The following is a 115343-nucleotide window of genomic DNA, read 5'->3' on the forward strand; positions in this document are numbered from 1 at the left end:
GGATACCGTTGTTAATTAATTTAAAATGGTATACTTTTGAAATGAAATAGTGGTATACTTTTCAGTTGAAATAAACACTTCTTCACTGATGTTATAGATCTCTGCCAGGGTCATCTCTTCATCTGTTGAATAGTCCATTTGTTGTTCCTGTAGTAGCCTGTTGGCTTTTGCAGAAGAAAGCGCCTTGAATTCATATGCTGATTTCAAACGGCCTTTGCGTTTAAGGGCGGGATCGATGTTTTGAACATCTGTGTTAAAGGTGGCAATGATTTGAATGCCCAGGGATTCTCCCAGGATCCCGTCGGTGATGTTGAGGATCATGGCCAGGTTGGAGTTGCGTTTTTGATCACGGGAAACCACCAGCTCTTCGGCATCTTCTATGACCAGGATGGAATTAGGATTTTTCATCAAATAGCGGGTCATAAGGATGTTGTCAAGATTCTGCGCCATTTGTCCCGGAAGAAAGACGATCTTCTTTTCTACCAGTCCGCACAGGTGCCGTATGTAGGTGCTCTTCCCGGTGCCGGGTTTTCCATAGAGCAGGTGGAGACCGCTTTTGCCTTCTTCCTGTAGGATATCCAGCATCTTCTGGTGAAAAGTATCGAAGCCATCGTTGTAACTCAAAGACAGATCAAGCTGTGGCTTGACAAAATCCACTTTTTTATTGTCCAATCCATGAGGCTGAGAAATAATAAGATTGATCTGTGCCTTGTTTTTCTCTTTCTGCTCCAATTCTTCAATAAAATGGATGACCTCCTTAAGCAGCTCATCATGTTCATTTTTATAATTAAGGATGACCTCATCATTCGTCTTTTCCAGTATGATGCTGTTTTGCAGCACATAGAGGTATTCATTTTTCCAGGCTTCCCGCACCGAATGCTTTTCATAATGATAACCCTCGATTTTCTCCTGAAACCGCTTAGGAAACCCGACGTGAAACTTTTTTAGATCCACCTCTCCAAAAGTGGTGGTGCTGGGGTACTTTCCAAAATAGCTCATGTACAACATTTTATGGTTGAGATAGCCCCACTTATCGATGAGATCTTTAAGTTGAAAACCGGGTAAGAGATTAGGTTCTGTGTTATTTCCGTAGTTCATAGGATCAGTCTTATTAGATTCAGTAAAAAAATCCGCCCCAGCTTCCGTTCTCCTGTCACCCTACATTCCGGAAGAATTTCTGCCGGGTCGGATGTTTCAAAGGTGATCATGGCTTGCGTCAATTCGTGACGCATAAAATATTATTTGCAGGCTTTTGGAGGTGTTTTTTTGACCGGAAAAGGGTGATCTTAACTCATGTACAGGTGTGCCCAAAGAACCTGTGTTGGGTAAAAAAGTAGTGAGGAAACAGGTATAATCCAGGGGCAAATTTCATACTTCCTGATATCTTTATAATTCAGAAGTTGATCTGAATTGTTTAGCAGTCATATCGCGTGAAATTTCACTCTTCATTTTAGAATACTCTTCTTTCGAGATTTCGACTATTTCCTTTACCTCCCCATTATTATCAAGTTTCGCTATGGAATATTCCGGCATCTTTTGAGTACTTGCTAATGAAGGGTCAACTAGAGGTGTTCCTTCCACTACAATTTTGGACTGTCCGTATAGAATTGCCCACCACGATTTAGAATAAACAACCCCATCTACCAGGGCAACGGCACCTGGAGTAGCTTCTATCGCGCGATCTATGGCTTCTTTTAAATGAGGCCTTCCGAAGGGAATCCACAGAATGATATGTATCTTATCAACACCCTCATTTCTCGCCTTGGCACGGGTGAAGGAGCCCGCTCTTGAAAGATCAACATTCTTTGTTGAAATAATGGTAAAATCAGTAATTCGGTAAGAACAGCTTGCAAGCAGTATACTTGCTAAAATTAAAAGAGAAATTTTTTTCATTAATAAAGGTTTTTAATCCATTTCAATCTCAAAAACGGGGAAATTTTTTTTAGCGTGAGATTGTAGTTTTAAAATTGAAAAAGAGCAATGACTAAAACTAACGCCTTCTGGCACAAACATAATTTTAGCATGTAAAACTTCCTTACGGTTTCCCGTAAAATTCCTGGACTTTTCAGTTTTCGGATATGTTAGTCTTTTCTATTTTCGCAGCTATGAAATGGCCCCGATATTTTTTAATGCTCCCGATGCTCTTCCTGATCTTTTTCGGCTGCAATGAATCCACAAAAAACAATCCTTTTGAAATAAGAGAAGATTCCGCAGAAGCTTACTTCCAAAGAGGTTTAAAAATTAAAGACCCTTCCAAAATGCTGGTTCATTTTAAAGAAGGGATTCGACTGGGAAAAATTAATAATGATACAATAAAGTTCTATCTTCTGGACGGGATTATCCATTCGTTTAACAAGCTGAAGGAATATGACAGTTCCATGGCTTATTCGGAAAGAATGATCCGGCAGGCCGGGAAGAGTGAAAATACCTATTTTGAGGCGCTGGGTTATTACCGTAAAGCTACTGTTTATCGAAATCTCAATAACTCGGAAGAAGCTTTCCGAAATTACTTTCTTTCCAGGCAAAGATTTTTAAGTGTTGGCGATAGTATAAGGGCGGGCAAACGTTCCCTTGAAATGGCCAATGCCCAGGCCAGAATGGCAGATTATGTTGGAAGTCAGGAGAATGCCACCACAGCTTTAAGATTGCTTTCCAGGGATAAGGATTCCGCTTTTATCAGTAGCGCTTATAATTTAATCGCTATCTCTTACAGCAACCGGGGTTTCCCAAAAGATGCTATCAGGGAATATAAAAATGCCATGAAATATTCAGCATCTCTGGAGGACAGCCTGTCATATCTCAATAATATAGCACTGGTTATGCGAAATGAAGCTGAATATGAAAAGGCCCTGGAAACTTTCGAAGAGATTTTGAAAAATGCAGATCATGTTAATGAAAACTCAGAAGCGCGATTTATAGATAACTATGCCTACACCAGATGGATACAGGATTCCACGGCCAGCGTGATTGAAGAGCTTACTTAAGCTCTAAACATTCGGTTAAAGAACAACGAGCTGGATGGGTTAAACTCCAGTTATGAACATCTTTCTAATTACTTCGAAAATAAAGAACCTAATAAGGCACTGGCTTATTCTTTAAAATGGCTGGAAAACACAAAAAAGAATGCCAGTCCTAATTCAGAACTGAATGCCTTAAAAAGTATCATTAAACTCTCTTCAGCTAAAAAAGCAAAAAAATACACCAGTAGATATATAAGCTTAAACGACAGCCTTCAAAATGCAAATCTTAAGGCCAAAAATACTTTTGCCAAGATTAAATATGACGAAGAGCAGAAACAGGATGAAATTGACCACCTGGAAGCGGAGACAACTCAGCAAAAAGTTGAAGCAAAAGAATTAAAAAACAAAATTATCATCACATCCCTGGGAGGCTTGCTGATATTTATAAGCAGCGGCTTCGGATTTTATTATTTAAAACAAAAGCATAGCAGGGAAAAGATCAGGCAAGCTCACCAAACAGAGACCAGGATTTCAAAGAAGATCCACGACGAATTAGCTAATGATCTCTATAATGTAATGGGTGGAATGCAGGGAATTGCACCAACTGACCTGATGGATAAACTGGAACATATTTATCATCGCACGAGAAATATTTCACGCGAGAACAGCAGCATTCCACTGGACCAAAACTATCTTCCGCATTTACTATCTACTTTAATTTCTACTACAGAAAACTCCAGGATTATCATACGTGGTGAAAACAGCATTGACTGGAATAGACTTAATCCTGAGAAAAAAATTATTCTTTACCGGGTGCTGCAGGAGATGATGATCAATATGAATAAACACAGCAAGGCAAGTTTAGTGGCAATCATATTTTCTGAGGATAAAAATTTATTAAATGTTCAATATTCGGATAACGGAATTGGATTTTTGAATAATAGCCTAAAATCGGGAAATGGCATTCAAAATATGGAAAACCGTATTTTTTCAGTAAAAGGAAAGCTTAATTTTGAAACCGAACCGGGCAAAGGTTTAAAAGTTTTAATCCAGATCCCCATTTAGTTTTCCAGCATGTTTAAAAAAGTTTTAGTAGCAGAAGATATGGACAGCATCAATCATGCTGTAGCCTCTGTTTTAAAGGAGCTTAAAATTCCCGAAGCCCATCATGCTCAATATTGCGACAAGGCATGGCTTATGGCAAAAAAAGCATCTCAGGAGAATGAACCTTTTGATTTGCTTATTTGTGATCTTTCATTTAAACAAGATCACCGGCAGGAAAAAATTAAATCCGGAAAAGAACTTATTGCACTGTTGAAAACTGAAAATCCGGAACTAAAGGTATTGGTAAACTCTATTGAAGATCATCCGCAAACGGTAAAAGAACTTTGGGAATCTGGGCATATAGAGGCTTATGTATGTAAAGACCGCAATGGACTAAAAGAATTGAAGGAGGCTATTAAAAGCCTTAACAGAGATATGGCCTACAACTCACCTTCTATTGAAAAGATATTGAAACAGAACAACCTGCTTGCTTTAGACGATTTTGAAATAAATATTGTTAAATACCTGGCGAAGGGATTTTCCCAAGATGAAATTCAGGAAAAACTGAAGAGCATGAATATTAGGCCTAACAGTAAAAGTGCCATTGAAAAAAAACTAAAAAGCCTAAGGGAAGAATTTAATGCCAACACCAATCCGCATCTTATTTACATTATGCAGGATTTGAGATTAATATAAGCAAGAATGCCGGTTCCGGGAGAAAGCGGGTTGAGTAGGGTCGAACGCTTCCCCGGAGTCCGGCATTTAATTTTGGCAAAATAAGGTAATTTCAAGAACAATACGCCCTATTTGATTTTGATATTATTCTTCACAAATTTTCTTATCTGCCCCCGCCGCCACATGATTCGCTGAATGAAATTAAGGCCGTTCATATCCAGTCCCGAACCAGCCATTTTGCCAAGCATGAGTACCCTGGATTAAATCTTCATTTTTCTCAAGGTCCAGATCATTGTTAAAATCAAAACATCTTTTCATCGCTATGAAACGTAAACAACATCAAATTGAGATTAATGCCTCCATGGTACAAGTATGGCAAATCCTATGAGGAAAGGAGAGGTACCCTAAAAAGATTTCAGCATTTGCAGAAGGCTCAAAGGTTGAAACCAACTGACAGGAAGAGAAGTAAATTATATAAATGCTGAAAATGAAGGAATGTTCTCAAAAATCACCTGCCATTTTATTTACGAACAGCACTGGCTCTTTAGCTTCAAAGTAAAATAAGAGGGTATTCCATTCTTTTAGTTTTACATTTTAATATAGTAAGGATTTTTATTTCTATGTCTGCTTTCAGCACCAGGAATTTTAGAATGTATTTTTATAGTTACATTTGTAAAAGAAACCTGCAAGAATGGCCGGAGAAGATATTAGATGGCATCAGCGCTTTAAGAATTTTGAAAAAGCCTTGATCCAATTGAATAAGGCGACAGACTTAAGCAAAAAACGAGAACTCTCAGAACTCGAAAAACAAGGGCTTATCCAGTCTTTTGAATTTACCCATGAGCTGGCCTGGAATGTAATGAAAGATTATTTTGCTTACCAGGGCAATCCTGAAATAAGAGGAAGCCGGGATGCCACACGTGAAGCTTTTAAATTTGGGTTAATCAAAGACGGAGATACCTGGATGGATATGATTATTAGTCGAAATAGAACTACTCATACTTATGACGAAGAAACGGCTATAGAAATAGTAGATGCCATTTTAGAAAAATATGCAGCACAATTCAACAACTTTAAAGAAAAAATGCTGAGCATTAGTAAGGAAGCTGAATAATAATGAATTTTGGATTAAAAGAACATGTACTTCTAAAACTAAGAAAGGTTTTCCGTTCTTTTCCGGGAATCAAAGAGGCATTGATCTATGGCTCTAGGGCTTTGGGAACTTACCGGGAAGGATCTGACATTGATATTACCTTAAAAGCAGACCTGAGTTTCGAGGAATTAATTCAGGTTGAGCGAAAACTTGATGATCTAATGTTGCCCTATACGATTGATTTATCCATTTATCAAAAACTTTCTAATCCTGATTTGATAGACCATATAAACAGGGTTGGAAAGCAAATCTACATAAAAGAAACCATAGAAAAATAACCTTGAGGTTTTAAAGATGGCAAAATTGAGAATCCCCAGGAAATTAAAAAAAGAGCTAAAAAAAGGGTTTTGGTTTTATCCTCCCGATGAAAATGGAAGTTCCCTCCACGCCTCACCTTCGCGTGATATTAATGATTTCATGGCCTATAAAAAAGGAGTGTTGACAAACCTGGTGGACAAGCATGGTTCCCGGCAGCGGCTTATGGAATTTCGCAGTAAAATCAATAAACCAACACTCATTTCTGATGATGAGCTAAAAAACTATGTGGATAAAATAATTAGAAAAGACCTCAGGAATTCTTCTTATCAAATTTTATCGGAAGCTAAAAAACATCCTCGTGCAGTTATTGCCGAAGATTCTTATGGAAATATTTGTTGCATGGCCATAGACAGGGCGAAGGAATTATTGAGGAAGAATTGAGTCTTTAGAATTTCCCTAAAATAGATGGCCTATCCACGACCTCTTTAACAAAGCACTTTTATTGGAGTAAAAGAATTCTTGGCGTCTATCCAGTTTTTATGCGCCCTGAACTTTAATTTCACTGAATAGATTTTACTCCTTTACGGGATTAGGGAGTAAACTCAGCGGGCCGACAAGAAAGATCCTGAAAAAGTACTGCTGTGTGTTCGTTCTAAACACAACTATAATGTACGGCACGATCAGCCGAAGATCATCCTTGATTTTTAACACTTAAAGCCACTTCTCTGAAGAGAATAGACCACTACTAATGAAGAAGAAAAAAATAAAAAAGCCATGGCCCACAAAAGCTGCCATGGTGCAGATCTATAAAAACAATTTGTGGGGTGGTAAGGAAGCTGAATTCTATTCAGGTTTAGGCTCACATCATCCTGAGACAGTAAAACCGTATACAGCTGTAGTATCCGGTTTTTTAGAAGGCTTTGAAACTCCGCCGACAGTTTGTGACCTGGGTTGCGGGGATTTCAATGTTGGGAAAGAACTGGTAAAATATTGTAAAAAGTACATTGCTATAGACATAGTTCCGGAGCTAATAGCGCATAATAAAGAAGAATTCAAAGCAGCTAATTTAAAGTTCCAGACCCTGGATATTGCAAAGGATAAATTGCCTCCGGGAGATTGTGCAATTCTAAGGCAGGTGCTGCAACATTTATCAAATTCGGAAATCAAGAGTGTGGTAGAAAAACTGTACGATTTCAAATATGTCATTCTCACCGAACACTTACCTGAAGAAGATTTTGAACCCAACAAAGATATTATTTCCGGCCAGGGCATCAGGCTAAAAAAACAAAGTGGTATAAACCTTTTAGCATCACCGTTTAACTTTAATGTCAGAGAAGAAAAGCAATTATTAGCGGTTCCTTCTCCCGGATTCAAAGGATTATTAGTAACTACGTTCTATAAGGTATATTAGAGAGTAATACCTGCGATTTCAATTTTTTGTTTTATTTTAAAAATAGACTTTTTAATGTCGCTACTTCTTCAAAAAAATAATATAATTCTCTAACAATCCCCGTATTTGCTCTGCCGCCACAGGATTTGCCGAGTGAACATGAAATTTTAGGTTGCGCAGATCCAAACCCGATTCATACACCAGCCATTTGGCCGCGGCATAACCATCAGGTGCTAACTCTTCATTTTCGTCCAATCCCAGGTCGTTGTCAAAACTTATAAAATCCGGCAGGCCATTTTCTTCAATATACTCTACAAATTGCCTGAAGCTGCGCACCACTACAAAAGCTTCTGCTTCAGAAGGAGTATAAACCATTTCAGGGTTTCGCAGATCATCCAGAAACAACTTCCTCATACTTTCCTTTTTTCTCAATTTTGATTCATCTATAGGGAAACTATACACTTTTAATTTCCTTATCCCAATCATATTATTTTGACTCCTCTGCTGCCCGATTGACTACAACTTATTAAAATGGCTATTTCTCTGATATTGCTTTAGTAAACTTTTTAACTAAATTATACTCACTCCTTTCCTATCTCCACTCGAATTCCCTTGGTATGCCCTGAAAATTCAGGGGCATATGCTTTTAATGGAGGTAATCCCATTGGAGAAGTATCCGGCATTATTTGCCCTCACCGTATATTCCAATATATAACTTCCTTTTGGAAGAGTATCGAAAAAGAAATGAGTTGCGGCATCACGCGTACTTTGATAATAGGCGGTTCTATCCTGATATTTATATTTCGATAAAACATCTGTAGGTTCAAAGCTTCTGCGTTAATGCATCTGCTAAGGAAACCTTACCTGTTATTTCAAGTGAATCGATGGTATTCCAGGTATCAGCTAAAGGCAAATTTTGAGTTCTGGCAAAATTGGAGAGAAGGAATAGGGTTCCTATGAACATTTTTTTCATGAAATAGTTATCATTGGTAGTGATTAAATTTAAGAAATAAACGACAAGACCTAAGTTTTTAATCCTTTTTTCAGCCTGATTTTCAATTCTAAAAATCAAATTCGTTAAACCGAGACCAATCCGGTGATGAATTTTCTTTGCTTCTGAAAAGAGTAATTAATCTATATTTATAAAAAACCGGTTGAAGATTTTCTGGTCAGTCAACGTTTAGCTTTTCTTTTTTTGTCGCATGGCTTATAGGTTGTGGTTGAAGTTGACGCATTTTTACTAAAAAACAAGTTTTATTCAAATTTTAAAGTGCTAAAATATAACAATTTGACAACTATAACGCGGCGTTAGTCCGTTACCCTCTTGCTACCCAACTTACTTTTAAACCAGAGTTCAGTTTTCATTTCGAGGTAAATCTGAAAAATTTTTTTTTGCTCTGATCTTGCCTATTTTACCTAAAAAAAGCCACCCCGAAAGGTGGCATATCTTTGAATTGCTGCTCTGTTTTAAACCAATTTAATTTTTTACGCAAGCTGAAGATGATTTAAATCATCTGATAATTTTTGTAATCCTTTTGAAATTTGTTCCATTCTTTTATCAGAAATAGGTACTAAGCCTTTTGCATACTGTCTAAAAAGACCTGGATTGATACCGGTATACGCGGCAAATGCAGTTTTATTAATTACTTTATAGTGAGAGAAAAACTGCTCTAAATCTATCACATAATTAATTTTTAGATCAGTGATTTTTGGTACTTCTTCACCTTGTTCTTCCAAATACTCTAATTCGTATTGGATCACTTCGTTAATATTTCTTTTAATCTCTCCCAATGAATCCCCAACGGTTGTGAGACCATCTACTTCTTTAATATAGGCAGATAAACCGGTATTAGTGAATTCTATAATTACGGTAAGGGGGCTAGTTTCTTTTAAGTTGTCATGAAAATTATGCATAGGTCTTGAATATTTAGGTTTTGAATATTTAATATTAGTATTTGGAAAAGCGGATTAATTAAGACCCGCTTTTTTCAAAATACTGTTGTACGTTCCTTTAGCCATTTCCTTAGAATGGTGCCGGGCAACGGTAAGCTGTCCCTGCTTCGTAGGATGTCGATACAAGTCGTGATTTGCTCCATTACGGTGCAAGTACCAACCATCCTTTTTTAGCAGTTTCAGCAGTTCTGAAACTTTAGCCATTTACTTCTGGTTTAATGATGAAACAATAATTCAAAGAACATTCCGCTTGCGCTAGTACAAATATATATCATCTTTGCTATATATAGCATATATGCTATAAAAATTTATTTGACTTTAACATTTCTAAAGAATTTTAAGATGATTTGAAATTGAAATTTGTTATGATTTGAAATTTGAATTGTTATTCGATTCAGTTAAGAGCCGCTATGATTCAATGGCTTTTTTCTCATATAAGGTGTCTTTGATTTCAGCCACTCTTTCCACAGCTGAAATATGAATGCGATAGGCAATTCCTTTTAAATATTTCATGTGGTTCTAATTCACATTTAGCAGTAGCTTCCACACCTTTCCCCCAAAGCTTGGCATCTGAAATTTCTTTGTACGTGAGGGACTTTTTTATCAGGTACCTTTCCCTTAACTGGCCAACTTAAGCATTAACATCTGATCTATGAGCTATAACCAGATCATTCATTTCTAAATACTGTACAAAATATTTCAGGAACTCCTAGCATCTATTAATCCATTCATGTTAAAAATTTTTATTAAATTATCTTTTAGGTTCTTGGAAAGTTGGATTCTTGGAATTATATAAAGATCTTGGACCATAACTGAGGATGTAATGGTAATATTCAAATTCCGACTCCCCTTTTTCATTTGGGTTAAATATTATTAGAAAAAGATTTGCACTTCGAAAGGCTAAAGCTTGTGAGAGATATGTTCGTTTTTAATTGTTATACTGGATTGGCTTACTCGGATGTGAAAAACTAACAGAAGCTAATATAATCACTGGAATAGACGGTGGCAAATGGATAAGGATCAAGAGAACCAAACAAAATCCCTGAGCAGTATTCCACTATTACCAATAGCCGAAGAAATTATTGATCGCTAGCAGGATTATCCGGAGGTAAAAATGTGTAAGTGTATTCTACCCGTGCTGAGCAATCAAAAATCCAATGCTTTTCTAAAAGAAATTGCAATGGTGTGCGGAATACGAAAGCCTTTTACCACTCAACTGGCCCGGCATAGATTTGCAACCACTATTGCGCTAACAAACGAAGTTCCTATTGAATCGGTAAGTATAATGTTCGGACACAAATATCTCATAACCATCCAATTATAGACTTCATTTAAAACAAAGAACCAGGTTCACTTAAAAAAACATCTACACTACCGTTCCTACAAAATATACCATCAAGTATTAGAAATATTAACTAATAAAGATGAAAAAAACATTCAAAAATCGTCAACTTATTTCAGTACAAGACATAATAAAAAGTCCGGATTTTCAGGCCGGACTTGTATTCTGAAAATTATTTTATTTTTATCTTATTACGATTTGTTTTTCATAAGACCTTCCATCACCGGTCACCAATTTACAAATATACATACCGCTCATTAGATTACCTCTTTCAAACCTTACTTCAATTACTTCATTGGCCTTAACAACTGATGAATAAAGATTTTTTAATTTTCTTCCATTTATATCGAATATCCACAGATCTGCTTTCAATTCATTTTTAAGGCTAAACTTAATGTCTGCGTAAGAATTCATTGGGTTAGGAGCAACTTCCAGAGAATTTAAATTTTCTATTTGCAGAGTTTGAGCCTCAGTAATTGAATAGGCCTTTTCAGAAGTCTCAGATGACTTATTATTTGGTCCTTTAGGTTTATGAATGACGATTGAACCGCCGCCTATAATTGTAGCATCGTTGGAATTTTCGTCAACCATCCATTGATTATCGTATAGAACTCCAGAAGAATTGTCTTTCCATATTTTAATTCGGAATTTATCTACTCCACCACCTCCGGAAACATCTCCATCAATCGCAATCAACAGGAATTTATGTGTACCGGCACCATTAACAGTTCCAACCCCTCGATAGGTTGCTTTGGCTCCTGAAATTACCAGTGACATATTATCGTGAGAAATACTCTTAAGATGTAAATCCCCAGCCTGGAATTGGAAGTTTGTATTACCATCAACTTCAGTCATATTGTTCTTACCATTCTTATATTTCGCGTTAAAACCAAAGTTTGCTTTACCAGTTGCTCCAGATTCCATCGCTGTTCCTGGAGATTGGATCCATCCACCTCCGGTCACAAAACCTCCATCAGGATCGTAAACCGGTAAGTAAGCTTCAGATTCTGAACATCCACCTCCGGCAACTACTGTTACTTTATACACATCAGATGGCAGATTAGGTACTGTCACAGTAGCTATCCCATTTGATCCGGTTGTGGTTGTATAAGCCTGTGCAAATATCCCTGTATTTGTATTGTTATATTCAGACAATGTAAATGTTACACTCACCCCAGCTACAGCCGGTGTTACCTGGGCTGAAAGCGTTGCTGTAGTTCCTAATTGAACTGGATTACTACTTGTGCTGGCATCGATGGTTACTCCATTTATAGTTAACATCCCTTCTTCAAAAGAAATATCATAATTATCAGAAATTAAACCGGCAGGAGTAATTATAAAAATTCCCGCTTCACTGTTATCAGAATTAGTGTTGAAATGCAGTTCGCCATTTAAATTGTCTCTACCTTCGCCAGGTACGAAACCATCGTAACTTACAGAAAATTCCGGGTCGTTTTGTCCGCAGTATTTTTCTGCGTCATTTGCTTTAATAGTGAGAGCTTTAGCTGTAATATCAGCAAGAGCTGTAGCCGTGGCATTGAAGCTGTAGTTAGCAGCATCGGTACCAGCGGTAGCGATATCTGCAGTCACCGTTTTATCGGTTCCAACATTCTTATCATCAAAGTTTCCATTGCTTGCCGAAGCAGTAACATCATCTGATCCAAGGATTCCTGCAATACCAGCTACCACAACTGTGGCGTCGGTAGTGGCATCGTACTCCTTATCATCAGCAGTAATACTTACAGTCAGAGCGGCCTGGGTAATATCAGCAAAAGCCGTAGCCATGGCATTAAAGCTGTAGTTTCCAGCATCGGTACCAGCGGTAGCAATATCTGCAGTCACCGTCTTATTGGTTCCAACATTCTTATTATCAAAACTTCCGTTAGAAGCACTGGCGGTCACATCATCTGATCCAAGGATTCCCGAAACATCAGCTACCACAACTGTGGCAGCTGTAGTGGCATCATACTCCTTATCATCAGCAGTAATGCTTACGGTCAGAGCGGCCTGGGTAATATCAGCAAGAGCTGTAGCCGTGGCATTGAAGCTGTAGTTACCAGCATCAGTACCAGCGGTAGCAATATCAGCAGTCACCGTCTTATTGGTTCCGACATTCTTATTATCAAAGTTTCCGTTGCTTGCCGAAGCAGTCACATCATCTGATCCAAGGATTCCTACTATGTTGGAAACTTCAACTGTGACAGCTGTAGTGGCATCATACTCCTTATCATCCGCAGTAATACTTACGGTCAGAGCGGCCTGGGTAATATCAGCAAGAGCTGTAGCCGTAGCATTGAAGCTGTAGTTACCAGCATCAGTACCAGCAGTAGCAATATCTGCAGTCACCGTCTTATCGGTTCCGACATTCTTATTATCAAAACTTCCGTTAGAAGCACTGGCAGTAACATCATCTGATCCAAGGATTCCCGAAACATCAGCTACCACAACTGTGGCGTCGGTAGTGGCATCGTACTCCTTATCATCCGCAGTAATACTTACAGTCAAAGCGGCCTGGGTAATATCAGCAAAAGCCGTAGCCGTGGCATTGAAGCTGTAGTTAGCAGCATCGGTACCAGCGGTAGCAATATCTGCAGTCACCGTTTTATCGATTCCGACATTCTTATTATCAAAACTTCCGTTAGAAGCACTCGCGGTAACATCATCTGATCCAAGGATTCCCGAAACATCAGCTACCACAACTGTGGCATCCGTAGTAGCATCGTACTCCTTATCATCAGCAGTGATGTTTACGGTCAAAGCTGCCTGGGTGATATCAGCAAGAGCTGTAGCCATAGTATTGAAGCTGTAGTTTCCAGCATCGGTACCAGCGGTAGCAATATCTGCAGTCACCGTCTTATTGGTTCCAACATTCTTATCATCAAAACTTCCATTGCTTGCCGAAGCAGTCACATCATCTGATTCAAGGATTCCTACTATGTTGGAAACTTCAACTGTGGCAGCTGTAGTGGCATCGTACTCCTTATGATCCGCAGTAATACTTACGGTCAGAGCGGCCTGGGTGATATCAGCAAGAGCTGTAGCCGTGGCATTGAAGCTGTAGTTAGCAGCATCGGTACCAGCAGTAGCAATATCAGCAGTCACCGTCTTATTGGTTCCGACATTCTTATCATCAAAACTTCCATTGCTTGCCGAAGCAGTCACATCATCTGATCTAATAATTCCTGCAATACCAGCTACCACAACTGTGGCGTCGGTAGTGGCATCGTACTCCTTATCATCAGCAGTAATACTTACGGTCAGAGCGGCCTGGGTAATATCAGCAAAAGCCGTAGCCGTGGCATTGAAGCTGTAGTTTCCAGCATCGGTACCAGCAGTAGCGATATCTGCAGTCACCGTCTTATTGGTTCCGACATTCTTATCATCAAAACTTCCATTGCTTGCCGAAGCAGTCACATCATCTGATCCAAGGATTCCTACTATGTTGGAAACTTCAACTGTGGCAGCTGTAGTGGCATTGTACTCCTTATCATCAGCAGTAATACTTACGGTCAGAGCTGCCTGGGTAATATCAGCAAGAGCTGTAGCCGTAGCATTGAAGCTGTAGTTACCAGCATCAGTACCAGCGGTAGCAATATCAGCAGTCACCGTCTTATTGGTTCCGACATTCTTATCATCAAAACTTCCATTGCTTGCCGAAGCAGTAACATCATCTGATCCAAGGATTCCTACTATGTTGGAAACTTCAACTGTGGCAGCTGTAGTGGCATCGTACTCCTTATCATCCGCAGTAATACTTACAGTCAAAGCGGCCTGGGTAATATCAGCAAAAGCCGTAGCCGTGGCATTAAAGCTGTAGTTTCCAGCATCGGTACCAGCGGTAGCGATATCTGCAGTCACCGTTTTATCGGTTCCGACATTCTTATCATCAAAGTTTCCATTGCTTGCCGAAGCAGTCACATCATCTGATCCAAGGATTCCTACTATGTTGGAAACTTCAACTGTGGCAGCTGTAGTGGCATTGTACTCCTTATCATCAGCAGTAGTACTTATGGTCAGAGCGGCCTGGGTAATATCAGCAAAAGCCGTAGCCGTGGCATTGAAGCTGTAGTTTCCAGCATCGGCACCAGCGGTAGCAATATCTGCAGTCACCGTTTTATCAGTTCCGACATTCTTATCATCAAAACTTCCATTGCTTGCCGAAGCAGTCACATCATCTGATCCAAGGGTTCCCGAAACACCAGCTACCACAACTGTGGCGTCGGTAGTGGCATTGTACTCCTTATCATCAGCAGTAATACTTACGGTCAGAGCTGCCTGGGTGATATCAGCAAGAGCTGTAGCCGTGGCATTGAAGCTGTAGTTAGCAGCATCGATACCAGCGGTGGCGATATCTGCAGTCACCGTCTTATTGGTTCCGACATTCTTATCATCAAAACTTCCGTTAGAAACACTGGCGGTCACATCATCTGATCCAAGGATTCCCGAAACATCAGCTACCACAACTGTGGCGTCGGTAGTGGCATTGTACTCCTTATCATCAGCAGTAATACTTACGGTCATAGCTGCCTGGGTAATATCAGCAAGAGCTGTAGCCGTGGCATTAAAGCTGTAGTTTCCAGCATCGGTACCAGCGGTAGCAATATCTGCAGTCACCGTTTTATCGGTTCCAACATTCTTATCATCAAAGTTTCCATTGCTTGCCGAAGCAGTCACATCATCTGATCCAATAATTCCTGCAATACCAGCTACCAAAACGGTAGCATCCGTAGTGGTATCGTACTCCTTATCATCAGCAGTAATACTTACAGTCAGAGCGGCCTGGGTGATATCAGCAAAAGCCGTAGCCGTAGTATTGAAGCTGTAGTTACCAGCATCAGCACCAGCGGTGGCAATATCAGCAGTCACCGTTTTATCGGTTCCAACATTCTTATCATCAAAACTTCCATTGCTTGCCGAAGCAGTTACATCATCTGATCCAAGGATTCCGGAAACACCAGCTACCACAACTGTGGCGTCGGTAGTGGCATCGTACTCCTTATCATCAGCAGTAATACTTACGCTCAGAGCTGCCTGGGTAATATCAGCAAAAGCCGTAGCCGTGGCATTAAAGCTGTAGTTTCCAGCATCGGTACCAGCAGAAGCAATATCAGCAGTCACCGTCTTATCGGTTCCGACATTCTTATTATCAAAACTTCCATTGCTTGCCGAAGCAGTCACATCATCTGATCCAAGGATTCCCGAAACACCAGCTACCAAAACGGTGGCAGCTGTAGTGGCATCGTACTCCTTATCATCGGCAGTAATACTTACGGTCAGAGCGGCCTGGGTAATATCAGCAAAAGCCGTAGCCGTGGCATTGAAGCTGTAGTTTCCAGCATCGGTACCAGCGGTAGCGATATCTGCAGTCACCGTTTTATCGGTTCCAACATTCTTATCATCAAAGTTTCCATTGCTTGCCGAAGCAGTAACATCATCTGATCCAAGGATTCCAGAAATACCAGCGATCACAACTGTGGCGTCCGTAGTGGCATCGTATTCTCTATCGTCAGCAGTGATGCTTACGGTAAGAGCTGCCTGGGTGATATCAGCATTTGCATCGGTAACTGTTGTCAAATTATAATTCCCTGCTGCAGTTCCAGATAGAGAATAACCATTTAAAATAACAGTCTTAGCAATTCCAACATTTTTATTATCAAAAGTCGCAGTACCACCATTTAGATTAACGTTATCTGTACCTACTATACCAATCAAAGATCGGGAATTCACTATTGCAGATGTATTCCCATCATATACCTTGTTGCTTACTGTAAAACTTCCGGTGATATCTCTTGCAATGATATCAGCTGTAGTTGTTCCTATTGAAAGCAGGTTGTAGTTGCCAGAGGCAGTTCCTGCAAGTGTTGCTCCTGTAAGTGTTACAATCTTACCTGTTCCTGCTGAGGCAGTAGCAAATGTTGCCGTACCACCGGTTAAACTTACGTTTGCTGCATCTGTTGAGAGCACACCTGTTAAGCTCCTTGTAGCAACAGTTGCAGAGGTATTACCATCATATACCTTGTTGCTTACTGTAAAGCTTCCGGTGATATCTTTTGCAAGGATATCAGCTGTAGTTGTTCCTATTGAAAGCAGGTTGTAGTTGCCAGAAACAGTTCCTGCAAGTGTTGCTCCTGTAAGTGTTACAGTCTTACCTGTTCCTGCTGAGGCAGTAGCAAATGTTGCCGTACCACCGGTTAAACTTACGTTTGATGCATCTGTTGAGAGCACACCTGTCAAGCTCCTTGTAGCAACAGTTGCAGATGTTTCACCATTATATACTTTGTTTCCTGCTGTAAAGCTTCCGGTGATATTCTTTTTGTTCACAGTAAGGCTTGCCGGAGCACTAGTTACAGTGCCGCAATTACCTGTAATTACTACTCGATAAGTACGTCCACTGAAACTAACATTAGGAGATGGAACAGTATAACTGTTTAAATTTGCACCCACATTATTCCATACTGATGGTGCGCCTGTTGTGTTATATTGCCATTGGTAGCTCAATCCATCACCACTAGCCCCAACCGAAAATATTGGATCTGGATCACCATATGTTATTATTTTGTCACTTGGAACAGTTGAAATTGAAGGAGAAACACAAGCAACCGCAGAATAGACGGCATTAATGGTTTGTCCTCCCATTCCATTATTTGCACCTTGCACAGAACCGCCAACAGCAGAATAAGTTGTACCAGAAATAATTAAATCGTTATAAGAATAAGTAACACTTTGGTCATTTCTAACGGGAATTGCTGGACTTGAAGGGCCGGGATAAACGAACTCTCGAGTACCTGAACTAGGGTTTGGTAAGGGTGCACTGCCTGATACAGTTACTACATTCCAAGTAACAATAATTTGATTTGTAGCGCCATTTGGTAATCCTGATGCAGTAAAAGTAACATTAGCGTCCGTAAACTCCGTAACTGCAATTCTACCTGAAGTTTGCCCGGTTGCCGTCAAGACAAAAGCAACACCAATATGATTAACCTTAATCAAAAACTCATTATAAAAAATATTACCATTCGCATCGGCAATAGCGAAATTATCATGGGAATTGACACAGGTTTCCGGTTTAGGAGTTTCCTCGAACGTAAAATCCACCCTCTCGCCTGGTTGCCAACCGGTTCCGGTTATAATTACATACTCTCCAGGAGCATAATCATCCTTATCGGTTGTTACAGTGGCCGTGGATGATGCAGTCTCATTTTGCTCATGGCCGGATCCCGTCTGCCCCACAATTGACATTGTTGGCAGTGCTAAAAACAATAGTAACAGCAAAATACCTGTTAGCCTATTAAACTTGAGTAATAGTGCAATCATTTTAAAGAAAGATTTAATTAATAAACTAAGCTAGTATCCTATTCAGGGGGAAGGACCATACTGGGTATCAAAAAGATAGGGCTTATTTCATACACAATATTTAAGTCAAATTAACAGAATTTTAATTTTTGTTTAGTTTAAAATTTAAACTTTTCGAGGATATGTATTAATAAATCGATAAATAGCCGAAATCACTGAAATAAAGTGCTTTATAATAATATTTATTAAGAGTTTTTCTTTATAAATAGTACCACAATTTGAAGTGGTGAACCCGCTTCCGGAATTTTCTCAATCAAATTCCAAAATTAAAAGGTTTGTGCAGCTCTGTAATTTTTACCTCTATAACTGATTAAAGAAATTTCTCTACTAATACTAATGCTTTCAGCAACAGGACTTCCAGAAAGCGTTCTTATTAACTACATTTGTAAAAGAAACCTTCCAGTATGGCCAGAGAAGATATCAGAAAACTGGATGGCTATAATTATTAGTCGAAATAGAACTACTCATACTTATGATGAAAAAACGGTAATAAAAATAGTTAATATCATTTTGGAGGAATATGTAGCGCTTTTTAATAATTTTAAAGAAAAGATGCTGAGCATGCAAAAAGCGGTTGAATAGCAAATTTATTATGGAATTTGGATTAAAAGATCATGTACTTCTGAAACTAATTAAAGTATTCAATTCTTTTCCAGGAATTGAAGAGGCATTGATCTATGGCTCCAGGGCTTTGGGAACTTACCGGGAAGGATCTAACATTGATATTAGCTTAAAAGCGGAGCTAAGTTTTGATGAACTGCTTCAGGTTGAGAAAAAACTCGATGACCTAATGTTAGCCTATACGATTGACTTATCCATTTATCAAAAACTTTCTAATCCAGAGTTGGTCCATCACATAAAAAGGGTTGGGAAACAATTATACGTCAAGGACCCCATAGCAATATAATTTAGAGGTTTGATTTAAAAATGGCAAGATTCAGAATACCCAGGAAATTAAAAAAAGAGCTAAAAAAAGGATTTTGGTTTTACGCTCCCGATGAAAATGGGAGTTCTCTCTACGCCTCACCTGCTCGTGATATCGATGATTTTAAAGCTTACAAAAAGGGAATGTTGAGCAACCTAATTGACAAGCATGGTTCCAGACAGCGGTTACTAGAATTCAGGCGAAAAATCAATAAAGTAACATTCGTTCCTGATCAGGAATTAAAAAGATATGTTGATGATATCATGAGAAAAGACCTTAGAAATGCTTCATATCAAATTTTACTGGAAGCTAAAAAACATCCCCGTGCAGTTATCGCCTATTATCAATTCATAAATTCCTATCAACTTGTGGAGCAGGGAGAAGATTCTTACGGGAATATTTGCTGTATGGCCATAGACCGCGCAAAGGAATTATTGAGACAGCATTAAGACTTTAACATTTTGTGAAAATAGCTTTTCGCATTGCGATGCATGTTTTCCTATTCTTTATTTTCAGGAGGGCCATTGTGGAATAAACGCGATTTGCAGCTTCATCTCAAGTCAAGGCTAAAAAATAAATACAAGAAAGGTTTAACAATACTTTACCAGAAGAACCAGGGCTTTATAATCATAAATAAGAGTATCTTGAGATTGTAAAGAAAGCTGTATAAAAGCTTCTTTTTTAATTAATTTAGGGCGGTGGGTGATGAAGACAGCAAACAAGACAAGAAGCAGGCAAAAATATTGGACAGGTTATAATCCCATAGAAGTTACTTCTAAAAAAGAACTCCCGGCAATTTTAATGATTACTTCTTTTCCACCCCGGGAATGCGGAATAGCTACTTATTCCCAAGACTTGTTAGAGGCTTTAAAAAATCAATTCCAAAATTCTTTTGAAATCCGGATTTGTGCACTGGAATCCAAATTTGAAAAGCATGCTTATGCAGAAGAAGTAAAATTAATTCTTGATACTGATGATACCGAATCGTATCCTGGTGTTTTAAACCATATCGTAGCAAACACTTCAATTAAACTGGTTGTTATTCAGCATGAATTTGGATTCTTTAAGAATACTGAAAATGAATTTCTCCTTTTTCTGAAATCTGTACAGGTACCCGTTGTTATATGCTTCCATACCGTACTTCCAAATCCGGAAGCTCATCTAAAATCTTACGTAAGGGATATTGCCCATAGGGTTAATTTCTTAACGGTAATGACTAGAAATTCTTCAGAAATTCTTCAGAAAGAATATGGCATATCCAGGGACTCCATAAAGATAATCCCGCATGGCACTCACCTGGTTAAGCACACAGGCCGTGAAGTTCTGAAAGAAAAATATCATTTTGAAGGAAGAAAAATCCTTTCAACTTTTGGCTTACTGGGCCCGGGAAAAAGTATTGAAACCACCTTAGAAGCCCTCCCTTCTATTATTGAGGAAATTCCTGATGTTCTCTTCCTTATAATTGGAAAAACCCATCCTTCCCTTCAAAAGCAGGAAGGTGAAAGCTACCGGCAAATGCTAAAGGAGAAAATAGAACATCTCGACCTGAACAGGCATGTAAAATTTATTGATCGATTTGTAGAACTCCCTGTATTACTGGAGTATTTGCAACTTTCTGACATTTACCTGTTCACTTCCAGGGATCCCAATCAGGCGGTTAGCGGTACTTTCTCTTATGCCCTTAGCTGCGGATGCCCTATAATCTCTACTCCTATTCCCCATGCCATAGAAGTATTGGGAAACGATAAAGGGATTATTGTCGATTTTAGAAATCCCAACCAACTAGGCGAGGCAGTGAGAAAGCTTTTGAGGGATAACAACCTGAGGAAAAACCTCTCTTTTAACGCCTTACATGCCACTGCCCATACCGCATGGCAAAACGCTGCTATTGCACATGCCATTTTATTCAAAAAAGCAGTAAGCAACCAGCTGGAGTTAGAGTTTAAAATACCCGATATTAATCCCGACCATATCAAAAATCTAACTACAGATTTTGGGATCATCCAGTTTGCGGTCATTTCACAACCGGATATATCTTCGGGATATACGTTGGATGACAATGCCCGCGCATTAATTGCGATGTGCAGATATTATGAATGTACCGGCAAAAAAGAAGCCATTAAATATATAAAAATCTATTTCAATTTTATAAAATATTGCCATCAACCCGATGCTACTTTCCTTAATTATGTAGATGCCGGTAAAAATTTTACCAGTCAGAATTCTTCGGTAAATCTGGAAGATTCCACTGGACGGGCCTTGTGGGCATTGGGATATTTTTATTACGTGGCAGATATACTTCCCGAAAAACTTCAGCAAGAAATAAAAGAAGCTGGGCAGATTATAGAAGAAACAGCCTGTATTATTGAGGAGATCCATTCCACCAGGGCCATGGCTTTCATTATCAAAGGCCTTTATTATTATAACCTGAAAAAAGATTCGGCTTTTCATTTATCCCTTATAGACAAATTTGCCAAAAGAATGCTTCAAATGTTTCGCCATGAATCCAACGGGTCCTGGTTGTGGTACGAGTCCTATTTAACTTACGGTAACTCTGTACTTTCAGAAGCAATGCTATGTGCTGCCCTGGCCACCGGTAGCGAAAGTTTCAGGAAAGTAGCAAAAACATCTTTTGACTTTCTGCTTTCAAAAATATTCCAGAATGATCGCCTGTGTGTTATTTCTAATAAAAACTGGTTGCATAAAGGTGATGATGTAAAAGAAGTAAGTATGGGAGGAGAACAACCTATAGATGTAAGTTATACCATACTTGCGATGGAAAAATTCAGCAAGATCTTTAAAGAGGATGAATACGAGCTGAAGAAAAAGCACGCGTTTAACTGGTTTCTGGGAAATAACCATCTGCATCGTATAATTTACAACCCCTGTACTGGTGGATGTTATGATGGCCTGGAAGACACTTATGTGAATCTTAACCAGGGAGCAGAATCCAGCTTAAGTTACTTACTTGCCCGGCTTTCTTTTCCTGAAGTTTCTTCAGAAAATACCCAAAAAACAGCAATAGCCCTGCTTCAAAAAGACGATTAAGCAATGAAAATTGCCATACTTTCCCCTATTGCCTGGAGAACACCACCAAGGAATTACGGCCCCTGGGAACAGGTAGCTTCAACTATTTGCGAGGGATTATTAAAATCAGGAATTGAAGCCAGCCTTTTTGCAACGGGAGATTCCATAACTTCCGGCGCGCTACATTGGGTTTGTAAGCATGGTTATGCCGAAGATCCGGAAGCTGATCCCAAGGTTTGGGAAAGCCTTCATATTAGTAATCTTATGGAGCAGGCCGGGAATTTTGATCTTATTCATAACCATTTTGATTTTCTACCCCTCACCTATTCGGCCCTCATTAAAACCCCAATGCTCACTACTATTCATGGTTTCTCCTCCCCTAAAATTTTGCCCGTTTATCAAAAATATAATGCTACTACTTATTACGTCTCCATTTCAGAAGCAGACAGACATCCGTCTCTTAATTACCTAAGCACCATACATCACGGTATAGCTCCGGAAGATTTTCCCTATTGCCCAGAAAAAGGGGAGTACCTGCTTTACTTTGGAAGAATCCATCCCCATAAAGGAGCTCACACAGCTATTGAGATTGCCATTAAAAGTGGTCATAAATTAAAGATGGCGGGCCTTATACAGGATAATCAATATTTTGAAACCCTGGTAAAACCTCATCTATATAGTGGAAAGGTGGAGTACCTGGGAAATGCCGATCCTGCATTTAGAAAGGAACTTTTAGGAAATGCAAAAGCCCTGCTTCATCCTATATCTTTTGAGGAGCCTTTTGGCTTAAGCGTGGTTGAAGCCATGATGTGTGGTACCCCGGTAATTGCCTTTAACAGGGGCAGCATGCCAGAACTTATTCTTGACGGTAGAACGGGCTTTTTAGTAAATACTCTTCAAGAAGCTGTGAAAGCAGTAGCATCTTTACACCTTATCTCCCCAGAAAATTGCAGGGAGCATGCACTGCACAATTTTAGCAACGGCAAAATGGTAGAAAACTATCTTGCGTTATACAGGAACATTCTAAAAAACTATAAATATTAAATTCTAATACTACTGGTTGGTGGTTAAGGCATATAAAAGTTCAGCCAAATTAACAACCGCATAGGTTGAAGAATAATCAGACACCGCATAAGGTAAAATAAGACTCTCGTTATGTATCAGCGCGCCGCAGGAATAGACTACATTAGGCACATAACCTTCCCGCTCCTCTTCCAGGGGAGAAAGTAAAGGTTCTCTAAGCCTGCCTATTTCTTTTGAAGGATCTTCAAGATCAAATAAAGAAGCCCCAATACAATACCGCCTCATCGCCCCTACCCCATGTGTAAGAACAAGCCAGCCATCTTTAGTCCACAGGGGAGGACCGCAGTTTCCTATTTGTGTAAATTCCCAGGGGAATTTGGGCCTTTGAATGATTTCCGGATTGGTCCACAACGTATTCCTCTCAGAATACATCAGGTAATTATTTACCCCATCAATACGAGCCAGCATGGCGTATTTCCCTTTTATTTTCTTCGGAAAAAGAGCCAGATTCTTGTTTTGGGCCCCATCGCCATGCATTGGCATAATCCGGAAAGTGTAAAAATCTTCAGTAGAAAGTAATTTTGGAATAATGGTGTGACCATTAAAAGCAGTGTACGTGGCATAAACCTTTTGAGAGCCATCATCTTCAGTAAACCGCACAAACCTGGCATCTTCGATCCCGCGGCTTTCAGAAGCGGAAATTGGAAATATCACCCTTTCAGAAATATCAGAATCAATTTTGAATTCCAGATCATAATAAGAATCTACCAGCCAGGTCATTTCTTCCAAAGCCATTCGCCGGTCCTGACTTATATTACGATCTTCCAAAAGATCTTCTACAATTTTTTTAAGCACATGGTACTCAAAATGTTCAGGAAGAGAATCCATAATTACTGAAGAATATTTATCCGGAATATCCATCTCCTTCATCTTTTCTACAAAACGCTCTTTATTGTAAGATTTCTTTTGCCCAATAGTTGCCGCATCAATATGATTTCGAATCTTCATGATATGAAGATCGTTATGCTTGTCCAGTATACCTCTGCGAAATACTATAGAAGAGAGATGGCCTTCTCCCGTAGCTCTAAAAGATAGTAAAACTCTTTTTTCCCCTTCTGCCAGGAAAGACTGATCAAAATCTTCAATAATGGAAGGATTAAAAAATGCGGCAGATTCTATGGAATATTCCATAGTGCAATAGGAACCAATTAGCATTTTTCTTTTTTCAGAAAGTTCCTGATGATCTATTTCCATGGCTTCCAGCGTAGCCCTTACATTCTCAAAATGCCTGAAAAAAATCCTGGAAATATTTCTGTGCCGCCCGCTAAAATCCCGAAGCGTATGCTCGAGCTCATGATTTAACTCATGTTGAGTCATAGCCATAATGCGTGCTATAAGATTACGGGTACGGGATTCACCATTATTAAAGAAACGTGCCACCACCCTGCTGGAATCCGGCAGGAATTTTAAACTTTTTCTTTCTATCCTTACCCGCATACTTTTAAAAAGAATTTTGAAGTTCTTCTAAATGTACTTTAATTTATTAAATAAAATCTCTAAAATTATCACAATGGGGATTCTGGAATTCCTGAAAGGTTTTACAAAGCAGAAGTGATGATCACCTTTGTACAATTAAGCATCCTTCGCGATACATTCATATTTTTTATCTGTTAAAGAAGAAAGTATGAAAAAAGTTCTGATAAATGTCTTTATTAATAAATGGGCACTGCAATGCATGGCAGGAGCGTGAACAAGGCTCTGTGAAAGAAGCCGTAAAAAAAATAATTACATTAGGTGTAGTGTGGCCTATTTTAGATAAAAGTAACAGATACATCACCAGGGAATTGATTATCTTGTTGTAGTTAATTTAACGAATGGGGCTGGGGAAATGACTAAGTTGAGGCTTATTTTCACACTGGGTTTTATCAAGGAAGCATTTACTTCTTTTGTACCTACCGTATTGGCCTACTTACAGTTTTATGAAGAAAAATTAGATCCTAAATTTGCTATAACATTAGCCATCTTTACTTTTTTATTACTTTTTATCACTATGCTCTTATTAAAAATAAGGGAATATAGAAAAAGTGTTGCCAGGGCTCTCGCCTATGGCTATTACAAGAATTTTGTAGAGAAGATTTGCAATCTAATTGAAGCAAAAGGCAGGAATAAAATTAAGTTCATTTTTCAACATAGAAAAGAAGAATTCGATCCAGATCACATCACAATTCATATTAATCTTGCCAATTCCTACCTGGCTTTTGAAAAGAAATTTGCAAAAATAAAGAGTTCATATAAGATCGCCTATATTGATTCTGATGCTTATAACCATCCCTTCTTTGTTTATGCAAAAATCAAGAAGAATAAGATTATTATTGAAGATATTCCAAGGACGCTCTTTGCTCTAAAATTTTATGTTGATCCAGACCTGGATTCTCTAAAGAAGATCAATAAAGAAACCCTCAAGTATTTTTCTTCCTTCAATGAGGAGTTTCAAAAATTGTGGTCCCGCATAGATACGAGCATTAATTTTCACTTAAAGCCTGCCGCGGGCGAAATGATGAAGAGAATGGTGAATTAAAAATAAGCTGTAGTTTGGTTGATGTGAGACTACACCTCACTATGTAAAGCAACAGCAAATTGTATACAAAAAGTTTCAGGCTAATGGCTAAGCTCTATCAACTGTAATAATTATTTACGGCTGCTCAAAGAATATTATAAAGCTCCAGTAAAAGATCTTGGTAGTTTATAAAAACTTAGCATTTTCAGAATCCTTTAAAAGCTGTATTTTAGGCCCAAAACCAGTTAGATGAAACTTAGAATTTCGATATTATCCATATTGAATTTTGCAATCCTTTTTGCTGAAAAAACCTTCTGCCAGGAGCTGGATACAGATATCCATAAATATACTTTCTCTATTGAGCTGAATGATGAAAATGACAGTATATTTGCTGAAGCTGACATTGATTATCGCTTAAAAAGCAATAAAGACAAGCTGTTGCTGGACCTGGTGAGTCCTAACCATACAGGAAAAGGAATGAAGGTTGACAGCGTTATTGGCAGGAACAAAAAATTAACATTTTCACAAGAGGCTGAAAAATTACTTATTTCAACAGGAAAAGATTCCGGCGTAATTAGGATCTACTACCATGGAATACCCCGGGACGGGCTTATTATCAGCAAAAATAAATTTGGAAACCATACTTTTTTTGGAGATAACTGGCCAAACCGGGCTCACCATTGGCTTCCTACTATAGACCATCCTTCAGATAAAGCTTTTGTAGATTTTAAAGTTACCGCGCCCTCTCATTACCAGGTGATCGCCAACGGGAAATTAAAAGAAATTACTAATATCGGGAAGGACAAAACCCAGTATTTTTATAGTAGCGAGGTCCCCCTGCCCACCAAAGTGATGGTGTTTGGCGCTGCAGAATTTGCGGTTGAAAATCTGGAGGAAGTAAACCATATTCCTGTTTCCAGCTGGGTTTATCCTGAAAATAAAAAAGCCGGATTTTATGATTATGCCCAGGCCCGGGAAATACTTTCCTGGTTTATAGAAAATGTGGGGCCTTATCCCTATTCCAAACTTGCCAACGTACAATCTACCACCCGTTATGGCGGAATGGAAAATGCCGGCAATATTTTTTATTCTGAAAATTCGGTAAAAGGCGACCGCAGTGCAGAGTTTCTTATGGCGCATGAGATCGCCCACCAGTGGTTTGGCGATTCTGCTTCAGAAACTGACTGGCCGCAGTTGTGGCTAAGCGAAGGTTTTGCTACTTATTTTACCGATTTATATGCCGAAGCGAAATATGGCAAGCAGAAACTGGATGAAAAATTGATGGAAGAAAAAATCAAGGTCATCAACTTCAGCAAAACCACTAAAACACCCATTATAGATAGTACACAAACCAATTATATGAAACTCCTAAATCCCAATTCTTATCAAAAAGGAGCCTGGGTTTTACATATGTTACGGCAAAAAGTTGGAAATGAAAATTTTTGGAAAGCCATAAGGAAATATTATGAGGAGTACAAGCTTAACAATGCCACTTCTGAAGACCTGCAGGAGGTTTTTGAAGAAGTTTCAGGAGAAGACCTTCAGAATTTCTTTAACCAGTGGTTAAGGCAATACGGGCATCCGGTTCTAAAAACCGAATGGAATTACAAAAATGGAACAATTACTTTCAGCCTTGCCCAACAACAAAAGAACAACTTTACTTTTCCCTTGGAAATTAAGGTGGTTTATGCCGATAGCTCTTCAGAAATTAAGAATTTCAGCATAGACAAGAAAAAGGAAAATTTCAATTTTAATGCGGTCAAAAAACCTGTTGAAATAAAATTAGACCCTAATGTGAAGTTGCTTTATGAAGCCGCCAATTAGATTTTAACAATTTTTACCTTCTCTTCTATTCATAAAAGCAACTTACCTCCTCAAGGCTTCTGCGTTTAATATCGGGAACGTATGCAAGCTCCTTTTGATACCCTACGGGTAACAGGAGAAAAGCGCGTTCATTAGCAGGGCGCTGCAAAACTTCAGTTAAAAAATTCATGGGACTTGGCGTATGGGTTAGCGTAACCAGCCCGGCATGATGTATAGCCGAAATGAGCATTCCGCAGGCGATTCCAACCGACTCATTTACATAATAATTATTAGATTTTTGCCCGTTCTCCTCCAGCTCAAAAACTTTCTTGAAAACCACGATGAGCCATGGCGCAGTTTCCAGGAAAGGCTTATGCTCATTGGTTCCCAATGCCTTTAGCTCCTCCTTCCAGCGGGAACTCATCCTGTTGTTATAATTTTCTTTTTCCTCTTCTTCTGCAGCCGCTTTTATTTTCTTTTTAAGGGCTATATTAGAAACGGCACAAAAGGTCCAGGGTTGCTTATGTGCTCCGGACGGTGCGGTAGAGGCCGATTTCAGGATATTTTCAATTACTTCCCGCGGCACGGGCTCATTAGAAAAATCCCGAACAGAGCGGCGTTTATTTAGCCACTTATAAAACTGCCGGCTTCTCTCCAGCATTTCTTCGGAAGAAAACTTTTCCCCACGATAAGAGATATGACGGTAACCGTCTCTAAAAATTTCATCCTCTTGGTGCATGAAGCAGTTTTTTGAAATTTAAAATGAAAAATAATTTTTGAAGTCCCCGTCAGTCTCTTTTCTGAAAACTGCAAAACGTAAAGCTTTGTACTTCTCCTGAAGGCGTGGTATGATCTACATTTTTACAACCTAGGGTGCGAAATCCTTCTTCAAAAAGATCCTGTAATTCTCCTATCCCATATCTTTTTACCGGCAGTTCACTACAGCTTTCCGGCCCATTTTTGGCAAAAGTGGCCATAAGCACATATCCCCCTGCTTTTACAGCTTTTTTTAAAGCCTCCAGGTATTTTTGCACATCGGCCTCATCAGTTAAAAAATGAAAAGCAGCACGATCGTGCCAAAGATCGTATTGCTCTTTGGGTTGAAAAGAAGTGACATTAGCCTGGATCCAATTTACTTCGCCGGCCCTGTCTCCAATGCGCGCTTTTGCACATTCCAGGGCTTCATCAGAGATATCCAGGACGCTCAGGTTTTGGTACTCCTGTGCAAGAAGAAATTCTGCCAGTACACTGTCTCCGCCTCCAACATCCAGGATGGCACTATCTTTTTCCAGGTTAAAATCTTTAATAAAATTAAGGGAGGTCTCGGGCATTGGCTCGTACCAGCTTAGTTCTGTACATTGCTTTGTCCTGTAAATTTCATCCCAGTGGGTTTTGAGGTCTTTCATTAAGTTTTATATTAAGAAATAAATCGTTTAGTATGATGAATCCCGAGCTCAGGGAAAACAGTTTTTCTACAAATCTATTTTCTACTCCGGCAAATTCCAGGAGGGCCCATTCCATCAATTCTGTTGCCAGCTTATTATGTGATAATCTTTTATTTGTTTTCAAAATTCCACCAGTCATCCTGCTGAAAATCTTCCCCAAAAGTAACAGGTTGGCCAATTTTTGGAGAAATATAAGACAAACTTGCTTTTTTAGCAGCCGCTGTAAACCGCTGTATGGGTTCATTCCACGGGTGCAGGGAAAGGCTGAATTTGCCCCAGTGCACCGGCCAAACCATTTTTGCCTTTAGTTCCTGTGCTGCCGGAATTATCTGCTCCGGGAAAATATGGATTTGCGGCCAGTTCTCATTGTACTGCCCACACTCCATAAAAGCCAGGTCAAATGGCCCAAATTTCTCCCCTATCTCCTTAAATTGGTTGCTATACCCGGAATCTCCTCCAAGGAAGAACTTATAATTTCCTATTTCAAGAATAAATGAAGACCATAAGGTTTGAAACCGGGAAAATCCGCGTCCCGAAAAATGCCTTGCAGGAGCTGCAGTAATTTTTAACTGCGGATTTACCTGGTGATGTTCCCACCAGTTCAATTCGGTAATTTTTTCAGGGGCTATTCCCCAGTACTCCAGGTGCGCACCAACCCCAAGAGAAGTCACCACTTTTTTCACTTTAGACTTTAGCTTCAGCACACTTGGGTAATCCAAATGGTCATAATGATCGTGTGTTTGAATTAATAAGTCTATATCCGGAAAATCTTCAATTTCATATTGATCTGCTCCCGGAAAGGATTTTCCGAAGAAACTTACAGGAGAGGCATTTCCACTAAAAACTGGATCTATTAGAATCCTAAACCCGTTGAAATCTATAAAATAAGAAGAATGCCCAAACCATACTATTACCGGTTTATCTAAACTAAGCGCTTTAAGGTTGGTCTTTACATTAGGCAGCTCTTTGGAAGGCGTAACCGATTGGGGTTTATTTATGAAATCTTTTAGAATGCTGAGCATGGAAGCTTCCGGGCTCACCTGTGTAGGCTGCACATTCTGAAACTTGCCGTTCGAGAAATTTGAAACTTTTTCCATTCTCTCGAGCCGCTCCCCTTCAGGGTTTTTGCCCATTGATTTTTTTAGTTCCTTTATTCCTGACACTATATTGAATTTAATTAATGATCTCCTGCTTCTTCTGCATCCTTTTCAAATACCTTAATCATTTTAAATGATTTCATCAGGTGAAAAAGCCCTGGTAAGATAATCAATCCGCCAATAATTAGAGATATGCCCAGGGTAGTAATTACAGATTCCGGTGCCACCCCTTCCAGAAGGTTAACTTCCTTTTGCGCGGTAATAATAATGTAAGGATAATGTGCATAAAGTGCCGCAAAGAGAATTAAGATAACCTGCAGCCCGGCAAGGTAACGGCTGCCAATCCTGTTCTGCTTTTTTATAGATCTCCACAGAGGTATCAATAAAACCCCGGACAATAAAACCGCACCAATGGAAACCGGATTTGTTATAAAATCTTCAATAAAAGCAACTTCTGTAATGTAGCCGTAAGCAATTAACAGGAAACCCAATATTACAAGAACACTGGTAAAAATCCTTGATTTACGGCTGTACATTTGCCTTATCTCTCCCTTGCTTTCTCCAATTAGAAGCGTAGAAGCCAGAAAGGCACACAGGGCGGCATAAAATAAACCAACCAGCAGGGAAAAAATATTGGTCCAGGGAAACATAAATATTTCCTGAAAAGAATGTTGGGAATAATCACTTGTGAGGGTGATTTTTCCTCCTATTAATGCCGAAAAAGACATTCCCAGGAAAATTGGTGTAATAAGACTGGAGATTCTAAACATGGCGTTATAAAGATACTGGGACTTGTCTTTAACAGCATCATAATGCCTGAAGATGAAGGCAACCCCCCGCATGGTAATTCCCATGAGCACCAGGGTTAAGGGGATATGGAGGTAAATTATAATAATATTAAAATATACGGGAAAAGCAATCCAGAGAATTACAATAAGGATAATGAGCCAGATATGGTTAGCTTCCCAAACCGGCCCCATCACTTTATAAATAGTATCGCGGTTAATTTTTTTATTTTCCCGGGAAGAAAAAAGTTCAACAATGCCCGCCCCAAAATCGGCACCCCCCAGGAGCACATAGAGTAAAAAAGAGAAGAGGGTAAAAAACAGGACCAGGTATAACATAGCTATTTTGTATCTGCATTTAGAGCCTTAATTTGGCGTTTCATTAACCAGGTTACGGTAAACGCCAGGGTGATATATACTACCACATACATGTAAAAGCTGAATTTCATTCCCGGCATTGGAGTTACGGCTTCACTGGTGCGCATAACCTGGTATATAATCCAGGGCTGGCGGCCTACTTCGGTAACCACCCATCCTGCCTCCAGGGCAACAAAACCCAGCGGGGCAAGCAGCATAAAAAACCACCAGTATTTCCGGTTATTACTCCATGACTTTTTCTTCAGGCTTATAAAGAACAGGAGACCGGAAAGCATTAGCAAAGTCCCAATCCCTACCATCACCTGGAAAGCATAATGAACAATGGATACCGGCGGAATTTCGTCCTCTGGAAATTCATTAAGGCCTTTTACCTCGGCATCAAAATCGCCAAATGCCAGGAAGGAAAGGGCATTAGGAATTTCAATTTTATGGTTTACTTCTTTATTTTCCTCATCTACAACTCCGCCTATAAAAAGCGGCGCGCCTATTTCGGTTTCATAATGTGCTTCCATAGCGGCGAGTTTTGCTGGCTGCCTTTCCGCTACATCTTTTGCGGAGAGGTCGCCGCTTAAGGGTTGCAGAATAGCAGCTATTCCCCCGAAGAAAGCGGCTATTTTAAATGCCTCTTTATGAAGTTGAGGATGATTGCCGCGCAAAACCTGATAGGCATGAATCCCGGCTACTGCAAAACTGGTGGCTACAAATGCCGCCAGCGTCATGTGCAGGGCCTGGGTAAACCATGCCGGATTAAGCAAAGCCTTTACGGGATCTATATTAATAAAATCTCCATCTACATAATCAAAACCTGAGGGAGCATTCATCCAGCCGTTGGCGGAAACCACCAGAATTCCTGAAGCCACACCGGAAATGCCAATAATTACTCCTGTAAACCAGTGGAATTTTTCCGGCAGCCTGTTCCAACCGTAAAGGTAAAATCCTAAAGCAATGGCCTCTACAAAAAATGCCGCTCCTTCTAAGGAAAACGGCATTCCTATAATTGGGCCGGCATGTTTCATAAATTCGGGCCAGAGCATTCCAAGTTCAAAAGAAAGAGCGGTGCCGGAAACCGCGCCGGTCACAAAAAAAATCGCCACTCCTTTAAGCCAGGCTTTTGTAAGCTTTAGATAGAGCGGATTTTTAGTTTTAAGCCATCTCCTGTGAGCGACTATCATAAAAAACGGCATCACCATGCCAATACAGGCAAAGATAATATGGAAGCCTAAGGTAAAGGCCATTTGCAGCCGGGCGTAATCTAAATTCTCCATGTAATAAAATCTGGATTTAAGCAGTGATCAAGGGTTTGAAACAATAAACAAATGCAAAAAGACATTATTTTTCAGCATGATATTAAGCCCTGGAAATTCATGATTTTACTGCTAAAATTCAGAAATAAATTTAGGTAAAAATTTATGGGTGGCATGAGCTTTTAAGAGCTATTTCAAAATGTTAAAACGCAGAAAATATTTAGTGTTATAGCGCCTACAAGTAAACGTAAGGCTAAAAATATTAACAGCAGGATATCTATCTTAGCAGCTTTTAAAGATCTGGCAATCCTCACCAGGAATTGAAGCGGGCCGGCATAAAAAAGCCACCAATGCAGCCTTTGAGATCACTGCACTGGTGGCAAAATTTGGGGGCTTAATGTTATTGTTGCCAGGACATGAACCCGCCTTTAAGATTGTAGATTTCAGTAAAACCATTTTTTGCCAGTTTTCTTGCTGCCCGCTGGCTCCTTGCTCCACTCCTGCAATAAATAAACAAGGCCTGGGACTTATTGAATCTTGTGAACTTTTTTAAGAAATCTGTATCGTTAAAATTAATATTACGGGCACTTTGAATATGATCTTCCAGAAATTCTTTACGTGTACGTACATCTATAAGAACTCCATTAAGTTCTTTAAGACGTTTCATAAAATCAGGTTTTTTAAGAACATTTACTTTTTTAACGGCTGCACCGGGCTTGCCAAACAGGGATGTGAAAAATCGCATTTTTAGATTCTCCTTTTTATTTTAAGGGTTAATTTCTTTCCAGATGATGTAAATTCCCATAAATAATACAAACCATCCAAAGGCCTTCTTTAGTTTTCCACCATCTATGAATCTATTAAGATACACACCAAGAAATATGCCTAATATAGACAGCCCCGTGAAAATTAATAGAAACTTCCACTCAATTTCCTGATTTTGTACATCGCCAATAAAACCTATCAGAGATTTTATGGCAATAATGAGCAGGGATGTGGCCACCGCTTTTTTCATAGGCAGTTTGGCGAGCAGCACGAGGGCCGGGATAATAAGGAATCCGCCGCCGGCACCTACAATCCCGGTGAGCATTCCCACCACAACCCCTTCAATAATGATCAACGGATAGTTAAACTGTACTTTCCCCGATGGTTTTACTTCAGGTTTTTTTTCCAGTATCATCGAAACCGAAGCCAACACCATAATTATTGCGAAAAACAACATGATGGCGATATCTTTTGTAATCTCAAAGCCTCCAATGCTGAACAGCTGATGCGGAATGGCAGGCACCAGAAATTTGCGCGTTAAATAAACCGCTATAAAAGCAGGAATAGCAAATACAATGGCCGTTTTAAAGTCTACCAGTTTCTTTTTGATATTATTTATAGCCCCAACCAGGGAAGATGTCCCTACCACAAATAAAGAATAAGCTGTAGCGGTTACCGGGTTAATAGCAAGAAGGTACACCAGCACGGGCACAGTTAAAATAGAACCGCCCCCGCCTATTAATCCTAAAACCACTCCTATAGTTAATGCCCCAAAATAGCCGAGGATTTCTGTTATTTCCATTTAGCAGATTTTATTTTCAGGGGCAAAAATAAATGCAATTAGAATCCCGCACAGTAACAAGGGTTACAATACCTGTAATTACAGCTTAAGAAGGCGAATGTTGTTTCTGTTTAATTTTATTTCATCCTGAAGTTCCAGTTTTTTCAGCAATCTGGAAATCACCACCCTGGAAGTATGAAGATCGTATGCAATTTGCTGATGGGTAACCTGCAGGGTTTCGTTATGATTGATTTTGGCTTTATCCTTTAAATAGCGCAGCAGCCGCTCGTCCATATTTAAAAACGCAACGGCATCTATTGCATCAAGCATTTCACTAAGGCGTGTGTGATAACTTTCAAAAACAAAATTGCGCCAGCTTTTGTATTTTGCCGTCCACTCCTCCATTTTTTCTATGGGAATCATTATGAGACGGGTATCCATTTCGGTAACTGCCCTTATCTCACTTTTGGTATGGCCCATGCAACAGGAAAGGGTCATGGCGCAGGTGTCACCACGTTCCAGGAAATACAGTAGCAGTTCATTCCCATCGTGGTCTTCACGTAAAATTTTAATAGCTCCCTCAAGTAGCAATGGCATGGATTTTACAAATTCCCCTATCTCAATAATTTTTTCATTGGCTACTACACATTTTAGTACCCCAACCCTGGAGATCTCCTCTAAGAGTTCATCTTCAAATATAAAATGGTAGGCTTCGCGAAGCTGGTCCTGCATAACTTTTTTTTACATGAATAAAAATAGGAAGAATTTCAGGAACATTGGGAATTTCTAAAAAACAACCTCATGTTTATCCTTTACAATAATTTTAGAAATTATTTCTACTACTTTTACTTTATCAACAAAATCAGTAGGGATTAGCAATAATAAATAGCGCTTCAGTTAAATTATAAATATCCTCTAAAAAGAAAAATTCAGTCAAAAATAAGTGGTAAACCTTAAGAAATTCTTTTGCAATGGCTTTCTTTCCTCAATCTTGCTTATCTTCACATTAAAAGTATTGCAAACTATAACCATCTTAAAAAGAATTCTATGAAGAATATTAATTTAAAAATTAGCAGCCTGGCCGTGGGATTGCTGCTTTTTAGTGCCACATCCTGTAATGACAATCCTAAAAACGCTAATGCTGAAGCCTCTGAAGACAGTACGGCAGTTAAGAATGATACCCAGCTAAAATTGCCCGAGGGTTTTAGCGCCTCCGTTTTTGCTGAAGATCTCGGAGAACCAAGACATATGGCCCTCACAGAATCGGGAAACCTTTTTGTTAAACTGAATGCTGTAAACGATGGAAATGGCATTATAATGCTTTCTGATACAGATGATGACGGGAAGGCAGATGATAAACAGGGTTTTGCTGATTATGGCGGAACCGGAATGGCTATAAAAGACAACAAGCTTTACGCTTCCTCCAATACCACTGTTTTCAGGTATAATCTTAATGCACAGGGAATGCCGGAAAATATGGACCAGCCGGATACCATTATAAGCGGACTCATTGACAGAAGACAGCACAATTCCAAATCTATTGTTTTGGATAACAGTGGGAACATTTATGTAAATATTGGTGCCTATTCCAATGCCTGCCAGGAGCAGGACCGTACCAAAGGATCTCCGGGACAGCGCCCCTGCCCTATTCTTGATTCTGCAGGTGGCATCTGGAGATTCCGCGCAGATAAGCTTAAGCAAACCTATGACGGGAATTCCCGCTTTGCCACCGGTTTAAGAAACGTGGTTGGCCTGGACTGGAATGCAAAAAACAATCAGCTATTTGTAATGCAACACGGGCGCGACCAGTTGCATGGGATGTTTCCCGATATGTATACTGAAGAGCAATCTGCTGAACTTCCGGCAGAAACCATGTATGCCTTAAATGAAGGAGATGATGCCGGCTGGCCTTATATATATTATGACCAGAATAAAAACAAAAAGATCCTGGCTCCCGAATACGGCGGGGATGGTGAAAAAACAGGCGCCCCAGAAGCAATTGATCCTGTAATGGCCTTTCCCGGCCATATGGCGCCAAACGCTCTTCTATTTTACACTGGCGAGATGTTCCCGGCCAAATATAAAAATGGGGCGTTTATAGCTTTTCACGGTTCCTGGAACCGTGCGCCGGAACCTCAAAAAGGATTTTTTGTGGTATTTGTTCCTTTCGAAAATGGGAAACCTTCCGGGGACTGGGAGATTTTTGCCGATGGTTTTGCAGGAACTGAAACTGTGGAATCCCCAGGTGATGCTGAACACCGCCCTACCGGACTTGCACAGGGACCAGACGGGGCTTTGTATGTCTCTGATGATGCCGGCGGAACCATTTTTAAAATAACCTATTAATCAGATTTTCCTAAAATGACTAAAAATTTGAAATACCTTTTTATTCCAGCTCTTTTGCTTGCACTCGCCTCCTGTAAAAATGCTGCTGAAAATGATAAAGAGGAAGGGCAAATCCAGTTGCACCAGGAAACGCAACAGGAACAGAATAATCAAACTTCAGAAAGCGCTGAATTTGCCGAAGGTAAAGCCATTTATACTCAATATTGCGTAACCTGCCATCAGGCCAACGGCAGCGGGGTACCTAATTTAAATCCGCCACTTCAGGAAACCGAATATGTTTTAGGAGACAAGGAAAGACTGATAGGCATCGTATTAAATGGTGCCAACGAAGGGCTGGAAGTAAAGGGTAAAACCTATTCTAACAGTATGCCTCCTTTTAATTATCTAAAGGATGAAGAAATAGCTGCAGTACTCTCTTATGTAAGGAATAATTTTGGCAATGAGGCCGAAGCAATAAGTGCCACAGAGGTCAAGGCGGTAAGGGAAAGCCAGGAGAAGTAAGCAATAAATGTTTTCTGCTGAAAATAAAGAGGCATAAACTTCTGCGTTTATGCCTCTTTTGATTTTTTAAAACGAGAGCCAGAGATCTCCTGAGAATTTCTACTCTTTATTTTCTACAGGTTGGTCTATAGTTTCGGTTACCTGGTCTTTAATTTTTTCTTTATCCCCAACCACGATAAGGGTCATTTCTTCAGGCTGGATGTATTTTTTAGCCATTTCCTGAACCTGTTCAGGCGTTACGGCATTTATTTTTTCCACCTTATTTATCAGAAAAGATTCAGGCAGGTCGTGAACATCAAGAAAATTAAGCTGACTTATAATTCCTCCGGGAGTTGAATTCTGCAACACATAAATGCCAGATTCATAATTCTGGATCCCCTGAAGTTCTTCCTTCCCGGGCGCTTCATTTTGTAAACGAACAATTTCTTTTTTGATTTCGTCCAGAGCAGACCCTGTAAATTCTGTAGTAACATCTGCATTTTCAAACCATAAGCCTGTTTTATAATTGGTATATAAAGCACTTCCCGGTGAATAGGTGTATCCCTTATCTTCCCGTATGTTGCTGGTAATACGTGAGCCAAAGGAACCACCAAGAAGAGAATTGGTTACATCCAGCGCAATATAATCTTCACTAGAAGGATCGGCTACGGGTAAGCCATAATAAATGGTGGATTGCGGCGCACCCGGGCGGTCAATGATTTTTACCACTCCTTTAGACTGTGGATTAGCAGTAGGATAATTTGCTTCCGGCCCTTTTTTCCAGTTGCTCAATTTATTTTGAACCGCTTCTTTAACTGCTTCGCTGTCAAATTGTCCAACCACATAAACAGTGGTTCGTTGCGCCCCAAAATTTTTGTCATAGAAGGATTTAACATTATCCAGGCTATAAGAATTTACCATCTCGGTAGTAGGATAAAGCCTGCCATAAGGATGATTTGGATAAATTTCAGCAAAGAATTCTTTTCTGGCCTGTGCTCCCGGCCTTGACAACGAAACGGTGATATTACGGTTCATATCCTTTTTTAACCTCTCCAATTCGGTCTCTGGCAGTTTTGGATGCACAAGAACATCGCTCAGCACTTTAACCGCTTCCGGCGCAAATTCTGAAAGTACATTAGTATTCAGCGTTGTGGTATGGGTGCCCACTCCTATATTAAGATTACCTCCCATGCCGGCAAGCGTATCCTTTACCGGGTAACCCAAAGTGGTACCTTCTTCCATGAGGTCTGCCAAAAGATCGGCCAGCCAAACTTCGTCTTCTGCTTCATTAATATTTCCGGTCTTCAGGGTGAAATTAATGGTTGCCTTTGGGATACTGCCATAAGGAACCAGTACCAGTTTTAAGCCGTTGTCATAATTTACCACTTCCTTTTCGGGCAGGGTAAATCCTTTAGGCTCCCCTCCTTCGGGCGGAGTTTGCTTGTCCTGGGCATTGGCAGGAAAAACCATGAACAGGGCGATTATAAAAATATATATTGAAGTTTTCATCAGTTTGTTTTTTCGTTATTTGCCAAAAGTGGATTTACGGTTAAAATCGTACGGTTTGTTTTCCGTAGATATTCTGAAATGGTCTTTTCCATTATTTCCGGGGTAACTTCTTTAAATTGCTCTTCAAGCTCGTTAATGCGTGAAGGGTCGTCATCAAAAAGAGCGAAACTGCTAAGCAAATCTGCCCTGCCAAGGCCAAAAGTACCCCCCAGTTCATCATACAGCTGGGAACGCATCTTAACAAGGGCATCATTTAGCATTTCCTGAGTAATACCCTCTTGAGACAATTTTTGAATTACTTCATCTACCGCATTAACAACTTCTTCTTTAGAAGTTTCACTGTCATAAGTAATATCAAACATCAGCTGCATAGGGCCGTTGTAATTGAACATATTTCCCAGGTAATTGATGCCACCGCTTACATTGGAAGTATATCCCAGCTCATCTACCAGTTTTTTCTGCAGCAAAGCATTGTCTCCCTGAACAAGGATCTGGTCGAGAAGGCCCATGGCATAATATTCGGGCGTGTTGCGTTCCGGCATATTATAGGCTATAGCTATAGCTGGCTTATTTGCAAGCGAATCATTTTTAACAAATTGCTTTTCTTTTTCCTGTCTTGGTTCTGAAATATCCGGGGCAGCAGGAAGATTTGCTTTAGGAATCCCTGCAAAATATTCTTTAATCCAGCTCTTTGCCTGATCAATTTCAAAATCACCCACTACGGTTAACACCGCGTTATTGGGAGAATAGTAGGTATTAAAAAAACTTTCCACATCTTCCAGGCTTGCCGCATCCAGGTCTTCCAGGTCCCCATAAAAATTATGGGCGTTATACCAGTTAGTGTTAGCATATTGCGGCATGTCCAGCCATGGGAAACCACCATACGGCTGGTTAAGCACATTCACTTTTACCTCGTTTTTTACCACTCCCTGCTGATTGGTGAGATTAGCCTGGGTGATTTCCAGACCTTTCATACGGTCTGCCTCTGCCCATAGCATGGTTTCCAGTTTATTGGCAGGAACAATTTCAAAATAATTGGTGAAATCGAAGCGGGTGGACCCGTTTAGAACCCCACCGTTCTCCTGAACAAGCTTTATAAATTCCATCTTCCCAAGGTTCTGAGAGCCCTGGAACATCATATGTTCAAATAAATGCGCAAAACCAGTGCGGTCTTTGGGCTCAATCCTGAAACCTATATTATAATAAACGGCAACAATTACAGTTGGCGAGGTTTTATCCTGGGAGAGGACTACTTTTAACCCGTTATCGAGTTTATAATATTCTACCGGGACATGAAATTCTGTAGTTTTTTCACTTTGCGAAAAACCCGAAAAGGCAATTCCCATAAGTAGAAAAATCATTAAAGTTTTTTTCATAAGTGATTGGTTTAACAGTTAATATGTATAAATATATCGTTTTATAAGTCAGCTTTGAAATGAAATTGTTACATCAATTAAATTTTATACCTCGATATCAGGAAATACGGTATCTTCAAAAAAAGAAGAGGGGAAAATTTTGAAACAAAAAGTAAATTGAAATATAACCATTTGTTTATAAACATTTCAACTCCATCTTTATCCAGTAATTAAAAAGTTCTATTTATGGAAAATAATTCAGAAAAAACCGGTGATTCCATTACCATTATTGCCATTGCAGGCGCAACCGGCTCTTTAGGTTATAAGATTGCCGTGCATCTTAAAAAAGAAGGTGCAAGGCCAAGGGCTTTAGTGAGACGTGAAAGCTCCGAAGAAAAAATAGCCATGCTTCAAAAGGCAAATATCGAAGTTGTAAAAGTAAATTATGATGATCACCTTAATCTGGTAAAAGCCATAAGTGGGGTGAGTTGGAAAACTCCTGGATGCTGCCATAGCGGCCAATGTTAAAAGATTTATTCCTTCAGATTTCTCTATAGATTTTACTAAAATTCCGGAAGGTACTAACCGCAACCTGGATCTGCGGAAAAAATTCCATGAGCGCATTAATAAAACCGAAATCGCCGCTACTTCCATACTTAACGGAATGTTTACAGATTTACTGAAAAAAGAGGCTCCATTAATTCTTAAACCTGTGAAGCGGGTAATGTATTGGGGAGACAAACACCAGCCGCTCGATTTTACTACTATAGAAGATACCGCTGCTTTTACAGCTTTGGCAGCGCTTGATGCAGATTCTCCAAGATACCTGCGCATTGCCGGGGAAGTGAGCTCCCCTGAAAAATTAAAACTTTCTGCCTCTCAGGCCAACGGAACCAGTTTCAAGCTTTTAAGGCTGGGCAGCCTCAAAGTTCTGGACAACATGATAAGATTTACCCGTTTTGTTGCTCCGCAGAAAAAGGAAATTTTCCCGCCCTGGCAGGGAATGCAGTACCTGCGCAATATGTTAAGCGGCAACGGAAAACTTGAACCATTGGACAATCACCGGTACGGTAAAAGAAACTGGATAGGTGTCAGGGAAGTTTTGGAAACGCAAAATTAGAACTTAAGGTTATTCCAGCATCACAGAATCATAAACCTGCACCTTTTCCCATAGATCTTCAGATTCTTCAATAAAAGTGAGGTGTGCGGCTTCTTTTTGATATTTATCCTGAATTTCTTTTGAAGGAAAAGTGAGGATCAAAGAATAGGTATAGGAATTATCTACCACCTCACGAGGGGTTTCCGCAGGGATTCCAATAAATTTAGTTTGAGCATACTTACTATTATCCATGAACTTTTGGAGGGAGGTTTGGAATGCTTCCCTATCTTCTGGACTATCAGGATTATTCAGCCAAAAATAAACCACATGGGTAAAGTGTTTATCAAATTCCACCTTTTCCTGCTGCCCGAAACTCAGCTGGGTACCCAGAAATATTCCAATTATAATCAGGGTTTTCTTAATGCTTCTCATATTCAACAGATTTTAAATAAGGCTGAAAATACAAAATTCCATTTTATAAATTCAACATGATGGTTTAAAGAAGGGAATAATAATTTTGTAAAAAGGATTGCTATGTTGATCAATAAACCCTTCGGAACATGCTATAAATTCTATATTATTAATTATTAATAACAGTATATTTATATTTTAACTATTTTGTAAGCCGATTTTCAATCAAGACCAACCATCAAAATGAATCTAAAGCTTTTATCCGCCTTACTGGTATTTTGCAGTATCCTGGGCCTGCAGGAACTAAGAGGTCAGGAATTTTATAAGGTGCATGACAGCCTCTACTCGGCAGCTGAATTTAAAAAAATGTATAGCAATTACCGGGAATTGCGGCCTAAAGCTCCTAATGGTATGGATTCCATATTTAAGCCGTTAGGGCTTGAGCATCATATAGTGGAAAGGGTTAAAGTGGATAACATGGTTATTAACAATGTTGCTGTACACCAATATCTTGGGAATATACAGCCTTCCGCAGTCACCGATGCGCAATGGTTAAACCAGAGCCTGCCAAACCTTAATTCTATTAAACACCTGCTGGGAGAGAGAAGCATTATATGTTTCTGGAGCAAAACTTTTGAGCCGGACGAAAGGTTGATTGAAACCCTAAATGAACTTCAGAAGAAAAAAGATGTAAATGTAATCGCAATTCTCGAAGGCTCCTGTCAGTACAAAGACTGGAGCAAGGAGGCCAAATTTCCTTATGTTGAAAACACTGGAAAATATATAAAAGAGAAGCTTAAAATTAACCGGCAGACGAGATATTATATTCTTGACCGTGAAGGGCGGGTTTCCTTTTTGTTCGATTTTCTTCCGGCAAACAATATTCCTTTCTGGAATTTCACCACCCCTATTCAGGATGAAAATCTGGAGATCTATATGTTTATTGCAGGATATTACAAAAAACCTTCCTTTGCTGCGGAAACTAATTAATTTAAAAAAAGCAGCTCCTTTAACAGAAGCTGCTCCCTTTGGTTGGTTAGTTATGTAATGTATAACTATTATAAATGTATAAATTATTTGTACATCGGGAATTTTAAAATCCATTTATTCGGATTAAAACAGTGAAAAATACCACTTTTTAGGTATGCTAATTATAGCTCTTTTTATATTATGGAGAAGATCCCATAAGCGTTTGAATGCAAGAAAAGAGAAACAAGGCCCCATTAAACTTTATTTACATTCAGGCTTAAACTTCTTGGTGCTGAAGCATTCTTTAATTGCAACAAAAGATGAGCTCTTATAAAAAGCCGGGGATAATTTTTTTACTATCCTCCTTTTTTGAATTATTTTCAGTAATATTAATCCGGGCGTTTCGCTTCCTAATTTATAAGCTATGGAAGGAATTAAGAAAAGTTTTCATTTAGTAAGTTACCTACAGTATCCTTTTGTTCTTACAGCTCTTTACTATGCTTATAAACCATTAATGACTAATTTTCAATCCATTTGGCAGGATTATAATTCGGCATTAGTATTTTGCGGGGTGGCCATAAGTTTCAGTTGCTTCCAGGACACCCGTAAAATCCAGAATAAATTATCGAGAATTGTTTTTCAGAATAAAAAGTATTCCAAAATTTTTCTTATTTACCTTAGCCTTTTTAGCATTAGCCTCTTAAGCGTGGGCTTTATAATCTATTTTTTTTCTGAAAACAGTAACCTCAACAACCTGTCTCCAGGGCTTATTGTATTGGGAATAGGCATGCTGGGAATGCTGAAAACTGCTGTAGAGCTTGCTGAAAACCATGGCTCGCCGGTAAACCTGAAACAAAAGAATATGATAAATCAGGAAGCCCGTCTATAATTTCAAATATTGCCTGCACTCCATTCTATGATTTTAAACCCTGCTGGAAAGCGTATTTTACCGGTTATTGTATTCTCCCAGTTTTGCTGTACCTCCCTCTGGTTCGCGGGAAACGCGGTAATGACAGATCTGTTACAGGAATTTAAAATAGACATTTCAGCATTAGGCAATCTTACTTCTGCAGTACAACTGGGATTTATCCTGGGCAGCCTCCTTTTTGCTTTTTTAAACCTTGCGGACAGGTTCTCCCCCTCCAGGGTATTCTTTATTTGTGCACTCCTGGGCGCTCTAATAAACGCCTGTTCCATATTTGGGTTTAATACTATGAACAGCCTTCTGCTGCTCCGTTTTCTTACCGGTTTTACGCTGGCAGGAATATATCCTGTAGGTATGAAGATCGCGGCAGATTATTATAAAAAAGGACTTGGCACTTCCCTTGGATATTTAGTGGGTGCCCTGGTGTTAGGTACTGCTTTTCCTCATTTTTTAAAGATGTTTACTGCCGCCGAAGGCCTGGAATGGAGGATGGTGATCCTGGCCACCTCAACGCTCGCATTTTTAGGCGGATTATTAATTCTCTTCCTGGTGCCAGACGGGCCTTACAGGCAACCGACAACAGTAAAAAGTTTCAGTACAATTCCATCTATTTTCAGGAATTCAGGCTTTAGGGCTGCCGCTTTTGGATACTTCGGTCACATGTGGGAACTCTATGCCTTCTGGGCATTTGTTCCGTTTATACTAAAAACTTATAGCCTTTTCCATCCTTCCGCAGTATTTAATGTCCCCCTATTTTCCTTTATGATTATTGGCGCTGGTGGATTATCCTGTATTGCGGCGGGATATATTTCAGCAAAGAAAGGCGCTAAAAAAACTGCTGCCTTCGCACTTTTGCTTTCCGGCTGTTGTTGCCTTTTGTCACCAATATTTCTACTACAGGGATCGCCCTTGCTACTGCTGGGATTCCTGATGATATGGGGCCTAACCGTAGTGGCAGATTCCCCTCTTTTCTCTTCCCTTGTGGCCGCTAATGCTCCTGCCGAGAACCGGGGTTCGGCATTAACCATTGTAAATTGCATAGGCTTCAGCATCACCATTGTAAGTATACAATTGTTGGGCTATGTTGCTGAGTTTATTCCTGCAGCCTACCTCTTTACTATTCTTTTTGCAGGTCCTGCCTTTGGGCTATGGGCTCTTTTTAAGGCAAAAGAAAATTAAACTTTACGGCGGGAGGTGTTGCCCGTCCCCAGAGCAAAAGCCGTGAATAAGGAAACCACCCCAATAGAAATGTTTAAATAGGCTACGGCACGGTTAATATTAAGCAAATTAATGAGCAGTTGCTGTATGCCTGGAATTAGCCACAGCACTCCCACCAGCAATAAAAGAATTCCTAAGAACAAATTAAATTTATAAGATGAACCTTTAATGGCACTCCATACTCCTGCTATTCCCAAAAGAATATGAATAACGGCATGTGCTATATTGGTACTGAAGATTTCAAACGGGGGAGGATCAATTAACCCCCAGCTTCCCTGGACCACAAGAAATATCCCAATTAAAATTGCGCAAAAATTACTAACCCTCATTTCTCTCTCCATATTTCCTGCTTTTATGATTTTGAAGAACAATAAATTTAAAGATAGGCTTAATAAATCTGGGATAAAAACCGGAGCGGTAGAAATTTGAGCTGAAGCTTTACTGTTGCCTCCATTAAAAGAAAATAAAGCTATAAGAAACAAATTGAGGAATATTAATTATCTTCATTAAAATACTCCTGATGAATTATATCGCAATCTTAAGAGGGATAAATGTTGGCGGAAAACGCAAAATCCCCATGGCAGATCTTAGGCAGAATCTCGAAAAAATAGGTTTTAAGAATGTGAAAACGTATATCCAGAGCGGAAATATCATCTTCAATGAAAATGTAAAGAATATCTCAAAAATGGAGACACAACTGGAAAAATTTATTCTGGACACTTATGGTTTTGAGGTTCCTGTAATTATTCGCTCTGCAGAACAAGTAGAAAAAGCAATTTCAGATAATCCATATTTCAGCAAAGAAAGCGATTTAGACAGGCTGCACTTAAGCTTCTTAAAGCAAGCTCCGGATGCTGAAAATATTGATAAGGCAAAAAATGCCAATTATGAGCCTGATTCTTTTGAAGTAAAAGGCAAGAATGCGTTTGTTTATTGTACCGGGAAATACAGCGATTCCAAACTCACCAATAATTTCTTTGAAAATAAACTGAAGGTTGCAGCCACCACCAGAAACTGGAAAACGGTTTTAAAACTTCAGGAGCTGCTTCAAAAAGATGCAGTTTAGTATTGGGAGCGACTATGTCGATTAAAATTAAATGAATTTTGCTTTTGATACTATCAAATGATACTATAATCTGAACTTTTATACGAAGTCACTCCATGTATCCTTAGAATAAGAACTGAAATTCAGAGCATTAGAACGCATACGAAATGCTCAATCTTCACCAATTCTTTTCACCCAATTTATTATAGCCGAAAAATAATAAGAAATAATGCCGCCAGGATATTGGTTATCCAGACGGCACTCAATTCTTTTTATAGGTTTTGTCGCCGTTTTTCTATGTATAAAAGCAACATGAAATCCTACCGATCCTAAAACTTCAGTTTTAAATATCCCGTGAACCTAATCTTTCGCGATAAATTTGAAGAAGCGGCTGTCGTTGCCATCCTTCAATTTTTCCTGATAAAGAAACTGAAGGTTATTCTCATCAAAAATGCTGAAGAATTTATCCCATTCAATGTTTTCGAGGTTTTCTTCGGCATAACCGGGAAAGTTTATACGCAATAATCCGCCGCCTTTGCCGCTATCTGTGGTTCCCTTTACAAGAGCCGGCTGCCCGTCTCGCGCTTCTACCCATTTTTTAATAGTGTCGTGATCTGTAGTTGTTTTTGAATCTTGAGTTGCCATAATCTTTCTTTTTTAGAGTTACTTTTTTGTTTTCTTTTCTACTTCCTTTTTCCAGTCTTTCCCTACTGCAGAAAGATATTCTGAAAAATTCCAGGTCTCCAGGGCAGATTTTAAATTTTCATCTTTTTCTGCGATATAAGTTTCATCTTCAGGCATAGCGGTAACTTTAAAGCCACAGCTTCTTAACATGGAAAGGATTCCCTGATGGTTTGGCGCCCACCAGTTTGTGGGATCCCCGGCCAGCTTATTCTCAATAAATGCCATTTTTGGCCAGGCATTTTCTTTCATAATATCCCGCTTATGGAATTCCACATCATCGGGAATTTCCATTTCTTCTTTGCCGGGAAGGGATAACGTCTGGAAAACCATCATTTTTGAGGTTTTCTGAGAGAGGATATCCATGGCCAGCATGGGATATCTTAAATGATAGAATACCCCCATAAACCAAACCAGGTCAAACTGCTCTTCAGAATGGGCAAAATCATACACCTGCATTTGCTTAAAGGTAATTTTATCTTCAAGCCCGAATTGTTTAGCTGCCCACCTCGCCTGTTTCAGGTAATGTTCATCAAGGTCTATCCCGGTAACCTCAGCGCCTCTTTTAGCAAGTTCTATGGAATAAAACCCGGCATTGCAGCCAATATCCAGCACTTTCCAACCCGTTAAATCCTGTGGAATGGAATCTTTTATATTCTTCCATTTGAAAGCCGGGAAATCCCCCAGAAAATGATTGGTGGCGGTTTGATTCCCGTCCGGAAGGTGAATATTATGGAACCAGGGCTCCAGTTCTTTTATTTCTGCTTCAGTTGACATTTTGTTGTGGTTTATATTTTGGAAACCTCAAGGATTTCCTGTACATATTTTTCAAGTTCTTTTGCCCTTGCCTTGGCGGTATGAAATTTTAAAACTTTTTGCCGGGCATTCTCCCCAATCTGCTTTCTTTCCTCTTCATCAATAGAATTAAAATAGTCACTTACATCTGCGGTATTGCCGGCTATAAGAATTTCTTTATTAATTTTAAAAATACTGTCTATCCCATTCCAAAAATCTGAAATGATAGGCACCCCGCAAGCCGCCGCTTCAAAAAGCCTCACGCTGGGCGAATAGCCGGCACGTATCATATCCTGCCGGGTGACATTTAGAGTATAGCGCTGGGAATTATAAAATTCGCGGTGTTTTGCAGGCGGGAGATGGTCTATTCTTTCTACGTTGGGCGACCATTTGAAATCTTCAGGATATTGCGGACCCGCGACTATAAATTTTTTCTGCGGAAAGCTGGCCGCGGTTTTATTCAGCAATTCGCTCACCGTTGGCTGCCGGTCTGTACTATAAGTTCCCAGGTATCCCATTTGCCATTTGTTTTCCAAAGCTTCAGGATAGTATAAATCTGGATCTACAGAGCAATATAATGCCTTTGCATTTGGTGAACCATAATGTTTTTCCAGGTGGTCCAGGATGCCTCCTCCGGAAAAAGACAAATACATATCATATTTGCTGATCAAATCTGGGTCTATATATTCAAAATCTTGCCGCTCCAGTTTCGCCAGGGTTACAGGAGTATCTATATCATAAAAGGCGGTTATGCCCTTGGCAGTTTTCACTGCCCAGTTCCCAACTTCTACTCCCTGCTGTACATAAGAACCTACAATAACCACATCGGCATTAGCTACTTCATCTTTATATTCTGTTTTGAGTTCTTCATTAGTTTTGTAAAGGCCCAGCCGGCAAAAACCTGGTTCTGGCATATCGCGGTTACCGGCATAATACGGCACATCTTTTTCAAGAAAAAGAATCTCGTGCCCTAAAACCGAAAGTTCTTTTAAAAGTCCGCGATACGTGGTTGCATGGCCATTTCCCCAGGATGAAGTTATCGATAATCCAATGACTACAAATTTCATTTTTCAGGTTTTATGAAGGTTTTACTTCTTCGGTTTGATGATGCAGTTTTCTGGAAATTACAGATTCCAGTAATTCTGCGCGATGCTCATAAGTATGTTTTGCAAGTACTTTTTTATAAGCCGCCTTTCCTATTTTTTCTGCTTTTTCAGGAGTAAGTTCAGAAAGGACATTTTTTACCTCTTCCCCATTTTTTACCACAATAATTTCTTCATCTGGTTCAAAAAAAGTATCGATACCTTTCCAGTAATCGGTGATAATACAGGCACCGGCACCGGCTGCTTCGAATACCCTTGTGGCTGGAGAAAAACCGTATTTCGCCATACTGTCCCGGCTAATATTTAACACCGCCATTGGGGTACAGTTAAAGGCATTATGGTTCCTGGTGTACACATGGCCCACATATTCCACATTTTCAGGCATAGCTTTGTCTCCCCAGCCACTTCCGCCAATAATAAATTGATGCTCCGGAAGGTTTCCTGCAGGCTTCAGAAAAAATTCTTCAACACGGGCCTCACGGTCTGGCAACCTGTTGCCCAGGAAAGCCAGGGTGCAATTAAATTTTTCATCGGGCGCTACCGGAAAATGAGTATCGGTATCCAGCGCATTATATATTGGAATACATTTTTGCGCCCCATTCTTTTCATAAGCATCAATTACAGGCTGCCCACCGCCGTAAGTGAGAATAAAATCATACTGCGGAATAAGTTTTCTAAAAGGATCATTTTCATCATTTTCAATACGGTCCAGCGTGGCAGGTGCATCTACATCCCAGAATATTACAAGATTTTGTTCACTCTTCATCTTAGCAACCTCTTCCTCAAGAAAATCATCAAAAGCGCCTACCCCGCTTGCTTTTATAATAACGTCTGACTCTTCCTGGGCTTTCCGCAGCAATCCGCGTAAACTTACCTTATCCTTTTCATAGACAATTACATTACACCATTCAGGATCTTCAATATCGCGGTGCTGCTGCCTTTCAAAAATATCAGGTTCATAAAAGGTCACTTCATGCCCCATTTTGTTCAGGGCTTTTACAATGCCCCGATAATAGGTGGCGGCACCGTTCCAGTAGGCAGAAACGATACTGGAGCCGAAAAATGCAATATTCAGTTTATTTTTTATCATCATTAATTTTCATGTTTTTGGCCATTGGAGACGCTATTTCATCAATTATTTTTTCAAGCTCATCCACTCTTATCGCGCAGGTATGTTTTTTAAGAATTGTTTCGCGCCCGTTTTCAGAAAGGCTTTGGGCCAGCTGCGCACTTTTAAGCACTTCTGAAATCCTGTAGCCCATATCATTTCCATCTTTGGCAATAAGATAATCTTTACCGGCGGTAAACAGTTCTTCGGAATCTTCCCAGGGAGAAGTGATGAGCGGAATTCCGCAGGAAAGGGCTTCAAAAGGACGAATTGTGGGGATCCCCGGAAGCATTTCCACATAAGGCCGGCGGGGCACGTGTACGGTAACTTTATATTTGGCAAAAACTTCCGGCACCTTATAATTAGGGAGCCAGCCGCCGTATTCAATCCCGGCATCTTTGAGGGCTTTTTTTGCTTCATCGGGATAGCGTACGCCGTAAACTTTGGCCTTTAGACCAAGTTCTTTAACAGGTTCCACCAGGAATTCCATCAATTCCTCGGTGCGCTCATCATCTCCCCAGTTGCCTATCCATACCAGGTCTCCTTCCTTATCTGCATCCCTTTTCGGTTTAAACAATTCGGCATCAGCAGCTTCATGCCAGGTCCAGGCTTTTTTAACCCATTTTTTATCCTGATAAATCTTCCGGATCACTTCCCCAAAAACAAGGGAGCCATCATAATTTTCAAGATCGTATTTTTCCATGTTTTTTTCATCGGAAACTGCCCTGTGATGCGTATCATGAAAAAGTAATTTATAGCCATAGCGCTCTTTTTTCTTTCCAATTTCAGCAACCAGTTCAGCATCGTTCCATTCATGCACAATCACCACATCTGCATTTCCCAGGATATTTTCATAATTAAGAGGTTTTCCCGGATTGTAAAACTGGGGATTTAGGCTGGGGTAATATTGGCGGAATTCATCCAGTTTTTCCGCACCATGATCTTTAATAAGGTTATTCAGGCTCCATCCTCCCTCTGGCTCATAGACGTCCACTTCATGGCCCTTTTTAAGCAGTTCCTTTACGATACCTCTTAAAAAATGGGCATTCCCATGGTTCCAGTCCGAATATAAAGAATGGTAGAACATTACAAATTTCATAGGCTTTGGCTTAGTCTGTTTAAATCTGTTTTTCTGCTAATTATTAATCGTTTGTATAAGGAAGCATATTCCGCCCCCATTTTCCTTAGGTTATATTCCCTGGATTTTTTTGTAGATTTTAAGGCCATTCGTTTTCTGTATTCCTGGTCCTCAATAAGCTCCATTATTTTCTTCTCCGTTTCCACAGGATTTTCAGGATCAAAAAATGCCGCGGTAGTGCCCCATAATTCTATAAGGGTATCTATATTGCTAAGAGCAAGTGCACAGCCGGCACTGGCAGCTTCCAAAATGGCCAGCCCAAAGGGTTCATATTTTGTAGGGCTGGCAAAAATTGCTGCACGCTGCATTATATTTTTAGCTTCTTCAGGAGATAATTCCCCCAGAAAATGGACATTTTCAATCTCCACTTTTGCTCCTGTGCCGGGATTTACATTATTGCCCGCGATGTAAACCGGCCAGGGCAATTTTTTAGCGATTCCTGAAAGTGCCTTTAGATTTTTGGCTTCATCCCAGATCCTGCCCATGCATAGAATGATATTTTCTTTTTTCTTTTCTTCGGAAAACCTAAGGTCCCGGCCATTGTGTATCACTTCAGTATGGGAAGAGATCTTATGAGTGTTCACAGCGTTTTTCAGCAATGATTCTGTTGGGCTTACCACCACATCTGAAGCATTTAAAGAATCTTTTACAATTCCTGTATACCTATCCCATGAAACCGGAGCTGCTGTACCCTTAACGGCCTGCCACCAGGTTTGTACGCAGGAATGAAAGACAGTGACCACGGGACATGACCAGAAATTTTCGATATGGGCATAATTATTAAAATGCACAACATCCGGGTGAACAGTTTGGTAGATGGATGTGATCCATTTATGCGCTTTCTCAAGGTCTTCCCAGGGATCCTGCATCCATTCCAGTTTATAATCGCTCTTGTAGAGGATTACATTTGGCAAACGCGAAGCTTCTTCCTGCTGCCCCTGGGTAGGCCATGCTCCCATAGCCGCAAGATGGACCTCAACACCATGTTCAATAAGCGCGCGGCATAGTTCTATAGAATACGTCCACACGCCTCCCACCGTATCGGTGGTCATCAATACTTTCATCCTGCTATCTCCCATAAATGCGGTCTATTATTTTGGTTGTTTTTATAAATTCTTCGGCAGATCCACGATTAAATCCTTTTCCTTCTGCAAGATTTCTTGCCCAAACCAGCCCTGCCTGGCCACTCCAGTTATCAGGAGGAAAAGCGAGGGTTTCAGTAGAGGTGCCTTTATATTTTTCCGCAGTAAAATCATAAAAAGAGCCATTTATATTTTTAAATGCTGCCCCTCCTTCGGTTCCATAAAAACGTGCCTCGATTACTGCATCCTGTCCCGCGCTAATATTCCAGGAACACTCCAGGTTAATATGTGTATCTTCATTTGACGTTATGGAAACACTGGCAAAATCTTCCACCTGCTCATTAAAAGAAGAGAGTTTTTTTCCTTTGTGATACAGGTGACTTTTTACATCTTTAATTTCAGGAAATCCAAGGGTCCATAAAGCGAGATCTATAAGATGTATTCCAAGATCCATCACGCAACCTCCGCCAGACCTGTTAATGTCATAGAACCATTCTTTATCTGGTCCATAAGCATTATGAAAAACCAGATCTGCAGCGTATATTTTTCCTATTTCTCCGTTTTGAATGAGCTTATATATTGCCTGGAAAGCTTTGGTGTACCGGTAAGAAAGATCTACGGCAAGTAATTTATCTGCTTCTTCCGCAGCTTCTACAACTTTTTTTACTTCTGAAGTGTTGCGCCCTAATGGCTTCTGGCAAAAAACAGATTTCCCGGCTTTCAGTGCTTCCACCGCCTGTTCTGCGTGCATTGCACTTGGGGTGGCAATTACAATCCCGTCCAGCTCTTTATGCGCATAAACTTCTTCTGGAGAAGAAGCCAGAATAGCCGACTTTGCTTCTTTTAAGGCTTCTTTGGCATTTTCCTTGGAAGGTTCAGAAATCATGAGTGCGTTGGTATTGGCTTCTTTTAACAGGACTTCCATCCTGTTACGGCCAATCCAGCCTACCCCTATGAAGCCCAATGCCAGCGGCTTTTCATCTTTAATAGTTGGTTTGGTGGTTATCATTAATTTTGGTTGGTTAGTTTAATTAGCTATGGCCAGGATTAATAATTAAGGCTTTTATAAAGCCATCCGGCCGTTGGGTAAGGTGCCGGAAAGCATTTTCCATTTCTGATAACTTAAACGTATGGGTGAAAAATGGGAAAGGATCCAGCTCGTTCTTCTGTATAGCGGCAATCGCTTCCTTTATTCCATCTACATATTTTTGTGGGTCCCTTTCGTGGGCGCTAATCATGTCTATCCCGCGCCAGTTAAGCATCTGTACATTTAAATTGCGCATACCATCCTGATGGAAGCCGGCTACAATAAGTTTTCCCCTTTCTCCCGTTAATTCTATGGAAAGGTTCAGTGGCCATTCTTTTCCTGTGGCTTCTATTACGCGTTCACAAAATTTATTTTCAGTTAATTCTTTTACCTTTTCTATGATCTTAAAATGATCATCCATAGGGATGGTTTCATCTGCCCCGGCAGATTTTGCCGCATCCAGTGAAAATTGCCTTCTGGAAATTGCAATTACTTTTGCGCCCTGGGATTTTGCGAGCTGAATGAGCATAAGCCCTAAGAAGCCACATCCCACGATAGCCACTGTTTGCCCATTTTTGATATCGCTTCGGGAAAAGATATTCATCGCACAGCCAAGCGGTTCACCGGGAAAAGGCTTATCATCTAAAAAATCTGGTAATTTCACCAGGTTTTCAGGTTTTGCAATGTCGTGAGTGGCATAGGCATTATAGGTAAGGCCGGTTACCCGCTCCCCAACGGTAAATCCTTTAACTTCATCTCCCACAGCATCTATTATGCCCCAGCCCTCATGACCGGGATTTCCCTCTTCTACAGGATAGCTAAACCAATCCCGGCCTTCCCAAACCGGAATATTGGAAGCACAAACACCGCTTCCATGTAATTTAATCCTTACTTCATTTTTTCCCGGCTGCGGAATTTCCCTTTTCTCAACGGCCACCTTTCCAGGTTGCTCAATAACCGCCGCTTTATATTTTTCAGATTCATTAGGAAGTACAGGCATTTGCTGTACTGTTCTACTTATTCTCATAGTGCTACTGCTTTTGCAGATGATCTTGGTTTATTTTCAAGTCTAATATTTCGGGTCTCACATAGCCAGTTGAGCAATTTTTCTACTCCCTGTTCTACAGAATGTTTTGGAGACCAACCAGTGGCTTTTTGAAATTTGGAAGTATTGGAAACATAATAATGCTGATCTCCTGTCCTCCAGTCTTCAAATGAAATTTCCATTTCCTTACCAGTCTTCTCCTTGATAATCTGAAGAATTTCGATAAGGCTTACCGTATTTGAAGGACCTCCTCCAATATTGAAAACTTCTCCTGAAATTTTTTCAATATTCTCTCTTGCCAGAACAAAAGCATCCACCAGGTCTTCAACAAAAAGAATATCTCTTACCTGTTTTCCATTTCCGTAGATCACGATTGGATTATCTTCCAGCGCGCTGATTAGGAAATGGGCTACCCAGCCCTGGTCTTCCGTGCCAAACTGGTGGGGACCATAAATACAGCTCATTCTAAAAACAGTGGTTTTAAGCCCATAGGACCGGGAATAATCCAGGATATACTGGTCTGCCCCGCCCTTAGAGCAGCCATAAGGACTATGGAATTCCAGGGACCTCTTTTCACTCACCCCTTTTTTTTCTATTTCTTTATCTGAAGGAGAATAGCGGGTTTCATTCGGCTCCATTTTTAAATCGTTCAAATCTCCGTAAACCTTATTTGTGGAAGTGAACAGCAGTGGTGGCTGATGAGGAGATTTTCTAATAGCTTCCAGCAGGTTAAAAGTACCTTCCATATTCACCTGAAAATCCAGCACAGGATTGGTAAGTGATGTAGTAACCGCTACCTGTGATGAGAAATGAAACACTTCATTAGCATATTTCACACTTTGTTCCAGAACCCATTTTTCTTTAATATCGGCAATCTGCACAATCAATTTATCTCCATATTTTTGCTGAAGCCATTGCAGGTTCTGTTCCACCCCATCCCTGAAAAGGCTGTCAAAAATCATTACTTTCTTACCTTCGCTCAGAAGCCTTTTTGCGAGGTTGGTCCCTATAAATCCGGCACCTCCTGTTATAAGGCTGTAATTTTCATCGGTTTGTATGTGATACTGCTTATTAATATAGGAATGGTTATGAATATTTTCCAGCCCATGCTTCTCCAGCAGTTTATAAAGTAGCTTTTTAGTACCATCTGTTTTCTTTAAGCCAAAATAATATTCCCTTTCATCCAGGTGAAACCCTCCCACAGTAGGATTCTTAGGATGAAGGTCATTCAGGCTATACCAGTACACACGATCTGCAGTAGTATTAATAACCTTTTTAAATTCTTCAAATTGTTTTACCTCATCGTCCTGCCAGGTAGAAAATCCAACTTCTGAAATCCATAGTTCCTTTTCAAGATCAAAACGGCTAAGGACTTTTTTTACCTGTTTTATATTTTCTTCCCATCCACTCCATTGCTGATCGAAAACATGAGGAAAACCATGAATTCCTACCGCATCGATATTTTCCAGAGTTCCTCTTTCTGCCATCATCTGCAACCAGTTGGGATCTATGGGGCTCATCCCGCCAAGCACTGTTTTTTTACCTTTTTCCTTGGCCCAGTAGGCAGCCATATCTATCATTTTGGTGAACTTATGCCAAGAAAAATCCATGGTATAATCATATTCCACCTTATTATTAGGCTCGTTCCAAAGCTCCACCCATTCAAAATATTGTCCGTATCTATTGATCATAAGATCAATAAAATCGGCATAGGATTTTGCATATTTAGGTGGGGAAGAGGTTTTAGGTGCTTCTCCTATGGAAGGTGGTGTATAGAGGAAGCATGGTAGTATTTCTACATGCTTACCAAGTGTGGCAAAAAGCCAGTCGTACCATTCTTCAGTACCTTCCACATACCAGTCTGCCCAGGAAATTCCAGTCCTGAGATGTGTAATATTAAGTTTTTTAAGATCTTCTATAGTATTTTCCACTTCCTGGTACTCTCCTGGCCTGAACCATTCTAATATTCCTAAAACCGGAGTGGAGGTAACTTGTTTCTTTTGCATAACGGTTGGTTTATACGGTTAATCCTCTTGAAGAAAGTTCGCTGCTAGCCTTACTAACATTATCTGTTGCAATCTGGCCTTTTAACCATTCGGCAAGTTCAAATAATCCTTCTTCAAATTGAACCTCAGGTTCAAAACCTAAAATTTCTTTGGTTTTTGCGGTATCTGCAAAACAGTGACGAATATCACCAATCCTATATTTTCCGGTAATTTCAGGTGAAATATCCTTGCCCATAACCGAGGCCAGTTTATCTGCAATATGGGTAATTGTATATTGATTTCCACTTCCTATATTAAAAACTTCTCCGGCAGCATCTGGAGTTTCCATTGCCAGCCTACAGGCTCTGGCCACATCTTTTACATGTATAAAATCTCTTTTTTGCTTCCCATCTTCAAAAATCATTGGAGGATTATTATTTAAAAGACGCGAAGCAAAAATGGCAAGTACCCCGGTGTAAGGATTAGATAAAGCCTGGCGGGTTCCATAAACATTAAAAAACCGCAAGGCAGTGGTAGGGATGTTGTATGCCTTTCCTGTAATTAGCCCCAGCCTTTCCTGGTCATATTTTGAAAGGGCGTAGACCGAGGCTAGATTTGGTTTTTTGCTTTCCGGAGTTGGTACAGGCTCTAATTCTTCTCCATCCTTATACATTTCCCACCGGTCATTTTTAAGATCTTCAAGCCTTCGTTCACATTCCATTTCAAGGTTTCCTTTCCCATCTTTATAAAGGCCCTCCCCGTAAATACTCATGCTGGAAGCCACCACCAGCTTTTCTACGGGATGATTTATAAGAGCTTCTAAAAGTGTTGCGGTTCCCACATTATTAACTGCGGTATAATCCCTTATTTGATACATGCTTTGCCCTACTCCCACCATAGCAGCAAGGTGGAAAACAGCATGAATCCCTTCCAAAGCCTTTTCTACTGCTTCCTTATCTCTTACATCTCCCATTAAAAACTCTACTTCAGAATTAAGGTAGGAGGGTTTTTTACGCTCCTTCCCATGCACCTGTTCAGAGAGGTTATCCAGCACACGCACTTCGTAACCCTTGGATAGTAATTCATCTGCAAGGTGTGAGCCAATGAATCCTGCTCCTCCGGTTATTAAGATTTTTTTACTCATTTAATTTTTTTTGGTTGGTTAAAAACTTTGCTTTAGTGGTCTTGTAATTATTTTATTAATACTTCTTCCTTTTTGATTTACCGCGTAAAAAATATCTTCAGCAATATCTTCAGGTGCAAGAAATCCCATTTCCAGATTTTCTACGCTGGTATACCCGGAAATTTGATTTTCAAAAAAATTGGTATTGGTTACTCCTGGACTTACTACAGTAACTTTAATATGCGGAAGAGTTTCTAATCGAAGGGTATCAGCAATAATCTCCAGAGCAGTTTTTGTAGCCGCATATATGCCGCCTGAAGGATGCGGCTGGCCGGCTGAAACAGAAGACACAATAATAACATGGCCTTCTTGGCGCTTCATCATTTCCGGCACAAAGGCTCTTATGCATCTAAGCGCCCCCATTAAATTGGTATTTATCACTTCCTGCCATTTTCCGGGATCACCCTCAAACAATTTTTCCTGAATTCCCCTTCCGGCATTTAAGACCAATATTCCGGGATGTCCTATAGTATCAATAAGCTCATCATATAAATTCGCAACATCTACAGGATCACTTACATTGGTTTTAAAGAAAGAAAGGCATTCTTCCTGCTCCCGGGGAATTTCAACATCTGCTATAGCCACCCGGTAATTTTCGTTAGAAAATTTCCTGGCGACGGCGCGGCCAATTCCATTAGCCCCACCGGTTATTAATATATTTTCAGATAAATTGCCTGCTTGCATTAATTTCTTTAACTATATTATAGAGCTATTAACATCTTTAAAAGCATCAGGAACGGGGACAATTGAAAAACAGCTTTTGCTTTTCAATAAAACCTGAAAAATTATAATTTCCCGAAAAAAAGAAAACAGCTTTAAAGCTGAATCCCTTGTCCTTTGGGAGGTACCGATCTTCTTTGACTTTCAAATTTAAGTTAGATCCATAATAAATACTCCTAAAGCAGTTGTAAAGATTTCTTAATATCATTAGATGCCATAGAAGCTTATATAGGAGATGAAGCCTTTAGTGGCGGTAGCTGCTGCTACTGAAGATGCATTTAAAAACATAAAAAAAAGTTAATTTTATTCACGGCTCAAGGTGCTTTTTTTTAAATGCTTTATTTTTTTCGTTCGTCTTTTACAAATTTCCCGTGAGAGGGAACGGCAAGTTCTTTAAAATTAGTACTTAAATTCATTAATCCTTCCCTTAATTCTTTTCCTTTAATAGCCTCTCCATGACCAGTTACGGCAACCTCTGGATTTAATGCCTGCAACTTAGCTACAGATTCTGCTGCCTGCTCCCAATTAGTAGTCAGATATACCGGAGGACCGTTTATTTCTTTTTTCTGAACCAGCACCTTATAGAAGGAATCCTGTTTTACGGTAACAAACGCATCTGCTGCAATTAGGGTTCTGTCTTTTTCCCTAAAAAGTGCAATTTGTCCGGGCGCGTGTCCCGGAACATGAATCCATTTCCATGAAGCTAATTCCGGCACTTTTCCATCTGCCGGCAATTCCTTTAAAACGGCTTTAATGTTTATAGGCTCGTGTGGATAGACGGAAGAAATCTTTGCCAGCAATCCTCCTTCTACAGAAGAATCTGGTTCGGGGTATTTTTTCTCTCCTGTTAAATAACCAAATTCAAGGGGATGAGCATAAACAGGAACATTCCAGTGATCTATTAAATATACCAGGTTACTAACATGGTCAAAATGGCCGTGGGTAAGGATAATTGCTTTAGGCTTTGTACCTTTTCCAAACCTTTCTTCAGCAACATTTAAAATTTCTTTCCCAGATTTGGGCAAACCCGCATCTATCAGCACCCAATCCTGAGATTTCGGTTTGCCAATCATTACAATATTAACTATTTGATTGGTGTAGTAATAAACATCATCACGAATTTCTTCCCCTTTACCACTTCTAAAGGAAGTCATTGGAATAGGCATACTGTCATCACTTTGCTTCATCTTCTTGCTCATAATTGATTCTTATTTATTATCTATTTCAATTTTATTTAAGGGAATATAGGCCGGCCCTTCTATTACTTCTCCCGTAGTATTGAACCTGCTGCCGTGACAGGGACAATCCCAACTCTTTTCAACATTATTCCAGTGTACCCTACAAGCCATATGTGTACAAAGTGCCGAGAGTATACTTAGCGATCCATCTTCTTTTTTGTACACTGCTAATTTTTCTCCATTGCGTGTGAGAACGGCAGCTTCCCCCGGAGGTATTCCCACTAGATCCTCATCATCTCCTTTAAAAACCAGATCCTTTATAAATTCTCCGGCCACATTTACGTTTTCTTTAATAAACTTCCCTGCAGATTTTGCGGGATTATGCCTTGCCGCTCTATATAGTTCTTCATAAGGGTTAAATTTCCCTTCAATTTGATCTGCCAGAATTAATGCTGAAAGTGTACCGTAAACTAATCCGTCTGTAGAAAATCCTGTGGCCACAAATTCGCGGGAATTGGTCTTTTTTCTTCCTATATAAGGAAGCAAATCTGCAGGCTTATAATTTTGTCCACCCCATACATGAGTAAACTCAGAAATATCAAATCTCTTCTGAATAAAATTTTTAAGATCTTCTACATGCTCTTTATTATCTTTAGCCTGCCCCATTTTGTGTGGGCTTCCAACGGCTATTAGGTACTGTTCTCCCTTTCGTGAATAAGATCTCAACGAATATTTTTTATCATGGTAATATCCCCAAAAGATTCCTTCAGGATAATCGGGGGAATGAAGTTTGGCGGCTATCCCATATTCGCGGTAAGGCCCTAAAGCGGTGTGATATTGCATTTCCATTCCTTTAGGAGTATGGGTGGCGTGAATAGCGTATTGAGCAGAAACTATGGCGCCAGGGGTGTGTACCAGTACCCTGTCTTCCTCTTCCTCTATGGCCCGGACGATGGTTTGCTCATATATTTTACAGTTTTCACCTTCAATGGCACTGGCCAAGCCCTGTATATATAGGAGCGGATTAAATTGGGCCTGATCTTCTATTCTCATACCATCATCGTGGTCTAATGGAAATGTTTTAGTAAGCTCAAAAAATTCAAACTCAATTTCCTTGGCTACTTTTTTTTCTTCCAGCATTTTCATGCTATTGGCATCTTCAAATAAGAACAGGGGCTGTTTCTTAAAGTCACAATCTATTTGAAAAGCTTCCACATTTTGCTCAATTTTTTTAAGCGCATCCCAGCGGGAGAGAATAACTTTTTTCACGACTTCTTTATCGTACTTGGATTTTAAGGAGGAAAGCAGCTGGTCTATTATCACATATAGATTACCGGTACTGTGCGAAGTAGTGCCCTTTCCAACACTTTTTGCTTCCAGAACTGCAACCTTATAACCTCTTTCAGCAAGAGCCTGCGCAGTACTAATACCGGTTATTCCACCACCCACAATAGCAACATCAACGGCTATGTCTCCTTTTAATTTAGGGTAAGTAATAGTTTCATCTGAATACGAATTCCATAAAGATCCTTCTATCATGTATTATAATTTAATTGGTTATACAAAAATAAAGGCCTGTTTAAGAATTTAACACAGGCCTTTGATAAAGATTGATTTATGGGAACTTCAGGAAGAAAATTTTTCTTCAATTTCAAATGAAACTTCATCAGATTCATCTTCAATTTCATAGATCCTGATACCCATACATTTTATCTCTCTAAGACACAGATAAACTTTGTGCTTTTGAGCTAACAGCAATTCACGTATACTTCCACGATTTACCTGTGAAAGTGCGCAATTGTAATACTGGAGGCTCTTTTTTTCCCTCCTGTAACATTCTTTAATCAAGCCCTGCCTTTCATACCTGGAGACATGAAACAGAGCCGGAAAATCACCAGTGACACCCATGCGTAACTGAAATTTCTCATGAGGCAGCAATTCATCTTGTAAGGCTACAATCTGGGCCTGTAATTTTGCCGCAAATTCTTTCTTCTGGCCCGCAAGCTTCAAGAAAAATGACTTAATCATTAGCTTTTTGCTCTGGTACGCCACATGCTGATAATCCTTTTGATGTGCCAGATTCCTGATTTTTAATTTTTCAAGAATCCTGATTGTTTTTTCCCGACATCCCATGGCTTTTAAAATTTATTCGGTGGTTTATTAATTAGAATGACCTTTAAAAAAATCATATCTAAATTTAACCCCGAAAAAAGCCATTATGTAGTATTTTAACTTTTTTAACCCCAATTTTTAATAAAGAAAAATGCTGCTCTATCCCAGCTTCTTCCTGAACACCTTCAAATATTATTAGTTTACCACTTTCTTATAGATTTAAGAAAAAATAATTATATTTCCTTATTTTGTTAATTTTCAGATTTTTTTCTTAAAAATTGTTAAAATTGTTTGGCCTTCCATAACTCTTATGCTTTCGGTATTAACGTTTTTGCAACGCTACCCGTTAGTAATTTTACATTTAGCCTAAAAATGAGCTACAATACTTTTCTAATAAGCTGCTTAGTACTTCTTTATGAATCCCATATTCCCTTTAAACAGAAGATTTACCATTTAAAAGAACGCTGCCTATGCAAAAAATTTATGCAAGTACTTAATCCAGTAGAAAAAGCTATCTTCAACAAAAGCTAAAAGAATTAACATATAATGATGGAAATGAAGGTAATAATTATTTCCAGCCGCTCATTTCCGGAACGTTTATCTTATTTTGCTTCCCGGTTCAACCTGCTTTCAGCCAGTTTATTTAATTTATCATCTGCCCCATATTCTTCTTCCAGGGTTTTATGTAATTTTTTTGCCAAACCATCATGGCCCAATTCTTTAGCATATCTAACTACTGTCCCATAACCCGAAATTTCGTAGTGCTCTACCCGCTGGGCATCTGCTATGAGCCCGGCATCTCGTACATCATCATCGGCATCTTCTTTAAGGAAAGATTCGGCTTCCTTTATAAGTCCTTCCATGGCTTTACATTTTTCGCCGGTAGGTTTTATTCCCAATTCTTTACAAACTTCTTCAAGACGTTTCTTATGCTCTTTGGTTTCTTCAAGATGGCTTTCAAATGCTTTTTTAAGTTCGCCGTCACTTGCATTTTTAACCATTTTTGGCAGTGCTTCTATCAATTGTGACTCTGCACTATACAGGTCTTTTAACTGATGCTCAAATAAATCTTTCAAATCTTTCATAACTCATTGTTTTTATTGGTTATCATCATAAAGCTAACAATGAATTACATCCATTTCAGTTAAACAGAGCATAATACTTTGTTGCATTTATATTAAATTCCTGCTCCCGCCCTTACTGCTCCTCTCTGCTTCAATAAAAGCAGTACAGGAGAATTCTTTTCTTTCATTTTTTAAAGACTGACTTTTATATAATATCTTTCCACTTCAGAATTTTCCTGCAGTAATTACAGAAAGAACCCATGAAAATCCTTCATACGGCCGACTGGCACATTGGTAAAAAATTACATAAACATGATCTTTATGCCGATTTTGATTTATTCATAAAATGGCTGTGTACCTGTATAAGTACGAACAAGGTGGATGTGCTGCTGGTTTCCGGTGACATTTTTGACCTTGCCAATCCTTCTTCAGAAGCCAGAAAACAATACTACAAAGCGCTAATGCAGCTGCGTAAACTGGACTGCGTAATTATTTTAACCGGTGGAAATCACGACTCCCCGGCTATGCTTGATGCCCCAAAAGAGATTTTGCGGGAACTTGAGATGCATGTCATTGGAGGCCTGCCGCCCAATTTGGAAGATTGCATTGTTCCCCTTAAAAGAAATGGCAAAACCGAGGTGGTTATAGCTGCTATTCCATTTTTAAGAGACTCAGACCTGCGCAACGCCACTGAAGGTTCTACTTATGAAGACCGCCTGGAAGCAATCCGCAAAGGAATCCTAAATACCTTCAGGGAAGCTGCTGAAATTTGTAAAAAGAATTATCCCGGCGTTCCCGCTCTTGCCATGGGACATTTGTTTGCCGCGGGATCTGAAACTTCAGACAGTGAGCGGGATATACAAATAGGGAATCAGGCTGCTTTTAATGCGCTGCAATTTGGAAGTTATTTTAAATATATAGCCCTTGGACATATTCATAAGCCTCAAAGAATCTCTGCTGCGGTACCAGTATTTTATAGTGGTTCTCCCATCCCGCTTTCCTTTAGTGAAAGAAAAGATGAAAAAAGGCTGTTATTACTGGATACCAAAAACGGCTGGATCCCGGCGAATATTCCTGTTCCTGCCTTTAGAAAACTGCTGAAAATTAGCGGCACTATTGAAGAACTCAGGCTTAAACTTAGTTCTCTTGAAGAACCATTTGAACTCGATTCATTAATTGAAGTAGAATTAAAAGAAAATCTCTATAACGCACGGAAAATTTTTGAACTGGATGAACTTATTTCCAATTTTCATGCAGCAGGATATGAAATTGTAAAACACCGTGCCACTTTCCTGCAGCAAATTAAAGGAGCAACCGAATTGTACAAAAATTCGCAACCGTTGGAAGATCTTACTCCAAAAGACATTTTTTCACAGCTTATTGAAAAGCAGAAATATGATGTTGAAACACAGGAAGAACTAAAGGCTGCATTCAATGAACTTTTACAAGAAGTTCACCAAAGTGAAAATGCTTAAAAATGAAAATTTTAAAAATAGAATTTCAAAATATTAATTCCTTAAAGGGGACTCATCTTATAGATTTTACGGCGGCCCCTTTTACTGCGAGTTCGCTTTTTGCCATTACCGGACCTACGGGCAGTGGGAAAAGTACTATTCTAGATGTGATTTCACTGGCACTTTTTAACCAGGTGCCAAGGTTGGGAAAAATTACAAAAGGAGAAATTATTTCTAAAGGTGCCATTCTTACCCGCAATCAAAAAGAGGCATATACCAGGGTGACCTACGAATGCAAAAGCGGAATATATGCTTCCCAATGGAGCATTTCTACTAACCGGAATAATAATTTACGGGATTATGAAATGCAAATTGCCAATATAACACAAAATACCCTCCTGGATCTCAAAAAATCTGATGTCCCGGCAAAAAATGAATCCCTTATCGGCCTTAATTATGACCAGTTTATTAAATCTGTTTTATTGGCTCAGGGAGAATTTGCCCAATTTTTACGCGCTAAAAAAGAGGAAAGAGGAGAATTGCTGGAAAAAATTACCGGCACCGGAATATACCGGCAATTAGGCATAAAGGCCTTTGAAAAAAACCGGGAGGTAACCCGGGATATTGAGGCACAGCAACAGGAAATAAGGATCATCCGGCAAAACCTGCTGGAAGAAAAAATACATAAAGAGCATTCTTCTCAGTTTGAGCAGAAAACCCTGGTTTGTGAAAACTTTCAAAAGGAAATTGGCACTTTACAAAAAGCAATAGAACTTAAAGAACATATTGAAAAACAAAAGCAGGAAATCCAGCGGCTAGAGAAGCAAAAATACAGAGCAGATGAACAGCTTAAAACTTTTGAAAAAGAGCATGGTTTCCCTTTAAAACAGCATGAAAAAGTGCAGGATTTTTCAGATGAATTAAGGTCGTGGAAACTGTTGAAAAATGAAATAGAAAAGCTGGAGAACGAATTCAGCAATAACCAGAAAAGAGCTGCCGAAAATTCCGCGGAAATAGAAAAGCTCCAAAGTAGCGTTTCAACTTTTATAAACGAAGAGGTTGCTGCGGAAGACCTGGAGCAAAAACTTCAATTGTTCAGGAATAAAGTACTGGAGATTGAAAGCAAAAAACAAAACCGGCAAAACCAATACAAGATCAGGAGGTCAGAATTTATTTCAGAAACTAAAGATTTGCCCTTTCAGCTGAATGAGCAAAACCTCCAGGAAAATGAAACGGAATTAAAGGAGCTTCAGCATAAACTTTTCAGGAAGTCGGAGGATTTAAAGGGATCCCTTTCTGGCTTAGACCTGGAAAAACCCGCAATACTAAAGGAACAACTTCAGCATAAATTAAGACTTACCAGGGAAGCCACCCGTGATTTTTTCAGCATTGAAAAAACTTCCGAAGAAAAGGAAAAGCTGAAGATCGAAAAAGAGAAATTACAGCCCCAATTGCAAACTCTGCCTGCGGAAATAAAAGATGCAGAAAAACAGGTAATACTTTATAAAAGCAAGCTTGAAAACCTAAACTTAAAGAAAGAAAACCAACTGTTAAGAGCCAGCCTCAAAGAGCACCGCCATAATTTAAAGGAAGGAGAAGCGTGTCCTTTATGTGGTGCTACGCACCATCCCTTTGCGGAAGGTCTGCCGGAAAAAGATCCTGCACAGGACAGGCAGATAAAAGAAACTGAGGCCCTGCTACAGGAATGGAATCAAAAATTGAGTGCCTATAGCCTTAATTTTAACAATAGTAGAGAACAGCTAAAGGAATTGAATGAAAATTCACGGAAGCTGGAAAAAGTAGCAAATGAGCAAGAGGCAAAATTTTCTGAAAAATACGCTACACTTCCAAAATTAGAAAATTATGCCGGGTGGGAAAAATCCTGTAATTCTATAGAGCAGCAATTGGACGTTCTGCAAGATTACCTGCAAACGCAGAAGCAATTAAAATCGGTCGCCGCGAGTATTCCGCTTCTAAAAAATCTCCAGGAAATACTGGAAGAGGGAAAGCAGCTTAAAGACCAATTATTGCAATTGTATTCCGGGGACAACATCCAGAGGGATTTTCAGCAACTGCAAAACACCTGGATAAATTTACGTGCAGAGCAGAAAAATTTCGGGGAGCGGGCAAAGGAAATATCTAAGTCTTCTGAAGAAAAAATGGCTTTAAAGGAGAAGTTACAAAATAATTTAGCCTCCAAAATAGCTGATAAAGGCTTCACAAATACTGCTGAAGCATTTGCTGCTTTGATGCCCGAGGCAGAATGTAATGCCTTGCGCACTCAAAAGGCCAGCCTCCAGCAGCAAATAGATCATTTGGCAGCCACCTTAAAACTGTTGCATTCCCAGCTGGAAACGGCAAAGAAAATGGATGTGAAAAAAGAAAATTCTATGCTGCACACAGAACTGGAGGAAAAAAAGGAGAAATTCAAAAATATAAGCGATGAATGCAAGGAAATTCACCGACTGCTTAAAAATCATGATGAAAACCTGGAGCGCCTTTCCTATCTACAAACCCAAATTGCCGAAAAGGAGAAAAAGACGAGGAGATGGCGACTGCTAAACGAACTTATAGGCGATTCCCGGGGCAAAAATTTTAATGATTTTGCCCAGGACCTCAGCCTGGCGCAACTCCTGCGCCTTGCAAACGTGCGGCTTAAAGACTTGAGCGACCGCTACAGTATAGATAAACCCGCAGAAGATGAAGATGATGGCCTTGTGGCGATAGATGAACATATGGGCGGGCAAAGACGTTCAGTAAAAACGCTTTCCGGCGGCGAAACTTTTATCCTGAGCCTTAGCATGGCCCTGGCACTCTCTGACCTTGCCTCTAAAAATGTGGAAATTAACAGCCTCTTTATTGATGAAGGTTTTGGCACTCTGGATCCTGAAACGCTGGACCAGACCTTAGATACCTTAGAGAAACTGCAGGCCGAATCTTCAAAAACCATAGGTATTATTAGTCATGTAGACTCCTTAAAGGAACGTATTGCCACACAAATTCAGTTAAAAAGGAACGGCCAGGGATATAGTAGTTTGGAAGTTAGAGGGTAGAGGTTGGAGTTGTGAGTTCGAAGTTCGGAGTTGTGAGTTGGGAGTTATGAGTTATGAGTTATGAGTTTGTGGATGTTTTTTCTGCGGAAATCAGCAAAATCTGAGGGAGAAATAAAAGTTGTGAGTTGTGAGTTTGGGGTTTTGAGTTGGGAGTTTGTGGATGTTTTTTCTGCGGAAATCAGCGAAATCTAAGGGAGAAAAAAGTTAGGAGTGTGGAGTTCATCAGAGTTCAGAGTGCGTAGTTAGAAGTTTGGGGTTGTGAGTTGTGGGTTGAGTTAAGGGTAAGCATCATTAAACCTGGCTTTTGGAGGTGGCGTAGCCTACAGATTTCAATCTATACTATACGATCTACATTACTCAGTCCACAATTGACAATCTACATTATACATTTTCCAGTCTACACTAAACCATTTGGAGATATAAGAAGCTCCTGTTGTTACCCCGAAGGAAGCACGTAATAATAAATGGAAAGGAAATGGCAAAAGGTGCCAAAAAGCACGAAAATATGAAAAATTGCATGATTAAATTTTATCCTGTCCAAACTGAATAAAACCGCTCCTATGGTGTAGGATACACCGCCGGCCAAAAGCCATAACAGCCCGTTAAAGCTTAAATTCTGTACAAGGGGTTTTACCGCAAACACAACAATCCATCCCATCACCACATACATTATGGTAGAAAGAGTCTGGTACCTGCCGGTATAGAAAAGTTTCAGGATTATCCCCAGCAGCGCCATTCCCCATATCACTCCAAATATAATCCATCCCACTATGGTATTATTGAGTGTAACCAGCGCGAATGGCGTGTAAGTACCTGCAATAAGTACGTAAATTGAAGAATGGTCGAGAATATTTAGCCTGTACCGTAGCTTTTTGCCCCTGGCACTATGGTAAAATGTAGAAGCAGCATAAAGCAGGACCATGCTTGCGCCAAAAATAAGGATGCTTATAAGGTGTATCATTTCCCCATAATCATTGGCGCGCAGAATTAAAAGAACAAGGCCAAGAATACTAAGTCCAAAGCCGAAGCCATGGGAAATAATATTCAGCTTTTCCTCAAAAGGCGGATAAGAATTCTGTGGGTTGAATTTGACCATTTTTCTCCTGTTTCTTTTTATAAAAGACTACAAAAGAACTGCTTAATTCAAAATTTTTAACAAAAATTTGACTTCAGGATTTGTACACTTATCGTCTGCTAATAAAGTACCCTGAATTTTATGGTGCCCTGTATTTGTTTTAGTTCCTGAATTACTTCAGCATCATAGGCTTTATCAATATCTGTGATTACATAGCCAATGGTTTCATTGGTTTTTAGATGTTGGCCAACAATATTAATATCGTTATCTGCCAAAATCCGGTTTATATGAGCGATAATTCCGGGTTTGTTATGGTGAATATGAATTAGCCTGTGGGCATTTTCCAGGGTTGGTAATTGTAGGTTGGGGAAATTAACCGAATTGGTGGTTCCCCCGGTATTAATATATTCTATTATTTTTCCTGGTACAAAATTCCCGATATTTTCCTGGGCTTCCTGGGTACTTCCTCCAATATGCGGGGTTAATATTACATTTGGGAGTCCACATAGTTCAGATTCAAAAGACTCTTCATTTGTTTTTGGTTCTTTCGGAAACACATCCACCCCGGCTCCTTTTATTTTTCCGGAAGCAATATGCCTGCTAAGGGCGGCTACATCTACCACCTGTCCCCTGCTTAAGTTGAGAAAATAAGAATCCTCTTTCATTTGCCGGAACTGCTCCTCGCCTATCAGGTTTTTATTCTCCTTTCTTCCGTCTACATGAAGTGTTACAATATCTGCGGTTTCCAAAAGCTCCTGCAAGCTGTTGCATTTAGTGGCATTTCCCAGGGCAAGTTTTTCCACCAGATCATAATAATATACATCAAATCCTATAGCTTCTGCCACTACAGACAGCTGGGATCCAATGTTGCCATAACCTATAATTCCCAATTTTTTACCTCTTACCTCGTGGCTTCCTTTAGCAGATTTATTCCATTTGCCCTGGTGCATTTCGGCTATACGATCTGGCAGGTTGCGCATTAGCAAAATAATTTCCCCAATAGCCAGTTCCACCACAGAGCGGGTATTGCTGTAGGGCGCATTAAAAACAGCCACTCCTTTTTTAAGGCATTCTTCCAAATCTATCTGGTTAGTCCCAATACAAAAAGCCCCAACCGCTATAAGGCGCTGTGCATTGTCCAGCACTTTTTTAGTAAGTTGTGTTTTAGAGCGGATTCCAAGAACAGAAACATCTTTTATTCTTTCGGCAAGTTCATCTTCATCCAATCCTCCTCCATAAGTGGAGACGTTATAGCCTTCATTTTTCATAATGGCCACGGCATCTTCATGCACATTTTCAAGAAGTAATACTTTAATCCTGTTTTTTGGATAAGAAATCGCTTTGTTCATTTTATGGAGGTATAAAAATTCGTCTAAACTTGGAGTAATATGATCGGCTTTTTGAAGCACACTGTCTCTTTCCACATTTTCAGTAAAGGCATAGAATTTATTGGCCAACCCCGCAGCTTTAATCTCATAATCGGTATAACCGTCTCCAATTACAAAAACATCCCCTTTGAGGTCCAGTGCCTTTAGTTGCGCAACTTTGCCGTTGTTCGAGGAAAGTACATTGCTGGTATCAAAGCCGGTAATTTTTCCGGATTTATCAAAAATAAAGGTATTGGCAAAAACATTTTCTGGCTTTATGCCATATTCAGAAACAATAGGCACAATAAATTCTTTAAATCCATTGCTAATAATGTAAATATGGTCCCGGTTATCTTGAAAGAATTCTTCGTTGCGCACAAAAGAAGAGGAGACCTTGCCTTTTAATTTATCAATAAGAGGGGCCAGGTGGCTTTTTTCAGCTTTAAGTAAATCAAGTCGCTGCTTCAGGGAATCCCTAAAGGCAAGGCCGCCTTCCATTCCACGGTCTGTTAGTGACTTTAGATCATCCAAAAGCTGGTCTCTGTTTTTATCGTTTTCCAGGGAAATTTCTCCCAGCACATCCAGGGCTTCTACCTGCGTAAACGTGCTGTCAAAATCTATCACATAATTGGTCTTGGTTTTCATGCTGAAAAAAGTGTCTTCCGGGTTTAAAATTTAGTATCAAAACTAAGATTTTTAACTCATTATTAAAGGTCTCAAAAAATTATATCTGCAGCTTTTATATTTTCAATAACAGAAGCCGATTTTTATTCAAAAGAATTTATTTCCTAAAGCCAATGTGCCGTTTCTGTTAAAGAAAAGACAGCTTTAAATTTAAATTTTTTAAGTTCAAGATTAGAAATTCCGGAAATTCTTTGAACTATCTGAGAATTTGAAAGAATAAAGCCGCGTATTTTTAAAGATCCTAAATTTATGTAAAGTAGCTACTACTTCTTGTTTTATGGAATTTTTAAGGAATAACCATGCGCCATTCTTTAATTTTAATTGTATACTCATTTTACACCAAAAACAACCTCACCAAATAATGAATAGTAGCAACCATCCTATTTATGCAGTAGTTACCGGGGCCAGCCAGGGACTTGGAAAAGCTTTTGCACTTGAGTTGGCAAAAAAAGAAAACAATTTAATCCTTACCAGCCTGCCGGGAGAAGGCCTGGCACAACTTGCTGAACAAATTGAACAAATGGGATGCCTGGTGCATTATCGGGAGACAGACCTTACCATAACCACCAATGTAATGGAATTAACTTCATGGATAAATGACAATTATGAAATTGACATTCTTATAAATAATGTGGGGTTTGGAGGGAATAAACGCTTTTTAGAAGTTAATGCAGATTATATAGAAAAAATGCTGGACCTTAACGTGAAAGCCACTGCCCTTATTACGCATCAGCTTCTTCCGGCCTTGCTGAAAAATGAACCTGCCTATGTTTTAAATGTTTCCAGCATGGCGGCATGGTGTCCTATTGCCTATAAAACGGTGTACCCCGCTTCAAAAGCATTCGTGTACAGCTTTACCCGAAGCCTTCAAAGCGAATTTTCAGGCAGGCCCATTTCTTTTAGCGTATTAAACCCGGGACCCATGAAAACAAACGGAGATGTTTCTTCCAGAATTGAAACCCAGGGAATGGGAGCAAAGCTGCTTCTAATTCCTCCTTCTGAAATTGCTAAAATATCTCTCAAACAGCTATTCCGCAGAAAAAAAGTGATTAAACTTAACTGGCCGCACCGGCTGGGATGGTTCCTCCTGCATGTATTGCCTGTCTCTATTAAATCGGCAATTCTTAGCAATAACGCCAAAAAAGAAATGGAAAGAGCGGAACAATGAAAATTCTAATTACCGGCGCAAACGGCTTACTTGCCACCAATACCATTAAGCTATTTCTGGAAAGTGGCCATTTTGTAAAAGGACTTATTAGAAACAAAGAAAAATTTCTTTTAGCTCCACATCCTTCTCTTGAATTGGTTGAAGCAGATCTCTTTGATTATGCAAAAGTGGAGCAGGCTTTGCAAGATTGCGATGCCGTTGTTCATATTGCAGCCCTCACAGCCCAGGATATCCCCCATTACCGGATTTACAGAAAAGTTAATGTAGAGGGTTCAGAAAATATCATTAGAGCAGCCGTTGCCAGGCAAGTAAAAAAATTTATTTATGTGAGTTCTGCCAACAGTATGGGCTATGGAACTTTAGAAAATCCCGGAACAGAAGATACACCGGCAAAATCTCCGTTCACAAAAGCATTTTATGCCAGCAGTAAAATGGAAGCAGAAAAAATGCTGCGCTCCTATTCCGGTAAAATCAATATTAACTTTATTAATCCTACCTTTATGATTGGGCCTTATGACGGTAAACCAAGTTCAGGACAGATTATCTTAATGGGCTTTAATAAACGCTTTGTTTTTTATCCTCCCGGTGGTAAAAATTTTGTGGATGTTCGGGATGTGGCTTACGGGATTTTAAAATCGCTGGAAAAGGCAAAACCCGGGGAAGCCTATCTCCTGGCAAACGAAAATATAAGCTACAAAGACTTCTTTAAGCTGCTCCGGGAAAAAAGCAACAGGAAAAATCTTTTGATGCTACAGGTTCCAAAATTTGCCCTTTTGGCAGCAGGATATCTTGGGGATATGCTAAGGTACTTTAAGATTAAGACCTCTCTATCTTCTGTTAATATGAAAATTTTATGCCTTTCTAATTTTTATTCGAATAGTAAATCCAAAGTGCAGCTGGGAGTGCACTATCATTCTATAGACACTGCCGTAGATGATGCTATCATATGGTTTAAAGGAAATGGAAAACTCTAGGATCTTCCATAGAAGAATTTTCTTTCAAGAAAGAAAAATTTTTTTTGCTCTTCAGGCTTTAAATTACTTATCAAATAGAAGAATTTTACCTGGAGCAGGTAAAATTTTAAAGTTTTAACTTACACATTATCAATTACATTAAAAATATAAAAGCAATACAAATGCTATATTAGTTAAACTGCACATAGGGAAAGCTATTTCTTCTATGGAATAAGAGACCAAAAATTCCGATAAAGTACATTGCGAAAAAATCAAATTTTTATATCTTGTTAAAAAAAATATAAAATTGCTTTGCCGTAAGTTTGCGGCCGGGATCTAACGCTAATACCGCAATTGGATTATATGAATATTGAAGAATTGCGAACCATTTTCAGGATGTTTCCGCTAGCATCGGTTGTCCTGGAGCGGAAGGCAGATAAGGATTACCATATCTCACTTTTAAATGAAAAATTTTCAGGGCTTCTAAGGCTAGAAGAATCGCAGCTCCATGGTGCAAATTTATTCAGTGAAAAGGTAATGCTTCAATTTCCCTGTTTACGCCAAAATAGCACTCTTCTAATAGACACGCTTCAAAATTTGGAAAAAGAAGCCGGGCCCTCGAAATTATCCTGTACTTCTGTGGCGGAAGGAAAGCAGGCTAAGGTGCGTAGGAATTCCTATGAAATAGAACTTAAAAAAATACCGGTTGAAGGCAGCGATGCTTTCATGATCCTCATGAGTATCGAGGATAAAACGCGGGATTTGCAAGAACAAACTGAAGGGAAAAAGGCGAAGAATTACCTGGATAATCTTATTAACAGCCTTCCCGGGGTAGCTTACAGGTGTAAAGTTGATGAACACTGGACCATGACCTTCCTGAGCCCTAAGGTTAAAGAGTTGACCGGCTATCCTGCCTCAGATTTCCTTAAAAACGAGAAAAGAAGCTTCTCCAGCATTATTTTTCCTGAAGATCTTGAAATTACTTACCAGGCACTGGATCAAATTCAGCAAAAAAATTTTTTCAGAATAAAATACCGGCTTCAGCGGGCAGATGGTACACTCACCTGGGTAGAAGAACAAGGTACGGGAGTATATTCCTCCAAAGGAGAATTATTATACATAGATGGAGTAATTGTAGATATTACTAATAAGATAAGGCAGGACCAGGAAATTGAAGAAAATAACCGGCGCTACCAGGCGCTGGTTCAGGAAGGATCAGATCTGATCTCTATTGTAGATAAAGACGCAAATTTTATATTCGCCAGCGAAAGTAACAGGAGAATTCTGGGAATATCCCCTTCAGAATTAATAGATGAGAATGCTTTTAATTTTATCCATCCGAAGGATAAAGAACGTATTTATGCGGGCTTTCTTGAACTCCAGAAAACGAAACAGGTTCGCCCGCTCCCTTTTAGGTTTCGTGCTAAAAATAATCAATGGAAGTGGCTGGAATGTATTGCCACTAATTTAACAGATGATCCTGCGGTAAAAGGATATGTGATTAACTCCAGGGATATCACCAGAGAGTTTCTTCAAAAAGAAGAGCTTGCAAAAGCAAATGAACAATTTCGCCTGGCAAAAAAAGCCACTAACGATGCACTTTGGGACCTGGACCTAATCAATAATAAACTTGAATGGGGCGAAGGGTATAGGCATATCTTTGGATATAAAACCACCACCCGTTGTTATGATTTAAATGATGCGAAAAATTACACCAGAATTTACCCGGAAGATTTCGATAGGGTTATCCATTCTTTAAAGCAAGCAGTTAATGCAACAGAATGCCAGGTTTGGAAAGAAAAATACAGGTATTTAAGAGCAGATCATTCTGTTGCAATCGTATCCAACCGTGCGTATATAATAAGGGATAACAAAGGAAGAGCAGTTCGCCTTGTGGGTGCCTTGCAGGATATCACTGAAGAAGAAAACCGGCAGGAACAGGGCAAATTGCTCAACGGGATTAAAACAGAATTACAATGCTGTAAACATCCCGGGGAAGGTTTCATGCAAATGTTGCAGTTTTTATGCAGGTATAATGGAGCTGATGCAGGAGAGCTTTGGCTTACTTCCAGCAACGGGGAAGAAATACACAATGCCGCGCGAATGGCTACCTCTAATGCCGGGAAGCTATACATGGAAAATAAAGATTACAGCAAAAATTCGATACTTAATAAAAGCTTGTATGGCAAACTAATTTCAGAAAATTCGCTTTTCTGGAATGCCCAGGAACTGGATAAAAGCATCGGAAAAAATCCTGGTTTTTCATCGGCCAATGGCATACCCCTTATTTCTTCAGGTGAAATTATTGGTGTACTGTGTTTCTTTTACACTGCTACAAAATACTGTAGCACAAGAACTTCAGAAGTGCTACAGGCAATTAATGAAGACATTGCCTTAAGTATTTTGCACAAGAAAAAAGATGAAGAACTTGCCAATTTTTTTAATCTTTCCAGAGAAATATTATGTATTGGTAACTGGAGCGGTAAGCTATTACGAATAAATCCTGCCGTTCATACGGTTTTAGGTTATACTGCTGAAGAAGTGGTGCAAAAATCTGTTATGGATTTTATTTATCCGGAAGATCTAGATAATACCAAATCTGATCTTATTGCATTACGAGAGCAAGATGCAGATTTTAATTTTGAGGCACGTTTTCTTCATAAAAATGGAAAAGCAGTATGGATTTCGTGGACAACCGCCGCGGTAAAGGAAGAGAATCTGGTGTATGCCGTAGGAAAAGATATTACAGCCTCCAAACATGCAGCACTGCAGTTACAGGAAAGTACAGAAAAGTTGGAATATGCCCAAAGTATTGCCAAATTGGGCTACTGGTACCGTAATATAGAAGATAATATTTCAGAATGGTCTAAGACCACCTATAAAATTTTTGAACGTTCTCCTAAAACCTTTGTGCCCTCTATGGAGAATGTCACCAGGGCATTTCATCCACAAGACCGCGAGCTTTTAAAAGCCACCTTGCCTCCAAACCAATTTAAAGATTTTGAACACCGCATTTTGACCTCCAGGGGAAAGGTAAAATGGGTTTTTCAAAGGATTAAAATGGTTACCAATGCAGAGGGAAAACCATTAATGCTGGAAGGAATTATCCAGGATATTACAGAAAAAAAAGAAAAAGATCTCCAGGTAAAAGTCAGCAACGAGCGGTACAAGATAGCTATGAAAGCTACTGAAGAAATGATTTGGGATTGGGATCTTGCTACAGATAAGGTGAACAGGAGTAAAAGTTACCAGAAGATTTTTGGATATAAAAACTGCGCTGCTACCACCCTCCAGGATTTTTGGTTTAAAAACGTTCACCCGGAAGATCGTGAAGCGGTAAAAACTTCCATTTCGCAAGCCTTGAAAAGCAAATCCCGTAAAAAATGGAAAATGCACTATCGGTTTTACAAAGCCAACGGGGACATTGCTTTTGTTTCTGATAAAGCATTTATTGTGCGTGATGAAAATAAAAAAGCGGTGAGAGTGGTTGGAGCAGCCAGGGACGTTACCCGCTCCAGGCTAATGATCCAGGAAATACAGCAACAAAATAAACTGCTTAAGGAAATTACCTGGATGCAATCCCATAAGGTTCGAGCACCCCTTTCTCGTATCTTAAGCCTTATAAATTTGCTCCCCGAGATTAACACCGGAAAGGAACAGAATGAATTTTTAGATTACCTGTCACAATCTGCAGAAGAATTGGATGATGTGATCCGGCAGGTAATTTCAAAAACGGAATCACTTTGTTGAAGGGACCTGAAAAAGGTAAATTTTAGGAATAGGAAAGTACGGAAGTATTTTAATTTGAACGTATAAAAAAAGGCTGCCCGCAGACAACCTTTTAAAATTTTTCCGAAGGAAATTATTGATTCCCTTTCTTATGATCGGCCAGAAATTTCTCCAGGCCAATATCGGTTAAAGGATGTTTTAACAAACCTTCGATTGCTGATAGGGGCCCCGTCATTACATCTGCTCCAATTTTAGCACAATCTATAACATGCATGGTATGTCTTATGGAAGCAGCAAGAATTTCTGTCTCAAAACCATAATTATCATAAATAAGCCTAATTTCTCCTATAAGGTTTAGGCCATCAGTAGAAATATCGTCCAGCCTGCCAATAAATGGAGAAACATAAGTTGCTCCTGCTTTTGCAGCAAGCAACGCCTGCCCGGCTGAAAATACCAGGGTACAATTGGTTTTAATTCCTTTATCACTAAAATATTTAATAGCCTTCACCCCTTCCTTAATCATAGGAACTTTTACAATTATCCTATCATGTAAAGCAGCAAGCTCTTCTCCTTCTTTTACAATTTCGTCAAAATCTGTCGCGATTACCTCTGCGCTTACATCTCCGGTGGCAATTTCACAGATTTTTTTATAATGCTCAAGTATATTTTCTTTTCCTGTAATGCCTTCTTTGGCCATTAGGGAAGGATTGGTGGTTACGCCATCCAAAACACCTAATTCCTCAGCTTCTCTAATCTGATCCAGGTTGGCAGTATCAATAAAAAATTTCATATTAAATCTTAGTTTTAAATTGGTTTAAGTTTCAACTCATTATTTCCCAAAAGATTGAGAAAAATCGGAATTTCACAAATTTACAATTTATAAAATTTTAAAAGCATCTTCTCATAAACTTTATCTGGTAAAATTCTTTTAAGCGCGATAGAAATTTTCTGAAGCTGTTCGCCTACTTTATAATGCCCTTTAGGATCTTTTTCCTGAATAACTTTAAAAACCGCCTTCGCCATTAATTCTGGATCCTTGCCTGCATCCACATGCTGGTTCATCAGCTTTAAAGTATTCCCATAGGGTACTTTATAAGGACTTTCCTCCCGCACCGGGGCATGGTATCTTCCTGCGGCAATATTGGTCGCAAAATCACCAGGAGCAATATTGGTCATTTTTATATTGAAATCTTTTAGCTCCATCCTAAAAGCTTCAGTAGTAATTTCCAAAGCTCCTTTAGTAGCAGAATATATTCCGCGATAAGGCAGCCCCATATACCCGGCAATGGAGGTAATATTAATAATAAGGCCCCCCTTGTTTTTCCGCATAGAAGGCAACACCGCTTTTATCAAATTTAGTGGTCCAAAATAATTGGTTTCAAATGCTTTCTGAATTTCTTCTTCAGGAGTTTCTTCTAAAGGGCCGGTAATGCCCACTCCGGCATTGTTTATAAGAATATCTATTTTACCTTCCTTTTGCAGTACTTCAGCTATGGCTTTGGCAATACTTTCTTTCCTGGTAACGTCTAAAGCTACTAAAGGAACAAGACTTGAGGGAATTTTACCGGGATTCCGGCTGGTGGCGTAGACCATGAAATTCCGCTTCTGAAGATATTCAGCTATAGATTTTCCAATCCCTGAAGATCCGCCGGTAATTAGCACTACTTTTTTTGGAAGGGCATCTGTTTTCATAAGAAGTATTGATGCGATAAAGATTGAGAATAGCGGAAACAAAAAATGGCAAGCGACCCACATCACACCGCTACGACCGCCTACCCTTGCTGCGTTCCCGCCCTGGGGGATTCAGCAGGAGCTGGTTGTGTGGGACTTGCCGGTGCAAATATACAACCTTTAAGATTTCTCGCAAGTGTTTTTTCATGAGAAATGGTTAATTTAGACCAATATTTTACAGCTTTTAAAAATGAAAAACATTAAAATACTGGCACTCTTTACCTTATCTTTTTTAGCTTTTTCCTGCGGAAGTAATTCCGACAAAAAATCTTCAGGTTTTTCCCTGGTTACTTCTGAAAAAGCAGCCGAATATAAACTGGGAGAAGAGGTACAGGTCTCTTTAAAAAACTCCAAAAACAAAGAAATTGATTCCGTATCCTTCTTTTTTGAAGGCGAACGTCTTTCCGCAGAAAACAATGGAAGGAGTGCTCGTTTCAAACTTCAGGATTATAAGGTGGGAAACCAGCAAATTGAAGCAGATATTTATGCTGAAGGTGAAAAACAGGAAGTCACTAAAACCATAAAGGTATTAAGCAATAAAGCCCCGGTTTCTTATACCTATAATATTATAAACACTTATCCGCATGATCAGGATGCCTATACCCAGGGCCTGGAATTTTATAATGATACCTTGTATGAGAGTACCGGGCAATATGGAAGTTCCAGTTTAAGAAAAGTAAATCTGGAGACCGGGGAGGTAATCAATAAAATATCCCTGGACGACCAATATTTTGGAGAAGGCCTTACCATATTAAACAACAAAATCTATCAGCTCACCTGGCGTGAAGGGGAAGGTTTGGTTTACAATCTAAACAATTTTGAGAAAACCGGGACCTTTGCCTATAACCAGAGTGAAGAAGGCTGGGGCTTGTGCAATGATGGAGAGAAATTGTACAAAAGTGACGGCACGGAGAAAATCTGGATTCTGGATCCCAAAACTTTAGCTGAAGAAACATACATCCAGCCGGCGCATCATCTTGGCTTATCTTCTAAACTGAACGAACTGGAATGGGTAAATGGCAAAATTTACGCCAATACCTATCAGAAAGACGGAGTTGCCATTATTAATCCTGAAAATGGTGTTATTGAAGGAGTAATAGATTTTAGAGGCCTACGGGAGAAAGTTACCCAGCACCCAAAGCTGGATGTGCTTAATGGCATCGCTTATAATCCTGATACCGATAAGCTCTATGTTACCGGGAAGAACTGGGACAAAATTTTTGAAGTTGAAATTGTAGAAAAATAATGGCGTCAAATCCCGATGTTTTTGAACAAAAAATACAAGTAAAACCTGAGCACCTGGACGAGCAGCAGCATGTAAATAATGTGCAATATGTACAATGGGTACAGGATGTGGCCAGGGCACACTGGTTAAAAAAATCTACTTTAAAACAACAGGAAGAGTTCTTTTGGGTGGTGGTGGAACACCAGGTAAAATATAAGCAGCAGGCTTTTTTAGATGAAGAATTAATTCTGCAAACTTATATTGGAGATACCACGCATGTAACTTCTGTTAGACATGTAAACATTAAAAACGCAAGAACCGGGAAGTTACTTGTAGAAGCAAAAACCACCTGGTGCCTGATGAATCAAGAGACAAAGAAAATTTCAAAAATTTCTGAAGAGCTCAAGCAGGTTTTTCTAAAATAAAGGTACTAAACCTTCTTCGGAAGAAATCTAATTATAAAGCCACGAATCCTTAAAAATCCGTGGCTTTTATATTTTGCAGAAGCTTTTCAGCTTACCCATTAGGCCTTAAAAAGGGGCCTGCCGTGCATTAAAGAATTCACTTCTGCTTTTACATTTTCCAAAGCTGCCTCTTCATTTATATTAGAAATAACTTTATCTATTAATTCCACAATTTTAGGCATATCCTCTTCAACCAGCCCACGCGTGGTAACGGCAGCCGTACCAATCCTGATGCCGGAGGTTACAAAGGGCGACTTATCATCAAAAGGGACCATATTCTTATTTACGGTAATATCTGCTTTTACCAGCGCCTCTTCAGCCTCTTTCCCGCTTACATTTTTGTTGCGAAGATCAATGAGCATCATGTGGTTATCTGTCCCCCCGGAAATCACCTGGTAATCTTTGGCCACAAAGGCCTCGGCCAGCCTGGCAGCATTCTTTTTAACCCTTACCGCATAATGCAGAAACTCATCGGTAAGCGCTTCCCCAAAAGCCACGGCTTTTGCAGCGATAATATGCTCTAACGGGCCACCCTGATTGCCGGGGAAAATTCCGCTGTTAAGCATTGCAGACATCATTTTTAGTTTGCCGTTCTTCAGCTTTTCTCCAAAAGGGTTTTCAAAATCTTTTCCCATTATAATGATACCTCCCCTAGGGCCACGAAGGGTTTTGTGGGTGGTAGAAGTTACTATATGGCAATGCGGAATCGGGTCGCTCAAAAGTCCTTTTGCAATGAGGCCCGCGGGATGTGCAATATCGGCAAACAAAATAGCACCAACACTATCAGCTATTTCACGGAATCTTTTATAATCTATTTCCCTGGAATATGCTGAAGCGCCTGCAATAATCATTTTAGGTTGTTCTTTTTTAGCAATTTCAGCAACTTTATCATAATCAATAAGTCCTGTTTCCTTGTCTACTCCATAAAAAACGGGATTGTAAAGCTTTCCGGAGAAATTAACAGGTGAGCCGTGGGTTAAATGCCCACCATGAGAAAGATCGAAACCAAGGAATTTATCCCCTGGCTTCATGCAGGTGGCAAACACTGCAGTATTTGCCTGAGATCCGGAATGTGGCTGCACATTGGCATAGTCTGCATTAAATAATTCCTTAAGACGATCTATGGCTAGCTGCTCTACTTTATCTACCACTTCGCACCCCCCGTAATATCGTTTACCGGGATAACCCTCTGCATATTTATTGGTAAGTACAGATCCTGCTGCTTCCAGCACCTGCTCACTAACAAAATTTTCACTGGCAATAAGCTCTAAACCATTTAATTGACGTTCTTTTTCCTGTTGTACTAGATTAAAAAGTTCTGTGTCTCGTTGCATTATAATTTTTTACGTTAAATATTCATCAAAAATAACAAATACATTCGGTTCTTTAGTGGAAAATAATATATTTGAGTACATTAGATTTTAACAAAAAACCAAGAAATTATATGTCAATTACTGCTAACGATCCGGGGAGGAAAACCTGGCTTGATATTCCTGAGGACACCGATTTTCCTATACAGAATATCCCTTTTGGCGTTTTTTTAACAAGGGATGACATTATCACCATCGGGACCAGAATAGGAGATTATGCCATAGACCTGGGCGCACTGCACCAATTGGGCTATTTTGAAGGAATTCCCCTTACTGATGATATATTTTTACAAGACACTTTAAATGACTTTATCTCTGACGGTAAAAAGACCTGGAGACTGGTTAGAAATCGTATTGCCGATATTTTTGATGAAAAAAATCCTGCTTTAAGAGAAAATAAAGATCACCGCTCCACCGTACTTTTCACCTTAGATGAAATAGAAATGCAAATGCCTGTTCAGGTTGGGGATTATACCGATTTTTATTCCAGCAAAGAACATGCTACTAACGTGGGCACTATGTTTCGCGATCCCGACAATGCGCTTTTGCCAAACTGGCTGCACATCCCCGTTGGATATCATGGCAGGAGCTCTTCCATTATTCCCAGCGGGATTCCGGTACACCGTCCTAAAGGGCAAACCATGCCGGCTGGTGCCGATGCCCCTGTTTTTGGTCCTTCAGAAAAAGTTGATTTTGAACTGGAAATGGCATTTATCACGACAGATGCAAACCCCCTTGGGGAACCTATACCGGTAGACGAAGCGGAGGAGTATATCTTTGGGATGGTTGTTTTTAATGACTGGAGCGCCCGGGATATTCAAAAATGGGAATATGTACCCCTGGGACCATTCCTGGCCAAGAATTTTGCATCTTCTATTTCGCCATGGATTGTAACCATGGATGCATTGGAGCCTTTTAGAACAGAAAGCCCTAAGCCCGAAAAGGAATTGCTGCCTTATCTTCAATATAAAGGGAAAAAGAGCTTTGATATTAATCTTGAAGTGGCCCTGCAGCCGGAAGGCAGTGAAGAAACCACTATTACCAAATCTAATTTTAAGTACCTTTACTGGAACATGAGTCAGCAACTGGCCCACCACACTGTAAACGGCTGCCCTGTAAATTCGGGAGACATGATGGCCTCCGGGACAATCTCCGGGCCAAATAAAGAATCTTATGGTTCTATGCTGGAACTTACCTGGAGCGGCAAAGAACCCGTTAAACTGAAGGACGGTAGCGAACGGAAATTTATTGAAGATAACGATACTGTGATTATGCGCGGTTATTGCCAAAGCAAAGGCAGAAGGATTGGATTTGGTGAAATACGCACCAAGCTTCTCCCTGTATTTAAGCACAAAAAGAAATAGAAAGCAGTATTTTTTCCGGCTTACAAAAAAAGCTGCCATCCGGCAGCTTTTATATTATAAATTATTCTTTTCCTTCGCGCTTTACATCCTTAAAATCAAGATCGCTTTCTCTTTGAGACTTCACTTTATCAGATTCGCCATTTCGTACAATTTCCTGGTCTTCTTTTTTCTGGGTCGCATCCTGAAATTCTTCTTTAGAGCGGTCTTTATCAGCATTTCGGATAGCTTCCCATCTTTTTTCAAGTTCCTTAATATCAATTTCCTTGTCCATGTTTTCCATTTAAATTACGGTATGAAAATACGAATCATCAGATATTTAAGCGCTTAGATTAATAGTTTTTAACAATAAATACTAAAGCTTTGAAAAGATTAATTCCCGGCAGCACCCAGTGATTCGGCTTGTATATCCTGATGAGAGGAATGATGAACTACTTCCCCATTAGATAAAATTAGTAATTGCGGACTTTCATGTTGCACTTTAAAACGGGATGTGATTTCATTGGAAACATCCCGGTGATTCAACAAATCCAGAAAATACAGCTTTACATTCCTATATTCTTCTTTATAATCGTTTTCAAACTGCTTTAGAACCATTCGGCTAATTCCACACCTTGTAGAGTGCTTCAGGATAGCTACCGGTTGTTTTTCAGATTCCGCTTCAATTTCGTCCAGCTGGCTTAAAGAAGTTAATTCATTCCATGGAACGCGCTTTATTTCTTCCTTAGCCACGTCGCGCTCACTCTTAAACATTTTATCAAATAATCCCATAGTATCTCTTTTCCGTAAAAATAAATCTTAATAACTTTAATAGCATATTAATAAAGCATTTTTTAATAAACTTAACAATAATGCCATTTTGTCGCTAAATTTCAATGATCAACAAGACAAAATGTCGTTTTAATTGAAGGGCATATTAATTGCTTCTTCTGAAGAAAAAACAGCAAAAATGAACTTTAATAACTTTACCATAAAATCCCAGGAGGCCATCCAGCAGGCACAACAACTTGCACAGGAAATGGGCCATCAGCAGATTGAAAATGAGCACATTTTTAAAGCCATCACTAAGGTAGACGAGAATGTAGCCCCTTTCCTGCTGAAAAAACTGAACATAAACGTAAGCCTGTTTAACCAAATTCTGGATAATACCCTTCAAAGTTTTCCAAAAGTAAGCGGGGGTGATATCATGCTTTCGAGGGAAGCAGGCAAAACGGTAAATGAGGCGATAAGTATCGCAAATAAGATGAATGATGAGTATGTTTCTATAGAACATCTTATCCTTGCCATATTTAAATCTTCAAGTAAAGTCGCACAGATTTTAAAAGATCAGGGCGCTACAGAAAAAGGATTAAAGGCAGCTATTGAAGAACTTCGAAAAGGAGACCGAGTGACCTCTCAAAGCGCAGAAGAAACTTACAATTCCCTTGATAAATATGCCAATAACCTCAATAAACTTGCAGAAGAAGGTAAGCTGGACCCGGTTATTGGCCGGGATGAAGAAATTAGAAGAATCCTTCAAATTCTATCCCGAAGAACTAAAAACAACCCCATGCTGGTTGGAGAACCTGGAACCGGTAAAACCGCTATTGCAGAAGGCCTGGCCCACCGCATTGTAGACGGTGATGTTCCCGAAAATCTTAAAGATAAAAGAATCTATTCCCTGGATATGGGTGCACTTATTGCAGGTGCCAAATATAAAGGAGAGTTTGAGGAACGCCTTAAAGCAGTAATTAAGGAAGTAACCGGAAGTGACGGCAATATTATCTTGTTTATTGACGAAATTCATACACTTGTAGGGGCAGGTGGTGGCCAGGGCGCTATGGATGCGGCCAATATTTTAAAACCTGCCCTTGCCCGCGGGGAACTGCGTGCAATTGGCGCCACTACTTTAGATGAATACCAGAAATATTTTGAAAAAGATAAAGCTCTTGAAAGACGTTTTCAAAAAATTACCGTGGAAGAGCCAGATATAGAAAGTGCTATCTCCATTCTTAGAGGAATTAAGGAGAAGTATGAAACCCACCATAAGGTAAGAATTAAAGATGAAGCCATTATTGCAGCCGTAGAGCTTTCCCAGCGCTACATCACCAACAGGTTTTTGCCAGATAAAGCCATAGACCTTATGGACGAGGCCGCTTCAAAACTCAGGATGGAAATTAATTCCAAGCCCGAGGAACTCGATGTACTGGACAGGAGGATTATGCAGCTGGAAATTGAAATTGAAGCGATTAAGCGTGAAAAAGATGAGTCTAAATTGAAAATATTGCGCTCTGATTTGGCAAACCTGAAAGAAGAACGAAATGAATTGAACGCCCAGTGGAAAAATGAAAAGGAACTGGTAGACAATATTCAGAATACAAAATCTGATATTGAAAATTTCAGGCTTGAAGCTGAAAGGGCTGAACGGGAAGGAGATTATGGAAAAGTTGCTGAAATCCGCTACGGAAAAATTAAGGAAGCCCAGGAAAAACTGGAAAAACTTCAGCAACAGGTAGCTGAAAGGCAGGATGGAAAATCCCTTATCCAGGAAGAAGTCACCAATGACGATATTGCGGAAGTAGTTGCAAAATGGACTGGTATTCCTGTTACTAAAATGCTGCAAAGCGAACGTGAGAAATTACTAAAACTGGAAGACGAACTTCACAGAAGAGTTGTTGGACAGGAAGAAGCCATCCAGGCGGTAAGCGATGCGGTAAGAAGAAGCCGTGCCGGGTTACAGGACCAAAACAGGCCTATTGGCTCCTTTCTTTTCCTGGGAACTACAGGTGTTGGTAAAACAGAACTTGCCAAAGCACTGGCAGAATATCTATTTGATGATGAATCTGCCATGACCAGGATAGACATGAGCGAATACCAGGAAAGGCATTCTGTAAGTCGGCTGGTAGGTGCGCCTCCGGGATATATTGGTTATGATGAAGGTGGCCAGCTAACCGAAGCAGTGCGCAGGAAACCTTACTCTGTAGTCCTACTTGATGAGATTGAGAAAGCTCATCCCGATACCTTTAATATATTGCTTCAGGTACTGGATGAAGGAAGGCTTACAGATAATAAAGGCCGCTTAGCAGATTTCAAGAACACCATTATCATCATGACTTCCAATATGGGTAGCCACATTATTCAGGAGAAATTTGAAACCGTTAAAGATCCGGACACTGCAATGGAGGCCGCAAAGACCGAAGTGCTTGGCTTATTAAAGCAAAGTGTAAGGCCTGAATTTATAAACCGGATTGATGATATTGTGATGTTTACGCCACTTACCCAAAAGGATATCCGAAAAATCGTGGACTTCCAGCTGCGAGGTGTTAAGAAAATGCTGGCCAAGCAAAATATTGTGCTGGACGCGACAGATGAAGCCATTAAATTCCTGGCGAAGCGTGGGTTTGATCCTCAGTTTGGAGCAAGGCCGGTAAAACGCGTAGTACAGCGTGAGGTTTTGAATAAATTGTCCAAAGAAATCCTTGCAGGAAAAGTACATACCGATAGTATTATTTTACTTGACGAATTTGATGACAACCTTGTTTTTCGAAACCAGGAACATTTAGCAGAAAGCAATTAAGCTTTCTGAACACAAAAAAAGCCGGCTGAAAATCAGCCGGCTTTTTACTTAGTATCTTACCTGAATTTTAAGATTCCGGTTGTTATCCCCGTCTATCATATTCCCTGCGGTCGTACAGCGTTTCGTCTTCAGGATATTCAACTTCTTCGTCCCTGTTATAGGAATCAAGAACCATAATTTCATATCCCCTGTCTACCGTTCTTCCACGTTCCATCCGCTTGGTTTCTGCAAAAGTCCGGTGGTCAATCTCATTTGTGCTTACAATTTTTTTGTCCTCGTTCAGGCTTACCAGCCCAATGGGAATAATAAGATGGTTTTCACCTTCTTTGTTTATAAATTCATGAACTCCACTTTCGGCTTTGCCGGAGTATGGGTCATGATTAGCTTCTATAATTGAGGAATCCACTTCTACATCAAGATATACAACCCTTTCTGCCTGCTTGTTTACCAGCAGGTTATCTACCTTGCCTACCACGCGATCTTCTTTGTCGTGAACCTTCCAGCCACGAACATCTGGATCATGGCTTTTAACTTTATAATCTGAAAGTTCGTTTAAATAGAATAAATGTTTTTTATCGTTTTTCATAATTTGTTTAATTCATTGAGGTTAATAATTGTTCTGCCTTATCAAAAAAGCCTTTTACTGCATCTTTTTGATTAAGCGTTTCCTGTCCCGGCTGAACCTCTCCTTAAGCGGTTTCCACTTCAGTATACTCATCCTGAAGGTCAGGAAATTCTTCAGTTTGAATGGTGTGCATTGCCCTTACAATAATTTCACCCGAATTTTTGATTTTATCGGCATGGGTCAATTCAGAAGCATCTTCAGTAATATCTTCAGCTTTTGACCTTGCTTCAGCAATATCCGCATCCACATTTACATTAGCACTATCTGCGGTAGCCTCAACAGCTGAAATCAGTTTAAGCAGCGCACCATTAGTGTATTCATGATCCATTCCCATATCTGGGTTATCAATATAATTGCTGTATTCTTCAACAGCAGCCATATTGCCCATATTTGTATTTTCCGCAGGCTCCTCTTCTATTACCTGTTCTGTGGTAACTTCTTCTATTTCCTCCGGTTCGTCATCATCTGCGAATACCAGGAAATACAGAATTGCCGCAATAATGAGTACTGCAAGCAAAATCCAAGGCCATACCGGCTTCTTTTTTTCAATTTCAATTTCTGCCATAATAATTTGTTTTAATTGGTTGGTGTTTTTATTAAACTTAAAGACCAAAAAAAAGCTGCCTTAGATTAGCAGCTTTCTTATAATAAAAGTAAAATCACAATTTATCGATTTCCTTTTTTAATTCTTCTTTACTTTTGCCGGTTTTTTCCTGTAGCCTTCCCAGCATTTCATCAAATTTTCCTTCGGAATAGGTGGTATCATCATCGGTAACATCACCATATTTTTGCTTGAATTTACCTTTTACCTGTTTCCATTTCCCTTCTAACTGATCATTATTCATCTTCTATACATTTATTGGTTTACAAGAGTAAAGGTACTTATATGTTAAAGCCGTCTCTCTCAAGGAAATGCCATTTTTGTCTTAAACATTTGTTATTTTTACCCTTAAAAGCATTTATGAAAAGAATTCTTCTTCCGGCCTTATGCCTTCTTTGCAGCTGTGCAACCACTAATAAAATCAACAAAAACATTGCTGAAGTAAATTTTCTGGATGATTTTGTACTACCTGAAAATGTTAGAACGGGAAACACAGAAGTTGGGGGGCTCTCCGGCATAGATTACGCTCAGGGCAAATATTTTATTATCTGTGACCAGCCGGGAAATCCCAGATTTTATAAAGCCGAAATTCAGCTAAAGGAAAATAAAATAGATACCGTTACAATAGAAGAGGTAGTAAAAATAGATCAATCTGCAGGCCTGGAAGATGCTTACCTGGATCTTGAATCTATACGTGCCATCCCGGAAGAAAACGCAGTTTTTGTAAGCAGTGAAGGCCAGATTGAAAAAAATAAAGATCCCGGCATTTATAAATTATCTGAAGATGGAAAATTCATAAAAAAATTCTCCCTTCCCGGTTATTTTTCAGCTTCAGGAGAACAAAAGCCGCGTAACAATGGCGTTTTTGAAGGTCTTGCTAAAAGTTATGATGGCAAGGGATACTGGACTTCCACAGAACTTCCGCTGGAAAAGGACGGCCCCAAGCCCAAATTGTTCCCCACAAAATCCCCTGTAAGGATCACCTTATTTGATTCCGAAGAAGAGAAGCCGGTCCGGCAATTTGCCTACAAACTAGACGGCATCTCTAAAATTCCTTTTCTTTACTTCGCTGTAAATGGAGTTACAGAAATCCTGGAGTATAAAAAAGACCAGTTTCTCGTCCTGGAAAGGGCTTATTCTTCTGGCCATGGAACCAATGGCAATACGGTAAAGATTTTTTCAGCAAATGCCGCAAACGCTACAAATACGCTGGAGATGCAGCAGTTAAAAAACAAAGATTATCAACTTGCCGAAAAGAAATTGCTCTTTAATTTTAAATCTGTAAAAGATAAGTTGCAAGAAGGGATTATAGATAATATAGAGGGAATGACATTTGGGCCCACTCTTCCCAATGGGAATCAGTCACTTATTTTAATCTCTGATAATAACTTTAACAGTATGGGCAAACAAATCACTCAGCTTATACTTCTGGAGATAAAATTTCTGCAATAAAACCCTTACGCTGTAACAAAAAATAAATTTGAGTGACGAATGTGGTGTTATCTGAAATTTATTAAACATGAAAAACTTCTTTATTCTCAGCCTTTTGTTCTTTGCGAACTTTATGAATATGAATACTCCAGAGGAAGAAAATATTACTGCTGAAAAAGCACTGTCGCAATCTTTTCAAGGCACCACCTATTACCTTATCAGGCATGCTGAAAAAGACCGAAGCAATTCTGCAAATAATGATCCATCATTAAATGAAGAAGGAAAAGCCAGAGCGCAAAAATGGGCTGAGGTATTTGCCGATGTACCTTTAGATGCCATCTACAGCACAGACTTTACCCGTACTAAACAAACTGCGAAAGACGTGGCGAAAAGTAAAAATATCGAAATTAAAACTTACGACCACAATAATTTGTATGATGAAAACTTTCAGGAAGCCACCAAAGGAAAAAAGGTTTTGGTAGTGGGACACAGCAATACCACTCCTCAATTTGCCAATGCTATCCTGCGCGAAAATAAATATGAAAATTTACCTGATGATGAAAACGGCGCTTTGTTTATAGTGAATATTGATCCCCAGGGAAACCGAACTTCACAGGTACTCTACATAAACTAAATATCCTTAATCTGTAAGTTCTACTTCAATATTTCTAGTGCGAATATGTGAAACAAGAGTAAGTTCACCCGCTGTAAACAAGCTGTCAAGGTTTTGCAGTTTAACCTTGGGATCTTTATACTTATAATTTTCATAATCTACAAAACGAATGCCGTTGATCACCCTGGGATTAACGGCTTTTCTAAAGCGTACTCCTCCCCCGTTTACTTCATAATTATAAGCGAGATAATCTACAGTATACATGTCATCATTAATCCAGTAAAGGTATTCATCTTCATGATCTTCACCGCCACCATCATTATCAAAAGTCACTTTTATCTCGTAGTATCCCTCATTGTTTAGGGTATCACGGCCTATAAGCTCTTTATTGGCGGCGGGGGCATTAAGGCCGAAGGGCAGCTGCACAAAATAATGTACCGAATTAACGCTGTTGCTCACCGCATTTATAAGAGAATCCGGGACATTAGTTTCGGCATTGTTCCTGAACCTTCTGAGTCCGGAATTGGAAAGTACATCCCGCGTTTCTGTTCCCAAAGAATCCACTATAATTCGTTCCAGTTCAAAATTGCCATTTTTTCGGGTGCTCCTGTAAGAATTATTTCTGAAAGTAAAATTAATCCTGGCGCGTTCATAATTTTCTCCGCCGGCAATTTCAATAGCTTTATCTACAATTTCCTCTGCTTCAGTATCTTCAGAAGATGTATTGCAACTACAGAGAATTGATAAAAACGATATTGTGAAAATTAAATTCTTCATAAGCCCATGTAAATATGCTGCAAAGATACGGTTTTGCTGTTATTCTGTTACCTCTTGAGAAACCAAACCTCATTTTAGGCCTAAGCGAATTTTAAATAAACATTATACACATTTCTAAAGAAAGCTTGTTATTTTTGTAGGTCTATGAAGAATACGAATACCATCAACATAAAAAACCGTAAAGCCAAATTTGAATATGAATTTCTGGATAAGTATGTGGCAGGAATTAAACTGGCTGGTACAGAAATAAAAGCAATTAGGGAGGGGAAAGCTTCTATAGCCGAAAGTTTTTGCGAATTCCAAAATCATGAGCTTTTTGTAATTAATATGCATGTTGAAGAGTATTCCCACGCTACTCATTTTAACCATAATCCTAAAAGCGAAAGAAAACTTCTTTTACAAAAACGGGAATTGCGAAAACTGGAAAAAGAAGTAAAGAATTCAGGTTTAACAATTATTCCCTTAAGGCTCTTTATAAATGACCGTGGGCTGGCAAAGCTTCAAATTACCTTAGCCAAGGGTAAAAAAATCTACGATAAGCGGGAAACCATTAAAAACAGGGAAAGTAAAAGAAAACTGGACAGGATTAAAAAGGCATATAATTCCTGATGCAATTATTTAAGATTCTGCGTTTTTTTCTGAAGATAAAAAGAGCCGGACAAAAGCTTTGAATTCATTTACGGAAATTCAAATTTAGGCCCGGCCGGTGAAATATGGTAGGATTTGAAAAGGCTATTCTTCTTCGTCTTTGCCTTTTTCGTCTTTGCCTTTCTTAGAAAAATCTGTCATTCCATTTTTTACAAGCAGGTTGTACCACTGGATAATTTTCTTAATATCACTGGCATACACTCTATCCACATCATAATCTGGCAAAACTTCAGCAAAATATCGCTCCAGTTCTGCCTTTGAAGATTTATGATCTATAGCTTCGCCGCCATCTTCTTTTTCTTTAATTTTTTGAAACACCTCTCCAAGCGGCACCTCTTCAGTATATGTATAAATAGCTATTTCGCTGAGTACGCTCACGTTGTGGCGCAGGTTTACCGAAACCTTTTTCCCGTCTACAATAGATGTGGCAATAAATCCGCCGCGGGTTTGTGCATTCATTTCATATAATCCCGGCTTTCCCGAAATGGCTAATATTTTTTCTAACCCCATAGTTTTTAAATTTGGCTGGCAAATATCTCATCCCTGCCTTAATTATCAAAATGATTACCTGCCTTTTTTCATCTCCGGAAAGCGCATCTTATAATCTATCTTTATCTTTCCTTTGGAAATTTGGTTTAATTTGCTCTTTATAATCCTCTTTTTCAGGCTGGAAAGTTTATCTGTGAATAAAATTCCTTCAATATGGTCATATTCATGCTGAATTACCCTGGCCGCTAAACCTGTATATTCTTCTTTATGGGTATTAAATTTCTCGTCCTGGTATTCTATCACAATATCCGGCTTTCTAAAAACATCTTCCCTAATTTCCGGAATACTTAAACAACCTTCGCTAAAAGCCCATTCCTCACCCTCTTCTTCTATGATCTTTGGATTAATGAAAACCTTCCGCAGATTTTTTAATTGCTCCTTTTCGCTCTCCTCAAGTTCTTCATCTTCCGCAAAAGGCGCGGGGTCTATAACAAACATTCTTAGCGGAAGCCCCACTTGCGGTGCAGCCAGTCCTACTCCATACGCATTGTACATAGTGTCCCACATGCTGTTTACAAGCTCATCCAGTTTTGGGTAATCTTCAGGAATATCCTTTGCTTTTTTTCTTAAAATTGGATCTCCATAAGCTACTATAGGTAAAATCATTTCTGCTAGTTTAAAGTTTAAAGTTCCAAGTTTTAAAGTTACAGGCAAGCCTTTTTACTTTCCACTTTTCACTTTTACCTTTATCATTAATCATTTATAAAGGTATGTTTGTAAAATTATTGTGGCGCTAATCTCATCCACCAGCGCTTTGTCCCGTCTCTTTTTCTTTTTTATTCCACTGTCTATCATGCTCTGAAAGGCCATTTTTGAAGTAAAACGTTCATCCACCCTCTTCAAATCCATCTGTGGAAATTTTTCAGTAAATTTTTTCAGAAATTCCTGAATCAATACTTCACTTTCTGAAGCTGAAGCATCCATTTGTTTAGGCTCGCCCACCAGGACCAGTTCCACATTTTCCTCTTTAAAATACTTTTCCAGAAAAGGTAGCAGCTCCTTAGTAGCCACAGTGGTAAGCCCTGAAGCAATAATCTGCATCTCATCGGTCACTGCAATCCCGGTACGCTTTACGCCATAATCCAGAGCTAAAATTCTTGACATACTCAAAATTTCTGCAAAGGTAAGGTTTATATCACTATGCCCCCAAACTTTGCCTTTAAGCTATTATATTTGCTAAAAATTTTTAAGAATGAATTCATTAGAAGCCAAAATTACAGAAGCCTGGGAAAACCGGGACTTGCTTAAAAATAAAGAAACCACCGATGCTATTAGGGAGGTGATAGAACTGCTTGACCAGGGAAAACTGAGAACGGCCCAGCCTACTGCCAACGGATGGCAGGTAAACGAGTGGGTAAAAAAAGCCGTGGTGCTTTATTTCCCTATTCAAAAAATGGAAACCCTGGAAGCCGGGATTTTTGAATACCATGATAAGATGCCTTTAAAAAGAGGCTATAAAGAAAAAGGAATACGCGTAGTACCCAATGCGGTGGCAAGACATGGCGCCTATATTTCCAGCGGGGTAATAATGATGCCCAGCTATGTAAATATTGGCGCTTATGTAGATGAAGGCACTATGGTAGATACCTGGGCTACTGTGGGCAGTTGCGCGCAAATTGGTAAAAATGTGCATTTGAGCGGTGGAGTTGGGATTGGCGGAGTTTTGGAACCTTTACAGGCTGCACCTGTTATAATTGAAGACAATGCATTTCTTGGCTCAAGAAGCATTGTTGTTGAAGGAATACGGGTGGAAAAAGAGGCTGTGCTTGGTGCAAACGTAGTACTAACCGCTTCTACTAAAATTATTGATGTTACAGGCGATGAGCCTAAGCAGTTTACAGGTTATGTTCCTGCCAGATCTGTGGTTATCCCAGGGAGTTACACTAAAAAATTTCCCGCTGGAGAATATCAGGTACCCTGCGCCTTGATCATTGGAAAAAGAAAAGAAAGCACTAACAAAAAAACTTCTCTTAATGATGCTTTAAGAGAATACGATGTAGCGGTGTAACATCTTTCGCTTCCTTAAAAAGAGGAAAAGTATTAGTTGATTAAAGAAGAAAAGTATCCCGCTTTTAGGGGAATTAAGGGCAGAATGAAGATATTAATAATACAGCAAAAAATGATTGGGGATGTACTTACATCCTCAATCTTATTTAAAGCCCTTCGGAATAAATTTCCTGAAGCAGAATTCCATTATCTTATTCAGCCTCACACGCTTCCGGTGGTTCAGGATAATCCGTTTATTGATAAATGCATTATTTACGATCCTGCCCTCAATAAAAACCCTCTCAAATTCCTGAAATTTATAAATATTATCAGGCAGGAAGAATACACCGATGTAATCGATATCTACTCCAAAATAAGCACTGGAATCATCTCGTTATTATCGGGAGCCATCAGCAGGTTAAGTTACCAGAAAAAATATACAAGCCATTTTTACACACAAACTTTTCAGCATATAAAAAATCCAGGTACCTGCGCTGGCCTTGCTATAGAAAACCGGATGCAATTTCTGCAGGCGCTTCATAAAGATTTCCCTATGCACGACCAGCCAAAAATTTACCTGGACCCCTTTCAGAAAGAAAAAGCCGCTACTCGTCTTGAACAAAATGGGATTTGCCATGTAAACCCTCTTATTATGTGCGGGATATTGGGAAGCTCCGGCAATAAAAGCTATCCTCCCCATTATATGGCCCAAATTTTGGACAAGGTGGTAAAACAGGTGGAGCATGGCCAGATTTTGCTCAATTATTCCCCTTCACAGGAAAAAGAAGCCTTAGCTATCTATAATCTCTGCTCTGCAACAACCAAGTCAAGTATTTTTCTAAAACTTTATGCCAGGGAACTGGAAGATTTTATTGCAAATTGTGCCAACTGTGATGTTTTTATAGGAAATGAAGGCGGAGCAGCCAACATTGCCAAAGCACTTGCAATCCCGACTTTTTCCATACATTCTCCTTCTATAAAAAAGAATTACTGGGGAATCTATTGTAATGATAAAGATAAAGTGTCTGTTCATCTGGAAGATTTTAAACCAGAGCTATTTCAGAATAAAACAGAAAGGGACATCAGGACAAAAAACAGCAAATATTATAAATTATTCAAGCCGGAAATGATTGCACCAAAGCTGGAAACTTTTCTTAAAAACCTTGAATTATGAACTATCGTTTCCTTATCTATATTAGTTATTCCTATGCTTTCCCTATAGGAGAACCTCTGGAAGAGGAAATTCTCAGGAGAGGTTATGAGGTAAAATGGTTTGCCGATGAGGAGGAAACAAAAGCCAGGTTCAGCCAGGAAAAACTGGTTTTAAACAACATAAAAGAAGTCATTGCTTACCAACCACATGTGGTTTTAAGCATTACAGACAGCATTGCCGATTTTATTCCTGGAATTAAGGTTCAGGTTTTTCATGGGTTTCTGGCAAATAAACATAGTTTTAAAAAAGGTCACTTTAGAATTAGAGGATTCTTTGACATGTACTGCACTCAAGGACCTTCTACTACAGAACCATTCAAGAAGTTACAGAAAAAACACAAACATTTTGAGGTTATAGAAACAGGTTGGTCCAAAGTAGACCCTTTGTTCCCTTTAGAGGATAAGTCTACAGAAAAACCTGTAATATTGATCTCTTCGACCTTCTCCCCTAAATATAGTCTGACTTATGTGGAAGAAGTATTAAATGAAATACGACGATTATCTAAAATAGGAACATGGGAATTTAAGATCATTTTACATCCAAAAATGGCTAAGGATAAGATCGAAATTATCAAGGCTATGCAGAATGAACATCTTACTTACTATGATACCACAGATATAGTCCCGCTTTTTAAAAAGGCAGATATTATGTTTTCTGATACAACTTCTGCAATTACTGAATTTATACTTCAAAAGAAACCTGTAGTAACTTTTAAAAACAATAAGCCAGGAGAGCACCTCCTTAATATTACTGAAGTTTTTGAAATTGAAGATGCTATTTCCAAAGCTTTAAACTGTCCGCAACCTCTTATGGAAGCAATTCAAAATTATATTGATGTTACTCACCCTTATTACGATGGTAATTCAAGCCAACGTGTAATTAATAGCTGTATCGAATTTTTAAATAGCGATAGATCCCATCTTAAAAAAAAACCCCTTAATTTAATTAGGAAACTTAAGGTGAGAAAGAAACTTGGTTTTTATCCGCTTAAAACAAACAGAAGGCCTCCTACATTTGAAAAGTAAATCTTAATATTGAGATTCCGCCGATTCGCACATAGAAATGATTTTAACATTTTACACTGTTACAGACTTCTTGTGTCATTCAATTTCAAAATTTCAACTTTTGGTGTGCCTTGGATTTTAGCCGTTTCAACTATAGAAAAGCAAGAATAACAAACCTGTACAAAATAATGACCTGGGCGAGTATAAAAGTGTCGGTTTAGATAAAAACCTATTAAATTTCTTATTTTACATATAAATAATCCAAATTAAAATCTGAATTCCCAGATTAAAGTATTGTTGAATGACAGAACCTGTAGAAAATATTCAAGTTGATGCCGTTATCACCTGGGTGAATGGAAACGATAAAAACTGGCAAAAAAAGATAAATGCTTATTCTGATTCTAAAATAAATTTCTCTTCTGAAAATCATCTTAAACGCTACAATTCCATTGGAGAAATTAACATTGCCATTAGATCTATAATTAAATTTGCTCCTTTTATTAAAAATATTTACCTGGTAACCGATAATCAAAAGCCCCAATCCTTCGCTTCCCTTAAATCCTTAGCTCAAGAAAATGGTGTAAACCTGGAACTGGTTGATCATAAAGTTATTTTTAGGGGATTTGAAGAATACCTGCCCACCTTCAACTCCTGCTCCATTATATCGATGCTCTTTAAAATCCCAAATTTATCAGAGCACTTTATTATTTTTAATGATGATTTTTTTGTAATGAAAGAAGTATCAGTCAATGATTTTTTTATTAATGGAGAGCCAATTATTAGAGGTAAATGGCAACTTTTCAATGAAAACAGACCATTAAGAAAAATCTACCGTAAGGTTTTGACCTATTTGAATATTCCTGTAAAAAATGACAAAATTAGCTTTAAAAAACGCCAGCAAAATAGTGCCAAATTGGTACAAATGGATAAATATGTAAGGCGTTTTCACACTCCTGTTAGTGTAAGAAAGTCAACTCTAATAAACTTCTTCAAAAAAGATCCTACTTTACTTAGAAATAATATACAGTACAGGTTTAGAAATAAAAATCAGTTTCTTATTTCTTCCTTATCTGAGCATTTAGAAATCAAAAACAATACTTATCATTACCGAAATTATCCACAGTTGACCTACTTTAGATCGTATAAGAATTTACGTCTAACCAGGTTAAAGTTGAAATGGTTTAAAAAAGATCAGAATAAACTCTTTATCACCTTTCAAAGTTTGGATATGGCAAATGATGAAACATTAGACTATATATTAAATTGGATTAATAAAAGATTAAGTAAAAACTAAGATTTTCTGATCATAAAGTAGATATTATATATTTAATACAAATAACCTAAAGGTTCTCGCCTAAGATCCTAATCCCTTACTTTGGCTGAAAGTAATAGAAAAGAAATAGGTAGCAAACTATTTAGGACTTTTGCTATAGTAATTAGAACAGCATTAATAATTGTATAATTTTTGAAAAGAATTAAAATTTAAATGGAGAATCTCACTGCAATAATTAAAGGAAAACAAATACCCAAGGGTAAAGTTAAGGTGAGTGGTGCAAAGAACTCCGCTACCCGGTTATTAGCTGCATCCCTTATCGCGGATGAGGAGGTGAGACTAGAAAATTTTCCTACTGAACTTGTGGATGCAAACCACAAATTCGATTTTATAAGAGCATGCGGTGGACGGATAGAGGTAAACAGGGCAGAGGAAACTGTTTTTGTTGATCCTACTCATTTGGAAGATAGGCTACTTACTGATTATAACTATCCAATCCGAACCACTTATCTTTTAGTACCTGGATTGTTAAAAAAATCAGGTAATGCAAAAGTACCTTACCCTGGAGGTTGCAAGATTGGCGATAGGGGCTATGACCTTCATATAATGGTTTGGGAACGATTGGGTGCAACAGTAGTCGAAAAACAGGACTACATTGAAGTTAGTGCCAAAAATGGTCTTACGGCAGGTGAAATTGATTTTCCTATCACAACGATAGGTGGTACTGAAAGTGCATTAATTTGTTCTTCAATAGCTGAAGGAACAACAATAATTAAAAATGCTTATATCTCGCCAGAGGTAGAAGACCTCATCAAATTTCTGAGAACTCTCGGAGTGAAAATTAAAGTAATTGGAAATAGTTTTGTAGAGGTTACTGGAAAAAAGTATTTACAAGGGTCCATATTCCAGGTGATGCCCGATAGAATTGAAGCCCTTACCTGGATTGTGTATGGAGTGTTATCCAAAGGTGATATCACTATAGAAGATGTCCCCTTTAATACGATGGAGATACCACTACGGCACCTCAAGGAAGCAGGAATCGATTTTTATAGAAATAGCAGGAATATCCATATTTCACCTAACTGCTTAATTAACGGGGCTATACAACCCTTTGAATTAGCCACAGGAACTCACCCTGGTATTATATCTGATATGCAGCCATTTTATGTGCTTTTAGGATTACATGCAGATGGAATTAGTAGAATATTTGATTACCGGTATCCGAAAAGATTAAAATACTGTGAAGAATTAATTAAAATGTATCCAGGCAAAGTTGAATGGGAAACAGGTAAGATTACTACTAGGGGTAGCAAAAATACGCTGCCTGTTAGTTCGACGGTCGTTTCTACAGATTTAAGAGGAAGCATGGCCTTGGTGTTAGGAGCTTTACTCGCCGAAGGTGAATCTACCATCAAGAAGGTAGAAATGGCTCTTAGAGGTTATAATAATCTGCAGGAAAAATTGCAAAAATTAGGGGTTGAAATAAATATTGAAGGTTAATTTAAAGAACAATCAATGATAATCACTAATGATCAGGACCTTAAACTGTATAACAGTTACAGAGTAGCATCACGATGTAGAAGAGCATTTTTCCCGGAAACTGAAGAAGATTTTGTAACAATCTATAAGAATTATGCCGATAGAAAAAAAGTTATCTTGGGAGGAGGTTTTAACGTTATTCTGTCAAAACCATTTTATGAAGAAGATTTTATTATAATAGGTCCGGCTTTTTCCAGGACCAACCTTATCGATGAAACAATTATAGAAGCAGAAGCTGGGTTAGATATGAAATCCCTCAGTGAACTGGCAAAGGCTAATGCTCTTATGGGTCTAGAAATATTTTATGACATACCCAGTTCTTTAGGAGGGGCTGTTGTAATGAATGCAGGAGCCAGTGGTATTGAAATCAAGGATGTATTAATAAAGGTGCGCTATTTAGATCTCGAAGATTTACAAATAAAGGAATTTTTGAATGCGCAGATTGGGTTTGAATACCGCAATAGCTTTTTTCAGAAAAATTTAGATAAAATTATCCTGAAAGTATGGTTGCGCTTACAAAACGGAGATCCTAATAAAATTCAACAGGACATGGAGAGGATCAAAGAAAGCCGATGGGCAAAACAACCAAAAGATTCTCCAAATGCCGGAAGTGTATTTAAGAGGCCTGAGGGATATTATGTTGGAACTATGATAGAAGAATTGGGCCTTAAAGGATTATCAATAGGTGGTGCACAAGTCTCAGAAAAACATGCAGGGTTTATTGTTAATAAATGCAACGCTTCTGGCCAGGATATTATAGCGTTAATTAATGTTATTCAGGCAAAGGTTTGGGAAAATTACAAGGTCAAATTAGAGGTGGAACAACGAATAATCTAAGTTTAGAATTACTTTCCACAAAAATGACGGGCAATACCGTTTGTATGTAGAAAATTGCACTAGGGCACATGACGCTCCATTAATTCTATATATCTAGTTATTTACTCCTAAGCTTTTTCTTCAACATCTCCTTTTTATGTCGCCTGTTAAAAAAATTTTGATTGTATTGCCACATTTTCTCAAAAACTTCAGTTTCGGGTTTTCCAATAAGCGCCGCATATTCTTTAGCCATAATCTTAAACTTTTCCATATCTGAAGTTAATCGGGCAAAATTTTTCATCCGCTCCGTGAAGTTAAGCGGTTTAAATTTCATTCTGTTTAAATCTACCAGGTAGAACTGGTAATTGCCATCATTAAGCTGAATTAATGTATTCCCCGGACTATGATCTAAAAATTCGATATTGTTTTCATGTAACTTGAAGGTGAACCGGGTAAAAGCGCAAAGGATATCTTTGTGCCCGGGTATGCTTAGATCTAAATCCCTAAAGGTTAAATCGTAACCTAAATGCTCACTCACATAAAAGCTTTCTGTAAGGGCGCCTTTACTGGTCTCCTCTGCAAAAGCAACAGGTTTAGGGGTACCTATTCCTTTATTAATAAGTTCCTCTGCAAATTTAAACGAACGTTCAGCTTTAGATTCTCTAAAGTACACATATACGTACCTGTTGATGAAATTGGGCCTTTTAAAAGATTTAATATTGAAATTTTTTCCATCTTTTTCAACCACTTTTATATGATTTCTGCGATGTTTCTTGCCAGCAAAAAAAGATTGGCCTACCGAGTTGAAATTCAACAGAATTTCTTCAATATCCTCTTTAGGTAACTCATGATATTTAGAAGTGAATATCTTCATCAACTTATCAAATTAAAGTTTTTGGAACAATCCCGACTGCGGAATTAGCCTGGCATAAGAACAAAGTTTCGCAGTGTAAATTACTATTTTTGCGATCGCAATAAATAATGCCTAATCAAAAACTTAGGTTTACGATATTTGGCAAATATAACCATTGCTTCAACCAAATAGAGAAAGACCTCATGAAAATCCTTCATTTATCAGCGGTAAGAAACTGGGGCGGCGGGGAGAAACATCTGGAAAACCTCTGCCTTGAGTTGGCTGATAATCATCCTGAAGTAAGAACTATTATTCTTTGCAGAAAAGGCGATATTCTTGAGCAGCGCCTAAAAGAAAAAAATATCAGGCATACTACTGCCCGGGTTTTTACCAATTTCGACTTAAGGTATGCTTTTAAAATCATTCAGATTTGCAGGAAAGAAGGGATAGATCTTATTCACATTCATGATCCAAAGGCCCTGGCACTGGCCATTGTCGCAGATAAATTTTATAATCTTCCGCCTTTCATATTCAGCAAAAAAACCTCTTTTCCCATCAGGCAGAGAAAAAGTACTCTATATAAATACAATTACCCCAAAATAAGGCGAATTTTATGTGTTTCTGAAGAAAGCAGAAGAGTGATGGCGGGTAATGCTGAAGAATTTAAACTGAAGCAAATTTATCATGGATTCCGGCCCAAACAGGAACAGGAGAGATTAAGTTTTTTGAAAATAAGAGAAAAACTGCAAATTCCTAAAGGCAAAACAGTTATTGGTAATATTGGCAACCATACATGGCCTAAAAATCTTGAAACATTCCTGGAAACTGCTTTCCACCTCATTTATAATGAGAGGCGCAAAGATATATATTTTGTCCAGATTGGTAATTTTGGCAGAGAAACTTCCGGGTTGCAGAAAAAACTGAAGGAGCTCAACCTGGAAGAGTATTTTCGCTTCTACGGCTTTATAGCCGATGCCTCTTCCCTTTTACCTGCTTTTAAGGTTTTAACCCTTACCTCTCAAAGCGAAGGCCTGCCCAATGTTTTATATGAAGCGGCCTACTACAAAATTCCCATTGTGTCCACAAATGTGGGAGGAATTCCCGAAATTGTGCAGCATAAAGAAAGTGGCCTTTTAGCTGAAGCTTTTAATCCGGAAGAAATTGCAAAAAACATCCTCTTCATTTTAGCAAATAAAGAAAGTGCAAAAAAATTCACGGAAAAAGCTTATGATAAGCTACTTAAAAAATTCACTACCAAACAAATGGCCAGGGAAACCCTGGAAGTATATAAAGAGGTATTAAATGAAAGATAACTTTAAAATTGAAATACAGGAAACCATACAGGTTCTAAAACGCGGCGGTACCATTCTCTATCCCACAGATACGGTTTGGGGAATTGGTTGCGATGCTACAAATCCCGATGCCATAGACAAGGTTTTTGCTCTTAAAAAAAGAAGTGAATCCAAAGCGCTAATTTGTATGGTTTCAGACTTTAAAATGCTGAACGAGTACATAGAAAATATCCCTGAAGTTGCTTACGATATACTCAAGTATGCCGCCAAACCTACCACTATTATTTATGATGATCCCATTCGTGTGGCAGAAAATCTGATCGCTGAAGATAATTCCCTTGCTATAAGAGTTACTAAAGACCCGTTTTGCAAGGAATTGATAAGAAGGTTCAGGAGGCCCCTGGTCTCTACTTCGGCAAATATCAGTGGAGAGAAAACTCCTGAATCCTATTCCCAAATAACTCCTGAAATTTTAAAAGGTGTGGACTATGTAGTAAATTTGCAGCAGTCAAAAAAATCTGCCAAACCCTCAGCAATTATTAAGTTAAGCAATGATGGAAAGGTTAAAGTAGTAAGAAAATAATTTTTCTGCTACAAGTTAACAGTTGAATACCAAAGTTAGCAATTGTTACAGCAATAATTGGTTTGGGTATTTAGGATAAGTTGGATGTTGACCAAAGGCCTAATCAGAGTTTGAAAAAGAAAAACAGTGCAAAATTATAAAGAAGCCTTACACCATAAAATTTTCAAAGTTATTTCCCGGGCATCGCAGGAACTCCACCTCGAATCCTACGTTATAGGGGGTTTTGTTCGGGACCATCTTTTAAAGCGCGGAGATCCTAAAGACATTGATGTGGTTGCCGTGGGCAGCGGTATAGAACTTGCCAAAAAGGTTTCTGAAATCTTACCACACACCCCAAAAGTTCAGATCTTTAAAAATTATGGCACTGCCATGCTACGCGCTTTTAATATGGAAATTGAATTTGTTGGCGCCCGCAAAGAAAGTTACCGCGAAAACAGCAGGAATCCAATCGTGGAAGACGGCTCTCTGGAAGATGACCAGAACCGGCGTGACTTTACTATCAATGCACTGGCCCTTAGCCTGGAAAAGGAAAATTTTGGAGCGCTTTTAGACCCCTTCAACGGCCTCGAAGATTTAAAATCTCAAATAATCAGGACGCCGCTTGATCCAGATGTCACTTATTCTGATGATCCCCTGCGCATGCTTCGCGCCATACGTTTTGCCACACAACTCAATTTTAAGATTGAAAAAACTTCCCTGGATGCGATTAGGGAAAACCGGAAAAGGATTAAGATCATTTCCAAAGAGCGCATTGTAGAAGAACTAAATAAAATTCTGCTTTCAGAGAAACCCTCCATAGGCTTTGCACTGCTCCATAAAACCGGACTTTTAAAATTAATTTTGCCAGAACTTACTGCTCTGGAAGGAATAGATGAAATTGAAGGGCAACGCCATAAAGACAATTTCTGGCACACTCTTGAAGTGGTAGATAATATTGCTGAAAATACTGATGATCTCTGGCTGCGCTGGGCTGCCCTTTTACATGATATAGGAAAAGCACCCACAAAAAAGTTCCATAAAAAAATAGGCTGGACCTTTCATGGGCATGAATTTGTTGGGGCAAAAATGGTATTTAAATTATTTAAACGCATGAGGTTGCCGTTAAATGATAAGATGAAGTTTGTGCAGAAAATGGTATTGATGAGCTCCCGCCCCATTGCTATTGTAGATGATAATACCACCGACTCTGCCGTGCGGCGGCTTGTTTTTGATGCCGGTGATAATATTGAAGATTTGATGACACTCTGCGAAGCAGATATCACCACCAAGAACCCAAGGCGTTTTAATAGGTACCACAATAACTTCAAAATTGTAAGGCAAAAGATAAAGGAAGTGGAAGAGCGGGACCATATTCGTAATTTTCAACCACCGGTTAGCGGGGAAGAAATTATGGAAACTTTTGCGCTAAAGCCGTCACGGGAGGTTGGCCTTATTAAGGATGCCATAAAAGAAGCAATTCTGGAAGGGGAAATTCCAAATCAATATGAAGCTGCTAAAAATTTTATGCTGAAAAAAGGCGAAAAACTTGGTTTAAAGCCGGTAAGTAGTGAATAATGAATAGTAAATGCTGAATGCTGAATGCTGAATGCTGAATGCTGAATAAAGTTTAGAAAAATATCAGCCATAATATAATATTCCCGCCAAACATTTGTAAGGACGGCAGTCCCACATCTAAATATCTTTAAAAAGTGTATCGAAAATCTGTAAAAATATCGCTAATCCTGGTCTATTTAGTCATAATTGCCGGGGCGGTGGTAAGAATGACGGGTTCTGGCATGGGCTGCCCGGACTGGCCAAAATGCTTTGGATACTACATCCCGCCTACTGAAGAATCTGAACTTTTATTTCAACCGAATAAAGTTTACCAGGAAGGGCAGGTAATTATTGTGAATGAAAACCTTAAAGTGGCAGCATCAGACTTCACCTCTTCTGAAGCATACAACCCCAAAGACTGGGAAAATTACATAAAACATGATTATGCCATTTTTAACCCCACGCACACTTGGGTGGAATATATCAACAGGCTGGCCGGGGCACTGGCTGGGCTGGCTGTTTTAATTATGGCCATTCTTTCTATTACAAAATGGAAATTCCGCAAGAGAATTACCCTTTTTTCCTGGTTAACGGTTTTTCTGATGGGATTCCAGGCATGGCTGGGCGCAACAGTAGTATATTCGGTACTTGCTCCTGCCAAAATCACCATTCACATGCTCATGGCATTGCTCATAGTGGCTATTTTGCTTTATCTCATTTATATTTCTTCTGAAAAGCAACGGGAACACTTCAGCAAAAAAAGTTTTAAGAATCTGCTCATTTTTGCTATACTTCTCACCCTGGTGCAGGTGGCAATTGGTACGCAGGTGAGGCATTATGTAGATGAACAGGTAAGATTGCTGGGGTATGGCACAGAAGATTTATGGCTGCAAAATCCCAATTTCACCTTCTATTTCCATCGTTCTTTTTCTCTGCTGGTGCTGCTGGTTAACCTGTTGCTGTGGTGGCAAAACAGGAAATTCGGTTTAAATTTTTCTAAAATTAACTGGATTGTCTTTTTGATCCTGTGCGAGATCGCCACCGGTATAGCCATGTTCAATTTCCACTTTCCTTACCTCAGTCAGCCTTTGCACCTGGTTATTGCATCGCTGTTTTTTGGAGTACAGTTCTATATGTTAATGGAATGCCTTCATGCCCCTAAAAACTACAAAAGTTCGTAACTTTGCGACCTAAAATTTACAGCTATGGTTTATAGATTTAGAGTGATTCTTGATGCAGAGGAAGACGTTTTTAGAGACATAGAGCTGCTGCAGGACAGCACCCTGGAAGACCTCCACAATACCATCGTACAATCTTTTGGTTTTGATGGTACAGAGATGGCTTCTTTTTATGCAAGTGATGAAGACTGGAACCAGGGAGAAGAATTTTCTCAGTTTGACATGGGCGGGGAAGTTCGCCTTATGAACGAAACCAGCCTGGATAGTATACTTTCTGAAGACGACACCAGATTGATCTATGTTTACGATTTCTTTAATATGTGGACTTTTTTAGTGGAGTTAGCTGAAATTGCCGAACCGGAAGACACTATAGACTACCCAAACCTGATGTTTGTACACGGACAGATTCCTGCCAATGCCCCGGAAAAAGAGTTTGTTGCTGAAGAGGAAGAAGGAAGTGCCGATTTTGATGATGATTTTGACATTGACGATTACGACAACCTCTCTTTTGATGAAAACTGGAATTAGCCATAAGCCCTTTCCAGCATTTATACGCAGCTTTATAGTTTTCATCTAAAATTTTCAAAAACATTCACAATTTGTGTTTGGCAGAAAATGAAAACCCGTTTGTTAATTGAAGTTTTCAACAAATTCTCTGAACCTTTTTTTAAATTACAGCCTTAATTTTTCACTTATAACTTTTAACCTTTCGACTTTTAATGATCAACCTTTTTAATGCCCAAATTGAATCGCTTTCCATCCACCGTGTGGGAAACAAGAGCAGGAACGAAGGAATTTTTCTTTCTGCAAGTCCTTATAACCTTGAAGACGAAATTAAACCGCTTATCAAAGAATTTTTCCTGAAGTCCTTCCGCGAAAAAGAAGAAAATTATTATCACTTTATTCACGAAGCCGATCTGGAATTTAACGAGCTCTTCAATTTTGCCAATGCCATTTTTGACGATCCGGGGCAGATCCATGAAGTTTCCAAAAAAATTACCACCCTCTTATTTGAGCAGTCTTCCCACCCGCACATTAAAAGCGGGGAAGTTTATCTGGTTTACTTTGAAAACATGCAGCTGGACAATGAAAAAATGCCTGCCATTGGCATCTTTAAATCTGAATTAAAGCATGATTTTCTTCAGTTTGAAGAAAAAGGAAGCGTGCTGGATATGATCGTGCAGCAGGGAATAAACCTGAACAAACTGGACAAGGGAGCACTTATTTTTAACAAAAACCGGGCGGAAGGTTACAAGATCCTTTCGGTAGATTCCAACCGGTACGATACTAAATACTGGCTGGAAAATTTCCTGGGGGTAGATGTACTGGCTGATGAAAACTTTAACACCAAAAACTACCTCAACTTCTGTAAGAATTTTGCTAAAGATGTAGTTCTTCCTGCGGAAGATAAAAAAGAAGAAGTCATGTTTATGAACCGGAGCATGGACTACTTCGCTAAAAATGACAAATTTGAAGAAAGCAATTTCCTTAACTCTGTAATCGATAATCCGCAACTGTTGCCGGAATTCCAGAACTACAAGGTTGAAAAAGCCCCGAAATACAAGATAGAGGATTTATCAGATTTTCCCATCGCGAACACTGCGGTTACCGCCGCCAGAAAGAAGATCAAAAACGTGATAAACCTGGACACCAATATCCAGATTAAAATGGACTTCGTAAACCCTGAATCTGCTGAAAAATTTGTAGAAAAAGGCTGGGATGAGGAGAAACAGATGTATTACTACCTGGTGTACTTTAATAAAGAGGAGAAAAGCTGATATCAATTGATAATTAACAATGGACAATAGAAAATAAAGAAGCTCCCCTACTATCTAAACCCCTTGAATGACTTGTCTGAAAAGTGGTCAAAGGTTTTAAAGTTCAGAGTGTGCAAAGTTCAAATAACTGATGAGAAAATTTTCCATTTAAAATTCAACATAACACCCCCCTAATTTTTAAGAAGGCGTGGCTGAAGGCCGGAGTGGTTACTAGCTCAACAGACGCTTCATATTTACATCTTCATAATTGCGCTTCACAAAATCCAGGGCGGTCCTTAAAATTTGCCCCATGGTACTGGCGCTTTTAAACTTCATATCTGTGGTATATTTATAAAGATCCTGCCGGAGTTTTTTTACATTTTCTCCGGTAGAAACATGATCGTTAATCATACACCTGATAAGTTCCTTATACCTGCTCTTGGTATTAATGATACGCTTTGCAAGCAGGGAACGTTCTTCTTTCCTGTACTGCTCAATAGAAGATTCTTGCAGCTTTTCTGAAACCAGTTTTACCATTTTATAATTTTCTTTAAAAAACTGGGGCCGGTAGACCTTTAAATCTCCTTCATAACATTGCTGATCAAAATCTATGGCCCGTATCTGGTATTCCACGTGGTCAAAATCGTGGGTAGGAATAACCACGTAATTATAGGAACGCATATCGCCAAGCAGTCGCACGGTACAGCGTTCATTAAATTTCACAAACTGTTTTGCAATTTGTGTTTGCGCCCGGTTATCGCAGGCAGGAAGATGGTCATCTATAAACACGTCCCCGGGAATTCCTGCAATATGCTCTTCAATTAAGGTTTCTTTATAAACCAGAAAGTTGATACGGTGTGGGGAAAGCAAATGCTCAAATTCAAGCCCGTAGATCCTGGAAGCATCGGCCTTTTTTACATAAAAATAGGTAAAACTATCATTCAGGATATTCCGCACTTTTATCCTGAAGGGTTTTGAGTTTCCAAACGTGCAGTAATCTATCGCATCAATATTTAGAAACTCCAGGGAATCATCACTTCCGTCCGAATGTAAAATAGTGTAAACCTTCTTTAAACTATTGTCAATTTCGGTACGTTCATGATCGGGATAATAGCAGCGCACCCAGAAGGTGTCTTCTTCATGCTGGTCATAAACTACTATGGAACCCGAAAACCTGAGCAAATCTTCATAAAAAACCGGGATCATGGTATTACGGTTGTATTTTGCCAAATACCTGTTGAAGCGTTCATTTATAGGAAAGGAAGGCTTCTTTTTTGACATTAATTTCTGCTGCATTTTCTATCGGTTTTAGCCAAAAATACAGTTTCTAAGGCTAAAATTGTAACAAACACGCGGTTTACTCGTCATATTCAAAACATTTCTTCAATTTTGGAAACAATTCTCAGCATAAACAATCTTACCAAAAAATACGGGTCCCTTACGGCGGTAGACAATTTGTCCTTCAGTATAGAAAAGGGGAATGTTTACGGTATTTTAGGCCCTAACGGAAGCGGAAAATCCACCACACTGGGTATGGTTCTTAACGTGGTAAATAAAACCAGCGGCGATTTTCAATGGTTTAACGGTAAGGAATCCACGCACCAAGCCTTAAAAAAAGTGGGCGCAATAATAGAGCACCCCAACTTTTACCCTTATATGACGGCTACTCAAAACCTGAAGCTCGTTTGTAAAATAAAGGATGTGCCCAGTGAAAAAATTGAGGAAAAACTGGAAATTGTAGGCTTGCTGGACAGAAAAAACAGCAAGTTCAGGACCTATTCCCTGGGAATGAAGCAACGGCTGGCTATTGCCTCTGCCCTGCTTAATGATCCTGAAATTCTTATTTTAGATGAGCCCACCAACGGCCTTGACCCACAGGGAATTCATCAGATTCGCGAAATTATAAGAAAAATAGCATCCACGGGAACAACGATTTTGCTGGCCTCGCACCTCTTAGATGAAGTAGAAAAAGTGTGTTCTCACGTGGTTATTATAAGAAAAGGAGTTAAACTCTATACCGGGCCTGTTGACGGAATTAATGCCAGCCACGGCTTTTTGGAAATGAAGGCTAAAGATACTGCCTTGTTATGCGAAATGCTAAAAGCACATCCGGGTATAGGCAAGGTTACAGCCAAAGAAGATCTTGTAACTGCTATTTTAAAAGATCCTTTAGATGCTGAAGAAATCAATAAATATTTGTTTGAAAAAGGACTCTTTTTATCCTATCTGGTAAAACGAAAAGAAAGCCTGGAAGAACAGTTCCTGCAATTAACTAACCAAACAAATAACGCCTGATGTTACGACTCTTAAATATAGAATTTCATAAACTACGATACAGCAGATCGGCAAAAGTACTTACGCTCACCTATTTTATCCTGATTACATTTATAGCTCTAATCGCTTCCATTGAATTTCCTATAGGCGATATGAATTTTAGAGTGGCAGACCAGGGGATTTTTAACTTTCCGTTTATCTGGCATTTTAACAGTTACATCGCGGCAATGCTGAAGTTATTCCTGGCCATTGTGATTGTTTCCATGATGTCTAATGAATACAGCAACCGTACCCTGAAGCAAAACCTAATAGACGGGCTTAGCAAGAAGGAATTCGTGCTTTCCAAGTTTTTAACGGTCATAGCATTTGCAACTGTTTCTACCTTATTTCTGTTTATAGTTTCCCTGTTGCTGGGCCTTTCTTTTTCAGATTATACCGAATTTTCCATTATTTTTTCAGATTTGGAATACCTGGTAGGTTATTTTGTGAAGCTAACCGGATTCTTTGCATTTTGTATGTTCCTGGGAATCCTTGTAAAACGTTCGGCTTTCGCCCTGGGTTTTCTTTTTATTTGGTGGATCCTGGAAAGTATTGTTTACGGAGTTCTTAAATGGAAAATTTTCCGCGACAGCGATACTGCAGACCAGATTGCCAGATTCTTCCCACTGGAAAGTATGGCAAACCTCATTAAAGAACCTATTACAAGGCTTAATGCAGTACAAGCCGCTGCCAGCCAGATAGGTTCTGCTTTCGAAAAAGATTATGGCGTTCACTGGTATCAGCTGCTCATTGTGATTATCTGGACAGCTATTTTTGTTTTTCTTTCTTACAAATTGTTACAAAAGCGGGATTTATAATATCTTGGGTGGTATTTCCCTGGATATGAAAACTAAAATTCACCTTATAATCATCTTTTGCCTGTTTTTGCAAAAAGCTACAGCACAGGAAGAGGCTGCCGTCTGGTACTTTGGAGACCATGCCGGGCTGTCATTTACTTCCGGGGCTCCTGTTCCTTTATACAACGGGCAGATACAAACAGTGGAAGGCTCCGCTTCCATTTCAGATAAGAACGGAAATTTGCTGTTTTATACCGATGGGTCTACAGTGTATGATCGCAATCATGATATTATGCGCAATGGGAATAATTTAAAAGGAGACGTTTCCAGCACCCAGTCTGCAATTGTAGTTCCAAGGCCTCGCAATCCCGGCCATTACTATATTTTTACCATAGATAAACCAGATTACTATTTAACACCACAGGATCCTATTGAGGGCGTGAATTATTCTGAAGTGGACATGTCTCTATACAGCGGGCGTGGTGCTATTATTCAGAATAAAAAGAATATCCATCTTCTCACTTATACTCCATCTGATCCTCTTGAGAATGAATACAAAAGTTCAGAAAAAATTTCCGCAGTAATTGGAGGTGACTGCATGTCTTACTGGGTGGTAACGCAATTCATGAATAAATTTTATGCTTTTAAGGTAACTCCGGCCGGAGTAAATACTTCACCTGTGGTTTCGGTTATTTCCAATAATTTCCCACCAATTATTACCCAGGAAGATATGAATGTTGCGGCAGCAGGTTACCTGAAGATCTCTCCGGACGGCAAGAAGATTGCTGCCGCCTATACCGCCACTTCTCTTCAAAATCCCGGAGCTCAAAACGGCAGCAAAAAGAATGGTAAAATTTTTCTTTACGACTTTGATGATGTTACGGGAAAAGTAAGTAATGAAACTTTATTAAAAGACCGTACCTATCCCTACGGAGTGGAATTCTCCCCATCCTCTTCCAAACTTTATGCTACCATCAATGTGTATGGAGAAGATGATGTCCTGCAAAGAAGCCAGTTGCTACAGTATGATCTTGAAAGTCCTGATATACCCAATTCTGAAGCAGTAGTACACTCTTCCCGAAACGTGGCCGGCGCCCTGCAGTTAGCCATTGACGGAAAGATTTACCGAGCAGGTTACCCTACCGATGGCGGGGGATATTTAAGCCATAATTTTCTTTCAGTTATAAATAATCCTGAAAATGCAGCTGCCAATGTAGATTATGACCATAATTCCATTGATGTTTCTCCAAATAATGTAAAGCTTGGGCTGCCACCTTTTGTGCAGTCCCTGTTCAACAATAATTTTGATGCTGAAAACTTCTGCCTGGGGGACCTCACCACTTTTACTATTGAAGGAGATAAGGACTACGACAGTGTAGCATGGGATTTTGGCGACGGCACCTCTTCTTCTGCTGAAAATGCCACCCATATTTACGATGCTCCCGGCACCTATACCGTCATTCTTTCCAGGTTCACCAATAACATTCCCCAGGATCCTGTATGCAAGGAAATTACAATTATTGGAGTAGATCAAAATATTGATGAATATACCGTGACACAGTGTGATGTTTTGGATAATAACCCTAATGATGGACTGGCAGATTTTAACCTGCAGCTGGCCCGGGATTATATTACCGGCAGCAACAATAATCTTCGGGTGCTTTTTTATGAAGATCTGCAGAGCGCCAATTTAGATAACCTTAATCAAAATGGATTGCCGGATATTTATCGCAACACCACTCCTAACCAGGTTCTTATTGCTAAGGTAACAGGTTATGATGCTGAATGCTCAGGGATTACCCGGGTAAAACTGGAAACTAGTCCGGGAACTCCTATTGGAGGCGGAATTGCAGTAGGTTGTGAAATTGATAATGGAGAAGCCCAATTTGATCTTGGTACAATAGAAAATGATATTAGAAATGACCTTGGCTTACCGCAAAATGTGGAGTTAAGCTTCCATACCACAGAGAACGACGCCATTTTAGGGGAAGATCCTCTTCCTGAAACTTATATTTCTAATGCCACCACTTTAAATATCAGGGCGAATGCACAGGGAGTTTGTTACGGTTTTGGTACCCTAGAACTTCAGGTGGTGGAATTTCCGGATATTCCCCCGCAAAATTTCCTGCAGGTTTGTAATTCTGAATTCCCGGTAGAATTAGGCTCTGAAATAATTTTACCTAACCCCGGAAATTATTCTTTCGAATGGAGCACCGGGGAAACCTCAAATTCCATAATGGTTAACCAGGCTGGTATTTATACCCTTACTGTTACTAATACACTGGCTGGCTGCGACAGAACTGTAGAATATTCTGTTGAAGAAAGAGCAGCACCAGAAATTACAACTATTGATATTGATAACAATGGTGCTACCAGCCTGGTAACAATAAACACTGATCTTGAGGATGCTGAATTACTGTATGCCCTGGATGATCAAAACGGCTCTTTCCAGTCCTCTCCTGTTTTTAGAAATGTCCCCGGCGGCACACATATGGTTTTTGTACAAAGTGAAGATGGCTGCGTAGCCAAACAGCAGCAATTCAGCGTTTTTGGTTATCCCTCTTTTTTCACCCCTAATAATGACGGGTATAATGACAAATGGAAGCCTTTTGATTTGGATGATCCTGAATATGATATTAAGAATATTTATATTTTTGACCGGTATGGCCAGCTTCTAAAGCAGTTAAATCCTGAAGGCGAAGGCTGGAATGGCACGTTTAACGGCCATCCCATGCCATCTGACGATTACTGGTTTGCCATAAGTTTTACCAGCGGAAAGGAAATTAAAGGGCACTTTACCCTAAAAAGAGCAAACTGATCTTCTATACTTTTAATAGGCACGGGAATTGCTTATTTTTGTGAGGCTTAGAAAAAGAAACTCATGAAATTCAGAATAGAATCAGATTACAAACCTACGGGAGACCAGCCGCAGGCAATTGATCAACTGGTGAACGGTATCCGCAGAAATGACCGCTACCAGACTTTACTTGGGGTTACCGGCTCGGGAAAAACCTTTTCTGTGGCCAATGTGATCCAGGAAGTTCAAAAACCCACACTTGTACTGGCGCATAATAAAACGCTTGCCGCTCAGCTGTACTCTGAATTTAAACATTTTTTTCCTGATAATGCCGTGGAGTATTTCGTGAGTTATTATGATTACTATCAACCGGAAGCTTTTATTCCCACTTCGGGAACTTATATTGAAAAGGATTTATCCATAAACGAAGAAATTGAAAAACTCAGGTTGAGCACGACCTCATCCCTGCTTAGCGGCCGCCGGGATGTACTGGTGGTGGCTTCGGTTTCCTGTCTTTATGGTATTGGCAACCCCGTTGAATTTAGGAAAAACGTGGTTTCCATAGAAAGGGATATGAATATTTCCCGCACTAAATTGCTGCATAAACTGGTGCAAAGCCTTTATTCCAGGACAGAGGCTGAATTTACCCATGGAAATTTCAGGATTAAAGGGGACACCGTAGATATTTTTCCAAGTTATGCCGATAATGCCTTCAGAATTCATTTTTTTGGAGATGAAATTGAAGAAATTGAAGCTTTTGATCCCGGCACAAATGATGTAATTGAAAAATACGACCGCCTGAATATTTATCCCGCCAACATGTTTGTAACCTCACCGGATGTGCTGCAGGGCGCAATACGGCAAATCCAGGATGACCTGGTAAAACAGGTGGATTATTTCAGGGATATTGGGAAACACCTTGAAGCAAAACGCCTTGATGAAAGGACTAATTTTGACCTGGAGATGATCCGTGAATTGGGCTATTGCTCCGGAATTGAAAATTATTCCCGTTATCTTGACGGCCGGCAACCCGGCACCCGCCCTTTCTGCCTGCTGGATTACTTTCCGGATGATTATCTTATGGTGGTAGATGAAAGCCACGTTACCATTCCTCAGGTACACGCCATGTATGGCGGTGACCGTTCCCGTAAAGAAACGCTGGTGGATTACGGCTTCCGGCTGCCTGCGGCAATGGATAACCGCCCGCTGAAATTTGAAGAATTTGAAGCCCTTCAAAACCAGGTGATCTACGTAAGCGCGACTCCTGCAGATTACGAGCTTCAGCATAGCGAAGGGATTTACGTGGAGCAGGTGATTAGGCCTACGGGTTTACTTGATCCTATTATTGAAGTTCGTCCCAGCCAGAACCAGATAGATGATCTTATTGAAGAAATCCAGATAAGGATTGAAAAAGATGAACGCATCCTGGTGACCACCCTTACTAAAAGAATGGCCGAAGAACTCACGAAATACCTTACCCGAATTGACATTAGGTGCAGGTACATCCATTCTGATGTGGATACGCTGGAAAGGGTGGAAATCATGCAGGACCTTAGAAAAGGTTTATTTGATGTGCTTATTGGCGTAAATCTACTAAGGGAAGGGCTGGATTTACCGGAAGTTTCACTGGTTGCTATTATAGATGCAGATAAAGAAGGCTTCCTTAGAAGCAACCGCTCGTTAACCCAAACTATAGGGAGAGCGGCAAGGCACGTAGATGGAAAGGCAATTTTATATGCTGATAAAATTACAGACAGTATGCAGAAAACCATAGACGAAACGGAGTATCGCCGGCAAAAACAGATTGCTTATAATGAGGAAAATAATATCACCCCTACTCCACTGGCTAAAAAGCTGGATAGTGCGCTGGTAAAACAAAAACTAGATGTATATGATTACGAACGCCCGCAGACTTTAAAAGCGGCAGAGGAAGAAGTCGAATTTTACAGCAAGGGGCAGCTGGAGAAAGCTGTTCGTGAAAAAAGAAAGGCCATGGAAGCTGCCGCAAAAGAGCTGGATTTCATGGAAGCTGCAAGATTAAGGGATGAAATAAAGATGCTACAGGGAAAAATTAAGGATGAAGCTTAAAACTTTCAAAATAAATGATTTAAAATGATTTTATTAGCCTATATTCATTTCACCAAAACCATAATGCGCTAAAGTGATTGCAAAAACAATCACTTATGAAAATTCTAGTTACATTTCTTTTTATTATTTCCCCATTTTTGATCTTTGCCCAGGTAGGAATAGGCACTACAGATCCTAAGGCACAGCTGGACATACTTGCTACAGACCAGGCAAATCCGGCACCCATAGATGGAATCTTGATTCCACGAATTGATAAGTTTCCTGCAGCAAATCCCGGCGTTGACCAAAATGGAATGCTGGTTTTTCTTTCCAAAGACCTACCAAATTTCACTGCCGGATTTTACTACTGGTCCGCTCTGGATTCCGGCTGGAAAGCAATGGCCGCCAATTCGGCTGCTTCAAACTTTTATAAACCGGGAACAACCATAAGTCCCAATAATATCATAGATCCGGCGTATCGCGAAGGTGGTATTGGTATAGGAACAGACCAGATTTCTTCCAAACTTCAAATCGCTATTCCCTCTGGCAAAGACCTCAACATCAAAAAAACTGTGGAAGTTGATAATAATAACTCGGCTACAGATAACCTTACCACTTATGGAATTGTAAATGATAACCGCAGCGCTACCAACGGGACAAAATATGGCATTAAATCTAATGTTGGAGGAACAGGCACGGGAATTCATTATGGCATCTTCAACGAAACGTATCAAAATACAGGAACAAATGACATCTATGGAATCTTTAACCGTGTAGGCCGCACCTTTGGGGCCAGAAGTAAAAATTACGGTCTTTATTCAGAAATTGGGACGGTACAGGGTGTAGGTGACATTTACGGAATTTATAGTGTCGCTTACGGCGACAGCAATTCTAATGTTTTCGCGGGATATTTTGCAGGAAGATTAGGCATTGGTATTACACCAGATGTAGAGTATGTATTGCCGGATAGCCGCGGGCTGGAAAATCAGGTACTTGTAACCGATAAAGTTGGTAAGGTAAACTGGAAACATCCTGGAGCGGTGAATTATGTTTCTACAGAGGCCATTACTGGGGATTATCCTATTGGAGAGGAAGTGGGGACTTTACGCATCAACAACCAGGTTAGCGGACTTATAATTCCAAAGGCTTCAGAAAATAAGGGCAGGGTAATCACACTGGTAGGCTGGCCAGCGACAGCAGCAAAAAACCTCATCTTTCAGGGAAGTGACAACTTGCTGGATATTGCAACCAATACCCAGGTTACCACTATAAAAGGTGGCCAGAATTACCAGATCCAGAGTGCCGGAAACCGTTGGATAATGCTGCTTAAATATCCCAATTAAAAAAGGCACCCTTGCAAAAGGATGCCTTTTAAGACGGTTAATTTGAAGCTTATTAGGAAATTTCTATCAATCTTTTAGCCTGTACTTTAGCTTCTTCCCGCTTTGGTAAAGCAATTTGCAGCACACCCTCATTATAGCTGGCAGAAATTTTTCCGCTATCTACAGAGTCTGGTAAACTAAAGGACCTTTTAAAGGTGCTGTAGCTAAATTCTTTTCTGGTAAACCTTCCGTTGTTATCAGAAGTTTCATTTTCTTTCTTTTCTTCAGAAGAAATGGTTAAGACATCATTGTCTAACTCAATATTAAAATCTTCTTTCTTTTTTCCCGGAGCGGCTACTTCAACAGAAAAAGCATCATCTGTTTCATGAATATTTACCGCAGGAATGCTTGTTCCAATACTGTTTACATTAGTAGTTCCTCCTAACCAATCGGTTCTAAACATATCGTCAAAAACCGATGGCAGCCAGTTGGCCTCATTTCTTTTTATTAAACTCATAATGAAATATTTTAAGTTATTATTTTTTGTTTTCAAATTCCTTAAAGCAATTTAAATTCCATTTTAAATTTTATGACAATATGACTAAAATACTTGAATTAAAACTGACACAATGACATTTAAATACTCCTTATAGTGTCTTTTGTTCCAGAAATTTCCCGGAACTGTTGCATATTTGCCTACATTTAGGAAATCATAAAACTATATGAAGCAATTCTACTACAGAACCAAATCCTTTTTTAACACTATTGAAAGTAAGATCGCCTTCTATCCTACGCTGCTTACGTTTTGCGGGGTGCTTTTTGCAATTATCATGATGCTTATGGAGAACAGGGGTATTTCCAGGTATTTGGTGGATCACGCGCCCATTCTTGTAGTAAATAATGGTGATACAGCCAAAACCATTCTTAGTTCATTTATTTCGGGGCTCATTTCTGTAGTGGTATTTAGCTTTTCAATGGTAATGTTATTGCTTAGCCAGGCTTCCAATAATTATAGTCCACGGCTCCTCCCAGGTTTGATTTCAGATAAAA

104 protein-coding genes, 1 other RNA gene and 1 pseudogene (1 of these 106 running past the window's edge) are annotated in these 115343 nt (G+C 39.4%); 53 read left to right on the forward strand and 53 right to left on the reverse strand.

All coding sequences use genetic code 11. From position 1 onward, the window contains the following. Nucleotides 1–15 precede the first annotated feature (15 nt). Together AB8M93_RS06155 and AB8M93_RS06160 are read right to left on the reverse strand one after the other, a co-directional pair. Nucleotides 16–1098: an AAA family ATPase gene (locus AB8M93_RS06155; protein WP_373056702.1), complete on the reverse strand. Its 1083-nt coding sequence runs from the start codon at nucleotides 1096–1098 to the stop codon at nucleotides 16–18. Nucleotides 1099–1386: 288 nt separating this feature from the next. Next, nucleotides 1387–1893: a hypothetical protein gene (locus AB8M93_RS06160; RefSeq protein WP_373056703.1), complete on the reverse strand. Its 507-nt coding sequence runs from the start codon at nucleotides 1891–1893 to the stop codon at nucleotides 1387–1389. Between the two features lie 212 nt (nucleotides 1894–2105). Between AB8M93_RS06160 and AB8M93_RS06165 the strand changes: the two genes are divergently transcribed. The 7 genes from AB8M93_RS06165 (at nucleotide 2106) to AB8M93_RS06195 (ending at nucleotide 7501) form a co-directional block, all read left to right on the forward strand. Continuing rightward, on the forward strand, nucleotides 2106–2984 hold the full coding sequence (locus tag AB8M93_RS06165; RefSeq protein WP_373056704.1) for a tetratricopeptide repeat protein: 879 nt from the start codon (nucleotides 2106–2108) through the stop codon (nucleotides 2982–2984). A gap of 408 nt (nucleotides 2985–3392) precedes the next feature. Beyond that, on the forward strand, nucleotides 3393–4025 hold the full coding sequence (locus AB8M93_RS06170; protein WP_373056705.1) for a sensor histidine kinase: 633 nt from the start codon (nucleotides 3393–3395) through the stop codon (nucleotides 4023–4025). A 9-nt stretch (nucleotides 4026–4034) separates the two neighbouring features. Next, nucleotides 4035–4700 (forward strand): DNA-binding transcriptional response regulator, encoded by a 666-nt coding sequence (locus tag AB8M93_RS06175; RefSeq protein WP_373056706.1) that lies wholly within the window; start codon nucleotides 4035–4037, stop codon nucleotides 4698–4700. A 670-nt stretch (nucleotides 4701–5370) separates the two neighbouring features. Beyond that, nucleotides 5371–5793 (forward strand): nucleotidyltransferase substrate binding protein, encoded by a 423-nt coding sequence (locus tag AB8M93_RS06180; RefSeq protein WP_373056707.1) that lies wholly within the window; start codon nucleotides 5371–5373, stop codon nucleotides 5791–5793. Between the two features lie 2 nt (nucleotides 5794–5795). Continuing rightward, nucleotides 5796–6110, forward strand: coding sequence for a nucleotidyltransferase domain-containing protein (locus tag AB8M93_RS06185; RefSeq protein ID WP_373056708.1), 315 nt, complete (start codon nucleotides 5796–5798; stop codon nucleotides 6108–6110). Between the two features lie 16 nt (nucleotides 6111–6126). Continuing rightward, nucleotides 6127–6531 carry a hypothetical protein gene (locus AB8M93_RS06190; protein WP_373056709.1) on the forward strand — a complete coding sequence of 135 codons (405 nt, stop codon included), beginning with the start codon at nucleotides 6127–6129 and terminating at the stop codon, nucleotides 6529–6531. 307 nt (nucleotides 6532–6838) lie between these two features. Next, a complete protein-coding gene (locus tag AB8M93_RS06195; protein ID WP_373056710.1) occupies nucleotides 6839–7501 on the forward strand; it encodes a class I SAM-dependent methyltransferase in 663 nt (220 codons plus the stop codon). Between the two features lie 60 nt (nucleotides 7502–7561). On the opposite strand, the gene AB8M93_RS06200 is transcribed toward AB8M93_RS06195, so the two are convergent. From AB8M93_RS06200 to AB8M93_RS06215, 4 genes and pseudogenes are all read right to left on the reverse strand, one after another. After that, entirely contained in the window at nucleotides 7562–7894 is a 333-nt protein-coding gene (locus tag AB8M93_RS06200) for a cyclic-phosphate processing receiver domain-containing protein (protein WP_373056711.1), read from the reverse strand. A gap of 216 nt (nucleotides 7895–8110) precedes the next feature. Then, a pseudogene (locus AB8M93_RS06205) lies at nucleotides 8111–8248 on the reverse strand (alpha-2-macroglobulin family protein); the annotation flags it as partial. A gap of 717 nt (nucleotides 8249–8965) precedes the next feature. Continuing rightward, nucleotides 8966–9394 (reverse strand): type II toxin-antitoxin system HicB family antitoxin, encoded by a 429-nt coding sequence (locus AB8M93_RS06210; protein ID WP_373056712.1) that lies wholly within the window; start codon nucleotides 9392–9394, stop codon nucleotides 8966–8968. A 54-nt stretch (nucleotides 9395–9448) separates the two neighbouring features. After that, nucleotides 9449–9637, reverse strand: a complete 189-nt coding sequence (locus AB8M93_RS06215) for a type II toxin-antitoxin system HicA family toxin (protein WP_373056713.1) — start codon at nucleotides 9635–9637, stop codon at nucleotides 9449–9451. Between the two features lie 910 nt (nucleotides 9638–10547). Between AB8M93_RS06215 and AB8M93_RS06220 the strand changes: the two genes are divergently transcribed. Further along, nucleotides 10548–10757, forward strand: a complete 210-nt coding sequence (locus AB8M93_RS06220; RefSeq protein WP_373056714.1) for a site-specific integrase — start codon at nucleotides 10548–10550, stop codon at nucleotides 10755–10757. Nucleotides 10758–10958: 201 nt separating this feature from the next. Here the strand turns inward: AB8M93_RS06220 and AB8M93_RS06225 are convergent, their stop codons facing one another. Beyond that, nucleotides 10959–18089: a YDG domain-containing protein gene (locus AB8M93_RS06225; protein WP_373056715.1), complete on the reverse strand. Its 7131-nt coding sequence runs from the start codon at nucleotides 18087–18089 to the stop codon at nucleotides 10959–10961. A gap of 375 nt (nucleotides 18090–18464) precedes the next feature. Here AB8M93_RS06225 and AB8M93_RS06230 point away from each other — a divergent pair, with 375 nt between their 5' ends. From AB8M93_RS06230 to AB8M93_RS06250, 5 genes are all read left to right on the forward strand, one after another. Beyond that, nucleotides 18465–18710 carry a nucleotidyltransferase substrate binding protein gene (locus AB8M93_RS06230; protein ID WP_373056716.1) on the forward strand — a complete coding sequence of 82 codons (246 nt, stop codon included), beginning with the start codon at nucleotides 18465–18467 and terminating at the stop codon, nucleotides 18708–18710. Between the two features lie 10 nt (nucleotides 18711–18720). Next, nucleotides 18721–19035, forward strand: coding sequence for a nucleotidyltransferase domain-containing protein (locus tag AB8M93_RS06235; RefSeq protein WP_373056717.1), 315 nt, complete (start codon nucleotides 18721–18723; stop codon nucleotides 19033–19035). Nucleotides 19036–19055: 20 nt separating this feature from the next. Then, nucleotides 19056–19502 carry a hypothetical protein gene (locus AB8M93_RS06240; protein ID WP_373056718.1) on the forward strand — a complete coding sequence of 149 codons (447 nt, stop codon included), beginning with the start codon at nucleotides 19056–19058 and terminating at the stop codon, nucleotides 19500–19502. Nucleotides 19503–19758: 256 nt separating this feature from the next. Continuing rightward, nucleotides 19759–22101, forward strand: coding sequence for a glycosyltransferase (locus AB8M93_RS06245; RefSeq protein WP_373056719.1), 2343 nt, complete (start codon nucleotides 19759–19761; stop codon nucleotides 22099–22101). A 3-nt stretch (nucleotides 22102–22104) separates the two neighbouring features. Continuing rightward, the gene (locus tag AB8M93_RS06250) at nucleotides 22105–23124 is read left to right on the forward strand and encodes a glycosyltransferase family 4 protein (RefSeq protein ID WP_373056720.1); all 1020 of its coding nucleotides are present in this window, start codon (nucleotides 22105–22107) and stop codon (nucleotides 23122–23124) included. A 9-nt stretch (nucleotides 23125–23133) separates the two neighbouring features. Here the strand turns inward: AB8M93_RS06250 and AB8M93_RS06255 are convergent, their stop codons facing one another. Beyond that, complete coding sequence (locus AB8M93_RS06255; RefSeq protein WP_373056721.1) at nucleotides 23134–24600, reverse strand: glycoside hydrolase family 130 protein; 1467 nt, start codon at nucleotides 24598–24600, stop codon at nucleotides 23134–23136. Nucleotides 24601–24991: 391 nt separating this feature from the next. On the opposite strand from AB8M93_RS06255, the gene AB8M93_RS06260 reads away from it, so the two are divergent. Together AB8M93_RS06260 and AB8M93_RS06265 are read left to right on the forward strand one after the other, a co-directional pair. Continuing rightward, on the forward strand, nucleotides 24992–25681 hold the full coding sequence (locus tag AB8M93_RS06260; RefSeq protein ID WP_373056722.1) for an STING domain-containing protein: 690 nt from the start codon (nucleotides 24992–24994) through the stop codon (nucleotides 25679–25681). Nucleotides 25682–25909: 228 nt separating this feature from the next. Further along, entirely contained in the window at nucleotides 25910–27484 is a 1575-nt protein-coding gene (locus AB8M93_RS06265; RefSeq protein WP_373056723.1) for a M1 family metallopeptidase, read from the forward strand. A gap of 25 nt (nucleotides 27485–27509) precedes the next feature. Here the strand turns inward: AB8M93_RS06265 and AB8M93_RS06270 are convergent, their stop codons facing one another. From AB8M93_RS06270 to AB8M93_RS06305, 8 genes are all read right to left on the reverse strand, one after another. Further along, nucleotides 27510–28202, reverse strand: a complete 693-nt coding sequence (locus tag AB8M93_RS06270) for a nitroreductase family protein (RefSeq protein ID WP_373056724.1) — start codon at nucleotides 28200–28202, stop codon at nucleotides 27510–27512. 49 nt (nucleotides 28203–28251) lie between these two features. Further along, nucleotides 28252–28869, reverse strand: coding sequence for a class I SAM-dependent methyltransferase (locus tag AB8M93_RS06275; RefSeq protein ID WP_373056725.1), 618 nt, complete (start codon nucleotides 28867–28869; stop codon nucleotides 28252–28254). 149 nt (nucleotides 28870–29018) lie between these two features. Next, a complete protein-coding gene (locus AB8M93_RS06280; protein ID WP_373056726.1) occupies nucleotides 29019–30041 on the reverse strand; it encodes an MBL fold metallo-hydrolase in 1023 nt (340 codons plus the stop codon). 44 nt (nucleotides 30042–30085) lie between these two features. After that, a complete protein-coding gene (locus tag AB8M93_RS06285) occupies nucleotides 30086–31129 on the reverse strand; it encodes a cytochrome d ubiquinol oxidase subunit II (RefSeq protein ID WP_373056727.1) in 1044 nt (347 codons plus the stop codon). A 2-nt stretch (nucleotides 31130–31131) separates the two neighbouring features. Beyond that, the gene (locus AB8M93_RS06290; RefSeq protein WP_373056728.1) at nucleotides 31132–32433 is read right to left on the reverse strand and encodes a cytochrome ubiquinol oxidase subunit I; all 1302 of its coding nucleotides are present in this window, start codon (nucleotides 32431–32433) and stop codon (nucleotides 31132–31134) included. Between the two features lie 379 nt (nucleotides 32434–32812). Beyond that, nucleotides 32813–33157: a rhodanese-like domain-containing protein gene (locus AB8M93_RS06295; protein ID WP_373056729.1), complete on the reverse strand. Its 345-nt coding sequence runs from the start codon at nucleotides 33155–33157 to the stop codon at nucleotides 32813–32815. Nucleotides 33158–33178: 21 nt separating this feature from the next. Next, nucleotides 33179–33979, reverse strand: coding sequence for a sulfite exporter TauE/SafE family protein (locus AB8M93_RS06300; protein ID WP_373056730.1), 801 nt, complete (start codon nucleotides 33977–33979; stop codon nucleotides 33179–33181). 78 nt (nucleotides 33980–34057) lie between these two features. Beyond that, on the reverse strand, nucleotides 34058–34690 hold the full coding sequence (locus AB8M93_RS06305) for a Crp/Fnr family transcriptional regulator (RefSeq protein ID WP_373056731.1): 633 nt from the start codon (nucleotides 34688–34690) through the stop codon (nucleotides 34058–34060). Between the two features lie 315 nt (nucleotides 34691–35005). On the opposite strand from AB8M93_RS06305, the gene AB8M93_RS06310 reads away from it, so the two are divergent. Both AB8M93_RS06310 and AB8M93_RS06315 read left to right on the forward strand, forming a co-directional pair. After that, nucleotides 35006–36304: a PQQ-dependent sugar dehydrogenase gene (locus tag AB8M93_RS06310; protein WP_373056732.1), complete on the forward strand. Its 1299-nt coding sequence runs from the start codon at nucleotides 35006–35008 to the stop codon at nucleotides 36302–36304. 27 nt (nucleotides 36305–36331) lie between these two features. Continuing rightward, nucleotides 36332–36805, forward strand: coding sequence for a c-type cytochrome (locus AB8M93_RS06315; protein WP_373056733.1), 474 nt, complete (start codon nucleotides 36332–36334; stop codon nucleotides 36803–36805). Nucleotides 36806–36904: 99 nt separating this feature from the next. Here AB8M93_RS06315 and AB8M93_RS06320 read toward each other — a convergent pair whose 3' ends face one another. Both AB8M93_RS06320 and AB8M93_RS06325 read right to left on the reverse strand, forming a co-directional pair. Continuing rightward, a complete protein-coding gene (locus tag AB8M93_RS06320; RefSeq protein ID WP_373056734.1) occupies nucleotides 36905–38293 on the reverse strand; it encodes a M16 family metallopeptidase in 1389 nt (462 codons plus the stop codon). Next, nucleotides 38293–39669 carry a M16 family metallopeptidase gene (locus AB8M93_RS06325; RefSeq protein WP_373056735.1) on the reverse strand — a complete coding sequence of 459 codons (1377 nt, stop codon included), beginning with the start codon at nucleotides 39667–39669 and terminating at the stop codon, nucleotides 38293–38295. Before AB8M93_RS06325 ends, AB8M93_RS06320 begins: the two co-directional genes overlap by 1 nt. 225 nt (nucleotides 39670–39894) lie before the next feature. Here AB8M93_RS06325 and AB8M93_RS06330 point away from each other — a divergent pair, with 225 nt between their 5' ends. Next, on the forward strand, nucleotides 39895–40176 hold the full coding sequence (locus AB8M93_RS06330) for an NmrA family NAD(P)-binding protein (RefSeq protein WP_373056736.1): 282 nt from the start codon (nucleotides 39895–39897) through the stop codon (nucleotides 40174–40176). A 136-nt stretch (nucleotides 40177–40312) separates the two neighbouring features. Continuing rightward, complete coding sequence (locus AB8M93_RS06335) at nucleotides 40313–40768, forward strand: hypothetical protein (protein WP_489671756.1); 456 nt, start codon at nucleotides 40313–40315, stop codon at nucleotides 40766–40768. A 9-nt stretch (nucleotides 40769–40777) separates the two neighbouring features. Here AB8M93_RS06335 and AB8M93_RS06340 read toward each other — a convergent pair whose 3' ends face one another. Then, on the reverse strand, nucleotides 40778–41179 hold the full coding sequence (locus tag AB8M93_RS06340; protein WP_373056737.1) for a Dabb family protein: 402 nt from the start codon (nucleotides 41177–41179) through the stop codon (nucleotides 40778–40780). A 222-nt stretch (nucleotides 41180–41401) separates the two neighbouring features. Between AB8M93_RS06340 and AB8M93_RS06345 the strand changes: the two genes are divergently transcribed. From AB8M93_RS06345 to AB8M93_RS06355, 3 genes are all read left to right on the forward strand, one after another. Further along, complete coding sequence (locus AB8M93_RS06345) at nucleotides 41402–42148, forward strand: thioredoxin domain-containing protein (RefSeq protein ID WP_373056738.1); 747 nt, start codon at nucleotides 41402–41404, stop codon at nucleotides 42146–42148. A gap of 403 nt (nucleotides 42149–42551) precedes the next feature. Next, on the forward strand, nucleotides 42552–43016 hold the full coding sequence (locus AB8M93_RS06350; RefSeq protein ID WP_373056739.1) for a hypothetical protein: 465 nt from the start codon (nucleotides 42552–42554) through the stop codon (nucleotides 43014–43016). 27 nt (nucleotides 43017–43043) lie between these two features. After that, on the forward strand, nucleotides 43044–44231 hold the full coding sequence (locus AB8M93_RS06355; protein ID WP_373056943.1) for an MFS transporter: 1188 nt from the start codon (nucleotides 43044–43046) through the stop codon (nucleotides 44229–44231). Here AB8M93_RS06355 and AB8M93_RS06360 read toward each other — a convergent pair. Continuing rightward, entirely contained in the window at nucleotides 44228–44611 is a 384-nt protein-coding gene (locus tag AB8M93_RS06360) for a DUF4383 domain-containing protein (protein ID WP_373056740.1), read from the reverse strand. The genes AB8M93_RS06355 and AB8M93_RS06360 overlap by 4 nt on opposite strands. A gap of 179 nt (nucleotides 44612–44790) precedes the next feature. Between AB8M93_RS06360 and AB8M93_RS06365 the strand changes: the two genes are divergently transcribed. Continuing rightward, a complete protein-coding gene (locus AB8M93_RS06365) occupies nucleotides 44791–45336 on the forward strand; it encodes a DUF1697 domain-containing protein (protein WP_373056741.1) in 546 nt (181 codons plus the stop codon). A gap of 339 nt (nucleotides 45337–45675) precedes the next feature. Here the strand turns inward: AB8M93_RS06365 and AB8M93_RS06370 are convergent, their stop codons facing one another. The 15 genes from AB8M93_RS06370 to AB8M93_RS06440 all read right to left on the reverse strand — a co-directional run bounded on the left by AB8M93_RS06370 (nucleotide 45676) and on the right by AB8M93_RS06440 (nucleotide 61557). Then, nucleotides 45676–45960 carry a hypothetical protein gene (locus AB8M93_RS06370; protein WP_373056742.1) on the reverse strand — a complete coding sequence of 95 codons (285 nt, stop codon included), beginning with the start codon at nucleotides 45958–45960 and terminating at the stop codon, nucleotides 45676–45678. 18 nt (nucleotides 45961–45978) lie between these two features. Beyond that, entirely contained in the window at nucleotides 45979–46773 is a 795-nt protein-coding gene (locus AB8M93_RS06375; protein ID WP_373056743.1) for a TIGR04290 family methyltransferase, read from the reverse strand. A gap of 11 nt (nucleotides 46774–46784) precedes the next feature. Then, complete coding sequence (locus AB8M93_RS06380; RefSeq protein WP_373056744.1) at nucleotides 46785–47858, reverse strand: CgeB family protein; 1074 nt, start codon at nucleotides 47856–47858, stop codon at nucleotides 46785–46787. 10 nt (nucleotides 47859–47868) lie between these two features. Further along, nucleotides 47869–48987, reverse strand: coding sequence for a CgeB family protein (locus tag AB8M93_RS06385; RefSeq protein WP_373056745.1), 1119 nt, complete (start codon nucleotides 48985–48987; stop codon nucleotides 47869–47871). Then, nucleotides 48971–50101: a CgeB family protein gene (locus AB8M93_RS06390; protein WP_373056746.1), complete on the reverse strand. Its 1131-nt coding sequence runs from the start codon at nucleotides 50099–50101 to the stop codon at nucleotides 48971–48973. The genes AB8M93_RS06385 and AB8M93_RS06390 overlap by 17 nt, the downstream gene beginning before the upstream one ends. Then, complete coding sequence (locus AB8M93_RS06395; RefSeq protein WP_373056747.1) at nucleotides 50098–51219, reverse strand: glycosyltransferase family 4 protein; 1122 nt, start codon at nucleotides 51217–51219, stop codon at nucleotides 50098–50100. Before AB8M93_RS06395 ends, AB8M93_RS06390 begins: the two co-directional genes overlap by 4 nt. Beyond that, nucleotides 51209–52231, reverse strand: a complete 1023-nt coding sequence (locus tag AB8M93_RS06400; RefSeq protein ID WP_373056748.1) for a Gfo/Idh/MocA family protein — start codon at nucleotides 52229–52231, stop codon at nucleotides 51209–51211. Before AB8M93_RS06400 ends, AB8M93_RS06395 begins: the two co-directional genes overlap by 11 nt. A 22-nt stretch (nucleotides 52232–52253) precedes the next feature. Beyond that, nucleotides 52254–53276 carry an MDR/zinc-dependent alcohol dehydrogenase-like family protein gene (locus tag AB8M93_RS06405; protein ID WP_373056749.1) on the reverse strand — a complete coding sequence of 341 codons (1023 nt, stop codon included), beginning with the start codon at nucleotides 53274–53276 and terminating at the stop codon, nucleotides 52254–52256. Then, entirely contained in the window at nucleotides 53273–55300 is a 2028-nt protein-coding gene (locus AB8M93_RS06410; protein ID WP_373056750.1) for a GDP-mannose 4,6-dehydratase, read from the reverse strand. Before AB8M93_RS06410 ends, AB8M93_RS06405 begins: the two co-directional genes overlap by 4 nt. Nucleotides 55301–55310: 10 nt before the next feature. Continuing rightward, nucleotides 55311–56423, reverse strand: coding sequence for an NAD-dependent epimerase/dehydratase family protein (locus AB8M93_RS06415; RefSeq protein ID WP_373056751.1), 1113 nt, complete (start codon nucleotides 56421–56423; stop codon nucleotides 55311–55313). An 18-nt stretch (nucleotides 56424–56441) separates the two neighbouring features. Then, entirely contained in the window at nucleotides 56442–57146 is a 705-nt protein-coding gene (locus AB8M93_RS06420; RefSeq protein ID WP_373056752.1) for an SDR family oxidoreductase, read from the reverse strand. 374 nt (nucleotides 57147–57520) lie between these two features. Then, a complete protein-coding gene (locus AB8M93_RS06425; RefSeq protein ID WP_373056753.1) occupies nucleotides 57521–58381 on the reverse strand; it encodes an MBL fold metallo-hydrolase in 861 nt (286 codons plus the stop codon). Nucleotides 58382–58390: 9 nt separating this feature from the next. After that, a complete protein-coding gene (locus AB8M93_RS06430; RefSeq protein WP_373056754.1) occupies nucleotides 58391–59899 on the reverse strand; it encodes an FAD-dependent oxidoreductase in 1509 nt (502 codons plus the stop codon). An 87-nt stretch (nucleotides 59900–59986) separates the two neighbouring features. Beyond that, nucleotides 59987–60493, reverse strand: coding sequence for a hypothetical protein (locus AB8M93_RS06435; RefSeq protein WP_373056755.1), 507 nt, complete (start codon nucleotides 60491–60493; stop codon nucleotides 59987–59989). A 581-nt stretch (nucleotides 60494–61074) separates the two neighbouring features. Continuing rightward, a complete protein-coding gene (locus AB8M93_RS06440; protein ID WP_373056756.1) occupies nucleotides 61075–61557 on the reverse strand; it encodes a YciE/YciF ferroxidase family protein in 483 nt (160 codons plus the stop codon). Nucleotides 61558–61796: 239 nt separating this feature from the next. On the opposite strand from AB8M93_RS06440, the gene AB8M93_RS06445 reads away from it, so the two are divergent. Then, the gene (locus tag AB8M93_RS06445) at nucleotides 61797–63011 is read left to right on the forward strand and encodes an exonuclease SbcCD subunit D C-terminal domain-containing protein (protein WP_373056757.1); all 1215 of its coding nucleotides are present in this window, start codon (nucleotides 61797–61799) and stop codon (nucleotides 63009–63011) included. A 2-nt stretch (nucleotides 63012–63013) separates the two neighbouring features. Continuing rightward, nucleotides 63014–66043, forward strand: coding sequence for an SbcC/MukB-like Walker B domain-containing protein (locus tag AB8M93_RS06450; protein ID WP_373056758.1), 3030 nt, complete (start codon nucleotides 63014–63016; stop codon nucleotides 66041–66043). A 436-nt stretch (nucleotides 66044–66479) separates the two neighbouring features. Here AB8M93_RS06450 and trhA read toward each other — a convergent pair whose 3' ends face one another. Both trhA and serA read right to left on the reverse strand, forming a co-directional pair. Next, nucleotides 66480–67139 carry a PAQR family membrane homeostasis protein TrhA gene (gene trhA, locus AB8M93_RS06455; protein ID WP_373056759.1) on the reverse strand — a complete coding sequence of 220 codons (660 nt, stop codon included), beginning with the start codon at nucleotides 67137–67139 and terminating at the stop codon, nucleotides 66480–66482. Nucleotides 67140–67237: 98 nt separating this feature from the next. After that, complete coding sequence (gene serA / locus AB8M93_RS06460) at nucleotides 67238–69130, reverse strand: phosphoglycerate dehydrogenase (RefSeq protein WP_373056760.1); 1893 nt, start codon at nucleotides 69128–69130, stop codon at nucleotides 67238–67240. A gap of 400 nt (nucleotides 69131–69530) precedes the next feature. On the opposite strand from serA, the gene AB8M93_RS06465 reads away from it, so the two are divergent. From AB8M93_RS06465 to AB8M93_RS06475, 3 genes are all read left to right on the forward strand, one after another. After that, nucleotides 69531–70337 carry an SDR family NAD(P)-dependent oxidoreductase gene (locus tag AB8M93_RS06465; protein WP_373056761.1) on the forward strand — a complete coding sequence of 269 codons (807 nt, stop codon included), beginning with the start codon at nucleotides 69531–69533 and terminating at the stop codon, nucleotides 70335–70337. Further along, entirely contained in the window at nucleotides 70334–71311 is a 978-nt protein-coding gene (locus AB8M93_RS06470; protein WP_373056762.1) for an NAD-dependent epimerase/dehydratase family protein, read from the forward strand. Before AB8M93_RS06465 ends, AB8M93_RS06470 begins: the two co-directional genes overlap by 4 nt. A 342-nt stretch (nucleotides 71312–71653) precedes the next feature. Beyond that, nucleotides 71654–75040 (forward strand): PAS domain-containing protein, encoded by a 3387-nt coding sequence (locus AB8M93_RS06475; protein ID WP_373056763.1) that lies wholly within the window; start codon nucleotides 71654–71656, stop codon nucleotides 75038–75040. A 112-nt stretch (nucleotides 75041–75152) separates the two neighbouring features. Here AB8M93_RS06475 and fsa read toward each other — a convergent pair whose 3' ends face one another. The 3 genes from fsa to ffs form a co-directional block, all read right to left on the reverse strand. Next, nucleotides 75153–75809, reverse strand: a complete 657-nt coding sequence (gene fsa / locus AB8M93_RS06480) for a fructose-6-phosphate aldolase (RefSeq protein WP_373056764.1) — start codon at nucleotides 75807–75809, stop codon at nucleotides 75153–75155. 80 nt (nucleotides 75810–75889) lie between these two features. Further along, nucleotides 75890–76711, reverse strand: a complete 822-nt coding sequence (locus tag AB8M93_RS06485; protein WP_373056765.1) for an SDR family oxidoreductase — start codon at nucleotides 76709–76711, stop codon at nucleotides 75890–75892. A gap of 43 nt (nucleotides 76712–76754) precedes the next feature. Continuing rightward, nucleotides 76755–76853, reverse strand: an RNA gene (gene ffs, locus AB8M93_RS06490) — signal recognition particle sRNA small type. Between the two features lie 87 nt (nucleotides 76854–76940). Between ffs and AB8M93_RS06495 the strand changes: the two genes are divergently transcribed. Both AB8M93_RS06495 and AB8M93_RS06500 read left to right on the forward strand, forming a co-directional pair. Further along, complete coding sequence (locus AB8M93_RS06495) at nucleotides 76941–77996, forward strand: glutaminyl-peptide cyclotransferase (protein ID WP_373056766.1); 1056 nt, start codon at nucleotides 76941–76943, stop codon at nucleotides 77994–77996. Continuing rightward, nucleotides 77996–78400, forward strand: coding sequence for an acyl-CoA thioesterase (locus tag AB8M93_RS06500; RefSeq protein ID WP_373056767.1), 405 nt, complete (start codon nucleotides 77996–77998; stop codon nucleotides 78398–78400). Before AB8M93_RS06495 ends, AB8M93_RS06500 begins: the two co-directional genes overlap by 1 nt. A gap of 98 nt (nucleotides 78401–78498) precedes the next feature. Here AB8M93_RS06500 and glyA read toward each other — a convergent pair whose 3' ends face one another. Beyond that, a complete protein-coding gene (glyA, locus tag AB8M93_RS06505; protein ID WP_373056768.1) occupies nucleotides 78499–79773 on the reverse strand; it encodes a serine hydroxymethyltransferase in 1275 nt (424 codons plus the stop codon). A gap of 110 nt (nucleotides 79774–79883) precedes the next feature. Between glyA and fahA the strand changes: the two genes are divergently transcribed. Next, nucleotides 79884–81173 (forward strand): fumarylacetoacetase, encoded by a 1290-nt coding sequence (gene fahA / locus AB8M93_RS06510; RefSeq protein WP_373056769.1) that lies wholly within the window; start codon nucleotides 79884–79886, stop codon nucleotides 81171–81173. A gap of 61 nt (nucleotides 81174–81234) precedes the next feature. Here the strand turns inward: fahA and AB8M93_RS06515 are convergent, their stop codons facing one another. Together AB8M93_RS06515 and ytxJ are read right to left on the reverse strand one after the other, a co-directional pair. After that, nucleotides 81235–81444, reverse strand: coding sequence for a hypothetical protein (locus AB8M93_RS06515; protein ID WP_373056770.1), 210 nt, complete (start codon nucleotides 81442–81444; stop codon nucleotides 81235–81237). 98 nt (nucleotides 81445–81542) lie between these two features. After that, on the reverse strand, nucleotides 81543–81941 hold the full coding sequence (gene ytxJ / locus AB8M93_RS06520; RefSeq protein ID WP_373056771.1) for a bacillithiol system redox-active protein YtxJ: 399 nt from the start codon (nucleotides 81939–81941) through the stop codon (nucleotides 81543–81545). Between the two features lie 178 nt (nucleotides 81942–82119). Here ytxJ and clpB point away from each other — a divergent pair, with 178 nt between their 5' ends. After that, complete coding sequence (gene clpB, locus AB8M93_RS06525) at nucleotides 82120–84726, forward strand: ATP-dependent chaperone ClpB (RefSeq protein ID WP_373056944.1); 2607 nt, start codon at nucleotides 82120–82122, stop codon at nucleotides 84724–84726. An 82-nt stretch (nucleotides 84727–84808) separates the two neighbouring features. On the opposite strand, the gene AB8M93_RS06530 is transcribed toward clpB, so the two are convergent. From AB8M93_RS06530 to AB8M93_RS06540, 3 genes are all read right to left on the reverse strand, one after another. After that, nucleotides 84809–85312, reverse strand: a complete 504-nt coding sequence (locus AB8M93_RS06530) for a photosystem reaction center subunit H (RefSeq protein ID WP_373056772.1) — start codon at nucleotides 85310–85312, stop codon at nucleotides 84809–84811. Nucleotides 85313–85415: 103 nt separating this feature from the next. Beyond that, complete coding sequence (locus tag AB8M93_RS06535; RefSeq protein ID WP_373056773.1) at nucleotides 85416–85916, reverse strand: hypothetical protein; 501 nt, start codon at nucleotides 85914–85916, stop codon at nucleotides 85416–85418. 94 nt (nucleotides 85917–86010) lie between these two features. Next, the gene (locus AB8M93_RS06540) at nucleotides 86011–86196 is read right to left on the reverse strand and encodes a CsbD family protein (protein WP_373056774.1); all 186 of its coding nucleotides are present in this window, start codon (nucleotides 86194–86196) and stop codon (nucleotides 86011–86013) included. Nucleotides 86197–86312: 116 nt separating this feature from the next. Between AB8M93_RS06540 and AB8M93_RS06545 the strand changes: the two genes are divergently transcribed. Together AB8M93_RS06545 and AB8M93_RS06550 are read left to right on the forward strand one after the other, a co-directional pair. Further along, complete coding sequence (locus AB8M93_RS06545) at nucleotides 86313–87404, forward strand: esterase-like activity of phytase family protein (protein ID WP_373056775.1); 1092 nt, start codon at nucleotides 86313–86315, stop codon at nucleotides 87402–87404. 67 nt (nucleotides 87405–87471) lie between these two features. Continuing rightward, the gene (locus AB8M93_RS06550; protein ID WP_373056776.1) at nucleotides 87472–88017 is read left to right on the forward strand and encodes a SixA phosphatase family protein; all 546 of its coding nucleotides are present in this window, start codon (nucleotides 87472–87474) and stop codon (nucleotides 88015–88017) included. 6 nt (nucleotides 88018–88023) lie between these two features. Here the strand turns inward: AB8M93_RS06550 and AB8M93_RS06555 are convergent, their stop codons facing one another. Then, nucleotides 88024–88773 (reverse strand): DUF6503 family protein, encoded by a 750-nt coding sequence (locus AB8M93_RS06555; protein ID WP_373056777.1) that lies wholly within the window; start codon nucleotides 88771–88773, stop codon nucleotides 88024–88026. A 144-nt stretch (nucleotides 88774–88917) separates the two neighbouring features. On the opposite strand from AB8M93_RS06555, the gene smpB reads away from it, so the two are divergent. After that, nucleotides 88918–89382, forward strand: coding sequence for an SsrA-binding protein SmpB (gene smpB, locus AB8M93_RS06560; RefSeq protein WP_373056778.1), 465 nt, complete (start codon nucleotides 88918–88920; stop codon nucleotides 89380–89382). Nucleotides 89383–89505: 123 nt separating this feature from the next. Here smpB and AB8M93_RS06565 read toward each other — a convergent pair whose 3' ends face one another. The 3 genes from AB8M93_RS06565 to ruvX form a co-directional block, all read right to left on the reverse strand. Continuing rightward, nucleotides 89506–89931 (reverse strand): DUF5606 family protein, encoded by a 426-nt coding sequence (locus tag AB8M93_RS06565; RefSeq protein WP_373056779.1) that lies wholly within the window; start codon nucleotides 89929–89931, stop codon nucleotides 89506–89508. Between the two features lie 54 nt (nucleotides 89932–89985). After that, the gene (gene def, locus AB8M93_RS06570; protein ID WP_373056780.1) at nucleotides 89986–90576 is read right to left on the reverse strand and encodes a peptide deformylase; all 591 of its coding nucleotides are present in this window, start codon (nucleotides 90574–90576) and stop codon (nucleotides 89986–89988) included. Between the two features lie 90 nt (nucleotides 90577–90666). Next, nucleotides 90667–91074: a Holliday junction resolvase RuvX gene (gene ruvX / locus AB8M93_RS06575; RefSeq protein ID WP_373056781.1), complete on the reverse strand. Its 408-nt coding sequence runs from the start codon at nucleotides 91072–91074 to the stop codon at nucleotides 90667–90669. A gap of 88 nt (nucleotides 91075–91162) precedes the next feature. On the opposite strand from ruvX, the gene AB8M93_RS06580 reads away from it, so the two are divergent. The 6 genes from AB8M93_RS06580 to murB all read left to right on the forward strand — a co-directional run bounded on the left by AB8M93_RS06580 (nucleotide 91163) and on the right by murB (nucleotide 97822). Continuing rightward, nucleotides 91163–91978, forward strand: coding sequence for a 2,3,4,5-tetrahydropyridine-2,6-dicarboxylate N-succinyltransferase (locus AB8M93_RS06580; RefSeq protein WP_373056782.1), 816 nt, complete (start codon nucleotides 91163–91165; stop codon nucleotides 91976–91978). 84 nt (nucleotides 91979–92062) lie between these two features. Then, nucleotides 92063–93130, forward strand: coding sequence for a glycosyltransferase family 9 protein (locus tag AB8M93_RS06585; RefSeq protein WP_373056783.1), 1068 nt, complete (start codon nucleotides 92063–92065; stop codon nucleotides 93128–93130). Continuing rightward, nucleotides 93127–94194 (forward strand): CDP-glycerol glycerophosphotransferase, encoded by a 1068-nt coding sequence (locus AB8M93_RS06590; RefSeq protein WP_373056784.1) that lies wholly within the window; start codon nucleotides 93127–93129, stop codon nucleotides 94192–94194. Before AB8M93_RS06585 ends, AB8M93_RS06590 begins: the two co-directional genes overlap by 4 nt. Before the next feature lie 280 nt (nucleotides 94195–94474). Next, on the forward strand, nucleotides 94475–95467 hold the full coding sequence (locus AB8M93_RS06595) for a Stealth CR1 domain-containing protein (RefSeq protein ID WP_373056785.1): 993 nt from the start codon (nucleotides 94475–94477) through the stop codon (nucleotides 95465–95467). Nucleotides 95468–95659: 192 nt separating this feature from the next. Then, nucleotides 95660–96946: a UDP-N-acetylglucosamine 1-carboxyvinyltransferase gene (locus AB8M93_RS06600; RefSeq protein WP_373056786.1), complete on the forward strand. Its 1287-nt coding sequence runs from the start codon at nucleotides 95660–95662 to the stop codon at nucleotides 96944–96946. A 15-nt stretch (nucleotides 96947–96961) separates the two neighbouring features. Then, nucleotides 96962–97822 (forward strand): UDP-N-acetylmuramate dehydrogenase, encoded by an 861-nt coding sequence (gene murB / locus AB8M93_RS06605; protein WP_373056787.1) that lies wholly within the window; start codon nucleotides 96962–96964, stop codon nucleotides 97820–97822. A gap of 97 nt (nucleotides 97823–97919) precedes the next feature. On the opposite strand, the gene AB8M93_RS06610 is transcribed toward murB, so the two are convergent. Continuing rightward, nucleotides 97920–98675: a lipopolysaccharide kinase InaA family protein gene (locus tag AB8M93_RS06610; RefSeq protein WP_373056788.1), complete on the reverse strand. Its 756-nt coding sequence runs from the start codon at nucleotides 98673–98675 to the stop codon at nucleotides 97920–97922. 182 nt (nucleotides 98676–98857) lie between these two features. Between AB8M93_RS06610 and AB8M93_RS06615 the strand changes: the two genes are divergently transcribed. The 6 genes from AB8M93_RS06615 (at nucleotide 98858) to AB8M93_RS06640 (ending at nucleotide 105018) form a co-directional block, all read left to right on the forward strand. Beyond that, entirely contained in the window at nucleotides 98858–99967 is a 1110-nt protein-coding gene (locus AB8M93_RS06615) for a glycosyltransferase family 4 protein (RefSeq protein ID WP_373056789.1), read from the forward strand. Beyond that, entirely contained in the window at nucleotides 99957–100529 is a 573-nt protein-coding gene (locus AB8M93_RS06620) for an L-threonylcarbamoyladenylate synthase (protein ID WP_373056790.1), read from the forward strand. The genes AB8M93_RS06615 and AB8M93_RS06620 overlap by 11 nt, the downstream gene beginning before the upstream one ends. A 126-nt stretch (nucleotides 100530–100655) precedes the next feature. Continuing rightward, a complete protein-coding gene (locus AB8M93_RS06625; protein WP_373056791.1) occupies nucleotides 100656–102083 on the forward strand; it encodes a CCA tRNA nucleotidyltransferase in 1428 nt (475 codons plus the stop codon). Between the two features lie 134 nt (nucleotides 102084–102217). Next, the gene (locus AB8M93_RS06630) at nucleotides 102218–103243 is read left to right on the forward strand and encodes a COX15/CtaA family protein (RefSeq protein ID WP_373056792.1); all 1026 of its coding nucleotides are present in this window, start codon (nucleotides 102218–102220) and stop codon (nucleotides 103241–103243) included. A gap of 24 nt (nucleotides 103244–103267) precedes the next feature. Next, complete coding sequence (locus tag AB8M93_RS06635) at nucleotides 103268–103768, forward strand: IS1096 element passenger TnpR family protein (protein ID WP_311535490.1); 501 nt, start codon at nucleotides 103268–103270, stop codon at nucleotides 103766–103768. A gap of 191 nt (nucleotides 103769–103959) precedes the next feature. Next, the gene (locus AB8M93_RS06640; RefSeq protein WP_373056793.1) at nucleotides 103960–105018 is read left to right on the forward strand and encodes a nucleoid-associated protein; all 1059 of its coding nucleotides are present in this window, start codon (nucleotides 103960–103962) and stop codon (nucleotides 105016–105018) included. Between the two features lie 210 nt (nucleotides 105019–105228). Here the strand turns inward: AB8M93_RS06640 and AB8M93_RS06645 are convergent, their stop codons facing one another. After that, entirely contained in the window at nucleotides 105229–106293 is a 1065-nt protein-coding gene (locus AB8M93_RS06645; protein WP_373056794.1) for a hypothetical protein, read from the reverse strand. A 93-nt stretch (nucleotides 106294–106386) separates the two neighbouring features. Here AB8M93_RS06645 and AB8M93_RS06650 point away from each other — a divergent pair, with 93 nt between their 5' ends. The 5 genes from AB8M93_RS06650 to AB8M93_RS06670 all read left to right on the forward strand — a co-directional run bounded on the left by AB8M93_RS06650 (nucleotide 106387) and on the right by AB8M93_RS06670 (nucleotide 114314). Then, the gene (locus tag AB8M93_RS06650; protein WP_373056795.1) at nucleotides 106387–107292 is read left to right on the forward strand and encodes an ABC transporter ATP-binding protein; all 906 of its coding nucleotides are present in this window, start codon (nucleotides 106387–106389) and stop codon (nucleotides 107290–107292) included. Next, nucleotides 107292–108128 carry an ABC transporter permease gene (locus AB8M93_RS06655; RefSeq protein ID WP_373056796.1) on the forward strand — a complete coding sequence of 279 codons (837 nt, stop codon included), beginning with the start codon at nucleotides 107292–107294 and terminating at the stop codon, nucleotides 108126–108128. Before AB8M93_RS06650 ends, AB8M93_RS06655 begins: the two co-directional genes overlap by 1 nt. Nucleotides 108129–108153: 25 nt before the next feature. Further along, complete coding sequence (locus AB8M93_RS06660; protein WP_373056797.1) at nucleotides 108154–110925, forward strand: T9SS type B sorting domain-containing protein; 2772 nt, start codon at nucleotides 108154–108156, stop codon at nucleotides 110923–110925. A 63-nt stretch (nucleotides 110926–110988) separates the two neighbouring features. Next, nucleotides 110989–112992, forward strand: a complete 2004-nt coding sequence (gene uvrB / locus AB8M93_RS06665) for an excinuclease ABC subunit UvrB (protein WP_373056798.1) — start codon at nucleotides 110989–110991, stop codon at nucleotides 112990–112992. 95 nt (nucleotides 112993–113087) lie between these two features. Further along, the gene (locus AB8M93_RS06670) at nucleotides 113088–114314 is read left to right on the forward strand and encodes a hypothetical protein (RefSeq protein WP_373056799.1); all 1227 of its coding nucleotides are present in this window, start codon (nucleotides 113088–113090) and stop codon (nucleotides 114312–114314) included. Nucleotides 114315–114366: 52 nt separating this feature from the next. Here the strand turns inward: AB8M93_RS06670 and AB8M93_RS06675 are convergent, their stop codons facing one another. Further along, nucleotides 114367–114810: an Hsp20/alpha crystallin family protein gene (locus tag AB8M93_RS06675; RefSeq protein ID WP_373056800.1), complete on the reverse strand. Its 444-nt coding sequence runs from the start codon at nucleotides 114808–114810 to the stop codon at nucleotides 114367–114369. A gap of 205 nt (nucleotides 114811–115015) precedes the next feature. Between AB8M93_RS06675 and AB8M93_RS06680 the strand changes: the two genes are divergently transcribed. Beyond that, on the forward strand, nucleotides 115016–115343 hold the start of the coding sequence (locus tag AB8M93_RS06680; RefSeq protein ID WP_373056801.1) for a DUF2254 domain-containing protein. The gene runs 962 nt beyond the window's last position; the window shows 328 of its 1290 coding nt (coding positions 1–328); it begins with the start codon at nucleotides 115016–115018; its stop codon lies off the right edge, out of view.

It is taken from the genome of Autumnicola aciditolerans, assembly GCF_041679265.1.
Taxonomy (GTDB): Bacteria; Bacteroidota; Bacteroidia; order Flavobacteriales; family Flavobacteriaceae; genus Autumnicola.

What these genes read in the sequence shown, in the direction of transcription:
- AB8M93_RS06365 (WP_373056741.1), top strand. Translation starts at nt 44,791, where the DNA reads ATGAATTATATCGCAATCTTAAGAGGGATAAATGTTGGCGGAAAACGC.
- AB8M93_RS06535 (WP_373056773.1), bottom strand. Translation starts at nt 85,916, where the DNA reads ATGGCAGAAATTGAAATTGAAAAAAAGAAGCCGGTATGGCCTTGGATT.
- AB8M93_RS06405 (WP_373056749.1), bottom strand. Translation starts at nt 53,276, where the DNA reads ATGAGAATAAGTAGAACAGTACAGCAAATGCCTGTACTTCCTAATGAA.
- AB8M93_RS06655 (WP_373056796.1), top strand. Translation starts at nt 107,292, where the DNA reads ATGTTACGACTCTTAAATATAGAATTTCATAAACTACGATACAGCAGA.
- AB8M93_RS06420 (WP_373056752.1), bottom strand. Translation starts at nt 57,146, where the DNA reads ATGCAAGCAGGCAATTTATCTGAAAATATATTAATAACCGGTGGGGCT.
- def (WP_373056780.1), bottom strand. Translation starts at nt 90,576, where the DNA reads ATGATTTTACCTATAGTAGCTTATGGAGATCCAATTTTAAGAAAAAAA.
- AB8M93_RS06160 (WP_373056703.1), bottom strand. Translation starts at nt 1,893, where the DNA reads ATGAAAAAAATTTCTCTTTTAATTTTAGCAAGTATACTGCTTGCAAGC.
- AB8M93_RS06340 (WP_373056737.1), bottom strand. Translation starts at nt 41,179, where the DNA reads ATGAGAAGCATTAAGAAAACCCTGATTATAATTGGAATATTTCTGGGT.
- AB8M93_RS06515 (WP_373056770.1), bottom strand. Translation starts at nt 81,444, where the DNA reads ATGGACAAGGAAATTGATATTAAGGAACTTGAAAAAAGATGGGAAGCT.
- glyA (WP_373056768.1), bottom strand. Translation starts at nt 79,773, where the DNA reads ATGCAACGAGACACAGAACTTTTTAATCTAGTACAACAGGAAAAAGAA.
- AB8M93_RS06275 (WP_373056725.1), bottom strand. Translation starts at nt 28,869, where the DNA reads ATGAAAGACCTCAAAACCCACTGGGATGAAATTTACAGGACAAAGCAA.
- ytxJ (WP_373056771.1), bottom strand. Translation starts at nt 81,941, where the DNA reads ATGGGATTATTTGATAAAATGTTTAAGAGTGAGCGCGACGTGGCTAAG.
- AB8M93_RS06255 (WP_373056721.1), bottom strand. Translation starts at nt 24,600, where the DNA reads ATGCGGGTAAGGATAGAAAGAAAAAGTTTAAAATTCCTGCCGGATTCC.
- AB8M93_RS06425 (WP_373056753.1), bottom strand. Translation starts at nt 58,381, where the DNA reads ATGAGCAAGAAGATGAAGCAAAGTGATGACAGTATGCCTATTCCAATG.
- AB8M93_RS06615 (WP_373056789.1), top strand. Translation starts at nt 98,858, where the DNA reads ATGAAAATCCTTCATTTATCAGCGGTAAGAAACTGGGGCGGCGGGGAG.
- AB8M93_RS06215 (WP_373056713.1), bottom strand. Translation starts at nt 9,637, where the DNA reads ATGGCTAAAGTTTCAGAACTGCTGAAACTGCTAAAAAAGGATGGTTGG.
- AB8M93_RS06225 (WP_373056715.1), bottom strand. Translation starts at nt 18,089, where the DNA reads ATGATTGCACTATTACTCAAGTTTAATAGGCTAACAGGTATTTTGCTG.
- AB8M93_RS06590 (WP_373056784.1), top strand. Translation starts at nt 93,127, where the DNA reads ATGAACTATCGTTTCCTTATCTATATTAGTTATTCCTATGCTTTCCCT.
- smpB (WP_373056778.1), top strand. Translation starts at nt 88,918, where the DNA reads ATGAAGAATACGAATACCATCAACATAAAAAACCGTAAAGCCAAATTT.
- AB8M93_RS06220 (WP_373056714.1), top strand. Translation starts at nt 10,548, where the DNA reads ATGTGTAAGTGTATTCTACCCGTGCTGAGCAATCAAAAATCCAATGCT.
- AB8M93_RS06295 (WP_373056729.1), bottom strand. Translation starts at nt 33,157, where the DNA reads ATGCGATTTTTCACATCCCTGTTTGGCAAGCCCGGTGCAGCCGTTAAA.
- AB8M93_RS06155 (WP_373056702.1), bottom strand. Translation starts at nt 1,098, where the DNA reads ATGAACTACGGAAATAACACAGAACCTAATCTCTTACCCGGTTTTCAA.
- AB8M93_RS06415 (WP_373056751.1), bottom strand. Translation starts at nt 56,423, where the DNA reads ATGAGTAAAAAAATCTTAATAACCGGAGGAGCAGGATTCATTGGCTCA.
- AB8M93_RS06325 (WP_373056735.1), bottom strand. Translation starts at nt 39,669, where the DNA reads ATGAAAAAAACTTTAATGATTTTTCTACTTATGGGAATTGCCTTTTCG.
- AB8M93_RS06500 (WP_373056767.1), top strand. Translation starts at nt 77,996, where the DNA reads ATGGCGTCAAATCCCGATGTTTTTGAACAAAAAATACAAGTAAAACCT.
- AB8M93_RS06180 (WP_373056707.1), top strand. Translation starts at nt 5,371, where the DNA reads ATGGCCGGAGAAGATATTAGATGGCATCAGCGCTTTAAGAATTTTGAA.
- AB8M93_RS06360 (WP_373056740.1), bottom strand. Translation starts at nt 44,611, where the DNA reads ATGGAGAGAGAAATGAGGGTTAGTAATTTTTGCGCAATTTTAATTGGG.
- AB8M93_RS06210 (WP_373056712.1), bottom strand. Translation starts at nt 9,394, where the DNA reads ATGCATAATTTTCATGACAACTTAAAAGAAACTAGCCCCCTTACCGTA.
- AB8M93_RS06350 (WP_373056739.1), top strand. Translation starts at nt 42,552, where the DNA reads ATGGAAGGAATTAAGAAAAGTTTTCATTTAGTAAGTTACCTACAGTAT.
- AB8M93_RS06675 (WP_373056800.1), bottom strand. Translation starts at nt 114,810, where the DNA reads ATGAGTTTAATAAAAAGAAATGAGGCCAACTGGCTGCCATCGGTTTTT.
- AB8M93_RS06540 (WP_373056774.1), bottom strand. Translation starts at nt 86,196, where the DNA reads ATGAATAATGATCAGTTAGAAGGGAAATGGAAACAGGTAAAAGGTAAA.
- AB8M93_RS06645 (WP_373056794.1), bottom strand. Translation starts at nt 106,293, where the DNA reads ATGCAGCAGAAATTAATGTCAAAAAAGAAGCCTTCCTTTCCTATAAAT.
- AB8M93_RS06305 (WP_373056731.1), bottom strand. Translation starts at nt 34,690, where the DNA reads ATGCAGGACCAGCTTCGCGAAGCCTACCATTTTATATTTGAAGATGAA.
- AB8M93_RS06165 (WP_373056704.1), top strand. Translation starts at nt 2,106, where the DNA reads ATGAAATGGCCCCGATATTTTTTAATGCTCCCGATGCTCTTCCTGATC.
- AB8M93_RS06640 (WP_373056793.1), top strand. Translation starts at nt 103,960, where the DNA reads ATGATCAACCTTTTTAATGCCCAAATTGAATCGCTTTCCATCCACCGT.
- AB8M93_RS06530 (WP_373056772.1), bottom strand. Translation starts at nt 85,312, where the DNA reads ATGAAAAACGATAAAAAACATTTATTCTATTTAAACGAACTTTCAGAT.
- AB8M93_RS06265 (WP_373056723.1), top strand. Translation starts at nt 25,910, where the DNA reads ATGAAACTTAGAATTTCGATATTATCCATATTGAATTTTGCAATCCTT.
- uvrB (WP_373056798.1), top strand. Translation starts at nt 110,989, where the DNA reads ATGAAATTCAGAATAGAATCAGATTACAAACCTACGGGAGACCAGCCG.
- ruvX (WP_373056781.1), bottom strand. Translation starts at nt 91,074, where the DNA reads ATGTCAAGAATTTTAGCTCTGGATTATGGCGTAAAGCGTACCGGGATT.
- AB8M93_RS06300 (WP_373056730.1), bottom strand. Translation starts at nt 33,979, where the DNA reads ATGGAAATAACAGAAATCCTCGGCTATTTTGGGGCATTAACTATAGGA.
- AB8M93_RS06635 (WP_311535490.1), top strand. Translation starts at nt 103,268, where the DNA reads ATGGTTTATAGATTTAGAGTGATTCTTGATGCAGAGGAAGACGTTTTT.
- AB8M93_RS06175 (WP_373056706.1), top strand. Translation starts at nt 4,035, where the DNA reads ATGTTTAAAAAAGTTTTAGTAGCAGAAGATATGGACAGCATCAATCAT.
- AB8M93_RS06290 (WP_373056728.1), bottom strand. Translation starts at nt 32,433, where the DNA reads ATGGAGAATTTAGATTACGCCCGGCTGCAAATGGCCTTTACCTTAGGC.
- AB8M93_RS06555 (WP_373056777.1), bottom strand. Translation starts at nt 88,773, where the DNA reads ATGAAGAATTTAATTTTCACAATATCGTTTTTATCAATTCTCTGTAGT.
- AB8M93_RS06485 (WP_373056765.1), bottom strand. Translation starts at nt 76,711, where the DNA reads ATGAAAACAGATGCCCTTCCAAAAAAAGTAGTGCTAATTACCGGCGGA.
- AB8M93_RS06385 (WP_373056745.1), bottom strand. Translation starts at nt 48,987, where the DNA reads ATGATGATAAAAAATAAACTGAATATTGCATTTTTCGGCTCCAGTATC.
- AB8M93_RS06400 (WP_373056748.1), bottom strand. Translation starts at nt 52,231, where the DNA reads ATGATAACCACCAAACCAACTATTAAAGATGAAAAGCCGCTGGCATTG.
- AB8M93_RS06185 (WP_373056708.1), top strand. Translation starts at nt 5,796, where the DNA reads ATGAATTTTGGATTAAAAGAACATGTACTTCTAAAACTAAGAAAGGTT.
- AB8M93_RS06270 (WP_373056724.1), bottom strand. Translation starts at nt 28,202, where the DNA reads ATGCACCAAGAGGATGAAATTTTTAGAGACGGTTACCGTCATATCTCT.
- AB8M93_RS06335 (WP_489671756.1), top strand. Translation starts at nt 40,313, where the DNA reads ATGTTTACAGATTTACTGAAAAAAGAGGCTCCATTAATTCTTAAACCT.
- AB8M93_RS06280 (WP_373056726.1), bottom strand. Translation starts at nt 30,041, where the DNA reads ATGGGCAAAAACCCTGAAGGGGAGCGGCTCGAGAGAATGGAAAAAGTT.
- AB8M93_RS06240 (WP_373056718.1), top strand. Translation starts at nt 19,056, where the DNA reads ATGGCAAGATTCAGAATACCCAGGAAATTAAAAAAAGAGCTAAAAAAA.
- AB8M93_RS06235 (WP_373056717.1), top strand. Translation starts at nt 18,721, where the DNA reads ATGGAATTTGGATTAAAAGATCATGTACTTCTGAAACTAATTAAAGTA.
- clpB (WP_373056944.1), top strand. Translation starts at nt 82,120, where the DNA reads ATGAACTTTAATAACTTTACCATAAAATCCCAGGAGGCCATCCAGCAG.
- AB8M93_RS06670 (WP_373056799.1), top strand. Translation starts at nt 113,088, where the DNA reads ATGAAAATTCTAGTTACATTTCTTTTTATTATTTCCCCATTTTTGATC.
- AB8M93_RS06580 (WP_373056782.1), top strand. Translation starts at nt 91,163, where the DNA reads ATGAATTCATTAGAAGCCAAAATTACAGAAGCCTGGGAAAACCGGGAC.
- AB8M93_RS06320 (WP_373056734.1), bottom strand. Translation starts at nt 38,293, where the DNA reads ATGAAAACTTCAATATATATTTTTATAATCGCCCTGTTCATGGTTTTT.
- AB8M93_RS06595 (WP_373056785.1), top strand. Translation starts at nt 94,475, where the DNA reads ATGACAGAACCTGTAGAAAATATTCAAGTTGATGCCGTTATCACCTGG.
- AB8M93_RS06230 (WP_373056716.1), top strand. Translation starts at nt 18,465, where the DNA reads ATGCTTTCAGCAACAGGACTTCCAGAAAGCGTTCTTATTAACTACATT.
- AB8M93_RS06465 (WP_373056761.1), top strand. Translation starts at nt 69,531, where the DNA reads ATGAATAGTAGCAACCATCCTATTTATGCAGTAGTTACCGGGGCCAGC.
- AB8M93_RS06190 (WP_373056709.1), top strand. Translation starts at nt 6,127, where the DNA reads ATGGCAAAATTGAGAATCCCCAGGAAATTAAAAAAAGAGCTAAAAAAA.
- murB (WP_373056787.1), top strand. Translation starts at nt 96,962, where the DNA reads ATGATAATCACTAATGATCAGGACCTTAAACTGTATAACAGTTACAGA.
- AB8M93_RS06355 (WP_373056943.1), top strand. Translation starts at nt 43,044, where the DNA reads ATGATTTTAAACCCTGCTGGAAAGCGTATTTTACCGGTTATTGTATTC.
- trhA (WP_373056759.1), bottom strand. Translation starts at nt 67,139, where the DNA reads ATGGTCAAATTCAACCCACAGAATTCTTATCCGCCTTTTGAGGAAAAG.
- AB8M93_RS06620 (WP_373056790.1), top strand. Translation starts at nt 99,957, where the DNA reads ATGAAAGATAACTTTAAAATTGAAATACAGGAAACCATACAGGTTCTA.
- AB8M93_RS06395 (WP_373056747.1), bottom strand. Translation starts at nt 51,219, where the DNA reads ATGGGAGATAGCAGGATGAAAGTATTGATGACCACCGATACGGTGGGA.
- AB8M93_RS06545 (WP_373056775.1), top strand. Translation starts at nt 86,313, where the DNA reads ATGAAAAGAATTCTTCTTCCGGCCTTATGCCTTCTTTGCAGCTGTGCA.
- AB8M93_RS06585 (WP_373056783.1), top strand. Translation starts at nt 92,063, where the DNA reads ATGAAGATATTAATAATACAGCAAAAAATGATTGGGGATGTACTTACA.
- AB8M93_RS06250 (WP_373056720.1), top strand. Translation starts at nt 22,105, where the DNA reads ATGAAAATTGCCATACTTTCCCCTATTGCCTGGAGAACACCACCAAGG.
- AB8M93_RS06470 (WP_373056762.1), top strand. Translation starts at nt 70,334, where the DNA reads ATGAAAATTCTAATTACCGGCGCAAACGGCTTACTTGCCACCAATACC.
- AB8M93_RS06200 (WP_373056711.1), bottom strand. Translation starts at nt 7,894, where the DNA reads ATGAGGAAGTTGTTTCTGGATGATCTGCGAAACCCTGAAATGGTTTAT.
- AB8M93_RS06195 (WP_373056710.1), top strand. Translation starts at nt 6,839, where the DNA reads ATGAAGAAGAAAAAAATAAAAAAGCCATGGCCCACAAAAGCTGCCATG.
- AB8M93_RS06285 (WP_373056727.1), bottom strand. Translation starts at nt 31,129, where the DNA reads ATGTTATACCTGGTCCTGTTTTTTACCCTCTTCTCTTTTTTACTCTAT.
- AB8M93_RS06410 (WP_373056750.1), bottom strand. Translation starts at nt 55,300, where the DNA reads ATGCAAAAGAAACAAGTTACCTCCACTCCGGTTTTAGGAATATTAGAA.
- AB8M93_RS06450 (WP_373056758.1), top strand. Translation starts at nt 63,014, where the DNA reads ATGAAAATTTTAAAAATAGAATTTCAAAATATTAATTCCTTAAAGGGG.
- AB8M93_RS06495 (WP_373056766.1), top strand. Translation starts at nt 76,941, where the DNA reads ATGAAAAACATTAAAATACTGGCACTCTTTACCTTATCTTTTTTAGCT.
- AB8M93_RS06475 (WP_373056763.1), top strand. Translation starts at nt 71,654, where the DNA reads ATGAATATTGAAGAATTGCGAACCATTTTCAGGATGTTTCCGCTAGCA.
- AB8M93_RS06345 (WP_373056738.1), top strand. Translation starts at nt 41,402, where the DNA reads ATGAATCTAAAGCTTTTATCCGCCTTACTGGTATTTTGCAGTATCCTG.
- AB8M93_RS06430 (WP_373056754.1), bottom strand. Translation starts at nt 59,899, where the DNA reads ATGATAGAAGGATCTTTATGGAATTCGTATTCAGATGAAACTATTACT.
- AB8M93_RS06610 (WP_373056788.1), bottom strand. Translation starts at nt 98,675, where the DNA reads ATGAAGATATTCACTTCTAAATATCATGAGTTACCTAAAGAGGATATT.
- AB8M93_RS06445 (WP_373056757.1), top strand. Translation starts at nt 61,797, where the DNA reads ATGAAAATCCTTCATACGGCCGACTGGCACATTGGTAAAAAATTACAT.
- AB8M93_RS06245 (WP_373056719.1), top strand. Translation starts at nt 19,759, where the DNA reads ATGAAGACAGCAAACAAGACAAGAAGCAGGCAAAAATATTGGACAGGT.
- AB8M93_RS06260 (WP_373056722.1), top strand. Translation starts at nt 24,992, where the DNA reads ATGACTAAGTTGAGGCTTATTTTCACACTGGGTTTTATCAAGGAAGCA.
- AB8M93_RS06310 (WP_373056732.1), top strand. Translation starts at nt 35,006, where the DNA reads ATGAAGAATATTAATTTAAAAATTAGCAGCCTGGCCGTGGGATTGCTG.
- AB8M93_RS06600 (WP_373056786.1), top strand. Translation starts at nt 95,660, where the DNA reads ATGGAGAATCTCACTGCAATAATTAAAGGAAAACAAATACCCAAGGGT.
- AB8M93_RS06330 (WP_373056736.1), top strand. Translation starts at nt 39,895, where the DNA reads ATGGAAAATAATTCAGAAAAAACCGGTGATTCCATTACCATTATTGCC.
- fsa (WP_373056764.1), bottom strand. Translation starts at nt 75,809, where the DNA reads ATGAAATTTTTTATTGATACTGCCAACCTGGATCAGATTAGAGAAGCT.
- AB8M93_RS06390 (WP_373056746.1), bottom strand. Translation starts at nt 50,101, where the DNA reads ATGAAATTTGTAATGTTCTACCATTCTTTATATTCGGACTGGAACCAT.
- AB8M93_RS06380 (WP_373056744.1), bottom strand. Translation starts at nt 47,858, where the DNA reads ATGAAATTTGTAGTCATTGGATTATCGATAACTTCATCCTGGGGAAAT.
- AB8M93_RS06370 (WP_373056742.1), bottom strand. Translation starts at nt 45,960, where the DNA reads ATGGCAACTCAAGATTCAAAAACAACTACAGATCACGACACTATTAAA.
- AB8M93_RS06375 (WP_373056743.1), bottom strand. Translation starts at nt 46,773, where the DNA reads ATGTCAACTGAAGCAGAAATAAAAGAACTGGAGCCCTGGTTCCATAAT.
- AB8M93_RS06660 (WP_373056797.1), top strand. Translation starts at nt 108,154, where the DNA reads ATGAAAACTAAAATTCACCTTATAATCATCTTTTGCCTGTTTTTGCAA.
- AB8M93_RS06435 (WP_373056755.1), bottom strand. Translation starts at nt 60,493, where the DNA reads ATGGGATGTCGGGAAAAAACAATCAGGATTCTTGAAAAATTAAAAATC.
- AB8M93_RS06565 (WP_373056779.1), bottom strand. Translation starts at nt 89,931, where the DNA reads ATGGGGTTAGAAAAAATATTAGCCATTTCGGGAAAGCCGGGATTATAT.
- AB8M93_RS06440 (WP_373056756.1), bottom strand. Translation starts at nt 61,557, where the DNA reads ATGAAAGATTTGAAAGATTTATTTGAGCATCAGTTAAAAGACCTGTAT.
- AB8M93_RS06550 (WP_373056776.1), top strand. Translation starts at nt 87,472, where the DNA reads ATGAAAAACTTCTTTATTCTCAGCCTTTTGTTCTTTGCGAACTTTATG.
- serA (WP_373056760.1), bottom strand. Translation starts at nt 69,130, where the DNA reads ATGAAAACCAAGACCAATTATGTGATAGATTTTGACAGCACGTTTACG.
- fahA (WP_373056769.1), top strand. Translation starts at nt 79,884, where the DNA reads ATGTCAATTACTGCTAACGATCCGGGGAGGAAAACCTGGCTTGATATT.